Source organism: Massilia frigida, from assembly GCF_011682175.1.
GTDB lineage: Bacteria > Pseudomonadota > Gammaproteobacteria > Burkholderiales > Burkholderiaceae_D > Telluria_A > Telluria_A frigida.
In genome coordinates this window covers 1-111480 of sequence record NZ_WHJG01000019.1, presented here as the reverse complement: position 1 = coordinate 111480, position 111480 = coordinate 1, and the positions used below count along the sequence as shown (strand labels likewise).

At 65.2% G+C, this 111480-nt stretch carries 109 protein-coding genes (1 of these 109 only partly in view); 45 read left to right on the top strand and 64 right to left on the bottom strand.

The genetic code is table 11. The features are described from left to right. Positions 1-9: the beginning of a glycine zipper 2TM domain-containing protein gene (locus F2P44_RS18870; RefSeq protein WP_167088585.1), read on the bottom strand. Its footprint begins 693 nt before the window's first position; 9 of the gene's 702 nt are visible here — the first part of the coding sequence; it begins with the start codon at positions 7-9; the stop codon falls past the left edge of the window. 234 nt (positions 10-243) lie between these two features. Between F2P44_RS18870 and F2P44_RS18865 the strand changes: the two genes are divergently transcribed. Next, positions 244-975: a Crp/Fnr family transcriptional regulator gene (locus F2P44_RS18865; RefSeq protein WP_167088584.1), complete on the top strand. Its 732-nt coding sequence runs from the start codon at positions 244-246 to the stop codon at positions 973-975. Between the two features lie 21 nt (positions 976-996). Here the strand turns inward: F2P44_RS18865 and F2P44_RS18860 are convergent, their stop codons facing one another. The 4 genes from F2P44_RS18860 to F2P44_RS18845 form a co-directional block, all read right to left on the bottom strand. Then, a complete protein-coding gene (locus F2P44_RS18860; RefSeq protein ID WP_167088583.1) occupies positions 997-1410 on the bottom strand; it encodes a hypothetical protein in 414 nt (137 codons plus the stop codon). Positions 1411-1498: 88 nt separating this feature from the next. After that, positions 1499-1696, bottom strand: coding sequence for a YMGG-like glycine zipper-containing protein (locus tag F2P44_RS18855; protein WP_370662715.1), 198 nt, complete (start codon positions 1694-1696; stop codon positions 1499-1501). A 51-nt stretch (positions 1697-1747) separates the two neighbouring features. Then, on the bottom strand, positions 1748-2059 hold the full coding sequence (locus F2P44_RS18850; RefSeq protein WP_167088581.1) for a BON domain-containing protein: 312 nt from the start codon (positions 2057-2059) through the stop codon (positions 1748-1750). Positions 2060-2201: 142 nt separating this feature from the next. After that, positions 2202-4256 carry an AsmA family protein gene (locus tag F2P44_RS18845; protein WP_167088580.1) on the bottom strand — a complete coding sequence of 685 codons (2055 nt, stop codon included), beginning with the start codon at positions 4254-4256 and terminating at the stop codon, positions 2202-2204. 185 nt (positions 4257-4441) lie between these two features. Between F2P44_RS18845 and F2P44_RS18840 the strand changes: the two genes are divergently transcribed. The 7 genes from F2P44_RS18840 (at position 4442) to F2P44_RS18810 (ending at position 9023) form a co-directional block, all read left to right on the top strand. Then, positions 4442-4834, top strand: coding sequence for a DUF4398 domain-containing protein (locus tag F2P44_RS18840; protein ID WP_167088579.1), 393 nt, complete (start codon positions 4442-4444; stop codon positions 4832-4834). Positions 4835-4965: 131 nt separating this feature from the next. Next, positions 4966-5901: an OmpA family protein gene (locus F2P44_RS18835; protein WP_167088578.1), complete on the top strand. Its 936-nt coding sequence runs from the start codon at positions 4966-4968 to the stop codon at positions 5899-5901. A gap of 37 nt (positions 5902-5938) precedes the next feature. Then, a complete protein-coding gene (locus tag F2P44_RS18830) occupies positions 5939-6478 on the top strand; it encodes a ferritin-like domain-containing protein (RefSeq protein WP_167088577.1) in 540 nt (179 codons plus the stop codon). Positions 6479-6533: 55 nt separating this feature from the next. Further along, positions 6534-6872: an ElaB/YgaM/YqjD family protein gene (locus tag F2P44_RS18825; RefSeq protein WP_167088576.1), complete on the top strand. Its 339-nt coding sequence runs from the start codon at positions 6534-6536 to the stop codon at positions 6870-6872. An 18-nt stretch (positions 6873-6890) separates the two neighbouring features. Next, a complete protein-coding gene (locus tag F2P44_RS18820; protein ID WP_099881016.1) occupies positions 6891-7277 on the top strand; it encodes a phage holin family protein in 387 nt (128 codons plus the stop codon). A gap of 26 nt (positions 7278-7303) precedes the next feature. Further along, complete coding sequence (locus tag F2P44_RS18815; protein WP_187363368.1) at positions 7304-7690, top strand: hypothetical protein; 387 nt, start codon at positions 7304-7306, stop codon at positions 7688-7690. Between the two features lie 178 nt (positions 7691-7868). Next, a complete protein-coding gene (locus tag F2P44_RS18810; RefSeq protein ID WP_167088575.1) occupies positions 7869-9023 on the top strand; it encodes a patatin-like phospholipase family protein in 1155 nt (384 codons plus the stop codon). On the opposite strand, the gene F2P44_RS34910 is transcribed toward F2P44_RS18810, so the two are convergent. The 3 genes from F2P44_RS34910 to F2P44_RS18795 form a co-directional block, all read right to left on the bottom strand. Continuing rightward, positions 9024-9452 (bottom strand): hypothetical protein, encoded by a 429-nt coding sequence (locus F2P44_RS34910; protein WP_187363367.1) that lies wholly within the window; start codon positions 9450-9452, stop codon positions 9024-9026. A gap of 63 nt (positions 9453-9515) precedes the next feature. Continuing rightward, positions 9516-9668 carry a DUF3309 family protein gene (locus F2P44_RS18800; protein ID WP_167088574.1) on the bottom strand — a complete coding sequence of 51 codons (153 nt, stop codon included), beginning with the start codon at positions 9666-9668 and terminating at the stop codon, positions 9516-9518. Positions 9669-9743: 75 nt separating this feature from the next. Then, entirely contained in the window at positions 9744-10205 is a 462-nt protein-coding gene (locus tag F2P44_RS18795) for an outer membrane lipoprotein (RefSeq protein ID WP_167088573.1), read from the bottom strand. A gap of 208 nt (positions 10206-10413) precedes the next feature. Here F2P44_RS18795 and F2P44_RS18790 point away from each other — a divergent pair, with 208 nt between their 5' ends. The 7 genes from F2P44_RS18790 to F2P44_RS18760 all read left to right on the top strand — a co-directional run bounded on the left by F2P44_RS18790 (position 10414) and on the right by F2P44_RS18760 (position 16665). Further along, the gene (locus tag F2P44_RS18790; protein WP_167088572.1) at positions 10414-10962 is read left to right on the top strand and encodes a hypothetical protein; all 549 of its coding nucleotides are present in this window, start codon (positions 10414-10416) and stop codon (positions 10960-10962) included. Positions 10963-11021: 59 nt separating this feature from the next. Beyond that, positions 11022-11336: a BON domain-containing protein gene (locus tag F2P44_RS18785; protein ID WP_167088571.1), complete on the top strand. Its 315-nt coding sequence runs from the start codon at positions 11022-11024 to the stop codon at positions 11334-11336. A 66-nt stretch (positions 11337-11402) separates the two neighbouring features. After that, a complete protein-coding gene (locus F2P44_RS18780) occupies positions 11403-12647 on the top strand; it encodes an AI-2E family transporter (protein ID WP_167088570.1) in 1245 nt (414 codons plus the stop codon). A 102-nt stretch (positions 12648-12749) separates the two neighbouring features. Next, complete coding sequence (locus F2P44_RS18775) at positions 12750-13697, top strand: polysaccharide deacetylase family protein (protein ID WP_167088569.1); 948 nt, start codon at positions 12750-12752, stop codon at positions 13695-13697. Between the two features lie 6 nt (positions 13698-13703). Then, positions 13704-14963: a lipoprotein-releasing ABC transporter permease subunit gene (locus tag F2P44_RS18770; RefSeq protein WP_167088568.1), complete on the top strand. Its 1260-nt coding sequence runs from the start codon at positions 13704-13706 to the stop codon at positions 14961-14963. A 119-nt stretch (positions 14964-15082) separates the two neighbouring features. Continuing rightward, positions 15083-15814 (top strand): HipA family kinase, encoded by a 732-nt coding sequence (locus F2P44_RS18765; protein WP_223165058.1) that lies wholly within the window; start codon positions 15083-15085, stop codon positions 15812-15814. Next, complete coding sequence (locus F2P44_RS18760; protein WP_167088566.1) at positions 15811-16665, top strand: DUF3037 domain-containing protein; 855 nt, start codon at positions 15811-15813, stop codon at positions 16663-16665. Before F2P44_RS18765 ends, F2P44_RS18760 begins: the two co-directional genes overlap by 4 nt. Positions 16666-16768: 103 nt before the next feature. Here the strand turns inward: F2P44_RS18760 and F2P44_RS18755 are convergent, their stop codons facing one another. The 3 genes from F2P44_RS18755 to F2P44_RS18745 form a co-directional block, all read right to left on the bottom strand. Beyond that, positions 16769-17701: a YihY/virulence factor BrkB family protein gene (locus F2P44_RS18755; RefSeq protein WP_167088565.1), complete on the bottom strand. Its 933-nt coding sequence runs from the start codon at positions 17699-17701 to the stop codon at positions 16769-16771. Between the two features lie 62 nt (positions 17702-17763). Continuing rightward, positions 17764-18786, bottom strand: coding sequence for an OmpA family protein (locus F2P44_RS18750; RefSeq protein WP_187363371.1), 1023 nt, complete (start codon positions 18784-18786; stop codon positions 17764-17766). 240 nt (positions 18787-19026) lie between these two features. Next, positions 19027-19359: a collagen-like protein gene (locus F2P44_RS18745; protein WP_167088563.1), complete on the bottom strand. Its 333-nt coding sequence runs from the start codon at positions 19357-19359 to the stop codon at positions 19027-19029. Positions 19360-19700: 341 nt separating this feature from the next. Here F2P44_RS18745 and F2P44_RS18740 point away from each other — a divergent pair, with 341 nt between their 5' ends. The 4 genes from F2P44_RS18740 (at position 19701) to F2P44_RS18725 (ending at position 23732) form a co-directional block, all read left to right on the top strand. Next, positions 19701-20312: a helix-turn-helix domain-containing protein gene (locus F2P44_RS18740; protein WP_054263413.1), complete on the top strand. Its 612-nt coding sequence runs from the start codon at positions 19701-19703 to the stop codon at positions 20310-20312. Between the two features lie 273 nt (positions 20313-20585). Then, entirely contained in the window at positions 20586-21335 is a 750-nt protein-coding gene (locus F2P44_RS18735) for a glutathione peroxidase (RefSeq protein WP_167088562.1), read from the top strand. A gap of 91 nt (positions 21336-21426) precedes the next feature. Next, a complete protein-coding gene (locus tag F2P44_RS18730) occupies positions 21427-22332 on the top strand; it encodes a M90 family metallopeptidase (RefSeq protein ID WP_167088561.1) in 906 nt (301 codons plus the stop codon). Between the two features lie 68 nt (positions 22333-22400). Further along, entirely contained in the window at positions 22401-23732 is a 1332-nt protein-coding gene (locus tag F2P44_RS18725; RefSeq protein WP_167088609.1) for an ATP-binding protein, read from the top strand. 18 nt (positions 23733-23750) lie between these two features. Here the strand turns inward: F2P44_RS18725 and F2P44_RS18720 are convergent, their stop codons facing one another. From F2P44_RS18720 to F2P44_RS18695, 6 genes are read right to left on the bottom strand one after another with little or no spacing between them, the layout of a single operon-like run. Then, positions 23751-24278, bottom strand: coding sequence for a response regulator (locus F2P44_RS18720; protein ID WP_167088560.1), 528 nt, complete (start codon positions 24276-24278; stop codon positions 23751-23753). Between the two features lies 1 nt (position 24279). Then, entirely contained in the window at positions 24280-25611 is a 1332-nt protein-coding gene (gene nosR, locus F2P44_RS18715) for a response regulator c-di-GMP phosphodiesterase, NosR family (protein WP_167088559.1), read from the bottom strand. Then, positions 25608-27086, bottom strand: a complete 1479-nt coding sequence (locus F2P44_RS18710) for a PAS domain-containing sensor histidine kinase (protein ID WP_187363366.1) — start codon at positions 27084-27086, stop codon at positions 25608-25610. Before F2P44_RS18710 ends, nosR begins: the two co-directional genes overlap by 4 nt. Before the next feature lie 28 nt (positions 27087-27114). Beyond that, positions 27115-27954: an HDOD domain-containing protein gene (locus F2P44_RS18705; protein ID WP_167088557.1), complete on the bottom strand. Its 840-nt coding sequence runs from the start codon at positions 27952-27954 to the stop codon at positions 27115-27117. Continuing rightward, complete coding sequence (locus F2P44_RS18700) at positions 27954-28283, bottom strand: hypothetical protein (RefSeq protein WP_167088556.1); 330 nt, start codon at positions 28281-28283, stop codon at positions 27954-27956. The genes F2P44_RS18705 and F2P44_RS18700 overlap by 1 nt, the downstream gene beginning before the upstream one ends. After that, the gene (locus F2P44_RS18695) at positions 28280-30808 is read right to left on the bottom strand and encodes an EAL domain-containing protein (protein WP_167088555.1); all 2529 of its coding nucleotides are present in this window, start codon (positions 30806-30808) and stop codon (positions 28280-28282) included. Before F2P44_RS18695 ends, F2P44_RS18700 begins: the two co-directional genes overlap by 4 nt. 215 nt (positions 30809-31023) lie before the next feature. On the opposite strand from F2P44_RS18695, the gene F2P44_RS18690 reads away from it, so the two are divergent. Both F2P44_RS18690 and F2P44_RS18685 read left to right on the top strand, forming a co-directional pair. Continuing rightward, positions 31024-31581, top strand: a complete 558-nt coding sequence (locus tag F2P44_RS18690) for a hypothetical protein (RefSeq protein ID WP_167088554.1) — start codon at positions 31024-31026, stop codon at positions 31579-31581. 247 nt (positions 31582-31828) lie between these two features. Next, positions 31829-32212, top strand: coding sequence for a hypothetical protein (locus F2P44_RS18685; RefSeq protein WP_167088553.1), 384 nt, complete (start codon positions 31829-31831; stop codon positions 32210-32212). Between the two features lie 6 nt (positions 32213-32218). Here the strand turns inward: F2P44_RS18685 and F2P44_RS18680 are convergent, their stop codons facing one another. Next, positions 32219-33067: a universal stress protein gene (locus F2P44_RS18680; RefSeq protein WP_167088552.1), complete on the bottom strand. Its 849-nt coding sequence runs from the start codon at positions 33065-33067 to the stop codon at positions 32219-32221. 136 nt (positions 33068-33203) lie between these two features. Between F2P44_RS18680 and phbB the strand changes: the two genes are divergently transcribed. Further along, a complete protein-coding gene (gene phbB / locus F2P44_RS18675; protein ID WP_187363365.1) occupies positions 33204-33950 on the top strand; it encodes an acetoacetyl-CoA reductase in 747 nt (248 codons plus the stop codon). Between the two features lie 24 nt (positions 33951-33974). On the opposite strand, the gene F2P44_RS18670 is transcribed toward phbB, so the two are convergent. From F2P44_RS18670 to F2P44_RS18565, 22 genes are all read right to left on the bottom strand, one after another. Beyond that, positions 33975-34367: a TraR/DksA family transcriptional regulator gene (locus F2P44_RS18670; protein WP_370662714.1), complete on the bottom strand. Its 393-nt coding sequence runs from the start codon at positions 34365-34367 to the stop codon at positions 33975-33977. 103 nt (positions 34368-34470) lie between these two features. Then, positions 34471-34923, bottom strand: a complete 453-nt coding sequence (locus F2P44_RS18665) for a hypothetical protein (RefSeq protein ID WP_167088551.1) — start codon at positions 34921-34923, stop codon at positions 34471-34473. Positions 34924-34941: 18 nt separating this feature from the next. Beyond that, positions 34942-35796 (bottom strand): hypothetical protein, encoded by an 855-nt coding sequence (locus tag F2P44_RS18660; RefSeq protein ID WP_167088550.1) that lies wholly within the window; start codon positions 35794-35796, stop codon positions 34942-34944. Positions 35797-35943: 147 nt separating this feature from the next. Next, entirely contained in the window at positions 35944-36720 is a 777-nt protein-coding gene (gene hyi, locus F2P44_RS18655) for a hydroxypyruvate isomerase (RefSeq protein WP_167088549.1), read from the bottom strand. Positions 36721-36826: 106 nt separating this feature from the next. Beyond that, the gene (gene rfbA / locus F2P44_RS18650) at positions 36827-37720 is read right to left on the bottom strand and encodes a glucose-1-phosphate thymidylyltransferase RfbA (RefSeq protein ID WP_229423620.1); all 894 of its coding nucleotides are present in this window, start codon (positions 37718-37720) and stop codon (positions 36827-36829) included. Beyond that, positions 37717-38772 (bottom strand): dTDP-glucose 4,6-dehydratase, encoded by a 1056-nt coding sequence (gene rfbB, locus F2P44_RS18645; RefSeq protein WP_167088548.1) that lies wholly within the window; start codon positions 38770-38772, stop codon positions 37717-37719. The genes rfbA and rfbB overlap by 4 nt, the downstream gene beginning before the upstream one ends. A gap of 70 nt (positions 38773-38842) precedes the next feature. Next, positions 38843-39586 (bottom strand): class I SAM-dependent methyltransferase, encoded by a 744-nt coding sequence (locus F2P44_RS18640; protein ID WP_167088547.1) that lies wholly within the window; start codon positions 39584-39586, stop codon positions 38843-38845. After that, positions 39580-41277 (bottom strand): GSCFA domain-containing protein, encoded by a 1698-nt coding sequence (locus F2P44_RS18635; protein WP_167088546.1) that lies wholly within the window; start codon positions 41275-41277, stop codon positions 39580-39582. The genes F2P44_RS18640 and F2P44_RS18635 overlap by 7 nt, the downstream gene beginning before the upstream one ends. Beyond that, a complete protein-coding gene (locus tag F2P44_RS18630; RefSeq protein WP_167088545.1) occupies positions 41274-41978 on the bottom strand; it encodes a hypothetical protein in 705 nt (234 codons plus the stop codon). Before F2P44_RS18630 ends, F2P44_RS18635 begins: the two co-directional genes overlap by 4 nt. After that, complete coding sequence (locus tag F2P44_RS18625; RefSeq protein ID WP_167088544.1) at positions 41975-44008, bottom strand: hypothetical protein; 2034 nt, start codon at positions 44006-44008, stop codon at positions 41975-41977. The genes F2P44_RS18630 and F2P44_RS18625 overlap by 4 nt, the downstream gene beginning before the upstream one ends. Continuing rightward, complete coding sequence (locus F2P44_RS18620) at positions 43996-45381, bottom strand: polysaccharide deacetylase family protein (RefSeq protein ID WP_167088543.1); 1386 nt, start codon at positions 45379-45381, stop codon at positions 43996-43998. The genes F2P44_RS18625 and F2P44_RS18620 overlap by 13 nt, the downstream gene beginning before the upstream one ends. Continuing rightward, positions 45378-46853: a class I SAM-dependent methyltransferase gene (locus tag F2P44_RS18615; RefSeq protein ID WP_167088542.1), complete on the bottom strand. Its 1476-nt coding sequence runs from the start codon at positions 46851-46853 to the stop codon at positions 45378-45380. The genes F2P44_RS18620 and F2P44_RS18615 overlap by 4 nt, the downstream gene beginning before the upstream one ends. Beyond that, on the bottom strand, positions 46850-51310 hold the full coding sequence (locus tag F2P44_RS18610) for a glycosyltransferase family protein (protein ID WP_167088541.1): 4461 nt from the start codon (positions 51308-51310) through the stop codon (positions 46850-46852). Before F2P44_RS18610 ends, F2P44_RS18615 begins: the two co-directional genes overlap by 4 nt. Before the next feature lie 33 nt (positions 51311-51343). Then, positions 51344-52546 carry a glycosyltransferase gene (locus F2P44_RS18605; RefSeq protein ID WP_167088540.1) on the bottom strand — a complete coding sequence of 401 codons (1203 nt, stop codon included), beginning with the start codon at positions 52544-52546 and terminating at the stop codon, positions 51344-51346. Further along, positions 52543-53121, bottom strand: coding sequence for a class I SAM-dependent methyltransferase (locus F2P44_RS18600; RefSeq protein WP_370662717.1), 579 nt, complete (start codon positions 53119-53121; stop codon positions 52543-52545). Before F2P44_RS18600 ends, F2P44_RS18605 begins: the two co-directional genes overlap by 4 nt. 71 nt (positions 53122-53192) lie before the next feature. Continuing rightward, positions 53193-55193: a glycosyltransferase family 2 protein gene (locus F2P44_RS18595; RefSeq protein ID WP_167088539.1), complete on the bottom strand. Its 2001-nt coding sequence runs from the start codon at positions 55191-55193 to the stop codon at positions 53193-53195. After that, positions 55190-56233: a DUF4214 domain-containing protein gene (locus tag F2P44_RS18590; RefSeq protein ID WP_167088538.1), complete on the bottom strand. Its 1044-nt coding sequence runs from the start codon at positions 56231-56233 to the stop codon at positions 55190-55192. Before F2P44_RS18590 ends, F2P44_RS18595 begins: the two co-directional genes overlap by 4 nt. A gap of 63 nt (positions 56234-56296) precedes the next feature. Beyond that, positions 56297-57199: a hypothetical protein gene (locus F2P44_RS18585; protein WP_167088537.1), complete on the bottom strand. Its 903-nt coding sequence runs from the start codon at positions 57197-57199 to the stop codon at positions 56297-56299. A gap of 142 nt (positions 57200-57341) precedes the next feature. Beyond that, positions 57342-58625 (bottom strand): MFS transporter, encoded by a 1284-nt coding sequence (locus tag F2P44_RS18580; protein WP_167088536.1) that lies wholly within the window; start codon positions 58623-58625, stop codon positions 57342-57344. Between the two features lie 5 nt (positions 58626-58630). After that, on the bottom strand, positions 58631-59077 hold the full coding sequence (locus F2P44_RS18575; RefSeq protein ID WP_167088535.1) for a MarR family winged helix-turn-helix transcriptional regulator: 447 nt from the start codon (positions 59075-59077) through the stop codon (positions 58631-58633). Between the two features lie 139 nt (positions 59078-59216). After that, a complete protein-coding gene (locus tag F2P44_RS18570; RefSeq protein ID WP_167088534.1) occupies positions 59217-60605 on the bottom strand; it encodes a DEAD/DEAH box helicase in 1389 nt (462 codons plus the stop codon). 246 nt (positions 60606-60851) lie between these two features. Continuing rightward, on the bottom strand, positions 60852-61631 hold the full coding sequence (locus tag F2P44_RS18565) for an inositol monophosphatase family protein (protein ID WP_167088604.1): 780 nt from the start codon (positions 61629-61631) through the stop codon (positions 60852-60854). A 178-nt stretch (positions 61632-61809) separates the two neighbouring features. On the opposite strand from F2P44_RS18565, the gene F2P44_RS18560 reads away from it, so the two are divergent. Then, complete coding sequence (locus F2P44_RS18560; protein ID WP_167088533.1) at positions 61810-62574, top strand: RNA methyltransferase; 765 nt, start codon at positions 61810-61812, stop codon at positions 62572-62574. Between the two features lie 28 nt (positions 62575-62602). Here the strand turns inward: F2P44_RS18560 and F2P44_RS18555 are convergent, their stop codons facing one another. The 4 genes from F2P44_RS18555 to F2P44_RS18540 form a co-directional block, all read right to left on the bottom strand. After that, positions 62603-63739, bottom strand: coding sequence for an NAD(P)/FAD-dependent oxidoreductase (locus F2P44_RS18555; protein WP_167088532.1), 1137 nt, complete (start codon positions 63737-63739; stop codon positions 62603-62605). Then, positions 63736-67515, bottom strand: coding sequence for a LodA/GoxA family CTQ-dependent oxidase (locus F2P44_RS18550; protein WP_167088531.1), 3780 nt, complete (start codon positions 67513-67515; stop codon positions 63736-63738). Before F2P44_RS18550 ends, F2P44_RS18555 begins: the two co-directional genes overlap by 4 nt. A gap of 78 nt (positions 67516-67593) precedes the next feature. After that, positions 67594-67782 carry a hypothetical protein gene (locus F2P44_RS18545; RefSeq protein WP_167088530.1) on the bottom strand — a complete coding sequence of 63 codons (189 nt, stop codon included), beginning with the start codon at positions 67780-67782 and terminating at the stop codon, positions 67594-67596. 241 nt (positions 67783-68023) lie between these two features. Beyond that, on the bottom strand, positions 68024-68722 hold the full coding sequence (locus tag F2P44_RS18540; RefSeq protein ID WP_167088529.1) for a DUF8198 family protein: 699 nt from the start codon (positions 68720-68722) through the stop codon (positions 68024-68026). 90 nt (positions 68723-68812) lie between these two features. Between F2P44_RS18540 and F2P44_RS18535 the strand changes: the two genes are divergently transcribed. From F2P44_RS18535 to F2P44_RS18510, 6 genes are all read left to right on the top strand, one after another. Continuing rightward, a complete protein-coding gene (locus F2P44_RS18535) occupies positions 68813-69349 on the top strand; it encodes a hypothetical protein (RefSeq protein ID WP_229423619.1) in 537 nt (178 codons plus the stop codon). Continuing rightward, complete coding sequence (locus F2P44_RS18530) at positions 69346-70962, top strand: GMC family oxidoreductase (protein ID WP_167088528.1); 1617 nt, start codon at positions 69346-69348, stop codon at positions 70960-70962. The genes F2P44_RS18535 and F2P44_RS18530 overlap by 4 nt, the downstream gene beginning before the upstream one ends. Beyond that, the gene (locus tag F2P44_RS18525) at positions 70959-71921 is read left to right on the top strand and encodes an esterase/lipase family protein (RefSeq protein ID WP_370662713.1); all 963 of its coding nucleotides are present in this window, start codon (positions 70959-70961) and stop codon (positions 71919-71921) included. Before F2P44_RS18530 ends, F2P44_RS18525 begins: the two co-directional genes overlap by 4 nt. 269 nt (positions 71922-72190) lie before the next feature. Next, positions 72191-75874, top strand: a complete 3684-nt coding sequence (locus tag F2P44_RS18520; RefSeq protein WP_167088527.1) for an EAL domain-containing protein — start codon at positions 72191-72193, stop codon at positions 75872-75874. 98 nt (positions 75875-75972) lie between these two features. Continuing rightward, positions 75973-77181, top strand: a complete 1209-nt coding sequence (locus F2P44_RS18515) for a GAF domain-containing sensor histidine kinase (protein WP_167088526.1) — start codon at positions 75973-75975, stop codon at positions 77179-77181. Then, positions 77178-77816: a hypothetical protein gene (locus tag F2P44_RS18510; protein ID WP_167088525.1), complete on the top strand. Its 639-nt coding sequence runs from the start codon at positions 77178-77180 to the stop codon at positions 77814-77816. Before F2P44_RS18515 ends, F2P44_RS18510 begins: the two co-directional genes overlap by 4 nt. A gap of 4 nt (positions 77817-77820) precedes the next feature. Here F2P44_RS18510 and F2P44_RS18505 read toward each other — a convergent pair whose 3' ends face one another. Next, entirely contained in the window at positions 77821-78522 is a 702-nt protein-coding gene (locus F2P44_RS18505) for a hypothetical protein (protein WP_167088524.1), read from the bottom strand. A 143-nt stretch (positions 78523-78665) separates the two neighbouring features. Here F2P44_RS18505 and F2P44_RS18500 point away from each other — a divergent pair, with 143 nt between their 5' ends. The 6 genes from F2P44_RS18500 (at position 78666) to F2P44_RS18475 (ending at position 83386) form a co-directional block, all read left to right on the top strand. Beyond that, positions 78666-79943, top strand: coding sequence for a hypothetical protein (locus F2P44_RS18500; RefSeq protein WP_167088523.1), 1278 nt, complete (start codon positions 78666-78668; stop codon positions 79941-79943). A gap of 52 nt (positions 79944-79995) precedes the next feature. Further along, positions 79996-80580: a hypothetical protein gene (locus F2P44_RS18495; RefSeq protein WP_167088522.1), complete on the top strand. Its 585-nt coding sequence runs from the start codon at positions 79996-79998 to the stop codon at positions 80578-80580. A gap of 89 nt (positions 80581-80669) precedes the next feature. Next, a complete protein-coding gene (locus F2P44_RS18490; RefSeq protein WP_167088521.1) occupies positions 80670-81218 on the top strand; it encodes a phasin family protein in 549 nt (182 codons plus the stop codon). Positions 81219-81306: 88 nt separating this feature from the next. After that, positions 81307-81972 (top strand): TetR/AcrR family transcriptional regulator, encoded by a 666-nt coding sequence (locus F2P44_RS18485; protein WP_054263370.1) that lies wholly within the window; start codon positions 81307-81309, stop codon positions 81970-81972. A gap of 13 nt (positions 81973-81985) precedes the next feature. Further along, entirely contained in the window at positions 81986-82525 is a 540-nt protein-coding gene (locus F2P44_RS18480; protein WP_167088520.1) for an LOG family protein, read from the top strand. Between the two features lie 18 nt (positions 82526-82543). Continuing rightward, positions 82544-83386, top strand: coding sequence for a DMT family transporter (locus tag F2P44_RS18475; protein ID WP_167088519.1), 843 nt, complete (start codon positions 82544-82546; stop codon positions 83384-83386). A gap of 21 nt (positions 83387-83407) precedes the next feature. Here the strand turns inward: F2P44_RS18475 and F2P44_RS18470 are convergent, their stop codons facing one another. From F2P44_RS18470 to F2P44_RS18460, 3 genes are read right to left on the bottom strand one after another with little or no spacing between them, the layout of a single operon-like run. After that, complete coding sequence (locus F2P44_RS18470; protein ID WP_167088518.1) at positions 83408-86089, bottom strand: bifunctional diguanylate cyclase/phosphodiesterase; 2682 nt, start codon at positions 86087-86089, stop codon at positions 83408-83410. Positions 86090-86091: 2 nt separating this feature from the next. Next, positions 86092-86526 carry a type 2 periplasmic-binding domain-containing protein gene (locus F2P44_RS18465; protein ID WP_187363364.1) on the bottom strand — a complete coding sequence of 145 codons (435 nt, stop codon included), beginning with the start codon at positions 86524-86526 and terminating at the stop codon, positions 86092-86094. A 10-nt stretch (positions 86527-86536) separates the two neighbouring features. Then, the gene (locus tag F2P44_RS18460; RefSeq protein ID WP_229423618.1) at positions 86537-87799 is read right to left on the bottom strand and encodes a hypothetical protein; all 1263 of its coding nucleotides are present in this window, start codon (positions 87797-87799) and stop codon (positions 86537-86539) included. A 354-nt stretch (positions 87800-88153) separates the two neighbouring features. On the opposite strand from F2P44_RS18460, the gene F2P44_RS18455 reads away from it, so the two are divergent. Next, on the top strand, positions 88154-89524 hold the full coding sequence (locus F2P44_RS18455) for a family 43 glycosylhydrolase (protein WP_167088517.1): 1371 nt from the start codon (positions 88154-88156) through the stop codon (positions 89522-89524). Between the two features lie 4 nt (positions 89525-89528). On the opposite strand, the gene F2P44_RS18450 is transcribed toward F2P44_RS18455, so the two are convergent. Then, positions 89529-90035 carry a YgjP-like metallopeptidase domain-containing protein gene (locus F2P44_RS18450; protein WP_167088516.1) on the bottom strand — a complete coding sequence of 169 codons (507 nt, stop codon included), beginning with the start codon at positions 90033-90035 and terminating at the stop codon, positions 89529-89531. A gap of 348 nt (positions 90036-90383) precedes the next feature. Here F2P44_RS18450 and F2P44_RS18445 point away from each other — a divergent pair, with 348 nt between their 5' ends. Further along, positions 90384-90995: a hypothetical protein gene (locus F2P44_RS18445; protein ID WP_167088515.1), complete on the top strand. Its 612-nt coding sequence runs from the start codon at positions 90384-90386 to the stop codon at positions 90993-90995. A gap of 85 nt (positions 90996-91080) precedes the next feature. Here F2P44_RS18445 and cydX read toward each other — a convergent pair whose 3' ends face one another. From cydX to F2P44_RS18390, 11 genes are all read right to left on the bottom strand, one after another. Then, the gene (cydX, locus tag F2P44_RS18440) at positions 91081-91239 is read right to left on the bottom strand and encodes a cytochrome bd-I oxidase subunit CydX (protein ID WP_167088514.1); all 159 of its coding nucleotides are present in this window, start codon (positions 91237-91239) and stop codon (positions 91081-91083) included. Between the two features lie 9 nt (positions 91240-91248). Beyond that, a complete protein-coding gene (gene cydB, locus F2P44_RS18435) occupies positions 91249-92391 on the bottom strand; it encodes a cytochrome d ubiquinol oxidase subunit II (protein WP_167088513.1) in 1143 nt (380 codons plus the stop codon). Further along, complete coding sequence (locus F2P44_RS18430; RefSeq protein WP_167088512.1) at positions 92388-93950, bottom strand: cytochrome ubiquinol oxidase subunit I; 1563 nt, start codon at positions 93948-93950, stop codon at positions 92388-92390. Before F2P44_RS18430 ends, cydB begins: the two co-directional genes overlap by 4 nt. Then, positions 93947-94153 carry a cytochrome oxidase putative small subunit CydP gene (gene cydP / locus F2P44_RS18425; RefSeq protein ID WP_167088492.1) on the bottom strand — a complete coding sequence of 69 codons (207 nt, stop codon included), beginning with the start codon at positions 94151-94153 and terminating at the stop codon, positions 93947-93949. Before cydP ends, F2P44_RS18430 begins: the two co-directional genes overlap by 4 nt. Position 94154: 1 nt before the next feature. After that, the gene (locus tag F2P44_RS18420; RefSeq protein WP_167088511.1) at positions 94155-94772 is read right to left on the bottom strand and encodes a GbsR/MarR family transcriptional regulator; all 618 of its coding nucleotides are present in this window, start codon (positions 94770-94772) and stop codon (positions 94155-94157) included. 204 nt (positions 94773-94976) lie between these two features. Beyond that, on the bottom strand, positions 94977-95765 hold the full coding sequence (locus F2P44_RS18415) for a nucleotidyltransferase domain-containing protein (protein WP_167088510.1): 789 nt from the start codon (positions 95763-95765) through the stop codon (positions 94977-94979). Between the two features lie 50 nt (positions 95766-95815). After that, a complete protein-coding gene (locus F2P44_RS18410; RefSeq protein WP_167088509.1) occupies positions 95816-96802 on the bottom strand; it encodes an alpha/beta fold hydrolase in 987 nt (328 codons plus the stop codon). Positions 96803-97711: 909 nt separating this feature from the next. Then, positions 97712-98116 (bottom strand): KGG domain-containing protein, encoded by a 405-nt coding sequence (locus tag F2P44_RS18405; RefSeq protein WP_167088508.1) that lies wholly within the window; start codon positions 98114-98116, stop codon positions 97712-97714. Between the two features lie 112 nt (positions 98117-98228). Continuing rightward, complete coding sequence (locus F2P44_RS18400; RefSeq protein ID WP_167088507.1) at positions 98229-98783, bottom strand: hemerythrin domain-containing protein; 555 nt, start codon at positions 98781-98783, stop codon at positions 98229-98231. Positions 98784-98816: 33 nt separating this feature from the next. Then, positions 98817-99185, bottom strand: coding sequence for a phasin family protein (locus F2P44_RS18395; protein ID WP_167088506.1), 369 nt, complete (start codon positions 99183-99185; stop codon positions 98817-98819). A gap of 209 nt (positions 99186-99394) precedes the next feature. Then, on the bottom strand, positions 99395-100426 hold the full coding sequence (locus F2P44_RS18390; protein ID WP_167088505.1) for an NADP-dependent oxidoreductase: 1032 nt from the start codon (positions 100424-100426) through the stop codon (positions 99395-99397). A gap of 138 nt (positions 100427-100564) precedes the next feature. On the opposite strand from F2P44_RS18390, the gene purU reads away from it, so the two are divergent. Both purU and F2P44_RS18380 read left to right on the top strand, forming a co-directional pair. After that, entirely contained in the window at positions 100565-101434 is an 870-nt protein-coding gene (purU, locus tag F2P44_RS18385) for a formyltetrahydrofolate deformylase (RefSeq protein ID WP_167088504.1), read from the top strand. 28 nt (positions 101435-101462) lie between these two features. Beyond that, positions 101463-102005, top strand: a complete 543-nt coding sequence (locus F2P44_RS18380) for a YaeQ family protein (RefSeq protein ID WP_167088503.1) — start codon at positions 101463-101465, stop codon at positions 102003-102005. A 131-nt stretch (positions 102006-102136) separates the two neighbouring features. Here F2P44_RS18380 and F2P44_RS18375 read toward each other — a convergent pair whose 3' ends face one another. Further along, positions 102137-103357, bottom strand: a complete 1221-nt coding sequence (locus F2P44_RS18375; protein WP_167088502.1) for a hypothetical protein — start codon at positions 103355-103357, stop codon at positions 102137-102139. Positions 103358-103706: 349 nt separating this feature from the next. Between F2P44_RS18375 and F2P44_RS18370 the strand changes: the two genes are divergently transcribed. From F2P44_RS18370 to F2P44_RS18355, 4 genes are all read left to right on the top strand, one after another. Further along, a complete protein-coding gene (locus tag F2P44_RS18370) occupies positions 103707-104108 on the top strand; it encodes a DUF2946 domain-containing protein (protein WP_167088501.1) in 402 nt (133 codons plus the stop codon). Positions 104109-104201: 93 nt separating this feature from the next. Then, positions 104202-104666, top strand: coding sequence for a copper chaperone PCu(A)C (locus F2P44_RS18365; RefSeq protein ID WP_167088500.1), 465 nt, complete (start codon positions 104202-104204; stop codon positions 104664-104666). Between the two features lie 31 nt (positions 104667-104697). Then, positions 104698-105159, top strand: a complete 462-nt coding sequence (locus tag F2P44_RS18360; protein ID WP_167088499.1) for a YcnI family copper-binding membrane protein — start codon at positions 104698-104700, stop codon at positions 105157-105159. Between the two features lie 9 nt (positions 105160-105168). After that, positions 105169-107448 carry a TonB-dependent receptor gene (locus F2P44_RS18355; RefSeq protein WP_167088498.1) on the top strand — a complete coding sequence of 760 codons (2280 nt, stop codon included), beginning with the start codon at positions 105169-105171 and terminating at the stop codon, positions 107446-107448. Between the two features lie 4 nt (positions 107449-107452). On the opposite strand, the gene F2P44_RS18350 is transcribed toward F2P44_RS18355, so the two are convergent. The 3 genes from F2P44_RS18350 to F2P44_RS18340 form a co-directional block, all read right to left on the bottom strand. Further along, complete coding sequence (locus F2P44_RS18350; RefSeq protein ID WP_167088497.1) at positions 107453-108232, bottom strand: head GIN domain-containing protein; 780 nt, start codon at positions 108230-108232, stop codon at positions 107453-107455. A 118-nt stretch (positions 108233-108350) separates the two neighbouring features. Beyond that, positions 108351-109241: an alpha/beta hydrolase family protein gene (locus F2P44_RS18345; protein ID WP_167088496.1), complete on the bottom strand. Its 891-nt coding sequence runs from the start codon at positions 109239-109241 to the stop codon at positions 108351-108353. Further along, the gene (locus F2P44_RS18340; RefSeq protein WP_167088495.1) at positions 109234-109827 is read right to left on the bottom strand and encodes a TetR/AcrR family transcriptional regulator; all 594 of its coding nucleotides are present in this window, start codon (positions 109825-109827) and stop codon (positions 109234-109236) included. Before F2P44_RS18340 ends, F2P44_RS18345 begins: the two co-directional genes overlap by 8 nt. 124 nt (positions 109828-109951) lie before the next feature. Between F2P44_RS18340 and F2P44_RS18335 the strand changes: the two genes are divergently transcribed. Both F2P44_RS18335 and F2P44_RS18330 read left to right on the top strand, forming a co-directional pair. Next, complete coding sequence (locus F2P44_RS18335; protein ID WP_167088494.1) at positions 109952-110590, top strand: class I SAM-dependent rRNA methyltransferase; 639 nt, start codon at positions 109952-109954, stop codon at positions 110588-110590. A gap of 40 nt (positions 110591-110630) precedes the next feature. Continuing rightward, positions 110631-111224 carry a hypothetical protein gene (locus F2P44_RS18330; RefSeq protein WP_167088493.1) on the top strand — a complete coding sequence of 198 codons (594 nt, stop codon included), beginning with the start codon at positions 110631-110633 and terminating at the stop codon, positions 111222-111224. Positions 111225-111480: the final 256 nt, after the last annotated feature.

The following is a 111480-nucleotide window of genomic DNA, read 5'->3' as shown; positions in this document are numbered from 1 at the left end:
TGTACTCATGGTTTCCTTTGGATTGAACGGCGCTGCCGCACTGTCGGGTTGATGCGGCTCATTCTCCTGATGACGGGGCCGTTCTTCCGTGCGTCACCGTACATACTTTGCCTATTATTGCCGTTACCCTGATTGACATTGTTTGCACATGTATCCGTCGTATTTACCTGGCCTGACCTATCTAATGATCGCTATCCGTTTTGACTTATGGTCGACCACCCGCTTTGCCTGCCGGAGGGAACGATGAAGCACGTCTCCGCGGTCGAGCTCGACCACCCGAACGGCAACCAGCTGCTCGCCGCCCTGCCGCATGCCGACCTGGCGCGCCTGTCGCCCTTGCTCGAACCGGTGCAGGTGGAGGTGGGCGAGGTGCTGTGCGAGCCGGCCGAGCCGGTGCGCTACATCTACTTTCCGCACGATTGCCTGATTTCCCTGCTGGGCGTGGCGGAAGGGCGCATGACGCTCGAAGTGGGGCTGGTCGGGCGCGAAGGCATGCTGGGCGCGACCGTCGCGCTCGGACATGACACGGCGCAGACGCGCGCCATCGTGCAGCGCGCCGGCTGCGCCAGCCGCATGGACAGCGCCAAGTTCCGCACCGAGTTCGCGCGCAATCCGGCCTTGCAGCGGGTGCTGTACCGTTACACCGATACCTTGCTGGCGCAGGCGATCCAGATCGCCGTGTGCAGCCGCTTCCACGTGCTCGAAGCACGCCTGGCGCGCTCGCTGCTGATCACGCGCGACCGCCTCAAGTCCGACAAATTCCATCTCACCCACGAATTCCTGGCGCATGCGCTGGGCGTGCGCCGGGTCGGCGTGACCAAGGCTGCCAGCGCCCTGCAGCAGCAGGGGCTGATCATCTACAGCCGCGGCAATATCGAAATCCTCGACGTGCGCGGCCTGGCCGCGGCTTCCTGCAAGTGCTACGAGATCGTCAAGGAAGCCGGCGCCTGCGCGCTGTCCACCGCCTTCGTCTGAACCCGTGCGGGCAGCGGCGGCCTACGGGGCTTGCCGCTGGCCGAGCACCTGAGCGCGGTACGCCATCCATTGCTCCAGACCCTGTTCCGGTACCGGCATCTGCTCCAGGAAGGTGCCGGCCGAGGTATCCATCGCCTGCCAACCATGGCGCCGGCACAGTTCCACAATGGGCGCGGCAATCCCGGCGCCGGCGCGCACGTGCAGCATGATGCTGTTGACCGGATCGTGGTCCGAGAGATTGAAGCCGACCGAGCCGAACGGCCCCTGATAACGACCCCACGTCGGATCGCTCCAGCCGGTGTCCGCGAACAGATCGGCAATCGCGGCCTGGATCTGCGCCCGGCTTCCCATCGGCAGGCAGGACTCGTCGTTGCCGATCTGGCCGACATGGGTATACGTGCGCGAAAACTTGCAAACGAAAACATCCCAGCTCATCGCTTCCCCCGTGTTTTTCCCGTCATGATAAAACACCAGGCGTAAAAAAACCCCGCGTACGGGGTTTTTCCTCAATCAGGCAAAGCGGTCATTTGGGTGGCTTGACCTGGTTGCCGATCACGCCGCCGACGACTGCGCCGCCGACGGTGCCGCCCGCGCTGCCGCCGGTCAGGACGCCACCGACCACTGCGCCGGCACCGGCGCCGATGGCGGTGTTCTTATCCTGCCCCGACATGCCGGCGCAGCCGCTCAAACCGAGCGCCAGCGTGACCAAAGTCGCGCTCATGACCACTTGCCTGATTGTTTTCATCTTGAACCTCGTTGAATTGCTTGTTGCTTATTTCATGCGAATATCGTTTTTCACCGACTTCACACCTTTGACGTCGCGTGCGACCTTGCCGGCGGTAGCGATGCTGTCATGGGCAGCAACGAAGCCGCTCAGTTGCACAACGCCTTTGAAGGTTTCAACGTTGATTTCAGCAACTTTCAGGCTCGGCTCGTTGACGATGGCAGCCTTGACGCTGGTGGTGATCACGCTGTCGTCAACGTACTCGCCGACGCTTTCTTTCTTGTCGGTCGAAGCGCAGCCGACAACGGTGGTCAGCATCAGGGCGGCGATCAGGGTCGAGACGATTTTCAGGTTTTTCATGGTGTGTTCCTCTATGGTGGTGGTCTATGTTGTTATGCGTTCGGCAGTGCTTTCGCCCATCCGATGTAGCCAGAATAGTGCCTGCCGAGCTCGTGGTCTGTTCGCCAACGCACATAGGTGACAAAACGCAATTTTTCCACCATCAGCGGCTGGTCTTGCCCGGCGGCGGGGCTTGCGGCTTTTCGCGCGCCTGCGCCAGCAGGCGCGCGCAGCCGCTGTCCTGGCCCGGTCCGGTGTTTACCAGCGGCAGCAGGGCGGCGGCCGGTGCCGCCAGTCCGAGCGCCACGGCGCCGCCGGCTTTCAGGGCCAGCACGCCCTTGTCGACGCTCACGTCGGGCTTCGAGAAGCTGCCGCGCACGTGCAGGGGCGAGCGCAGCGAAAAGATGCGCAAGCCCTTGGTCTTGGGATTGAGGGTCAGGTCCATCTGTTCGTTGGCGAGGTTGATGGTGCCGTCGGCCGTGATGACCGCTTCCTCGGTATCGACCACGAAGGTGCGCGTCTGCATCAGCCCGTTGGTGACCTGGAAATCGGTGGCCATGCAATTGAGCTTGACCTGCTTGTCGCCGAACAGCTTGGTGAGCACGATATTTCCGATATTCAGGCCGATCTGTTCGAGCAGCATCTTGCTGACCGTGCCTTCATCGATCAGCGCCTTGATTTCGCCGTTGGACGCGCCCAGCAGGGAAGCGACCGAATTGCCGGTGCTCGATAGCTGGGCGTCGCCATTGATCTGGCCGACGGTGGCTTTCATTTCGGGAATCGACGGGAACAGTTCCTTGATGCGGATATGGCGCGCGCTGACCTTGGCGGTGGCCTTGATGGCTTGCTTGCCCTTGCCGCTGCCGTCGAGCTTGATGGTCGAGCTCATGTTTCCGCCAGCCATCTGGAAGTTCATCGGCGCCAGGTTGAGCACGCCATCCTTGAGGATCAGGTGGGTGTTCAATTTGCTGATCGGCAGCTGCTTTTCGCGCACGATGCGCTCGGCTTCATAGCGCACGTCGGCGTCGATGGCGGTCCAGCGTTCGGTGCGGAACGATTCGACCGGCAGCACCTTGCCGGCCGGCTGCACCGCCTCGACCCCGCGCGCTTGCTTGCTGGCATTCGAGTCGGCGCCCACCAGCGGCCCCAGGTCGGCGAACTGCAGCAGTTTGGAAGATACAGTGCCACTGAGTTTGCCGCGCGGCTTGCCGGTTCGGTATTCGAGGTGGCCGGCGATATCGCTGGAACCGACCTTGCCGGTGAATTTGTCGTAGATCCAGCGGCTGCCGGTCTCGCCCAGTTCGCCCGTCAGGCGACCCTCGGTGCGAAACGCCGGCGTTTCCGGCAGCAGCACGCCGGTCAGCGTATACAAGCGCGCCATGCTGGCACCCGCCAGCTTGAGGCGCAGGTCGAGCGCGGCCAGCCTGGTCGGCTTGGTGAGCGTGCCTTCGACTTCGATGTGGGTCTTGCCCACGTGCAGATCGGCCTGCACCGGGTAGGGCGTGGTTTGCTGCTTGAGCGAGAGTACCGCGCCGGCCTTGCCGCCGCCGCTGACCGGACCGCCGTTGTAGGTGCCGCGCAGCTTCCAGCTGACGCCGTAGGCCGGGTCGGCGTTGACGGTGTCGACGTCGGCCGTCAGGTCGATCTTTTCGAGCGCATCGTTGAACTTGACCACGCCCTTGGTGAAGATCACGCGTTCAAGGTCGAGCTTCCAGCGCGCCGGCTGCTCGTCCTGGCGGAAGGTCCAGTTGTTCTTGCCATCCTTGTCGCGGCGCAGGTCGACCGCCGGCGCGTCGAAGCGCAGCACGGGAATGGCGATGGTCTTGCGCAGCAGCGCGAACGGATTCAGCGAAAACGAAAACTGTTTGACGCTGGCCATGTCGCCCGCGCCGAGACCCTGCGGCTGGCCGACATGCACATCGTTGGCGACCAGGTGCGGCCACGGTACCAGGTCGCGCCAGGTGCGGTCGTGCCCGGCCATGATGGAGGCCGGCTTTTCCCAGCTCAGCTTGAGGTCGCCGGCGATGACGACGGGGCGGTCGAGCGCTTCGCTGGCCTTGGCGCCCAGCCAGGGCCTGGCCTTGTTCCAGTCGTAGGTGAGCAGGATGGCCAGCGCGATGGCGGCAATGGCGGCCAGCACGGCGAGGCTGGCGAGAATGATCTTGGTGCGGCGCGCGAGCGGTGTGCGGCCGGACGGGACCGGGGCGGCTTGACTCATGACTATCCCTTTTGTGAAAGTAAGAGCAGCTTAAGCGATAAGGGTAGCTCGCTTGTGTACGTTAGCGCACGGTCGGAAGGGCCCTTGCGCGCAAAACATTTGCTATGTGCGGCAGCGAACCGAACTTGCCATTAAATCAGCTTATAACGTTATCACGACATCATTACACCTCATGGAGAAACCCGATGAATGCACAAATCAAGAATCAAGTCTGCAAAGTTCTTTGCGCCGCACTGGTTATGACACTGGCCGCTTGCGCCAGTTCGCAAAAAGCGCCGGCCACGGCCGATGTGGCCGTGTCCAAGAACGCGGTTGAAAATGCCGTGAGTGCGGGCGCCGCCGACCTGGCACCTGAAGAAATCAATGCGGCGCGCGCCAAGATGATGCGCGCCAACGCAGCCCTGGCCGCCAAGGATTACAAACTGGCGCGCGAACTGGCGACCCAGGCCCAGGCCGATGCCAAGCTGGCCCAGAGCAAGGCCAATTCGGCCAAGGCCACCAGCGCCGCCAACGCACTGCAGGATGACTTGCGCGTGCTGCGCGAAGAAGTCGACCGTGCCAACAAGCCACAACAATAAAAACAGATTGACGCCGCGCGCCCTCACAGCGGCAGCGCAGGCCGGATGGCCGCGCACGGTAGCACCCAGAGCACAAGAAAACCATTGATTAGCGCGCCCCGTGCGCTACGACAAGAAAAGGAAATACCTCCATGAAACATACTTTGATCAAGTCCGCCATCCTCGCCTCCGTCCTCGCGCTGGGCGCATGCAGCAGCGTGCCGACCACCACCCCATTGCTGGACCAGGCCCGTGGCGATTTCGTCGCCGCCAACAATAATTCGCGCGTGTCGACCTTCGCCCCGCTGGAATTCAAGCAAGCCAGCGAAGCGCTGGAACAAGCCAACGCCGCCGCCGCGCGCAAGGATAGCCTGGAGCAGATCGACAAGCTGGCCTACCTGGCCAAGCAAAAGATCGCCACCGCACAGGAAGTCGCCAAACAGAAGCAGGCTGAAGCCGATATCGCCGCTTCCGGCAAGCAGCGCGATGCCGTGCGTCTCGAAGCGCGTACCGCCGAAGCGGACCGCGCCAAGATGGATGCCGCCGCCTCGAAAGCCGCCGCCGCCGCCGCCAGCGCTGACGCCGCCGCCGCCCAGAACCAGGCTGCCGCCGCGCAAGGCCAGGTTGCCGCCGCCGAAGCCCAGACCCGCGAAGCCCAGGCCCGCGCCGCCCAGCTCGAAGCACTGATGACGGACCTGCAAGCCAAGAAAACCGAACGCGGCCTGATCATCACGATCGGCGACGTCCTGTTCGGCGTGAACCAGGCCAACCTGACCCCGAACGGCCAGGCCACCCTGCGCAAGCTGGCCGATGCCCTGGCACAGAACCCGAACCGCACGGTGCTGGTCGAAGGGTTTACCGACAGTACCGGCAGCACTGCGCATAACCAGCAATTGTCGGAGCGCCGCGCCACGTCCGTGCGCGCCGCCCTGGTCGACATGGGTGTGGCGCGTGACCGCGTCGCCATGCGCGCCTACGGCGAAGCCTTCCCGGTCGCCGCCAACGATACGGCCGGCAACCGCCAGATGAACCGCCGCGTGGAAATCGTGCTGTCGAACGAAGGCGCGCCGATCGCCCCGCGCCGTTAATACGAACACCACCGCAACAGATTTTTAAGGAATCATCATGGAACACAACACCAAGCCACTGGCGCACGGTTTCGACGTGCAAGCCATCCGCCAGGCAGCGGCCAATCTGGACGACGGCGCCGTGACGGACGGTTACGCCGCCGACCGTGAAGCGGTCATCAACATGCTGAACGATGCGCTCGCCACCGAACTGGTGTGCGTGCTGCGCTACAAGCGCCACTACTACACCGTCAACGGTGTGGGCAACGGCCCGATCAAGGCCGAATTCCTCGAGCACGCGCAGCAGGAACAGGAACACGCCGATTCGCTGGCCGAACGCATCGTCCAGCTGAACGGTTCGCCGAATTTCAATCCGGCTACCCTGACCGCGCGCAGCCACGCCGAGTACGACGAGTCGGATGATGTACAAACCATGATCCGCTCGAACCTGATCGCCGAACGCGTGGCGATCGAGTCGTACCGGCAAATGATTGCCGCCATTGGCGACAAAGACCCGACCACCAAGCATCTGTTGATCAGCATCATGGCGGTCGAAGAAGAGCACGCGGACGACATGCGCGATCTGCTGGCTCGCTAAGAGCAAAAACGGACACATTTTTCAGACTTTTTTCAACCCACCACTGGAGTTCATCATGTTAGATACCACTACCCGCAGCAACGGCACTTCCAACCTGAACGGCAATGTGAACGCAGTCCAGACCGATGTCAAGACCCTGGTCAAGGATGCCCAGACCCTGCTTTCCGCAGCGGCCGCACTGACTGGCGAGAAAGCCGAAGACATGCGCGCGCGCGGCATGGAAATGCTGGACGTAGCGCTGGGCAAGGCCTCGCAAGTGCAAGGTCAAGCTATCGTCAAAGGTAAGGAACTGGCGCACACCGCCGATGTCTATGTCAAGGACAACCCATGGCGCACGATCGCTGCAGCAGCCAGCGTCGGCTTGCTGGTCGGCGTGATCCTGGGCCGTAAATAATCCACGCCGGGAGAAGCCATGGACAAAACAACTGCTGCAGTGCATGGCCCCGGCCTGATGGGCGGCCTGACAGGGCTGGCAAAAAATATCTTCGGACTCGTGGTGTCGCGCGTGGAACTGGCGGCACTCGAGTTGTCCGAAGTGCGCAATCATGTGCTCGAACTGCTGGTGGTGTTTTCGCTGGCAGTGCTGTGCGCCATGTTTGCGCTGGCCTACGGCACCGCGACCATCGTCGCGCTGGCCTGGGAAAGCATGGGCTGGAAAATCCTCCTGCTGATGTTTGCCGTGTTCATCGCCGTGACGATCGGCCTCGTGGTCAAGGCCAAGGCCATGCTCAAAGAGGGCAAGCTGGCTTTCCCCGAGACCATGAACGAACTCAAGAACGATCGTGACATGCTGCTGTAAGCGGCCATTCAGACCGGAGGATTACGATGGATAACATAATCGGGCTCGACAAAAAAGCGGGCAAGGGCGCGGCCGAGTCGGTGTCGGAGCGCAAGGCGCGCCTGCTGCGCCAGGGCGATTTTTACCGCGTCGGCATTGCCCATGCCAAGGCCCGGATCAAGCACGATGCGCGTCCCGACGTACTGTTCCACTCGGCACTCGACCATGCGACCTGGGCGGTGCGAGCGCGGATCGACAGCGTGCTGCATCCGACCGGCATCAGCGTGGCGGCTATCATGCCGTACGTGGCGACCATCCTCGGTGTCATCACGCGGCGCCGGCTGGTCAAGCCGGCGATCGGGGTGGCGGCGGTGCTCGGTGGCCTGGTCTGGTACTTGCAGCAACGCCGCACGCGCGAGGCGCCGAGCGTGTGAACTAGTTGGTGACCATGCCGGGCAAGCGAACCCGGCCTTGCAACAAGAACGGAAAAATATGGTGGGGCTTGAGCGGCGTCGTAATCTTCGGATTCGACGCCGTCTTTTTTTCGGGGCTCTTTTTTTTCGGCTCGCTATTTACTCTATACTCGATTGATCCTTTGACTGCGGCGATCCCATGACAGACATTAACAAGCTCAATCCCGATAAGCTGCGTATCGTTCTCGTCCTGCAAGGCGGCGGCGCCCTGGGCGCGTACCAGGCCGGCGTGTACCAGGCGCTGCACGAACACAATCTGGTGCCGGACTGGATCGTCGGCACCTCGATCGGCGCCATCAATGCCGCCCTGATCGCCGGCAACGAGCAATCGGTGCGGCTGGAAAAGGTCAAGGCCTTCTGGGACCGCGTCTCGCATCCGGATACGCTGGACATGACGCGCGTGGACGACCGCCAGCGGCGTTCGAATATCTGGCTCAATACCTTCGACACCGTCATGCGCGGGGTGCCCGGGTTTTTCTCGCCGCGCCTGTTCAGCGGCTTTGCGTACGGGATGACGGTGGCGCCGGAAGAAGCCTCGTTCTACGACACCTTGCCGCTGCGCGACACGCTGCGGGAACTGGTCGATTTCGATTACCTCAATGCCGACGGCGGCATGCGCTTGACCGTGAACGCGGTCAATGTGCGCACCGGCGAACTGGCCCACTTCGACAGCGAGAGCGGACAGCTGTGCGCCGACCACGTGCGCGCCAGCGGCAGCCTGCCGCCGGCCTTCGCCCCGGTGCGCATAGCCGGCGAACTATACTGGGATGGCGGCCTGTACTCGAACACCCCGCTCGAATCGGTGTTGCGCGAATTGCCCGGTGGCGACACCATCTGCTTCATGGTCGATTTGTGGAGCGCGGAAGGGGAAGTGCCGGTGACGATGGACGAGGTCAGCACGCGCCAGAAGGACGTGACCTACGCCTCGCGCTCGAAGCGCCATATCGAAGATTACAGCGCGACCCATGCGCTCCAGCACAAGTTGCGCCAGCTGTACGCGCGCTTGCCGGAAGCCGAGCGCACCGACGACGACCGGCGCGAGCTGGAAGCGCTCGGCTGCGACGCCACCTTGCACATCGTGCGGATTCCCTATGCGGGCCGCGACTGGCATATGGCGTCGAAAGACGTCAATTTTTCCAAGGGATCGATCGCGTGGCGCTGGGAGCAGGGTTACCGCGATGCATTGCGCGCGCTCAAGCATGCCGGCTGGCTGGTGATGGTGGCCGAAGAAACGGCCGTGGTGGTGCACGAATTGCCGCCGGAGCAGGACGACTGGGTCGCTGCGGCGGCGTAATCACGATGCGGCTTGCGGGCTTAGCCGCCGGCGGCTGCCTGGGCGCGCGCGCCGGCCATGTCTTTCTGATAGTTTCGCTTGCGCTTCCTTGTTGCACGCGCCGCGTTCGGCGGCCGGCAGGGCGCGGCAAGCACCCCGGGCTTCCTGCAGGGCCGCGCCCATTTCCTTGCGCAGGGTGCGCAGGCGGGCGTCGGGGGTGACATCCTCGCGCGACCAGCGCGCCGGGTCGCCACGGGCGATTTCGGCCGCTTGCTGGCGCGCGGTGGCGGCCGGCACGTTCTGGTCGGTCGAGGTTTGGGCTTGCTGGGCCTGCGCCAGGCTCATGCACATCAAGCCGGCGCTGACGATGGCGGTGCGCAGCGCGCGCGACAATGGACGGGTGGTGGGTGCGGATGCGCCTGGCATCACGGTCGGTACAGGCTCGCGCATGGCGGCTCCTTGTCTGATGGTGGGGCAAAAAAAACCGGCGCACGCGGCGCCGGTTGTCGACTTTTACAGGCGCCCGGTGATGAGCAGCACAATCAGCACCACCACGATGATGCCGGTGATGCCGGTTGGACCGTATCCCCAACTGCGGCTGTGGTTCCAGGTTGGAAGAACGCCGATCAGCGCAAGAATGAGAATAACGAGAAGAATGGTACCCATGGTGGGCTCCTTAAAAGTGGTCGAGCTGGCTGGCAGTTCGTGTTTTATTGTTGGCGGGTGGGTAATACAAAAAAATTAGTAACGGTAGACGCGGCCATCGACCAGACGCACGCGGTTGCCCACGCGCAGGTCGTACACGCTGTCCTGCACGACCGTGCGGGTTTCGCCATTTTCCAGGCGCACATTAATCTGATACAGTTCCTGGCCGTTGCCGGCATTGCGGTTGGCTTCGACCTTGTTGCCGACCACGGCGCCGCCGACGGCACCGGCGACGGTGGCGGCGGTGCGGCCAGTGCCGCTGCCGACCTGGTTACCGACCAGCGCGCCCACGATCCCGCCGACCACCGCGCCGGTGCCGCTGGTCTGGCCTTCGCTGCGGGTGACCTGGATCGATTCGATGGTGCCGTATCCGGCCGAGGCCGATACCGGGTTGCTGTAGCTGCCATTGTTGGCCGGCTGGTTCGAGGTGCTGGCGCAACCGCTGATGACTGCAGAAACGGCGACGACCAGTGCTGCGATAGTCTGAGTCGATTTCATGTTGTTCTCCTGACAAAGTGTAGAGCCAGCATAATCAGCAACAACCCTGGGGTCTGTGCGCTGCCGCACCCAGTCCGCGGCGCTTGAGCTTGCATCAAACTGTTGGGTTTTTGCCACTAATCGTGTTGTGTTCGCCAGCGTACAGATGTGCTGTCCCACATCCCGTACAACGTTATTGAGCGATGTATTGTCACCGGAGAAAAGCAAGATGAAGCAAGCAGTGATCCGCGCCCTGGGCGGCGCCCTCCTGATGTCGGCCGCGCTGGCCGCCAGCGCGGCCACGCCGGAAGCGACAGCGGCGTACAGCCAGGCCAGGGATGCGGCGACGAGCGCCTACAAGGCGGCCCGTGCGCGTTGCGATGCCATCAGCGGCAACCCGAAAGAGGTGTGCGTGGAAGAAGCCAAGCTGGCGCGCGTGCGCGGCGTGGAAGAAGCCGCCGCCATCTACAAGGGCACGCTCAAGGCCTATACCCAGTCGCGCCTGGAGATTGCCGGCGCCACGTATGACCTGGACCGGGTCAAGTGCAAGGCATTGACGGGCAATGACAAGGATGTCTGCATCCAGCAGGCAAAAGCGACCCTGATCGCGGCCCAGGCCGACGCCAGGGCCGACAAGAAAGCGATCGAAGCGCGCACCGATGCGCGCGCCGACAAACGAACGGCCGAGTACAAAGTCGCGCGCGAAAAGTGCGATGCTTTTGCCGGTGCGGCCAAGGACAGTTGTGTCTCGGCCGCAAAATCGCAGTACGGCAAATGAGCCGTCCTGCAACAGCTCACATTGAGCATCTTTTTGAACCACCCACCAAGGAGTCCACCATGAAAATCGCAAAACGTCTGTCGTCCATGCTGTTTGCCGCTACCCTCGTTGCCACCATGGCCGGTTGCGCTTCGACTGCTACCAAGGAAGGGACCGGCGAGTTTATCGATGACACCGTGATCACCGCCAAGGTCAAAGCGTCGATCTTCAACGAGCCGACGCTGAAATCGTCGGAAATCAACGTCGAAACCTTCAAGGGCGACGTGCAGCTGTCCGGCTTCGTGGCCGATCCGGCCGATGCCACCAAGGCGGCCGACGTGGCACGCGGGGTGAAGGGTGTCGTCTCGGTCAAGAACGACGTCCGTGTGAAGTAAGCTGTGCTCTCCAGGCCGGCCCGCAGTGGCCGGCCTGTGGCGCCGGCATTATAATGTGAAGATTTTATGCAGCTTGCAGATCCGATTCCGGCACCCGCCAATGAAAACCCCGCTCCTTCCGTAGAGAGCGCCGCCGTCACGGCACCCCTTGCCGCTCCCGGCGCGGAGCCAAACGATCCCCTTGTGGCGAGCGCCGCGCACACCTTGCGCATCCCGATCCATGTCAACGCGCGCGGGCTGGCGCTGGGCATCATCGCGACGATTGCCTTTGTCTATGCGCTGCAGTGGTCGCAAAAATTCCTGGTCCCGCTCTTGCTCGGGATTTTCATCGCCTACACCCTCAACCCCGTGGTCCTGTGGCTCGAACGGCGGCTGCGCATCAAGCGCGCCATTGGCGCGACCATCGTCACGATCGCCATCCTGGCCTCGATGGCCGGGGTGCTGAACCGGGTGCAGGGCGAGTTTTTCAATATCATCGATGAATTGCCGACGATCACGCAGAAAGTCACGCGCCTGCTGACCAATGCCAGCGGCGGGCAGCCGAGCACGATCCAGCAGATGCAGGCGGCCGCTTCCCAGATCGAACAGGCCACCTCCAGCGTGGGCGGGCAGCGCTCGCCGGCGCGCAAGGCGATGCCGGCCGCCGCCGCCGCCGGGGGCACGTTCAAGATCATGGACTGGGTGCTGGCCGGCTCGATGGGCTTCATCGGTTTCATTACCCAGGCCACGATGGTGGTGTTCCTGGTGTTCTTCCTGCTGCTGGCGGGAGATACCTTCAAGCGCAAGCTGGTCAAGCTGACCGGGCCATCCTTGAGCCGCAAGAAGGTGACCGTGCACATCCTGGACGATATCAACAGTTCGATCCAGAACTATATGTTCATGCTGCTCGTCACCAATACCTTGCTGGCGCTGATGATGTGGGTCGCGCTGCGCGCGATCGGCCTGGAAAATGCCGGCGCCTGGGCTATTTTTGCCGGGCTGATGCACATCATGCCGTACTTCGGCCCGCTGCTGATCACCGCGCTGACCGGCTTGGTCGCCTTCATGCAGTTCGAATCGCTGGAAATGGTGCTGCTGGTCAGTGGTGCCTCGCTGGCGATCGCCACCCTGGTCGGCACCGTCATCGCTACCTGGATGACGGGCAAGATCGCCAAGATGAACCCGGCCGCCGTGTTCGTCAGCCTGCTATTCTGGGGCTGGCTGTGGGGCATGTGGGGCTTGCTGCTGGGCGTGCCGGTGGTGGTGATGATCAAGGTCGTGGCCGAACGGGTCGAAGGCATGGAAGTGCTGGCCGAGCTGCTGGGCGAGTAAGGTGGCCGGGCAGGGCGGCGGCGCAGCGGGGCGGCGCGCCTTTGCGCCCGCGCCGCCGTATGTTAGGCTTGCAGATCGTCAATTCAGAAGCGCGCCTAATTCATGCTCCAGTTTACACATTTCGTGGTGAAGCTCTCCCGCGTCGCCGCCGCCGTGCTGTGCGCCGGCTTGCTGCCCTGCGCCGCCCTTGCCCAATCGGTGGCCTTCAGCTTCGATGACGGACCGTCGCTGGCCGAGACGCCACGCATGTCGGCGCAGCAGCGCAACCAGGCCATGCTCGATGCGCTCGCCAAACACAAGGTGACGGCGGCGCTGTTCGTTACCGCCGGCAATGGCGCCGACAAACCCGCCGGCTACGCGCTGGCACGCGCCTGGGGCGAGGCCGGCCACGCCATCGGCAACCATACGATGAGCCATCCCGACCTCGACAGCGCCACGCTGAGCCTGGCGCAGTACCAGCGCGAAGTGATGGACTGCGACAAGATCATCGCCACCTTGCCCGGCTACCAGAAATGGTTCCGCTACACCTATCTGCGCGAAGGCAACACGCCCGAGAAGCGCGACGGCATGCGGACCTTTCTCGCCGCGCAGGACTACCGCAATGCGTATGTCAGTCTCGATACGAGCGACTGGCGGCTCGACGATTATCTGACCGAACTGCTCGCCAGGAACAGCAAGGCCGACCTGGCGCCCTTGAAAAAAGCCTACCTGGCGCATGTGCGCCAGCGGGCCCTGGCTTACCGCGACTTGTCGCAGCGCTTGCAGGGACGCGACATGGCCCAGGTCATGCTGATGCATCACAACCTGCTCAATGCGCTGTTCCTCGATGACGTGATCGGCATGTTCAAGGAGATGGGCTGGACCATCGTGTCGCCGGCCAAGGCCTTCGAGGACCCGGTGTATCGATTTTCACCGCACAGCCCCGTACCGGGGCAGAGCTTGCTGCTATCGATGGCGCGCAGCCTGGGGCTGGAGCCGTCCGGCCACTGGCGCCGCCTGCAGGATGACGGCGACGCCGATATCGAGAGCCTGAAAGTACAAGGATACTAGGATTACATGTTCGCCAATTTACCTTACGAATTACAGATCGCGCTGCGCTACACCAGCGCGCAACGCCGCAGCGAACGCAATCCCATGCTGTCGGTCATTTCCCTCATTTCGGTGAGCGGCATTGCGCTGGGCGTCGCCGCGCTGATTGTCGTGCTGTCGGTGATGAACGGTTTCCAGAAGGAAGTAGCGGCGCGCATGCTGTCGATGATTCCGCACATCGAGGTCATCGACGAGCGCGGCGGCCTGGCCAATTGGGAGCAGACCCTGGCGCAGGCGCGCAGCAATCCGGCCGTATCCGGCGGCGCGCCCTTCGTCAGCTTGCAGGGCATGTTGCTGTACGACGAAACGATGCGGCCGGTGGCGGTGCAAGGCATCTTGCCGGAGGCGGAAAAAACGGTGTCGCCCATCGCCAAGCGCATCAAGGATGGAAAACTCGATGATTTGCAGCCGGGCCGCTTCAATATCGTGCTCGGCTACGAGCTGGCCAACAAGCTGGGCGTGAAGGCGGGCGATAAATTGTCGCTGCTGGTAGCGCCGCAGGGGGGCACGGCGAGTTCGTGGACGCCGCGCCGGCAAGTCTTCACGGTGGCGGGATTGTTCAATGTGGGGCACAACGATTACGACTCCGGCGTGGCGCTGGTGCATATCGACGATGCGCGCGCGGTCGAGCACCTGGCGCTGCCGTCCGGATTGCGCTTGAGTTTGCATGACCTGCACCAGGCGCCGAGGGTGGCGCAGGAATTAATGGCCAGCATGCCGGCGCACCTGATGTTTCGCGACTGGACGCGCCAGAACGAAGTGTGGTTCGCGGCCCTGCAATCGCAGAAGCGCATGATGTTCTTGATCCTGGTGCTGATTATCGCGGTGGCGGCGTTCAATCTGGTGTCGACCCTGGTGATGAAGGTGAACGACAAGCAGGCCGATATCGCGATCCTGCGCACCCTGGGCGCGTCGCCGCGCTCGATCATGGCAATGTTCATGATGCAGGGGGCGCTGGTGGGCGTGATCGGGACCGCGGCCGGGGTGGCGGCGGGGGTGCTGTTCGCACTCAATATCGATGTGATCATGCCGGTGCTCGAGAAACTGCTGGGCAGCAAGCTGCTGTCGAAAGAGATCTACTTCCTCAGCTCGGTGCCATCGGACCCGCAATGGCGGGATGTAGCCATGATAGCCGGGGTCTCGGTGGCGCTGGCGTTCCTGGCGACCCTGTATCCGAGCTATGGTGCGGCGCGGATCAATCCGGCGGAGTCCTTGCGCTACGAGTAGGGATGGACATTGGTGAAAGACCGTTGATACAGACGCGGCGTCAACAAGCTGCCGTGGTAGCGGACCTGGTTTGGCGGATGCGCTTCTTCGGTCAAATTCATTTGGGCTAAAAAATGCCAGTGCAAATAATCGAGGTAATAGACCGATCCGAACAGGGAATCACTAAGCCATTTATTTGTCGCGGCGATGACGAGAAAATATATTTTGTCAAGGGTCGCGGTGCAGGCCGGAGAAGTTTGCTTTGCGAATGGATTGCGGGAAATCTGGGCTTGAGTCTCGGACTTCCCATTGCCCCCTTCACGGTGGTAAATGTTCCGAGCGCCTTGATTTCACTAAGATCCCGCGATGATGTGAACGAACTTGGCAGCGGGCCAGCGTTCGGATCACGGCGACGACAGGTTGTGGAACTTTCCTTTACGCATATTGATAAGGTGCCGATCAGTTCGCGGCGCGACGTTCTTGCATTCGATTGGTGGATTCGCAATGGCGATCGAACGTTGAGCGATGCCGGCGGCAATCCGAACCTTTTTTGGGACGTTAAATCCGATCAATTGGTGGTTCTTGACCACAATCAAGCATTCGACATCCATTTTTCGGCACAAAATTTTGCTGCTCTGCACGTGTTTAAACGGGAGTGTCCATCATTGTTCGAGGACTGGGTCGCCCAGGAACACTATGCCACTCGTTACCACGATGCCATGGCAAATTGGGATGGAATCTGCAATACTATTCCTGATGAGTGGTGGTACCTCGATGACGAGCGAACTCTGCCAACGGACTTTGATCCAAACACGCTACGTCAGCAGCTACTCAACTGCCGCGGCGACGCGTTCTGGAATATGAAATCATGAGCATTCCTTGCCTATACGCTATTGTGCGCTTTTGTCCCTTCCTGGAGACAGAAGAGTTTGCGAACGCTGGAATCATTATGATCGCTCCAGAACATGGGTTCTTCGCCTATAAGTTAATAACGCGTCGCCATGCGCGGGTCACAAACTTTTTCGAGCAACTGGACGGTTCTGTTTTCAAGACCGCCATGCAAAACCTTCGAGAGGAATTTGAACGCGCTGCCGCGATGTTGCGTACGCATGGTATTGACAAGAAGTATAAGCTCAACGATGTTGAATTCTCGAAAAGCCTGTTTGCGGAGATAGTCCGACCACGCGAAGCCGTGATTAAATTCAGCAAAGTTCGGGGCGTGCTGGCCGACGATCCGGAGACGAAGTTGGAGGATCTTTACGGATATTATGTTGAAAGAGACTTCGTCACCAAGGAGTATCGTGAGGCGGTGCTGGAGCGAACAATGCGCAGGTGGATATTCGATGCCGGCATTGCAAGTAAATTTGACAAAATGGAGGTCGGCAATGACGAATACCATGCGACCTTTCCGTTCGTCGAACAGGACGGCACGCGGGTCGTGCAAGCAGTGAAGCCATTGAACCTGGCGCAGGATCAACCAAGCAAGATACTTGACCATGGCGGCCAATGGCTATTCCGGATTCATACGCTGCAACGCAAGCACCTTTTGCCAAATAGAATTCTCTTCGCTGTCGAAGGTCCTGATGGACAAGGACCTCGACATAGGGCATATGATGACATCGTCGGAAATCTGCGCGATAGCGGAGCAACGGTGTACTCATACAGCGAGAAGGAACAGATCATGAGGTTTGTTCAAGGCCATGCCACTGTTGGGGATTCGTAGCGGATTGGGACACCCCGGGTTACGGCACCTGAGCCTGCGGACGCCGAAACTGTCGAGCATCGTCGGGTCGCGGCGAAAATATCATGCCTGGCAATGTGTTCACTCATCGAATCCGCGTCACCTTCGCCGCCGCCGTCTGCCCGCCACCGGTCACTTCATCCGGCTTGTGCTTGAGGCTGCCCAGCTGCAATGCATACTGGCGCGCAAACTCCGCCCCCAGGAAGAAAATCTGCGCCGAGTAATATACCCACAGCAGCAGGGCGATCATCGACCCGGCCGCGCCGAAACTGTTGGCCACGCCGCTGTTACCGATATACAGCCCGATGACAAATTTCCCCAGGGTGAACAAGGCGGCCGTCCCCAGCGCGCCGATGGTCACGTCGCGCCATGACAGCTTGATGCGCGGAAGCATTTTGTAGATCACGCCGAACAAGGTCGCAATCACCAGGAAGCTGATGGCCCACGATACCCACGACAGCAATAGCGCCGCATCTTTCCACAAACCATTCATGTACCTGTCCAGCACGGCCAGCGCGGCGCTGACCACCAGCGAGACCATCAGCAGGAAGCCCAGCACCAGGATCAGCCCGAAGGACAGCAGGCGCGTGCGCACGATATCCCACCAGGTGGCGTCGGTCGAGGCCGGCACGGCCCAGATGTCGTCCAGGCTATCCTTGAGCTCGGAAAACACGGTGGTTGCGCCGAACAGCAGCAGGCCGGTGGCGATGATGGTGGCCCAGATGCCGCTTTCCTTGTTGCGCGCACCGGCCAACACGAGCTGGATCGCTTCCGCGCCCTGCTTGCCGACCAGCCCCTGCAGCTCGTTGAGCAACTGCCCCTGGGCCGCTTCGGCGCCGTAGAAAAAACCGGCAATGGCAATTACCAGCACCAGGATCGGCGCCATCGAAAACAGGGTGTAGAAGGCCAGTGCCGCGCCCTTGCTGGCGGCGCGGTGGGCAAACCACTCGGTGACCGCGCAGCGCATCACGCGCACCAGTTGTTTCGAGTACGGCATCCATTCCTTGATTTCGATCATATGACTTCCTTACATTCGGGCGGGGAGCACGCGCCCCCCGCAAAACAGGCCGTAGCCCTTGCTTATTGCACGCGGCGCTCGATGGTGATCTGTTCGACTTCGACGCGGCGGTTCGGTTCCAGGCATTTGATCAGGTCGGCGCGCTTCTGGTCGGTGCAGGTGACGACCGGATTGGCTTCGCCCTTGCCGTAGGATTTCAGGCGCGCGCCGTCGATGCCCTTGGCGACCAGGTAGTCGCGCACCGCATTGGCGCGCCGCTCCGACAGCTTGAGGTTGTATTTTTCCGAGCCGAGGCGGTCGGCGTAGCCGCTGATGTCGACGTCGGTGATGCCGGGGTCGGCCAGCAGCGCGGCGGCGATCTCGTCCAGGCGGGTCTGGCTCACGTTGAGCGTGGCGCTGTCGAAGGCGAACAGCTCGGTGGCGCTCAGCGTGATTTTCTCGAAACGGGCCGGCGGCGGCGGCGGCGGCGGTGGCGCGGCCGGCTGCGGCGCCGGCGTGACGGCCGGCGGCGGCGTGGGCGCTGGCGGCGGTGCTGGCGGAGCCGGCTTGTTGAAGGCGTAGTTCAAGCCGATCGTCAGGTATTTGTTGTTGCTGCGGCTGATGCCGAAGGCTTCGTCGCCGCGCAAGCGTCCGCGCACGCTGCGCAGGTCGGCCTGCATCGACCACTGGTCGGTCAGCCCCAGCTGGAAACCGATGCCGGCGCTCGCGTAGGGCGAGGTTTTGCTGACACGGCGCAGCGGATTGTCGACCCGGTCGCGCTCGGCGCCGACGCCGAGCAGCAGGAAAGGCCGGAAATTCTGGCGCGACAGCATCAGCAGCGCGTCGGCGCCCAGCAGGGTCTGGCGATAGCTGGCGCGGCCTTCCCCGGCGCGCGCATGGGTGGCGCCGATCTGCACGTCCCACATCTCGGCCAGCGGCTTGCCGAACTTGAGGCCGCCACCGTAATTGCGCTCGCTCAGGCCGAAATCCTGGTCGGGCTTGAATGCGTTGACGCTGGGCTGGATATACCACGAGGGATTGATGTCTTGCGCAAAGGCCAGTCCGGCGCTGCACAACAGTGCCGCCGCAAGGGCCGTCTTTTTCATTTTGATCACAGGAAACTCCTATTGGATGGGTCGGTAGGGATGTCATCACTGATGCGAGGCAGTGTGACGTTCGACTTGAGATTAAGCGGCGGAGTTCAATGCAACCGTTCGATAGCGCACTGTGAAAGTGGACTTGTCTTTTTAATACAACAATTTGTGCGAGTATCAAGAAAAATCGCGCCGGACCGGGCGCAAACCCAGTCCGGCGCGATCTTGTCGCGCGAATAATAGCCGGAGCTATTAGCGCTTTTCCGGCACCACGATCACGGTGTCGCCGCCGGTCTTGCCGGTGTCGCCCTTGGCACCATCCATGCCAGGCGCGCCTGGGGTGCCAGCGCTACCTTCGGCACCGGTGCTGCCCGTGTTGCCGGTATTGCCGGTGCTGCCGGTGTTGCCGGTGTTGCCAGCAGCGCCGGTGGCGCCGGTAGCGCCAGTTGCGCCGGCAGGGCCAGGTACGGCCACCGGAACTTCAACGGTTGGGGTGACCACCGTGGCAGGTGGGTTGACAGTGGTTTTTTCGCATGCGGTCAGGCTGGCCATCGCCAGCAGTGCAGCCAGAAGTGTCGTTTTCATGGTGGTTTCCTTTTTTAAGTGTCTGGTGCCGGTGGCAGGCAGACTGAACGTCAATGAAGTCATTGCACACACAATGTTGTGCGAACGGGGCCAGAATACGGCCTTGTATTGATGCAATCTGTACGCCAACGCACACAGCCGGGCCCGTCATCAAGATTGCAACGATGAAAAGATGATCACAGGAAGTAAATTGTGCGAAATGTTCGATGGCGCACAGACCATCGAGGTCCACGCAGGCAATCTTGCACTCAGATGTGCGGAACCGAATTATTGTCAGGCTGTCAAACGACATGTAGCGGGTCCGGACGACATGACTATCTCTTCTCTTTGGAGTACTCAACATGCATGCAACGACACAGCACCACAATGCGGCCCAAGGCGACATGACCACATTGCACACCAGCGCCAATTCCTCCCTGATCGAGCGCGTCGCGCCCCAGCCAGCCGAGCGCGCTCCCATCTCGATGGCACCGATCGAGCGCGTGCGTTCGACCTCGGCCACCCAGCGCCGCATCGAAAATATGCAAAAACTGATCGGCGAATTGTCGACGCACGAAATGCTGGCCGATGAAATCGCCTGGTTCCTCAAGTTTTCGCCGTCCGGCGCGCGCAAATACATCCGCGACCTGCGCGAAGCGGGCGTGATCGAACTGGCGCGCTATATTGAAGGCACCGCCACCTACCTGGGCAAGGCCGTGTACCAGATTTCGCCCGATCCGGAACGCGTCAAGGCTTTCCTGGCCGCGATCGTGCAGCCGAAACGCGAAGGCGCCGCACCGCGCAAGGAACGTCCGGGCTTGCGCGAGCAAAGCATGGCTGGCACGGGCCGTCACTTCCACATCCTGGCGGACGACACCCACTATGCCATCCGTGTCAATCGCAGTCCGGTGGCGCGCGACCCGCTCGTCGCCGCCCTGTTCGGCGCGGCACCGTCGGCCAAGGAACAGGCCTGACCCTGCGCTGAGCGGCCCCGCCGCGCCCGCTTCGACCGTCCGGTTCGCTTGCAGGGCAGGTCCGTTCACCTGTCGTATCGTCCAGACAGGGCCGGCGCAGTCCGGCCCCCCGTTTTTCGTGCCACCTTCGCGCTTCCCCTTCGCGGCCGTGCGGGCACAGGCACGTCTGCTGTTTTTCTGTCATCCCCGCCAATTGAAAACCCCTGAACCAGCCCCACTTGTGGCGGTGCGGGGATGCTTTGCTGTCCCCACCACTCATCCAAAGGAACGCCCATGTTACCGACGCCAGAATCGCTGGAAGGCAAGCCCGTACCGAATGTGACGTTCAAGGCCAGGTCCAACGACCAGTGGAAAGATCTCAGCACCGACGCGCTGTTCAAGGGCAAGACGGTGGTCCTGTTCTCCCTGCCCGGCGCTTACACGCCCACCTGTTCTTCCACCCATTTGCCGCGCTATAACGAACTGGCGCCCGTGTTCAGGCAGAACGGGGTCGACGAGATCATTTGCATCTCGGTCAACGATGCGTTCGTGATGAACGAGTGGAAAGTCGGCCAGGATGCGGAGAATATCACCGTCATCCCGGATGGCAATGGCGATTTCAGCCAGGGCATGGGCATGCTGGTCGACAAGCGCAACCTGGGTTTCGGCATGCGTTCGTGGCGTTATTCCATGCTGGTCAAGGATGGCATGATCGAGAAGGTGTTCATCGAGCCGGACAAGGAAGGCGATCCGTTCGACGTGTCGGATGCCGAAACCATGCTGCGTTACATTCACCCGGAGGTCCAGATCCCGGAACCGGTGCTGGTGTTTTCCAAGCCCGGCTGCCCGCACTGCGCGCGCGCCAAGGCCACGCTCAAGGCGCACGGCGTGCAATTCACCGAGATGGTGCAGGACCGGAAGATCAATGCCAGCGTGCTGCGCGCGGTCTCGGGCCAGTCGACCTGGCCGCAAGTATTCATCGGCGGCAAGCTGATCGGCAACGCCGACGCGGTCGACGCCTGGTTCGGCGCCGCCAGGGCCTGAGCCGCCGCGCCGCCCGCTCCGGCGCAGCCAGCCGGTTGCGCCGCGCGCCGGGCGCGGCCCCGCGTTTTTTCGCACCCCGACAAGGAACAAGATGGAAGCGCTGCTCTGGACCACCGCCATCGTGGTGGCAATTGCGCTCGGCATGAGCTATCCCGGCTGGCGCCTCAAGCGCGCGCTGGCCCAGCCCTTTCCGCCGGCGTGGTTGCATATACTCGAACACAATATTCCGATTTACAGTCGCATGCAGCCCGAGCTGCAGGCACAGTTGCAGCGGCTGGTGCAGCAATTCCTGTTCCAGAAAAAATTCGTCGGCTGCGAAGGGCTGGAAGTGGACGACGAGATCCGCGTCACCATCGCCGGCCAGGCCTGCCTGCTGCTGCTCAACCGCTTTACGCGGGTGTACCGCAAGCTGCACACCATCCTGGTCTACCCGAGCGCCTTCCTGGTGCCGCGCAACCACGCCGACGAAGCCGGCATCGTGAACCCGGTGCGCCAGGAATTGCTTGGCGAATCGTGGGGCGATGGGCGCGTGGTGTTGTCGTGGGACCACGTCCAGCGCGGCGCCGGCGACTGGGCCGATGGCCAGAACGTGGTGCTGCACGAATTCGCGCACCAGCTCGACAGCGAATCGGGCAGCAATAATGGCGCGCCTTTCCTTGGCCACCCGGGCAGTTACCGCGACTGGTCGGCGGTCCTCTCGCGCGACTTCAACAACCTGCGCCACGAAGCGATGTTCCAGCGCCAAAGCGTGCTCGACCACTACGGCGCGGTCAGTCCCGCCGAATTCTTCGCCGTGGCCACGGAAACGTTTTTCGAGAAGCCCTGGCAGATGGCCGAACGCCATGCGGAGCTGTTCGACCAGTTCCAGCAGTACTACCGGGTCGATCCGCGCGCCTGGCTGGCGCCGCCGGCCCCGGAACCGGAACCGGACCCGGACCCCGGCCACCAAGCGGCGCCGCCACCGTCCTACGGCACCGTGTACGGACAATGGCAATGAAAGTGGCGCGCTCCTGAATACTCGGTCATAATTGCCTGAAGCACTTTCCCACGGGATCGATCATGGCGATGCAGTTCGAGGAATTTGAATCCTTTGCGTCCGACACGCCGCCCGCGGCGCGCGCGCCGGGCGCGGACGCCGCCTCGCCCCTGGTGCGGCTCCAATATCTGATCGACAACACCCCGGCCATCATCTATTGCACCGTGCCCAGCGGTGACTTCAAGATGACCTTCGTCAGCAACAACGCCTATAACGTCCTGGGTTACCGGCCCGAGGACATGGTGGCCGATCCCAACTTCTGGTTCGACCATATTCATCCGGACGACGCGCCGGCCATCTTTTCCAGCCTGGCGCTGGTGTTCGTCGAAGGCCAGCGCGCCTACGAATACCGCTTCCGTGCGGCCGACGGAGCCTATCTGTGGATGCACGACACCCTGCGCCTGATTCGCGACGAGCAGGGCGCTCCGCTCGAAGTGATCGGCTCGCTCACCGACATCACCATCCGCAAGACCATGGAAGAGGCGCTCCACAGCAAGGGCCAGGAACAGCAATTGCTGATCGGCCGTTTGCAGGAAGCGCAAAACCAGTTGCTGCAGTCGGAAAAGATGGCCTCCATCGGCCAACTGGCGGCCGGTATCGCGCACGAGATCAACAATCCGGTCGGCTTCGTCAATTCGAATATGGGCACCTTGCAAAAGTATGTGGCGACCCTGTTCGGCGTGGTGCGCGAGTACGATGCCGCGATCGCCGCGCACAGCCCGCCGCCGGCGCTGGCCAAGGCCATCGCGCAGATCGGCAAGAGCGCCGACCTGGAATTCTTGCAGGATGATGCGACCGACCTGGTGCGCGAATCGATGGATGGCCTCAAGCGGGTCAAGGATATCGTGCAGGCGCTTAAGGATTTCTCGCACGTGGGCGAGAATGAATGGCAGGTGGCCGACCTCCATCACGGGCTCGACAGCACGCTGAATATCGTCTCCAACGAGATCAAGTACAAGGCCACGGTCGACAAGCAGTACGGGCAGATTCCGCCAGTGACCTGCCTGGCTTCGCAGCTGAACCAGGTGTTCATGAATTTGCTGGTCAATGCCGGCCATGCGATCAAGGACAAGGGCGTGATCACGATCCGCACCGGTGCCGAGGATGGCTGGGTATGGGTCGCGGTGAGCGATACCGGCTGCGGGATCGCCCAGGAGCATCTGAACCGGATCTTCGAGCCGTTTTTTACCACCAAGCCGGTGGGCAGCGGCACGGGGCTGGGCTTGTCGCTCTCGTATGGGATCGTGAACAAGCATGGCGGACGGATCGATGTGGCGTCCACGCCGGGGGAGGGGACCACGTTTACGGTGCGCTTGCCGGTGTTGCCGCCGGCGGCGGTGTCGCCCGGGGCGCCGGCCTAGGCCGGGCGCCGCCGGCGCCTACATGATGATCTCGCCGTTCGGGCCCCACTTCACCTTCAGCAAGCCCGGCTCTTCCTCTTCCATCTTGCGCAGCGCCAGTTCCTCGCGGCTCAAGGTCCCCTCGTGCACGCGCTGGCGGTCGGCCAGCTGGTGCTCCTTGCGCAGCGAGTCGTGGTAGTCGAGCGCCAGGCGGATGTTTTCCCGCAAATCCCCGACTTGCCACGGCTTGGGAATAAAACGGAACACCTGGGCATCGTTGATCGCGCTGGTCACCGTCTCGAACTCGGTCGAGGCCGACAAGATCATGCGCACCGTGTCCGGTGCCACTTCCTTGATCGCGTGCAAAAATTCCACGCCCGTCATCTGCGGCATCCGGAAATCCGAAATCACCAGGTCGAAGGTGACGTCGGCGCAGCGGGTCAGCGCGTCGAACGGATCGGTAAACGTTTCAATGTGCAAGTCCTCGATGTCCAGATGCTGGCGCATGGCCCGCACCAGGGCGTTCAAGACGTTGATTTCATCATCGACCAACAGAATGCGTCGCATGTCACTCCCCTTTCGGTGGTGCCGGCCACACCCAGATATTCAGGCGGACCTCGTTCTTGGATTCAAAATCCTGGACTTGCTGGATCAGGCGCTCGTCGAGCACGTGGTCGGCCGAGAGCAGCATGACGCCGTCCGGCGTGACCAGATCGCGCGAGAGCGTCATGCCCGGCGTCAGGTACTTGGCCACCATGGCCTGGTCGCGCAGCTTTTCCACCGGCTCGCCATCCATCAGCGCGCGGAACGCCGCCACTACCTTGGGGTCGTAGCGCTTGCCCACGGCGTCGTAGATGATTTGCTTGGCGTCGGGCGCGAGCACGCGCCGCTGCACCAGCGCGCCGATCTGCAGGTTGTCGTAATCCGACGCCAGCGCCAGGATGCGGGCGCCGAGCGGAATCAGGGGGCCGGCTATGCCGTCCGGAAAACCGCCGCCATCGTAGCGCTCCATGTGGGCGCGCAGCAAGGCCGCCACCCCGCGCAAGTCATCCAGCGGCATCAAGAGTTGTTCGGCGCGCAGCGGATGCTTGCGGAATACGCCCAGCATGTCGCCGGCCAGCAGGTTCACCGGCATCGTCAGCAAGTCGTCCGGAAAACCGATCTTGCCGATGTCGTGCAGCAGGGCGGCAATGAAGACTTCCTGGGTCGCGTTCGCATCGAGCCCGACCTTGACGGCGATGCGCCGCGCCAGGTCGGCGACCCGGCGCGAATGTCCCGCCAGATTGCCGCCCCGCATCTCGATCATGCTGGACAGGATCTTGATGGTGGTGATGAAGTTGCCCTTGAGCTTTTTATTGGTCTCGAGGATGGTGTCGCGCGAACTGCGCAGCTCTTCGGTGCGGATCTCGACTTTCGCTTCCAGGCTCTGGTTGAGCGATTTGAGTTCATCGTTCTGGCGCAGGGTCAGCGCTTCCAGGCGCGCCTTTTCCTGCTCCAGCGCGTGGCGTTCGAGCCCGTGGCGCACCACCAGCAGGATATCGTTGTCGTCCCAGGGCTTGGTGATGTAGCGGTAGATCTCGCCGCGGTTGATGGCCGCCAGGATCGAGGAGACGTCCGAGTAGCCGGTCAGCAGCAGGCGCACGGTGTCGGGCCAGCGCTGGCGCACATGTTCGAGGAATTTGGCACCGTCCATTTCCGGCATGCGCATGTCGGAAATGACCAGGTCCACCTTTTCCTGTTCCAGGATGGCCAGGCCGGCCGCGCCGCTCTCGGCCACCAGCACCCGGTAGCCTTCCGGGCGGAACAGGCGGCGCAGGGACGACAGGATGTTCGGTTCGTCGTCAACGCACAGCACGGTGGCCGGAGCTGGGGCAAGATTGTCGGTCAGGCTGTCTGTCATGGGCTGGGCTCCTCGCTTGCTGCAGTGGTCTGGTGCACCGGCAAGACGATGCGGAAGGTGGTGCCACGCCCCACCTCGCTGTCGACGTCGATGCTGCCACGGTGTTTTTGAATGATGCCGTAGGCCAGGGACAGGCCCAGACCGGTTCCCTTGCCCACCGGCTTGGTGGTGAAGAAGGGATCGAAGATGCGCGACAGGTTTTCGCGCGCGATCCCGCCGCCGTTGTCGGCCACTTCGATCCACACCTGTTCGCCCTCGGCCCCTTCCCCGGCGCCCTGGCTGGTGCCGGTGCGCACCGTGATCGTGCCGCGCCGCTCGCTCATCGCGTGGGCCGCGTTGACCACCAGGTTCATGATCACCTGGTTGACCTGCGAGGGCAGGCATTCGATGTCGGGAATGGCACCGTACTGCTTGACCACGTCGGCCTTGTACTTGACTTCGTTGGAAACGATATTCAGGGTCGAATCGATGCCGCCGTGCAGGTTGGCCCACACCCAGTCCTGGCTGGCGTCGACCCGCGAGAAATCCTTGAGATCCTGCACGATGTGGCGCACGCGCACGATGCCTTCCTTCGATTCGCTCATCAGGACCGGGATGTCTTCGCGCAAGAAATCGAGGTCGAGCGTCTTGCGCATCGCCGCCAGCCGCGCCGCCGTCGCTGGGCTCGCTTCGGCTTCCGCCTCCTGGTACACATGCAGCATGTCGAACAGCTGGTCGAGGTAGCTTTGCAGGGTGCCGAAATTGGAAAAGATGTAGCCGATCGGGTTGTTGATCTCGTGCGCCACGCCGGCCGCCAGCTGGCCGATCGAGGCCAGTTTTTCCGATTGCACCAGTTGCTCCTGGGCCATCGACAGCTTGGCGTTCAATTCGGTCAGGGCCAGGTGCTTGGCGCGCAGTTCGGCGTCGGCGATCTGGCGCTGGCGCAAGTCGTCCTCCAGCCGTTCGTTGGCTTCGGCCAGCTGGGCGGTGCGTTTCTCGATCAGGTGTTCGAGGTTGTCGTGGGCCCGGCGCAGGGCGTTTTCGGCCACCCGCCGCTCGGTCACGTCGCGCATGGTTTCGATCGCCCCGACCACCTGGCCGGAGGCGTCGCGCAGGGGCGCGGCGGTGAAGTGCAGCCAGTGGCCGCCCACGCCCAGGTTCTCGAAAAAGCCTTCGGTCTCGTAGGCGCCGGGAATCAGGGCCGACTGGCGGTGCGCGGCCAGGCCGCTGCCGTCGCCCGAGACGATCATGTCCGACAGCATTTGCCGCTCGTGCGCGTAAAACGCCACGCCGTGGTTGCGCGTGCCTATCATCGCTTCGGTGCTCCAGCCGAGCAAGTGTTCGCAAGCCTTGTTCCAGTGCGTGATGGTGTGCTCACGGTCAATCACGAAGGTGGCCACCGGGTGGCCGTCGAGCAGCTCGGACAGGACGATGCCGCTGCTCCCGTCATCGGCGCTGGGCAGGCTGGTCTGGTGCTGGTATTCGCGGTTCGGCATTCGGTTGGCCTCCATGGCACGCGTCGCGCTAGCTGACGAGAATCTTGCACATGTCGACAAAGGTCGACTCGGAATCGCGGAACAGTTTGGCGCAGTCGGCTTCGCTCAGCGCCAGGCTCATCCACAGCGTCTGGGACAGCGGCGGCACCAGGTCGTCTTCTTCGCCGGACAGGTCCAGCGCGTGCGCAAACACATTGGCGGCGTGGATCAGCAGCGGCAGGGTGGGCGTGCCGGCGGCGTCGAGGTGATGGTGGCTGGCCACCGATTCCTGCATCGCGGCCGGGAATTTCCAGTAGGCGGCCAGGGCGGCGCCGGCCATCGCATGGTCGACCCCGATCACGGCGCGCTCGGCCTCGATGATGTAGCAATCGTGCTCCTTGCGGTAAGCCAGCATGGCGCTGTACTCGGCGGGAAAGCGGGTGGCCAGCACCAGGGTGCCGATATCGTGCAGCAGGCCGGCCGTGAAGGCGGTGTCGGCATTGAGCTTCAGGTGTACCGCCAGCAGCTTGGCGCACACCGCCGTGGCCACCGAGTGGCGCCAGAAAGCCTGCAAATTGATCCCGCCGCTGACGCCGGCCGGAAAGCTGCCGGTCACCGCGCAGGCCGTCACCAGGGTGCGGATGCTGTGAAAACCGAGCACCGAAATGGCCTGGTGGATGGTGGTGACCTTGGACGACATGCCGTAGAACGACGAGTTCGCCAAGCGCAGGGTCTTGGCCGTGAGCGACTGGTCGAGCGCGATCTTGGCGCCCAGGACGTGCACATCGATATCTTCCTGGTCCATGGTCGAGAGCAGTTCCACCACCACCGTCGAGAGCGAGGGCAGGTCGCGGATGCGTTTGACCACATCGTCGATCGAGGCAATCATCAGCAGCCTCCGCGGTAAGCCAGCAGGCGCTCGTACAGCACCGCGCTGGCATTGGCGGGCGAACCGGTCAGGCAGCGCCGGAACAGGCGCGCCAGGCGCGCGCACTGGCGTTCGCGTTCGGCGCGCACGGCGGCCTCGTCGACCGGCGCTTCGGCGGCCACCACCTGCACCCGTTCGATGCCGCGCCGCCGCAGCGAGGCCAGCGAGGAGGCACTGAGGGTGGCGCCGGCCGGCAGCAGCACGCCGCCGCCGGCGTCGCGCAAATCCTGGGCCAGCACCATGCCTTCGCTGGCGGCGTCGATCTCGATGGTTTCCTCGGCGGGTGTCATTCTGTTTCCTCGCAAACGCTAATGGTGATCAGGCTGCCGCGCGACTGCGAATTCGCGCCCATGGGGTGCGCCACCACCTGGTAGCAGCGTCCGTTGATATCGACCTGGTGGCTGCCGCTGGGGGCCAGGCCGTCGGGAAACAGTTCGGGCAAGACGATCTCCGCCTCATTGCCGAGTATGGCACCATTCTGGCGGAACATGCGCTCGGCAGCGCCGTTCACGAACGCCACCATGCCGTCGTCGTCCAGCCCGATCACCGCCAGCGGCACGAATTGCAGCAGTTCGCGCGCCACGTTCAGGCTGATTTCATCGCGCGTGATCTGCTGCTGTTTCTGGCGCAGCAAGTCTTCCATGCGCCGGTTGGCCGCCGCCAGTTCGTGGTTGGCGGTGCGCAGCTCCAGGTTCAGGCGTTCATTGTCGTCGGCGATCTCCTTGAGCCGGAACGCTTCCGCGATGTGGGTGCGCAGCTGCTCGTCGTCCCAGGGCTTGGTGAGGAACTTGAAGATCGCGCCCTCGTTGACGGCGTCGGTCACCGATTGCAATTCCGTGTAGCCCGACAGCATGATGCGTATCGTGTCCGGATACAAGCCCTTGGCCGCGCGCAGGAAGTCGGCGCCGATCATGCCCGGCATGCGCTGGTCCGACACGATCACGTCGACCGCGTTGGCGGCCAGCACGTCGAGCCCTTCCTGGCCGCTGTTGGCCGACAGGATCTGGTAGCCATCGCGCCGCAGCAGGCGCTTCAGGGCCGAAACAATGTTTTGCTCGTCGTCCACCAGCAGCAGGGTGCGCGGCTGCTTCTGGATGCGCAGCAGGTGGGACGGGAGGGCATGGCGCGCGGCCAGCATCGCGGCCACCTCGTTGCGGTCGCACGGCTTGGCCAGGAAATAACCCTGGATCTGGTCGCACATATTGCGCCGCAGAAAGTCGCACTGGGCTTCCGTTTCCACCCCCTCGGCCGCCACTTCGATGCCGAGGTGGTGCGCCATCGAGATGATGGTCTTGACCAGGGCGGCGTCGTCGGTGCCGGTGACGATATTGCCGGTCAGGCCGCAATCGATCTTGACCAGGTCGAGCGGGAAGCGCTTGAGGTGGTTGAGCGAGGAATAACCGGTGCCGAAGTCGTCCAGGGTCAGGCCGATCCCCAGCGCCTTGAGCTGGGCCAGAGTCGTGTCGCTGGCGTGCGGGTCCTGCATCAGGGCCGCCTCGGTGATTTCCAAGGACAGCTGGGAGGGCGCCATGCTTGAGGAGGCCAGCACGTCGGCCACCACCTGGGGCAGGGCGGGGTCGAGGAATTGCTTGGGCGAGATATTGATCGCCACCCGCACCGGCGCCAGGCCGGCCGCGCGCCAGGACGCCATGTCCTCGACGGCGCGGCGCAGGCTCCAGTAGCCGAGCGCGGTGGTCAGGCCGGCCGCCTCGGCCAGCGGGATGAAGCGCCCGGCGGGAATCAGGCCCATCACCGGGTGCTGCCAGCGCACCAGCGCCTCCAGCGCGCAGATAGTGCCGTGCTGCAGGTCGGCCACCGGCTGGTATTGCAGTTGCAGCTGGCCTTCGATCAGGGCGATGCGCAGCGCCGCTTCCATCTGGGCCCGCTCGGCGGTGCGCTGGTTCATCTCGGGCGCGAAAAACTGCAACTGGTTGCCGCCCAGGCTGCGCGCGTGCGACAGCGCCATGTCGGCGTAGCGCAGCAGGGTCACGCCATCGTCCGCGTCGTGCGGATAGCGCGCGATGCCGATGCTGCAGCCGGCGTGCAGGCTCTGGCCGATCACGGGGAAGGGCGCGCCGATCACGCGCACGATGTGCTCGCACACGGCCTGCACCTGCGCGGTACTGTCGACTTCGCCGAGGACCAGCACGAATTCGTTGCCGCCATGGCGCGACAAGCTGTCCTGGGGCCGCATGCAGGCCTGGATGCGCATGGCCACGCTGATGAGCAGCTGGTCGCCGGCCACGTAGCCCAGGCTTTCGTTGACCAGGTTGAAGCCGTCCAGCGCCAGGCACAGGACCGCCAGCCCATCCCCGCGCTGGCGGGCGCGCCCCATGGCCAGTTGCAGGCGTTCGTTGAACAGGCTGCGGTTGGCCAGGCCGGTGAGCACGTCGTGGGTGGACAGGTGGGCGAGCAGGGCTTGCTGTTCGTGCAGTTCGTTGACATTGTCGGCGATGCAGACCAGCTGGCGCGCGGCCTGGCCTTGGTCCGTGCCCGGCACCGCGCTGATGGTCCACTGGCACCAGGGGGCGCTGCCGCCGGCGCCGCCCACGCGCAGCAGCAGCGAGGCGCTGGCCTGGCCGCCGGCCACCGCCGCCAGCGCCGCGCCGAAGGTGGCGTCGCCGAGCAGGATCGCGCTGCTGCCGATCAATTGTTCCGGCGTGCGGCCGGTGAGCGCGCAAAAGGCGGGGTTGACGTCGAGGATGGGAAAGGTGCTGATGCCGGCATCGACCAGCAGCACGCCATTGCTGCAGGCGGACAGCACCGCGGCAGCGGCGGGACTCGATCGTAAGGGATGCGCGGTGTCCAATTCCATCAGCGTCTTTCAATAAAGATAGCGAGCGTGCTGGGCCTTGCCGGGCGGACGGCGCGCGCCGTCTTACCGTCAATTTATATTATACGGAGAAATATTTACTACACGGGAGGGAAAGATTTCTTTTTGTTGCAGCGCGGTCTTATGTGCGTTTGCGTACAGAGGGAACGGGGCTGGCGGCGCATGCTGGCTCCATCATCAATGCAGGAGAAATCAGCATGTCTACCATCGTTGCAGGTCATTTTCAACTCCAGGACGAGATCGATCACGCGCGCCGCGAACTGGTGCGCGCCGGGTTTCCCGACGAGCGCATTTCGGCGTTTTTCCTGAACCAGCCGGGCCAGCATGACCAGACCGCCATCGGCGGCGACCATATGCAATCGCCGGGCGCCAAGGAAACCCCGGAAGGCGTGCTGGAAGGCGCGGCCGCCGGCGGCGCGGTCGGCGTGGCGGTGGGCGCGGCGACCGCCTTCGTCACCGGTCCGGCCGGCCCGATCGTGGGCGGCCTGGTGGGCGCGCACGTCGGTTCGCTGTTCAGCCTATCGAAAATGAAGGAAGCCGGCGAGAAGGAAGAGGGCAGCAATGCCAACCGCTACGCACCGCGCAAGTCCGGCATGCTGATCGCCGTGGCGGCCGACCAGCCCGGCCAGGAAGCGCGCGCCATCGAGGTGCTGCGCGGGCTCGGTTCGCACCATATCGAGCGCGCCCAGGGCACCATCGAAGGGGGCGACTGGACCGATTTCGATCCGCTCAGCCTGCCGGTGCTGGTGCAGTAAGCGCCCCCGCTTGCGGCGCCCGCTTGCGGCACCCGCTTGCGGCGTCCGCTATCGACGCAGCATGGACGCGCCACCCGGCCTTTGTGCCCGGCGGCGCGTGTCCGTTTCATGGCGCTTGCAACAGCGTTCAGATAGCGCTTCCCAAGCCCCCGTTTTTGGGTATTATGCTCTTTACATAGTGCATCCATGTACCAGTCCAGCCAGCGCATTCGCGCCGGTGGCTGCGTGCCGACGGGAGGACGCGACCATGACTCAAGCCTGGCTCACCCTGACGAGCATGGACGGACGCGACATCGCCGCGCCCACCGAGGCGCAGTTGACGGCCGTGCTGGCCGAACTGTACGCGCCGCTGCGCAAGCCCAAGGCGGGAGCCAAAGGCAAAGGTCCGCCGGCAAGCGCCCCCGAAGCGGCCAGCGCGGCCCTGCGCTTTGGCTACGACGATGGCTTGATGTATGTGATCGAAGTGAGCCGCGGGGGTGCCATCCGTTTCGAGGAATGGTCGGGCCGCGATTGCGAACTGGCGCTGGCGCCGCCGCGCCGCATGAGCGCCGACCTGAACCTGGCACAGCAACTGTGGTCGCTCATGGCGCGCCGCCAGGTCTCGCGCATCCGCGAACTCGACTGGCACTGACCTGGCTTAGTGCGCCATCAGCACCGGCATGCTCATCGATTCGAGCAAGGTGCGGGTGACGCCGCCCAGCATGGTTTCGCGCATGCGCGAGTGGCCATAGGCGCCCATCACCAGCAAGTCGGCATTCTTCTGGGCCGCCAGCGCCAGCAAGGCTTCGCCCACCGGCTGGCGCTTGTGCGCCAGCGCGTGCAGCGCGAACTGGGCGTCGATGCCATGCCGGGCCAGCCAGGGGCGCGGATCGGCCGCGCGCGCGTCGGCCACGGTCTGGCTGCCCGGGCCGGTATCGAACACCGCCAGCTCGACCGTGCCGGCCTGGCGCAGCAGCGGCAGCGCCAGTTGCAGCGCGCACGCGGCTTCGCGGCTGGCATCCCACGACACCAGCACGCGCTGCCCGACGCTGGCGCGCTCGCCCGCGAACGGCACCATCAGCACCGGTTTGCCGGCGTGCAGCACCACATACGCCGGCAAGTCGGCCAGCAGGCGCGTGCCGCCGTGGTCCGGGTCGGACTGGCTGAGCACGATCACGTCGGCCACCCGTCCATGCAGGCACAGGCCGCCGCCGGCGTCATCGTCGATCACATGCGCCTCGTGCGAGGCCAGGGCGGCCGCTTCGCAGCGCCGCGTGAAGCCGGCCAGCGCCGCCTGGGCCTGCTCGCGCAGGAAACCAAGATGCAGCGCCAGGGTGGGGTCGCTCTGGCCCGGCGCCAGGGTGGGCAGCAGGGTGCGCGCGACCCCGGTCGGGGCCACGCCCGTCAGGTGGCCGCCGCAACTGCTGGCCAGCGCGATCGCCACGCCGATGCGGGCGGACGCGGACGGACTGTCGTCCACGTGGACGAGGACGGTCTGATAAGCCATGCATGCTCCTGTTTCGATGGAGGGGATATGCATCATCTTAAACCATCTTTCCCCAAGCTTTGATATTGCTCAATGTTGCGCACGGTAAGCACCCTAGACTTGGCTTCGGACTTCACCACGATGACAGGAAAGCATGATGGAAATCAAAAAAGTAGCACTTGTAACCGGGGGCATGGGAGGTTTGGGGACGGCGATTTGCCAGCGCTTGCAGCGCGCCGGCTTCCGCGTGGCGGCAACCTATTCGCCGCACAACAGTTCGCCCGAGGGCTGGCTGGCGGCGCAGCGCGATGAAGGCTATCGCTTCACGGCGTACAAGGTCGATGTGGGCGATTTTGCCGACAGCGAATGGATGGTGCAAAAGCTCTTGTCCGAACAGGGGCGCCTGGATGTGCTGGTCAATAACGCCGGCATCACGCGCGACCGCAGCCTGGCCAAGATGCAGCACGACGACTGGGTCGAGGTCATGCGCACCAATCTCGACAGCGTATTCAACCTGTCCAAGCAGGCGATCGAACCGATGATCGCCCAGGGTGGCGGGCGCATCATCAATATTTCTTCGGTCAACGGGCAAAAGGGCGCGTTCGGCCAGACCAACTATTCAGCCGCCAAGGCCGCCATGCACGGTTTCACCAAGGCGCTGGCGCTGGAAATGGCGCGCCACGGCGTGACCGTCAACACCGTCTCGCCGGGCTACCTGCGTACCAAAATGGTCACGGCGGTGCCGGAGGAGGTGATGACGAGCCGCATCCTGCCGCAAATTCCTGTCGGCAGGCTGGGCGAACCGGAAGAAGTGGCGGGCCTGGTGGCCTATCTGTCGTCGGACGAGGCCGCCTTCGTGACGGGCGCCAACATCGCCATCAACGGCGGCCAGCACATGAGCTGAACGGCCCGGCGCGCTCAATGCGCGTCAGCGCTTCTCGGCGCGGGTCTGGCAGGCAATGCAGAGCCGCGCTTCCGGGCGCGCCTGCAGGCGCGAAAAGCCGATCGGATTGCCGCATTCCTCGCACTCGCCATAGCTGCCCTCGTCGATGCGCGCCAGCGCCTGGCGCAAGGTGCGCAGTTGCGCCACGTGGTGGCCGGCCGCTTCCAGCGCCAGGTCGTTGAGCAGGCGCACGGTGGCCTTGTCGGCGGGCGAGGTTTCGACCTCTTGCACCGCCAGGTCGCGCGGACCCGGCGCCACCTCGGCCCCATCGTGGCGCGCCAGATCGGCCAGGCGCTGTTCGAGGACGGCTTTGAGGAGCGCGAGCTGTCCTGCTTCCAGTCCGTTCATGTTGACGCTCGGGAAAGTGAATGTTGGCACGGCCGCGTCACTCCGGGTGGAGGCGCTGATGCCGAGTGTAGCGCGTTCGCGCGGCGCTGGATAGCTGCGCACGAACGGGTGCCGGTTTACCGGGCCATGATCGCTACTGGGCCTTGATGGCCTTGAAGCGCTCGCGCACATCCTTGAGCGCGAGCGAGACCGTGCCGGGCACGCCGCTGGCCGCCGCGCCGGCCAGTCCGACCAGCGCCGCCACCAGTCCGGTGACGTTGGCGATGACCGCGATCTTGCGGATTTTTTCGGCCGCGTCGGCGGTCAGCTTGAGCACGTGTTCCTGCGGCTGGCCCAGGCCCTTGACCGTGGCGCGGGCGGCGTCCAGGTAGAGCGCATGGACGTGCTGGCGCAGCACCAGTTCCTCGTCGAGCAGGGCGAAGGCATGGTCGCGTTCTTCCTGGCTCAGTTGGGCGTCGGGCGGGGTGCGGATGGCCACCAGCGCGCGCTCATGCATGGCGCCGGCGCAGGCCGACAACTGCGCGGCCAGCGCCATGATGTCTTCCACGCTGGCCAGTCCGTCGTGATCTGTCTTATCTGTCTTCATAGCACACCTCGGGTCGGTTTAGTCGGCTGCCAGGCCGGTACGGATCATGTTCAGGTCGCGCGCGTACTCGTACAGCGCATGGCGCATCTCGGACGAGGAGATCGTGGCGAGGTTCTCGCGCAGCTTCTGGTGGCCGAGCGCGACCTTGGACAAGCCCTCGCGCGCCAGCTCGAAGCGCTTGTCGATCAGGCGGTACTCGCTGGTCTTGCCCTGCACATGGGCGCGCGCCAGGGTGTACAGCAAGCGGTCCTGGGGCCGGTCGGCCAGCGGCAGGGCCACTTCGAAAAAGCCGAGCACGGTTTTCTTTTCATTCTCGTTGGCCGCCGCGTACACCTCGGTCAGGCTGATCATCGCGTCGAGCAGCACGCGCACATCGGCGTCGCCTTCGCGCACCATGGTTTCCACGCTTTCTTTCTGCAAGTGCGAGGTGAGCGCGCGCGTCAGCAGGCGCGTCAGGCCGGTGTAAGCGCTCACCTGCTTCTGGCCGAGGGTGGTCTTGGCCAGCCCGGACAGGCCGGTGCCCATGGTGCTGATCTGGGGCGTGAAGTCGTAGCGCGCCTCGCCGGCCAGCGCGGCCAGGGTCTCCATGTACAGCACCACGGCTTTCTGGATCGTCACGAAATCGGTGTAGGCGGTTTGCCGCTTGGCATCGTTATCCCTGGCCACCTGGTCGGCCGCGGGCGGCAGGTAGGGTTGTTCGCGCAGGTAAGTGTCGCGGTAGTGCGTGGACAGCTCGGCGTAGGCGCCCAGCCGGGCCGAGGCGTGGGCGAATTCGCGCACCTCTTCCAGGTTGACCCGGTTGCTGACGCAGCCGCCCAGCAACAGGCTGGCGGCGAGGAGGGCGGAGGTACTCAAGGTGCGAAGCGGGTTCATAAGTCCTTTCAGGCGCGCACGGAAGGGCTTGCCAGAAGTTCCCATTCTTGCGCCGATGATGTGAATACAGTTTGCTTAAAGTCAAACTGCGCTCATGTTTCCACAAGCGAAATATGCCTTTGATCACCTTGTCTATTTTGCCATGGATTAGGATAACGCGCTACGCCAATCCAGGCCGGCGATGGTGCCGGCGCGCGGATGATATTCGCAGCCGACCCAGCCGTCATAGCCGAGCTCGTCGAGCAGGGCGAACAGGTAGCGGTAATTGATTTCGCCCGTGCCCGGTTCGTGGCGGCCGGGATTGTCGGCCGCCTGGATGTGGCGGATCAGGGGCAGGCGGGCGCGCAGGGTATTGGCCAGCTCGCCTTCCATGCGCTGCATGTGATAAATGTCGTACTGCATGAACAGATTCGGCGCGCCGCACTCCGCGATCACGGCGGCGGCCTGGGCGCTCCCGGTGAGGAAGTAGCCGGGCATGTCGACCGTGTTGATCGGTTCGATCAAGAGGTCGATAGCGTGCGCGGCCAGCTGGGCTGCGGCGAAGCGCAGGTTGGCGACGTAGGTATCATGCGCGCGTTCGCGGGCGACGCCGGGCGCCAGCTTGCCGGCCAGGCAGTGCAGGCGGCCCACGCCGAGCGCGACGGCGTAATCGCGGGCCAGCGCCACGCTGTCCTGGAACTCGGCGATGCGGCCCGGATCGCAGGCCAGGCCGCGCTCGCCGGCGTCCCAGTCGCCCGCAGGCAGGTTGTGCAGCACCAGTTGCAGGCCGTGGCGCGCCAGGCGCTCGCCGATCTGGTCCGCGTCAAACGCATACGGGAACAGGAACTCGACGCCATCGAAGCCGTTGGCGCGGGCGGCGCCGAAACGGTCGAGGAAGCTCACTTCGGTAAACATCAGGCTGAGGTTGGCGCAGAATTTTGGCATCGCGGGAGCGGCAAGTTGGCAAGGCCTCATGCTAACCCGGATTGGCGCGCGCCGCCCGCCGGTCCGGCCGGGCAGCGGCGCGCACGATCTGCATGCCCGGCCGCCCTCAGAACACCTGTTCGTGCAAGACGTGCAGCAAATAGCGGCCGTAGGCATTGTCCTTGATCGGCCGGGCCAGCGCTTCGAGCGCATCGGCATCGATATACCCCTTGCGATAGGCCACTTCTTCCGGCACCGCGACCTTCAGGCCCTGGCGTTTTTCGATGGTGGCGATGAATTGCGAGGCTTCCAGCAAGGATTCATGGGTACCCGTGTCGAGCCATGCCATGCCGCGCCCCATCACTTCCACGCGCAACTGGCCCCCCGCCAGGTACGCGCGGTTGACGTCGGTGATTTCCAGCTCGCCGCGCGCCGATGGCGTGATCGCGGCGGCGATGTCGCACACTTGGTTGTCGTAAAAATACAGGCCGGTGACGGCGTAATGCGATTTTGGCCGGGCCGGCTTTTCCTCGATCGACAGCGCGTTCTGGTCCGGGCCGAATTCGACCACGCCATAGCGTTCCGGGTCGAGCACGTGATACGCGAATACGGTGGCGCCGTCGCCGTGGGCATGCGCCTTAGCCAATTTGGCATCGAGTTCGTGGCCATAATAAATGTTGTCGCCCAGGATCAGCGCCGACGGGTGTTGCCCGACAAACGTGCGCCCGATCAGGAACGCTTGCGCCAGGCCATCCGGCGATGGCTGCACCGCGTAACGCAGGTTGATGCCCCATGCACTGCCATCGCCCAGCAAGTCGTGAAAACGCGGGGTGTCCTGCGGGGTCGAGATAATCAGGATATCGCGGATACCCGCCAGCATCAGGGTGGTGAGCGGATAATAAATCATCGGCTTGTCGTACACCGGCAGCAGCTGCTTGGAAGTGCTGGTGGTGACCGGATACAGGCGCGAGCCGGAGCCGCCCGCCAGGATGATCCCCTTGCGCGCCAGCGCGGCCATCATGCGGCACCGCCGGCGGGCCAGTGGGCGTCGCGGTAGGCGCCTGAGGCGATCTCGTCGGCCCAGGCGCGCTGCGCCAGATACCAGTGCACGGTGCGCGCAATGCCGCTGGCGAAATGCTCGGCCGGCGTCCAGCCCAGTTCGCGCCGCAGCTTGCCGGCGTCAACCGCGTAGCGGCGGTCGTGGCCGGCGCGGTCGGCCACATGGGTAATCTGCTGGCGATAACTGGCGCGCGCCGGTGCCGCCACGTCGAGCAAGTCGCACAGGGTGCGCACCACGTCGATATTGGTCATTTCGTTCTCTCCTCCCACGTTATAAACCTCTCCAGGACGACCGGCCGCCAGGATGCGCCGCAGCGCCGCGCAATGGTCGCCCACGTACAGCCAGTCGCGTACCTGCATGCCGTCGCCGTACACCGGCAGCGCGCGCCCGGCCAGCGCCGTGGCGATCATCAGCGGGATCAGCTTTTCGGGGAACTGGTACGGGCCGTAATTGTTCGAGCAATTGCTGGTCAGGGTCGGCAAGCCATAGGTGTGAAAGCTGGCCCGCACCAGATGGTCGGAAGCGGCCTTGGAGGCAGCATACGGGCTGTTCGGCGCATACGCCGAACGCTCGGTGAATGCCGCCTCGTCCGGCGCGAGCGAGCCATACACTTCATCGGTGGACACATGCAGGAAGCGGAACCCGGCGCGCTCCGGCTCCGGCAGGCAGTGCCAGTAGGCGCGCGCCGCTTCCAGCAGCGCGAAGGTGCCGCCGATATTGGTGGCGATGAACTGGCTAGGGGCCGCGATCGAGCGGTCGACATGGCTTTCGGCGGCAAAATGGACCAGCGCGCGCGGGCGGTGCCGGGCCAGCAAGGCTGCCACCAGGGACTGGTCGCCGATATCGCCGCGCACGAACAGGTGGCGCGCATCGCCCCTGAGCGCGGCCAGGTTGTTCAGGTTGCCCGCATACGTGAGCTGGTCGAGATTGACGATGGCCTCGTCGCTGTGCGCCAGCCAGTCGAGAATGAAATTCGATCCGATAAATCCGGCCCCACCGGTGACTAGTATCATTGCGTGTCCGTTGCGCGTGGAAGTGGCATCACGAGGTGATGGGAAAGCCGCCTGTACGGCAAGCCGCTTGTCACAGATGTTCCAGGAAGCACAGCTCGCAGCCGATCGAGGTGATCGACAGATCGGTCGGCGAGACTTGCTGGCGCGCCTGGATCTGCGCCATCAGCGGCGCCAGCTTGGGCAGATACGGATCGCTGCGCGCATGCAATTGCAGCACCAGGGCGCCGACATCGCGCAGCGCCTGCAAAAAATCGACCGCGGTCATGCGGTTCAGGTTATTCGTGTAGGCGTGCCAGCGCTCGGGGAACTGTTCCTTGATGGCCTGGGGCGTCATCCACAAATGCTCCCAGTTGTATTTGCCCAGATGCCCGCCGATCGCCGAGAACCACAGCCCGTCGGCATAGATGGCGATCCGCCCGCCCGGGCGCAGCAGGGTGCGCATGGCGTTGAGCACGCCCTTGAGGTCCGAGACATGTTCGAACACGCCGTTCGAGACGATCAGGTCGTAGCGGCCCGGATGGTCGAGCGCCAGGTCGTGCACATTGCACTCATGGACGGCGTAAGGGAAGTCGGCGTACCCTTCGTCGGCCATGACGGCGTTCAGCGCTTCCTGCCTGGGTTTGCCAAGATCGATGCCGAGCGCCGAGCGCGCCTGGCGCCGCGCGCACCACAGGATTTCGTTGCCCAGGCCGCAGCCAAAGACCAGCACGTCCTTGCCGGCCGGGTCGCCCAGCGGCAGCAGGGCCTGGTCCAGACCCTTGGTCCGCCGCAGGATGTAGTCTTTGGTGGTGGCCAGTTGTTCCGGTGTCAGCATGGGGGTGGCGCTTTCGGGGACGTGGCGGCGGCAAACAGGTGCACCGGCAGCACCGCGCCGGTGCCGGGATCGGCGACTTCGTGCATGGTCACGCTGAGTTTTTTCGGCTTGCAGCGAAAATGCTGGGCCAGATCGCGCCCGTACCAGCGGCGCGCGCTGCCGGCCACGCCCACATGCAGGCTGGTCCACGGACGCACGCGCGGATCGACGAAGCACACCAGCATCACGCCCGTGGGCGAGAGCAGGCGCCGCAGCTGGTCGAAGCCGGCGCGGTCGTCGTCGAGGTATTCCAGCACGTGCACCAGCACGATCAGGTCGTAGCTGGCGTCGGCATAGTCGGCCAGGGCCGCCGGCAGCACCCCGGGCGCGCTCGCCTGCGCCACATCGCAGTGGCCGAACCAGCGCACATCGGCGCCCCGTTCCGTCCCTACCAGCAGGGCGCGGCGCCCGGCCAGCTGCTCGCGGCCCAGTTCAAGCAGCACCTGCGCGGCGACCCGCTGCCGCTCCAGCGAACCGCAGGCCAGGCAGTGCGGGCCGAGCTGGTCTTTGCCGAGACGCCCGCCCGGCCCCGGCCCGAACGCCGCGCCGCCGCACAGATTGCACAGCGGCGCGAGCAAGGGCGCCGCAGGGCCCAGCTTGAGCGCATCTTCGTCGCAATTGACCGCGACCAGTTGCGCCATCTGTTCCAGGTCGCCGGCTGCGGCCGGGGCGGCTGGCGCCACGGGTGCGCCGGCGGTGCCGATAAAATGGCGGAAAAACACCCGCATGACATGGCTGACCCCGGCCTCGGTCACGCTGCGCAGATCGTCCGCGAAATAGGCGCCGCGCGCATGCGCCCCGGTGATCAGTTCGTACGACGGCATGTAGGCGACCTGCTCGCACCTGGCCACGATGTCGGCGCAAGCGACCCGCAAGACCGATTTCGACCAGGTGTTGGCAGTTAACACGTGCTCGTCTGCGGCGGCGCCGGCCGCCAGCGGCACCGGCGACAGCGTCAGGATCAGGCGCGCGGCGGGATTGATGGCGCGCAGCAGGTCGATGAAGGCCAGCATGTCGCCGGTCACCTCGGCCACGCTGAAATTGTGGGCCCGGTGGCGCAGCGCATCGAAGCTGCCGCCCGCCACGCCGGGGCAGAGCGGGAACACGGCGCCGTCGTCCAGCGCTTCCCATGCCTGGGTCAGGCCGAGGGTGAAAATGAGCACGTCCAGCTGGGCGAAGGCGCTGCGCACGGCGCCAAAGTGCTGGCGCTGGTCGGCCTCGAATTCCTCGCGCGTGGCGAAGCCGTCGGGCTGGATGCGCGGGCGGAACGGATCGATACAGCGCGCGCCTTGCTCCCACAGCCGCTCGGCGGGCTGGAACTGTCCATGGGCGCGCTGGAATAGCTGCAGCAACTGGCGCGCGGTGTAGATATTGCCGTAGCGCGCGCTGTAGATGCCGTAGCCATAGCTGCTCGCCTCGCTTTCGTGCAGCCAGTCGTGGGCCGGTTCGGTTTGCAGGACCGACAGGCCGGCGGCGCGCAGGTGGCGTCCGATGTGTTGCGCGAAACAGCTGCCGGCGGTGACGATGCGCTCGCCGGGCGCGATCATGAATGGTGCCGTCACCAGCGCATCGACCTGCTCGCGCGCCACGCCGGCCACGGCGCGTTGCCAGAAGCAGTGCTCGGGCAGGGCTTGGTAGGGCGTGTTTTTCATGGGGATGGCGCGCCTTCGCGCAGGCTGAGGATTTGCGCGAGCAGCAGGGCGCCATAGGCCTCGTTCGCATGGGTGGGGTCTGCGCGCAGGTAAGGCGTGGCCAGGCAGCCATCGGCGTCCTGGGTGCCCGCCGGCCGTGCGACGAAAGTGATCCCCAGCGCGGTGCAATGGTCGCGCAGGATGGCCGAATGCAGGAGCCAGAACTTGTGGCGAAAGGCGACCGGGGCCACGCCGCGCTCGCGCACCCGCTCGGCGAATCCGGAGGGATGCTGCTCAATATACTCGCTTGGCAGCGGCGGCGGCGACTCGATGTGCAGCTGGCGGCGGCCCTTGAACACGGCGCTCAGCTGGCCCAGATAGGCGAGGTCCGGCTTCAGGTGGCGTGTCAGGAGCAGGCGTACCAGGTCCACCGGCAGCAGGCGCGCCGCCGGGTTCATCGGCAGGCCGGTGTGTTCGGGAAGATAGAAATCGAAGGGTTCGGGCGGATTGAGCATGCCCAGGGTGATATGGGTATTGCCACCCATCATGAACACAAGCGTGTCGGCCGGGCCCGCCGCCAGGGCCTTGAACTCGGCCGGATCGCGCTGCTGGTAGGCGCCCCCGGCCTCGGTGAAGGACATGAAGTCGCAGGCCTGCTGCGCCTCCGGCACGGCGCGCAGGGCATTGATGTGGCTGTGGCCGATGACGAGGATGGCTTTCATGCGCAAGCCTGCGTGGCATCGCGCTGGCGCGGCGGCGCGCCGGCCAGCGCCGCCAGCAGCGAACTGACCAGGGGCGGCTGCGCGGACATCACCACCAGCACTTGCCAGCCTGGCCCGAGCTGGCTCAGGATGGTCGCCGGCAGGGCCGGATAGAACTGCGGATCGGCGCTGGTGGCGAGCTGGAACAGGCCCTCGGCGCCGGCGTCGTGGAAGCGCACGTTGCGCCAGTCCTGGCCCGCGTGCGCGGCCGCGTCCCAGGTCCACATCAGCGCATCGGCCGGATTGCGCAGCTCGATGGCTTCGATCCGCACCGCCACGACGGCGTCGGCCATGTCGAAGCGCAGGCGCTCGATGGGCCCGGCGCCGGGCGGCAAAGTGAAGTGCAGCACCTGCACGCTGCCGTCGGCGGGCAGGGCCAGGGTGAGCGCGTCGGCCTCGGCGAAATCGGCCCCCGGCTTGCGCCAGAACAACTGGCATTCCAGGCCGGCCGGCGGCGCCGGCCTGGGCTGGAAGCGCAGCGCCGCCGGCGCCGGCGGCTGGGCGAACAGGGTGGCGATATCGCCGTGCTCGCTTCGTTCCAGGAATTGCTGGTAACTGATCAAGCCGTTGTAGGCTTGGCGCCGCGCCGCGAACTGGGCATAGGTGATATCGGCCCCGATCGGATAATCGAGCACCAGGTCCTTGTTCCACACCAGGCCGACGCCGTAATCCTCGGACACGGTGACCGTACTGGCGCGGTTGTACTGGCGCAGCAGGGCGAAGGCCTTGTAGGTTTCGCCGACCCAGGCGCCGTGGCGGCGCTTGACCACGGTCAGTTCCTCGCGTTCCGGATTGCAGTCGTGCACCACCAGCACCCCGCCGGGATTGAGCAGCGCCGCCAGCGCGCGCAGCGCCAGGTCGACGTCGGGCCGTTCGTGGGTCGGATCGAGGAAGATGATGTCGAAGCGCTGGCCGGCATGGCGCTCCAGCAGCGCTGGCAGGGGCAGCAGCTGGCCCAGGTCGACCCCGGCCGTGACCCGCAGCAGGAGGCGCGCGCGGGCCGCATCGAGGTGCACGTTTTCCGGCTGATACGCGATGCACTTGCTGTCGCACACGATGTCGCCGTAAAAGCTGACGCCGTCGAACTTGTTGTACTCCAAAAAGGACTTGAAGCCGAACTGGCGGATCAGGCGGTTGATGATGTCGGCCTTGGACAGGCGCACCACGGCGCCGCTCTGGTATGGCTCCGGCGCGGGCAGGGCCAGCGGCGCCAGGCCGACGTGCTGGCGCCGTTCGCGCACCAGGCGTTCGAAATAGAGCCAGCTATGCTCGGGCGTGATGTGCTGCTGCGGGGCGAGCTGCCAGTCGTCGGCGTAGCCGAGCGCCGCCATCATGGGCGCCAGCAGCGGCCTGAGCAGCGCCACGTCGGCGCCGCTGAACCAGTGGCGCCAGTCGCCCGCGCCCTTGGTGCGCGCCACCCGCTGGTACTGCGGGTCGACGCTGGCGCCGGCCTGCACGGCCAGCCCCAGGTAGGCCGCAAGGGCCTCGAGGCGGCCCGCCACCAGGTCTTCGTAGCGCAGGATATGCCAGCCGGGGCCGGCGTCGGCGGCGAACGCGGCCAGGGCCTGGAGGTGGGCGCAGGACGAGGCCAGGAAGTCCGAGGGCTTGCCCATGGGGGGAAATTGCTGCAGCGATACCGAGGCCGGTACCTGCTGCTTGCGCTGCAAGAGCTGGCAGAACACCCGCAGGCAGGGCTGGTCGCCCAGCATGGCCCGGTTGTTGGCGACCATGTACAGCAGCCGGCTGATCAGGTTATCGCGCGGATCGCGCACCAGCAGGATGCGCTTGTCGAAGCCGGCGCCGAAGGCGGCGATGGCGGCGCCGCTCTCGTGCTCGAAGATCAGTTTCACGGCTGTGTGTTCGGGCAAGACCTGCAGGTCGCCGATGCGGTCTTCCATGTGCACCACGGGGTCGCCGCCCATGGCCTGGGCCACCGCGTACAGCAGCGCCGTGGTGCCGCTCTTGGCCGTGCCGACGATCAGGCAGCGCATGGCGCTCCTTCTTTGGCCGGCGCGGCGGCGAACACGGCGCGCGGGTGCAGCCAGCGCACGCAGGGAAATTCGGCCGTCAGCGCGAGCAGCTGCTCCAGGAAGCGCCAGCTGCCCTCGGCCATCACGCGGTGGTGGGTGAGGATGCCGAGCGGCTCGTCCAGCTGGCCGGCGCGGCGCAATTGCAGGATCGATACCAGGCGTTCGACCAGCACCCCGGGGTCGCGCACGCCGGCGGCGGCGCTCCAGTCGACGATGTCGAGGTGGGTGTCGACCCGCACCAGGCCGTCGACCGCAGTGCCGCGCGGCTGGAACAGATACTGCGACAAGCCATGCAGGCCGAGCGCCGGCAGGCGCGCCGCCAGCGCCGGCGCCAGGGTGTTCCAGGGCGGCACCATGACCGCCAGGAAGCGCTCGCCGAACAGGGCGCGCAGGCGGCCCGCTCCCTGCATCAGGTCGGCCTCGGCCGCCTGCGGATCGCGCCCGGGGCCGAATTCGCTGCTGGGCTGGCCGGGCGCTTCATGGTTCACATGGTCCCAGCCGTGCTGGCAATAGACCAGGGTCGGCATGGCATCGGCTGTCACCTGCGCCAGCGCGGCATCGGCCTGCGCCGGGATCACCGCCATCAGCACCGGCGCCTGGTGGCGCTGCGACAGTGCGGCCAGGCGGTGCAGCGCGGCGCTGTCTTCGACCAGGTCGTCGTCGCGCCACCAGAAGGCACACTCGGAGCGCGTGGCCTGCCAGTATGCGAGCTCTTCCCGCAGCGGGGCGAAGTGGTCCGGCACCGTGCCGGCCGCCATCGGCGCGGCTGCGGGCCAGGCGGCCAGGTGATGGCGCCAGCGTTCGGCATGCGCCGCCTCGCGCAGCAGCAGCCAGACGGGCAGGCGCGCGGCGCCGCCGGGGTCGGCGGCGTCGATGGCGATCACCGAGCAGGGCAAGCCCTGGGTGGCCAGCAGCGCCGTCATCGATTCCAGCAAGTCCTGGGCGCTGCCGATGGCGCCGTGCGCGGCGCCGCTCACATACAGCACGCCGCGCGCCGTCAGGCGCGGCAGTGCAGTGGCGATGGCGTCGCCCTGCGCGTCGAGCTCGACGGCCATGAAGTCGGCCATGGCATCGTCCGCCACCGGCGCGCCGAACCAGGCCGGATCGACCCCGTGCCGGCCCGCTTCCAGCGCCTGCCTGCGCCACGCCAGCAAGCCGGCCGGCAGCGCCTGGAACACGCGCCGCATCACGCGCTGGGGCGCGGTGCTGGCGCAGGCGGGGCAGGCCGGCTGCGCCAGGTCCGCGCCGGCGTCGGCCGGGTCGGGCATGGCGGCGCCGCACAGATTGCACTGCGCGCCGAGCTCGCGGCACACCGGCGTGGCGTCACGGTTCATGGCAGGGCCTGCTCCAGGATGACCAGTTCCGGGTCCCAGGCCAGCAGGAAGCCGCGCAGCAGGGCCACGTCGGGCGCGTGGTTGACGAACAGCCAGGCTACGTCGTGCACGCCGGTGGCGGGATCGGTCCCTTGCACCGCCAGCATGCCCATGCCCTTGGCGGCGCAGCCGAAGCGCTGGTACACATCGCGCCCGTAGCGGTGGCGGTTGCCGTGCTGGTCGATGGCGGCCTCGAAGTCTTCGCTCAGCGCCCGTCCCTGGGCGCCGCCGAAGCCGATATGCAGCAGGCCGCGCGGCGCCAGCACGCGCTGCAGCTCGGCGAACGCGGCCAGGTCGTCCGGAATGCATTCGAGCACGTGACTGAGCGTGATGAAGTCGTAGCTGTCGTCGGGCCGCGCGATGGCCTGGATGTCGAGGCTGCCGGAGCCGCCATACACCGATACTTCGTAGCTGCGGTACCAGGCCGGATGCTGGGCCGGGTCGGGGCTGAACTGCAGGCCGCGGCGCCAGTCGAGATAGCCGATCGGCATGCCCAGGAAGATCTGGCGCACCACGCGATGCCGTTCCAGCGCCCCGCAGCGCGCGCAGCAAGGGGCGGCGCCACTGCTGGCCATGCGCCCGGACGGGCCGGGCACGAAGGCCTGGTTGCCGCAGATATTGCAGCTCGGTGGCGCCGCTGCGGGTTCCGGCTGCGGCGCCGCCACCGCCACCGCCAGCGCCACCGGCACGGCGCGTTTGCGCAGCGCGAAGCGGTCCTGGAACTCGCCCTTGGCCGGGTCGCCCAGCCAGCTGCCGCCCTTGTGCGCCACCAGCTCCCAGCCTTCCTGCGCGAACAGGGTGCGCAGGAACGCTTCCTTGTACGCGATCACGTGCAGCGGTTCGGCCGGATTGTGGATGAAGGCGTGCTCGGACACCTGCTCGCTGAGGCGGTAGCGCATCTGGGGGTTTTGCGTGGCCAGCGAAAAGCCGTCGGGCAGCGAGAAAAAGGTGGCGATCCAGAGTCCGTTCTCGCGCACCAGCGGATGAATGCGGCGCAGGTAGGTGCGCACGTCATCCTCTTCCATGTGGGTGAACACGGAAAACGCGGTCACGCAATCGAAGCTGTTGGCGGCGTAGGGCAGGGCGACGTCGGCCAGGGGCAGGCCGCCCGGGTTGTAGCGGGCATTGTGGACGTTGACAAAGTCGAAGCCGAAGCGCGCGCCATCATCGGGCGCGGCGAAGTGTTCCTTGAGCCACTCGACATGCTCGCGCAGGATGTCGAAGCCGCGGTAGCTGCCGCCAAAGCCGGCCTGGCGCAGTCCGTACGCCAGGCGGCCGTAGCCGCAGCCGATGTCGAGCAGGTCGACAGCGCGCCCGCCCACCTGTTCCAGCACGGTGGCGCTCAATTGCTCGGCCACCGGCATGAAGCTGGCGTCGCTCTCGCCCATGAAGCGCAACTGGGGTGGGGGGATCTGGGAAAGGACTGCGCTCATGCCTCGACTCCGGTGGATGGATTGACTACCGCGACGGCGCCGGCCTGCGCGCCGGCCGCCATCTGCGGCGACAGGCGTGCGAGCACTTGCAGGATGGCGTCGACCCGGTGCTGGAACGTATGATGGTTCACGATCAGTTCGCGCAAGCGCTGGCCCGCCTTGTCCGGCCTGGACCTGGCGCGCCGCACTTTGGCCACTTCGCTGGCCAGGTTTTGCGGCGTGCTGTAGTAATGTAGCGCATCGCCGAACAGGGCGCGGCACGCTTGCATCTCGTCGGTGACGATGGCGGCGCCGCAGGCGCCGGCATCGAACAGGCGGTTCGACAAGAAGCCCTGGCTGCGCATGTCGCCCCAGTGGTCGTTGAGCACCACCTTGGCCGCCGAATAGTAATGCCGCAGGCGCGCATTGGCGATATAGGTCTGGGGCACCTGCTGCGGCGGCAGGATGCCTTCCCACAGGCCGCCATACACCTTGAAGTCGACCCCGCCGGCCAGCGCGTACTGCACCACTTCACGCAACTGCCCGCGCGAATTGCCGACGAAAATCACTTCCGGCACCTCCAGTTCGGTATCGCGCTCCGGGTAGAACAGGTCCGGATCGGTGCATTGCAGCAGCGGGCTGACCTGGTCGCCCATGCGCTCGCCCAGCCAGGCCGCGAAGCTGTCCGAGGCCACGAACACGTGGTGATACTGCTGCAGCTCGGTCACCGTCACCTCGTCCGGATGGCTGATCAGCCAGGCCAGGTTGATCGTGGTCGGCTGCGGCTGGTACTGGGACAGGCCGCGCAGCACGATCACCACCTCGTCGGACGCGCACAGGCCGCCGTACCAGTCGGGCAGGATATCGATGCGCGCCACGTGGCCGCGCCGTTCCAGGGCGCGCTTGATGCCGAGCGCGAAATGGTAGTCGCCCCATTGTTCGCGCTCCTTCATGGACGGCACCCCGATCTTGATGGCAAAGCGCAGCGACTGGTCGAGCAGGCCGCGCAGGCGCTGGCGGAAGGTGGCGGCGCGCTGGTCGTAGGTATGCTTGTCGAGCACCTCGCGCTGCAGCCTGGCGGCCAGCGCTTCGCGCTCGTCGTCGTGGCGCAGGAAGTGGCGCAGCAAGGCTTGCAATTGCTGGTCGGTCTCGAAACTGGGCAGCAGGTCCGGAAACAGTTCGGCCGCGCCGCCGCTGCAGTTGGTCAGCACCAGCTTGCCGCTGGCGATGGCGTCGAACACGCGCGAATTGAGCGAGTGCCATTCGCGCGTGACCGGGTGCGAATCGTCGAGCACGATCTTGGCCGAGTTGTAGATCTGCGGCAGGGCGGCGTAGGGTACGGCGCCGCGCCAGTTCGCTTTCCAGTCGGGCCGGTCTTGCCAGCCGTGGCCGTAGATGGCGAAGCGGTAGGGTTCGCGCGCCAGGTCCTGCAAGCCGATCGCTTCGCGCTCGGCGCCCCAATAGCTGCCGGTGAAGGTGACGTCGCTGGCGTGTTCGGCAGCGGCCGGCATGGGCCGGAAGCGCGCCGCGTTGGCGGCGATCGGCAGCAGGGTGGCCTCGATGCCGGTGGCGGCCTTGATGTGCTCGATCGCCTTGTGCGAGGAGGCGAAGATCAGCTGGTAAGCCTGGAACTGCGGCGCGCCCAGCCATTGGTCGACCCGGTTGCGCACCCAGGCCACCGTCACCAGGCCGGGATTGGCTTCGCTGATCTTGTCGATGGCGTAATCGTGGCGCATGGCGATGACCACGTCGGTGCCGGGCAGCTGGTGTACCTGGTTGTTGACGAACATCACCTCCCAGCCGTACAGGCGGTGCAGGGCTTCGCCGAATTCGAGCGCGGTGAAAAAGTCGCCGGCCGCGGTGCTGATGTCGGTGGCGGTGACGGCGATGGTCACGCGCAGCGGCGCCGGCCGCCACAGGCTGTCGCCCTCGACCAGCGCACGCAGGATGGTGCGCGTCAGGTCACGCCCGTAGCGCTCGATATACAGCCTGCGGTTGTTGGCGTGCACCTTGGCCGAGTACACTTTCTGCTGGCTGCCGGCCAGGATCTTGGCGTCGCGCGTGGCGCTGCGGTTGTGCAGCGCCACCGCGGCGGTATCGCACAAGATCGTCTTGCCGAGCTTGAGGCGCAGCGCCAGGCACAGGTCCACGTCTTCCATGCCGTACACATAGCCTTCGTGGAAACCGCCGACGGCGCGGAAATCCTCGCTGCGGCACATCAGCAGCGCGCCGGTGGCCACCGGCAGGTCGTAGCAGCCGGCCAGGTCGGCGTGCGGCTGCTCGCCCACTTCCATCGGTGCGTAGTAGCGCCCGCCCTTGCCGGGCAGGCTGTCGGTCTTGAACTGCACGCCCTGGTGATGGGTGATGAAGCGCCACGCGTCGGCGCCGTTGACGAGCGGCTCGAGCAGTTTCAGGCCGACCGCGCCGACCCGCTCGTCGTCGAGGTGGGCGCGCATGGGCGCGAGGCAGTCGTGCAGCATGACCAGGTCGTTGTTGGCGAACACCAGGTAGCGTCCGCGCGCCTGCGCCGCGGCGTAATTGTTGGATGCCGAAAACGAAAAATTCACGCCGCGCGCCAGCACCCGCAAGGGCAGGCGCGCGGCGTACTCGGCCGCCACCTGCAGGCTGGCGTCGGTCGAGCCATGGTCGACCAGCAGCAGTTCGTAGGAATGCAGCCAGTCGATGCGCAGCATCGAGTCCAGGTAGTCGCGCAGGATGGTGGCGCCGTTCCAGTTCAGCACGATGATGGAGATCAGCGGCGCGGCCGATTCGGCGGCGACGGCCGGGACGCGCGGACGCCCTCCTTGCCACAGCCGGGGCGGCACGCTATGGGTATAGTGGCCGTCCGGCAGGGGCCGGATCTGGAGTCCGCCATGGTCGACCAGGGGGAATAGCAGGGTATCGTCGTTCTGCTTGATCTCGAGATTGCCTTCGACGATCACGGCGCGGATGCGGCGCTTGCTGCCATTCATCAGGCGCGTGGGGAACTTGAGCAGGAACACATGATGGCCGTGGCGGTTGTCGGCGCGCAGGCGGGCATTGAAGCGGTTGGCCTGTACCACATCCAGCAATTGGTCATCCACGTAGATCGCCACATGCACCGGCAGCGCGGGGTTCTTGCGGTCCCAGGCCCAGCCCATGATGGCGCCGGTGGTGAGCTGCTCGACATAGCCCTGGTAGCGCTCGGCGGGCGCGATCTGGGCCAGCTGCTGCTCGCTGAGCAGCAGCGGCACGTCGTGTTCGATGCGCACATTGAGCGGCATGCCGTTCACGCGCACCGCGATCTGGCGCGCCTGGCGGTCGTACAGCGCGGCCGGGAACAGCAGCTCGAAGCCATGCCGTCCTTCGCTCTTGAACAGCTTGTTGACATCGCTGCGCGCCATCTGGGTCGTGGTCTGGGCCAGCAATTGCTCGCCCTGGTACAGGCCGACCGTCAGGACCGCGCCGCTGTCGGTGGTGTCGAGCGCCCAGCCGCAGATGCCGTTGGCGTCGACCAGGTCGACCCGGCCGATCACGCTGTTGCACCAGGCCAGCGAGAGCGCGCCGCCCTGGGCGCACAGGCGGTAGCGCGTGCCTTCCAGGTTGATGGCGATCTCGTGGCGGGCACCATCGTAGACGCTGAACGGCATCTCGAACTTGAAGCTGAAGGCGCCGTTGACCAGTGTCGCGGCGTCGACCGGCATCTTGCCCAGGCTGCGGGCGCCGTCGTCGACCCGCAGTTCGGCCGCGCCGCCGGGCAAGCGCTGCGGATCGATCCAGCCGTACAGGATGCCATTGCGGGTGTGCCAGCTGCCGCCCTGGTAGGCCTGGAACAGGCTTTGCGCCGGCGTCAGGGCCAGTTCGGCCTCGAGTTCGGGCGCGCGCACCAGCAGCCGGTGCGGCTGGCCGTCGAACAGGGCGTCCGGCACCGCCAGCACGAAGGCGTGGCTGGGCGCGCTGGCCGTGCTGGTGGCCACCAGCACGCCGTCGGCATGCAGTTCGAGCGCCACGGCGCACGCCGGATCGGCGCCGCGCAGCACCCCTGCGATGCCGCACGACTCGACCCGCTCGATGACGATGGCAAGCGCGTGGCGCGCGGCGCCGGCCGGCGCTGCTGCGCGCGCCAGGTGCGCGCCGTGCTCCGGCGCGCGCTCGAGCCGGACCGGGGTTTCGAAGACCCAGGCTTCGAGCGTGTCGAGCGCCAGCTGCGGCAGGTGGCGCGGCAGCGGCCAGTGAAAGCCGATGCAGCGCGGGTCGATGCCCTCGGCAACCAGGTCGTCGCGCCACACGCCGCAGGTGGTAAAGCCGACCGGCCTGCCGCCGGCGCGAAATTCGAGCGCCAGCTGCTCTTGCGGGCAATTGAGGTCCACGCACCAGCCGCTCACGCCGGAGGCGTCGACGCGCTCGATGCGCCCGCGAATCAGGCGCGCAGGGGCGTCGTCTGCGGCGTCGAGCGCGGCGTCGGCGTGGCCCTCAGGGGCATTGTCATGCAGGTCCATGCGTTCTCCAGGTGCGGTAAGAAAAACGGGGTTTCATGTCGCCAGCGCCGCGGCTAGCCACTGGCGCTGGCGCGCCAGGCAGGTCTCCAGCACCAGTTCCGGCAGCGGCGGCGGCGCCTGGCGCGGCTGGGCGCCGGCCGCGCAGCGCAGGGCGATGGCATCGGCCCAGGCGGCGGCATCGAAAAACGGCACGCAGGCGACGCCCAGGGCGGCGGCGAATTCGAGCACCGGCGCGGTGGCCGAGGCCAGCACCGGCACGCCGCTCAGGGCCGCCTCCAGGAACGACCAGGACAGCACGAAGGGCGCGCTCCAGTAGGCGTGCACGCGGCTGATGCTGAGCAGGTCGAGGTATTCGCCGGGCGCCAGCTGGCCGGCGAAATGCACGCGCGACAGGTCCAGCTGCGCGCCGACCTCGGCCAGCATGTGCTCTTTCCAGCTGCGCCCGCCCGGAGCGGGATAGCCGTAGCCGACCTCGTCCCCGCCGACCACGATCGCGTGCGCGTCCGGACGGCGGCGCAGCACGTCCGGCAGCGCGCGCATGAACACATCGAAGCCGCGCATCGGTTCCAGGTTGCGCGCCACGAAGCTGATCACTTCAGCGCCCGGCGCGAACGTTCTGGCCACGCCAGGCAAGGCCAGGCGCGCCTGCGGGTTGAAGCGCAGCCGCTCGCTGTCGATGCCGTCATGAATGACGCTGATCTTGTCGCGCGCCCAGGCCGGATAGGTGTCGCGCTGCCAGCGGGTGGGCGCGATGGCGGCGTCGGCCAGTTCCATGCTCAGCAGATTGGTGCTGTTGCGCAAGCGCAGGCGCCAGCGCTCGGGCATGCTGAGCGGGGGCAGCCCGGGATCGAAGCCGACATCCTGGCCTTCGAGCGCGTAATAGTATTCGCAATAAATCAGCAGTTTGGCGTGCGGGAACACATCCTTGATGAACAGCGCCTCGCCCCAGCCCGGATGGGCCAGCACGATCTCGGGCGTGAAGCCTTCGCGCTGCAGCTGCATGGCGGCGGCGGCGCAGGCTTCGGCGTGGCGCACCTGGCTTTCCTGTTCGGCCAGCAGCGGATGGATCTCGGGCATCGCCGGGCGCAGCAGCTGGTAGGGACGCAGCGTGACCCCGTCGGGCGCGGCGCGCGCGTTGCGGCACAGCGCCACCACCTGATGCCCGCGCCGCGCCAGGTCGCCCGCCAGGTGCAGGAACTGGGCCGGGAAATTCTGATGGATGAACAGGATCTTCATTGCATCACCTGCGCCAGCTCGTCCCACACGGCGGCGCCGGTGGCGGGCATGCTGGCCAGGGCCCACAAGTCCCAGTGCCGGCCTTCGTGCACGCGCACTTCGTGGAAGCCGGCCGCCAGCAGGCTGCGCCCCAGGGTGCTGGCGGTAAAGCCGGTGCGGTGCGCCATGTGCTGGTGGCCGGCGGCCAGCGCGGCCTGGTGGCCGAACAGCATGTCCAGCGGCCTGATCGGACCGGCGGGCGACTGGTACAGCGGCGCGTCGAGCTGGTCGGCGGCGATGTGCAGGGCGATGGCGCGCAGGTCGGGCAGGGTGATCAGGGCGTAGCCGTCCGCGCGCAGCACGCGGTGGAATTCGGCCAGGGCGCGCGGCACCGCGAAGGCGTCCAGGTGCTCCAGGTTGTGCGAGGAAAAAATGGCATCGATGCTGGCGTCGGCCACCATGTGCAGGTCGCTGATGCTGGCCACGATGTCCGGTTCGACCGCGGGGTCGATATCGAGCCGGATTTCGCGCCAGGCGGGGCCGCGCAGGCAGGCCGGCAAGTCGCGGTTGCCGCGCGCGCCGCAGCCGACGTGCAGCAGCTGGCGCGGGCGCGCGGCGGCGCCGTCGTCGGACAGGCGGCGCGCGACGCCGCTGTCGCCCGGCTGCGCTATGATCGCGCCCCCGTGCTGCCCGGGTTGGCAAAATGGAGAGGCGCCAGGGCCGGGCGCGGGGCCACGTGGGCCCGGGCCAGCAAGGCGGAAAACCAGCTGCCGGCATCGAAGCCAGGGTCCAGGCGCACGGTGTCGATGGCGATGCGGGCCTGGGCCGGGTCGGCGGCGAGCAGCACGATGCAGCCGCTCAGGCCGATCAAGTCGCTGTCGCTGAGCAAGCTTGCCCCGCTGGCGGGCGCGACCACGTCGACCACGCCGGTGCGCCACAGCGTTTCGCTGACCTCGCCGATCACCAGCAGGCGCAGGGCCAGGTCGGTGCGCGCGGCGACCAGGCGCGCCAGGGCCAGCACGCCGGCCGCCAGCGCTCCCGCGGCGCAGTGGGCGAGGACCGCGATGCGGGTGCAGGAAGAGGCCAGCGACGGCGGCAGCGGCGCGGGCGGCGCATCGATGGCGGCCGCCGCAGGCGGCAGCGCGGCGGCCAGGCAGGCGCGCGCGGCGGCCAGCGGATCGTCTTGCAGGAAGCGCTGGTAAGCGCTGTAGTAGTGCGGATAGCGCGCCATCAGCACGGCGCGGTTCTGGCGCACCCGCAAGTGTTTTTCGTCGCCGAACGAGACCCCGCCGGCATGGGCCACATAGACGCCGGTGGCGATCCGGTGGCGGTAGCCGGCGGCGGCCGCGCGCAGGCACCAGTCGACTTCCTCGCCATAGCCGCGTTCGATGGCGTTGCCGTCGAGCCCGCCGATCGCGGCGAGCACGCTGGCGCGCATCAGCATGGCGAAGCCGCAGCAGGCCGGCACGTCGACGTCGGCGCAGGCGCCGGCGCGGTGCAGGGCACTGGCCTGATCGTCGAGGCGGGCCAGGCCGTCCGCGTCCGGTGCCGGGGCGGCCCTGGCGATGCTGGGAAAGCTGCTGATTTCGCCATTATTCGACCACGGGGCCACGGCCGCGATATCGTCGGCCCTGTAGAGGGCGGCGCGCAGGCGGTCCAGCCAGTCGCCGTGCACCAGGGTGTCGGCATTGAGCAGGAGCACATCGTGGCCCGGCAACTGGCGCAGGCCGCGGTTGACGCTTTCGACGAAACCCAGGTTGTAGCGGTTGCGCAGCAGGCCGATCCGTCCGGCGGCGCATTGTGTGTCGAGCCAGGCCGCCAGCGCCGGCTCGGGGCTGGCGTCATCGATCACCAGGACGGTGGCGCCGGCGCGGTTGGCGGGCAGGCTGGCCAGGACGCTGGCGATGCAGGCCTGCACTTGCGCCAGGCCGCTGTAGACTGGAATGAGCACGCCCAGCGCCGTGGTGGCGGGGGGCGCGGCGGCGGCTGCGGACGCTGCGCGCGGCACGGCAAACACCAGGGGTGAGCCGGGCAGGGCGGCGGTGGCGCCGGCCAGGGCCAGCGACCAGACCCCGTCCGGGTGCGGCGGGACGAAGGAAAAGTGCGCGCCGGCCGTGCCGGGCGGCAGGCGCACGCCGTAGTTTTTCTGGCTCAGTTCGTCGCGCAGGCAGAGCTGGGCAGACGCGGCCGCGTGCGCCTCGAACAGCATGCCTTCGATGGCGGCGCCGGCGCGCCAGCATGCCCCGGCTGGCAGGCAGGCGGCTTCGCGCAGGCTGGGCAGCAAGCTGGCGTGGCTGGCGGCGCGGCAGCGGGCCGGCAGCAGCGCCGGCGCCAGTGCGGCGATGCGGGCGCGCTCGCCGTGGGCGAGCCAATCCTGAATCAGTAAATCCTGGAGCCGTGCATCTTGCGGATCGCGGCGCCAGGCGTGATACCAGGCCGCGCTGCTCAAGGCCGAACGGGACGCTTGCAGGATGGTGGCGCGCAGCAGCGCCGGAATGGCGGACTCTGCATGGCGGCGGCAAGCCGCTTCGGCGGCCAGCAGGGCGTCGGCCGGCCAGCCGTCCTGGAGGGCGTCGACCGCCTGCGCGAGCAGGAAATCCTCGCGCAGGCGCGACGCGCTCCAGGCTGCCGCAGGCGGCGCGCCCTGGACGGCAGCGGTCGCGTTCAAATAATGTTATGCACGACGGTGACGGAGCCGACCACGACCGGCTCGATATAGTTGCCGGTGCCATCGAGGCTATTGCCGGCCACGGAAATGAAGCCGGCCAGCACCGAGGCGCGCGAGATGCCGCTGTCGAGCACATTGGTCCAGTAGGCCAGGCCCTCGGCATCGGGCGCGCGGTTGAAGGTTTTCAGGTACAGGCCGTCGAGGAATTGCTGATCGGTCAGTTGCGGCTTGGCCTTGTACTCGGCCGAATCGAGGAAGCCTTGCGCGATGCTTTCCAGGGAGACGCCGGAGCGCACCGCATCCATCCAGAATTCGAGGCCCTTGGCGTCCGGCAAGCGTCCCAGCGCGGCCGAGTACAGGGTGCTCACGCTGGCCTCTTTGGCATCGTTGGCAAACACCAGTGCCTGGTTGCCGTCGAGCTGGACGAACTGCATCTTGCTGATGTCGGTGGTCTTGAGCGTGCCGAGGTTGGTGACGATGGCATGGCCATCCTGGATCGTGACCTTGTAGTCGGACGCGTTGCCCTTGAGCTGGACGATCGCATTGCCGGAAGTGCCGCCGACAATGGTGCTGTTGCCCAGGCCGGCGACGATGGTGTCGTAGCTGGTGCCGATGCTCGACGCCATGCTGTTGCCGGTGCCCAGGGTCAGCTGGGTGTTGCGGTCGTCGGCGATGACGAACTTGTCATTGCCGGTGGTGCCGACCACGATCCGTTCAGTGACCGTGTAGGGCAGGTCGGTCGGACGCGTATCCTCGAAGCGCGCGTTGACCCCGCCCTTGCCCTGGAAGATGGTGACCGGGGCGCTGGGGCCGCCGACGATGGTGGTCTGGGCGGTGTCGGAGGACGCCACCAGCAGTATCTCGGTGCTGGCGGTAACGGGAAGCGCGCCCTTCGAATCGGGCGTTACCGTATCGAAGGACACCGATTTGTCGACCGAGGCCGTCAGCGCCAGGATGCGGTCGATCGTTCCCTGCGTGAACAGCGTCGAATTCAGGTTCATCAGGGTCGTGGTAGTCGCACTGTTTGATAGTTGATACATTAGATGTTCTCCTCTGGTCGTTAAGACGTACCGCCGCGATCGTAACTGGCTACGAAACGTGGTTCATGAAGCAAGCTCTTCAGCTCTGTCGACCGACTGCACCCGCTCGACTTGCGCAGCTGTCGCCTTGAAAACTTTGGTGGTGGCCGATTCCAGCCAGGGATTGCGCTCGCTGGCCGACACCTCGGCGGGGTGCGCCTGCAGGGTGATCGCGGTCAGGTGCTCCAGCCCCGAGGGACCGCTGAGCGGCACGGCCGAGTGCACCGGCGCCTGGTAGCCACCGCTGAAGTGCGCTGTTCCCTCCAGGCGCCAGCCGCTGGCGGCCGGTCCGATCAGGGCGAAGCTCACTTCGATGATGCGCCTGGCCTCGTTGCGGGTGCCGCAGAATTTGCCGCTCTTGACGATGGGCAGCACGCCGCCGCCTTCGACCGCAATGCTGTACGCGAGGTCGACGCCGGGCGGTCGGTCGGGCCACATGACCTGGAAGCCTTCGAGCCGCAACAGGCTGTCCGGGTCGCCGAGCAGGGTGCCGGGGGCGGCCATGATGTCGCCGTTGCGCTCGATGTGACCGATGAGGGTCATGCCCTGCGCGCTGATGGGAATCGGCGCGGCGCCCGCGTCGGCCGGCGTGGACTGTGCGGCGGTGGCGGGCATGGGGGGCGGCACGGGCGCGCGGTCGAGCGCGATCTGGTCGACACGCAGTGCCGGGACGGGGGCGTGTTTGTTTTCCAGGAAGGCGCTGACCAGCAAGGTGACGGGCGCGTCGCTGATGTGCAGTACGATGCAGTCGGCGCCGTCGCGCAGCATGCTGCCGTGGGTTCCCGCTGTGCTGAGCAGCGCCATGGTCCCCTGCGTGGCGACAGTGCCCGGGGCGCGCGCGATGCTCAGCGCGGCCGCGTTCCGGGTCGGATGGCGCAGGATGTACATGCCAGGCTGGAGTGTAACGGTGGAGCCGGTAATTTCCATGTGCGGGTACCAGACACAAAAATAATAGTACGGTTAAATTTCGTGTCTGAAAACTATAACGCAAAGGCATGTAAGCGCGATTGAGTCTGCCTCTTTTTATTTAGAGTGTTGTAAAAATGAAGGTAATGCTAAGCCAGCCGTTTCAGGCTTGCGCCGGCGGTGGCGTGCTGTCGGACACGCTCCCCATCGGCGTGAGCAGCCAGGCCAGCAGTGCCGTACTCATCAGGAAGAAACCGGCTCCGCCGAAAAGTTGCGCCAGCGACACCCGTTGCAGCAGCCATCCCGTGAGTGCCGCCGACAGCGGCGCCACGCCCATGAAGATGAACATGAAGATGCTCATCGCCCGCCCCAGCATGGCGCGCGGCACGCGCTGCTGCAGCCAGCTGAACACGGCCACCTGCATATATCCACCCAGCACGCCGATCACCAGCATCAGCCCGGCTGCCTGCCAGCTTGCCGCCACCAGGCCCAGCGGAATGAGGAGCAGGCCGACCAGCACGTCCACGACCAGCACGGTGGTGCCGAAATTGCGCACCCGGAATTCGCCCAGAACGCCAGTGAGCGCCATCCCGGCCAGGCTGCCGGCGCCGTGCACGCCCATGATCAGGCCCAATGCCGAGGCCCCGTGCAGCACGCTGCTGGCCAGGACCGGCAGCGCCACCTGCATGGTGCCGCCCACCACGAACGCGCCCAGGCCCCAGTACAGCATGCAGGTGCGCAGCGCGGTGTCGTTCCAGACCATGGCGACGCCGGCCCCGACCGCGCGCAGGACCGGCTCCGGTGCGGCCTGCGGCGGCGCATGCAGGAGCCTGACCTTGGACAGGGTCCAGGCCGACAGCAAGAAGCTGGCGCTGTCGATGGCGAACGCCACCCCGATGCCGGCCGCGCTGCCGGCCGCGCCGCCGCCATCGCCGAACAGCGCGATCAGCAGGCCGGCCAGCAGTGGCCCGGCCAGCATGCTGACCTGGCGCACGCCCATCATGATGCCGTTGGCCTGGGGCAGCTGGGCCGGCGCCACCACGTTCGGCAGCATCGAGGTGCCGGCCGGGATGCTGAAGGCCGAGGCGAAGCCGATCGCCAGCGCCAGCACGCTGATCACCGGCAGGCTGGCATAGCCGGCCAAGACCAGCGCCGCCAGCAGCGCCAGCAGCACGGTATTGACGTATTTGCTGATCATCAGCATCGACTTGGGCGAATAGCGGTCGACCAGGGCGCCGCCGAGCAGGATGAAGATCGCGCGCGGCACGCTCATCAGCGCGATCACCAGGCCCATCTTGAGCGGGTCGTTGGTGCTCACCAGCACCAGCCAGGGCAGGGCGATGATGGTGAACTGGTCACCCAGGGCCGTGATGATGGCGCCGCTCATCATCCAGCGGAAATCCGGCTGGCGCAGCAGGGCGCCGCTTGCTTGTTGTTGATCCTCCATGGCGCTTAGCTATTGCTCAGGTTAATGCCGGCGATCTGGCCCAGGATGGCCGACATCGCTTCGAGCTGGTCCGGCGCAAAGGCGCGTAGCGCTTCCCGGCTGATCAGGTCGACGACGTCGCTGGCGTTGAGCGCCAGTTCCTTGCCGCTGGCGGTGATCATGGCAAAGCCGACGCGGGCGTCGCGCGGATCGGCTTCGCGCGTGATCAGGCCAATTTTCTCCAGCGGCAGCAGGCTGCGCGTGATCCCGGACGCGGTCAATCCCAGGCGCTCGGCCAGGTCGACCCGGCGCAGGCGGCCGCCCGGCGCCCGGCTCAGGTGGTTGAGGATCTGGAAGTCGGAAAAGCTGATGCCGTAATGCCCGCCCAGCGAGGTGTCGAAACGGCGCAGCAGGGCTGCGTTGGCGCGCGCCATGCGCAGGCAGAGTTCGGCGTGGGAATTCAATTCGTTCATTGCGCTATCCTTTATAAATACAGTACAGGTGTTTGAGTGCGCAAGTATATAGGCTTTTAAAACGCATGGCCACTTATTTCACCCATCGTTGCCGATGGGCGAATCGGTGGCCACGCGCTACGGCGTGAGCCGGACCTGCTTAACGGCCGCGGCCGCCCGAACGGTGCGGTGCCGCCGGACGCGGACCGCGCGCGCCAGCCGTACCGCCACCGCCGCCACCACCCCCGCCACCACCACCGGCGCTGCGTGGCTTGGCCGGAGCACGGCCACCGCCGCCGCCGACCTTGACTACCTGGCCGCCACCGGAACGCCCGCCGCGGCCGCCATGGCCAGGCGCGCCGCTACGCAGTTGCACAGGCTGTGCGCGCGCGTTCGGGTCCGGCTCGAAACCGGCGATGATCTGACGCGGCAGGGTCTGCTTGATCAGCTTCTCGATATCCTTGAGCATGTCGTGCTCGTCCACGCAGACCAGCGACACGGCTTCGCCGGTGGCGCCGGCGCGGCCGGTACGGCCGATACGGTGCACATAGTCTTCAGGAATGTTCGGCAAGTCGTAGTTGACCACGTGCGGCAACTGGTCGATATCGATACCGCGCGCGGCGATGTCGGTCGCAACCAGCACCTGCAGGGCGCCATCCTTGAACTCGGACAACGCCTTGGTGCGTGCCGACTGGCTCTTGTTGCCGTGGATCGCCATCGCGCCGATGCCGTCCGCGCCGAGCTGTTCGACCAGCTTGTTGGCGCCGTGCTTGGTGCGGGTAAATACCAGCACCTGGGTCCATTTGTTCGACTTGATCAGGTGCGACAGCATCGGGTGCTTCTTGTCGCGGTCGACCGGGTGGATCTTCTGGGCGATCACTTCGACCGTCGAATTGCGGCGCGCCACTTCGATCATGGCCGGCTTGTTCAGCAAGCCATCGGCCAGGGCCTTGATCTCTTCCGAGAAGGTGGCCGAGAACAGCAGGTTCTGGCGCTTGGCCGGCAGGGCCGCCAGCACTTTCTTGATGTCGCGGATGAAACCCATGTCGAGCATGCGGTCGGCTTCGTCCAGGATCAGGATTTCGACCTTCGACAGGTCGACCGTGCGCTGTTCCATGTGGTCCAGCAGGCGGCCCGGGGTGGCCACCAGGATGTCGACGCCGTGCTTGAGCTGCTTGATCTGCGGATTGATGCCGACGCCACCGAAAATCACGGCGGAATTGAGCTGGGTGTACTTGCCGTACACGCGCACGCTTTCCTCGACCTGGGCCGCCAGTTCGCGGGTCGGGGTCAGGATCAGTGCGCGCACCGAGCGGGTCGAGGTTTTGCTGCTCAATGCCGCGCCGACCGCGTCGGTCGACAGGCGGTTCAGGATTGGCAGGGTAAAACCGGCGGTCTTGCCGGTGCCCGTCTGTGCGCCCGCCAGCAGGTCGCCGCCGTTCAGCACGGCGGGGATCGCCTGGGTCTGGATCGGGGTCGGGACGGTGTAACCGTGTTCGGTTACGGCACGAACGATAGCATCGGACAGGCCGAGTTTAGAAAATGACATGATAACTTTATGGTGGAGATCGGCCCGTCGCTCATTGCAGAAAGCGCCAGTCGCAGGCAATCAATATTAGAAAATCGTGGTGGCAAAGGCACTGGAAACGGTGCCACCCGACATTGCAGCATACACAGCGAGGCTAAATTTAACAGAAATCAGTTTCGCTGTGGAAATTTCACGTGCGGCTTGTTAAGCCTGGCGGAGGGAAAGTGGAGGCCGGACAAGACCTCCTGAACAGCTTAGTGGCGTATTTTACGCGAAAGGCGCCAACAGCGTGACCATCTGGCCGAACACCTTGGGGCTGGCGGCGATGATGTCGCCCTTGTGCAGGTAGGCGGACTCGCCGTTGAACTCGCCGACGATGCCGCCCGCTTCCGTCACCAGCAGCGAGCCGGCGGCGATATCCCAGGCTTTCAAGCCTTTTTCGTAGAAGCCGTCGCTGCGGCCGGCGGCCACGTTGGCCAGTTCCAGCGCGGCCGAACCGGCGCTGCGCACGGCCTGGCAACGTTCGGCGACGACGCCGTACATTTTCATGTATTCGGCCAAGGCGCGCGGACCGGCGGCGTGACCCGAGCACAGCAGGGTGTTGGCCAGGCGGTCGTGCTTGGTGACGCGGATACGCTTGTCGTTCAGGTAGGCGCCGGCGCCCTTGCTGGCGGTGTACAGGTCGTTACGCACGGGGTCGTAGATGACGGCTTGCGTGACGATGCCGCGCTGGGCCAGCGCGATCGAGACGCAATAGTTGGGGTAGCCGTGCATGAAATTGGTGGTGCCATCGATCGGGTCGATGATCCAGGCGAATTCACTCTCGTCGTTCAGGTTGGCGGATGCACCCGATTCCTCGGCCAGGATGGCATGGTCGGGATAGGCTTTGAGCAAGGTTTCGATGATTGCCTGTTCGGCCGCCTGGTCGACATCGGTGACGAAATCGTTGTGTTGTTTTTCAGTAACACTGATCCGGTCGACGTCGAAAGACGCGCGCTGGATCACGGTGGCGGCGCGGCGAGCTGCCTTGATCGCCGTATTGAGCATTGGGTGCATGTAGAGCTTCCGTTAAAAGAACGCTAACGCCCACGGCGCCCCCTTGGGCGCAGCGTACGGTAGTGAACAAGAATGAATTAAAGAGCGGTGCGGCGGCGAACTGGTTAAAATCGCGGGCTGGTCAGCCCTGTTTTTAATCATCCGCTACTGCGCGATAGCGCTATTTTAAATGAACACGCCCGAAATCAACACGTCTGTTTTCAAACGCCTGCGATTTGTCCTGGTCGAGACCAGCCGCGCCGGCAATATCGGCGCCGCCGCCCGGGCCATCAAAACCATGGGCTTCGGCGACCTGGTGCTGGTCAATCCGCGCTTTCCCGATGCCTTGCAAGACCCGGAAGCGGTGGCCTTCGCCAGCGGCGCCCAGGATGTCCTGGAAGGGGCGCGCATCGTCGGCAGCATCGGCGAGGCCCTGGAAGGCTGCAATTTCGCCGCCGCGGTGTCGGCCCGGCTGCGCGAATTCTCGCCGCCGGTGTGGACCCCGCGCGATTTTGCCGGCCACGTGGCGGGGCAGGGCGACTTGTCGGCCGCGCTGATTTTCGGTAACGAGCGCTTCGGCCTGCCCAACCAGATCGTCGAACAGTGCAATGTGCTGATCAATATTCCGGCCAATCCCGATTATTCCTCGCTTAACCTGGCCCAGGCGGCCCAGGTGCTGGCCTACGAGTGCCGGGTGGCGGGCATGGCGGGCGAAAGCGGCGTGCGCGCGCCGAGCGCGATCGGCTTTCATGGCGACGCCGCCAGCCTGGAACAGATCGAGGGCATGTATGCGCACCTGGAACAAGCCCTGGTGGCGATCGATTTCCTCGATGCCGACAATCCCAAGAAGCTCATGCCGCGCCTGAAACGCCTGTTTTCGCGCACCCAGCTGGAAACCGAGGAAGTGAATATCCTGCGCGGGATCGCGCGCCATATCCTGAAATTGCCGCGCTGAGCGACGCGGCAGGCCAGCCGGGCCAGCGTCAATGGCCGCGCGCCGGCTGCAGTTCGGTGCGCGCATGGCGGCGCTGCCAGAACGTGTCCCGCTCCCAGCGCCGCTCCAGTCCATAAAAATAGTTGCGGTTGGTCCGGTACTGCTCGAAGCGCTCGGCCGCGCCGCTGCCATACCCTGGCGCCAGCACGCCGTCGGCGCCGAGCGCGGCATCGATCGCCGCTGCCGCCCGCAGGCCGTCGGACAAGGCTTTATGGATGCCCTGCGCCGCCAGCGGATCGTACACCGCGGCGGCATCGCCGACCGCCAGCCAGTGCGCTCCGGCGACGGTATCGAGCATGCCGCTGAGGGCCGGGCGTATGCTCAGCGATCCGCGCAGGAAACGGCAGCCGTCGAGGCGGGCGGCGATATGCCCGGTGGCGAGCACCCGCGCCAGCCAGGCGTCGTCGCCGCCCAGGCCATCCCGGCGCAGCAAGTCCGGATCGGTGGCGCAGGCCACGGCCAGGCGCGCATCGGGCAACTGCGCCGCATACCACCAGCCCGATTGCGCCGCTTCCAGCACGGTCAGCCTGGCGCTGGAACTGGCCGCGCCGGTGTCGAAAAAGCCATACACGAACATCAGGCGGTCCAGGTACTGCTGGCGCGCGCCCGCGCGCCGGGCAAACGCGGCGCGCTGTCCGGTGGCGTCGACCACGATGCGCGCCTCCAGCACCGCGCCAGAGCCCTGCCGGTCCGCCAGCCGCAGCGCGAAACCGCCGCCGGCGAGCGGCGCGCACGCCTCGAAGCGGGACGGCAGGCAGCGCACCTGCGGGCGGGCGGCGGCATGGTCCAGCAAGAAGGCATCGAAGCGGCGCCGGTCCAGATGCCAGCCCAGCGCGTTCGGACTGAGCAGGAAGTCATTGAAGCCCAGGATGGCGCTGCCCCACGCCGAGCAGCTGCCGAGGCAGCTTGCGTGGCCTTGCTCCAGGAACGCATCCAGCACGCCCAGCTGTTCCAGCACGAGGCGGGTGTCGGGCAACAAGGTCTCGCCGACCCTGGGCCCGGGCGCCACGCCGGGGTCGATCAGGCGGATGCGCCAGGCTGTATTGCGCGCCAGCGCCAGCGCCGTCGCGCAGCCGGCCGGTCCGGCCCCCAGCACGGCGACGTCGCAGCGCTCCGGGCCAGTCAATGCACGCCTCCCATGCCAATGATCTTCCCGCCCGGATTGCGTTCGTGCCTGGCGCGCGGCGAGTGCAGGCGCACGCGCAGGGGCGCCGGGTCCAGCAGCGGACACTGGTTCAGGATCCAGCGGTGCACCACATCGCGGCAAGTGCCGCTGTTCGGCGCCGCCGCCGGCAGGCTGAACGCCGAGCCCATGGGGCCGGTGGGAGCGATCAGGCTCATGAAAAAGCGGCTGTCCTGCGGCCGGCCCGGCACGACCAGGCCGTTGACGGGCGAGGCCAGCGCCGCCATCAAGTCGCGCGTGCTTTGCTCGAACCACCAGGCCATCGAGTGGATCACGCCGTGCGGGTCGGCCATCATGCCGGTGGCGTGACCGGCCACGCCGCGCTGCACCGGGCGCAGTTGCTCGACCAGCGCCGCCATCGCGAAGGCGGGCGGGAGCGGCGGCGGGGCCGGCGGCGGCGCGGGATGGGCCAGCGCGGCGGTGTAATCGGCCCAGAGCGTGATTTCGTCATCGGTGAACACGCGGTACATGGGGCCGGTCTCGAAATTCATCAAGGCATGCATGCGGCTGCCGGCCCAGTCGCCGGGCGTGATCCAGCCATGTTCGACCAGCGCGTCGAGGAAACCGGGCGGGTCGGCGAACCACTCGTCGATGCGGCAGCCGCCCACCATCTTTTTCTGGTGGTTGCGGCTGCCGAAGGTCGTCTTGCGCTCGATCATGGACAGCATTTGCTGGCGCAGGGTGGGCGCTTGCGTGACCAGCTTGATCAGGTCTGCGCCGAAGCTGCCGATGCTGCCGAAGGCGACGAAGCCGTTCCAGATGCGGCGCCATGCGCGCTGCACCGCCTGCTCGCCTTCACCGAGGTCGCGCACGCCCTGCAGATACAGCCGCACCGCCTCGGCGGCGCGCTGGCCGTGGCCGTTGACGGCGTTGTCGATGCCGATGTGCATGACATAAAAGTGCGGATCGATGCCGACATACTCCATCAGGTCGCGGGTCGGCTTCAGGTCGACCACTTGCCATTCCAGGTACAGGGTCATGCCGATCAGTTCCGGATAATAATCTTCCGAAAATTGCGAAATGGCCATCTGGAATGCCGGTACGCTGAAGGCGCTGTCGAGAAAGGTCGGATCGAAGGCGAATTCGCGCGAGTCGATCGGCTGCGGATAGTAGCCGACCGAGGCGCACAGATCGCGGTAGATATTGCAATGGTTCATGGACACATTGCCATCGCCCATTTCATCCATCGACACCGAGTACAGCAGCGCGCGCACGGCGTCGATCGGACCGGTGCGGCCGATGTTGCGCAGCCAGGCGCCGTCAATCAGGTTGAACGGCGCCCACTGGATGGTGTAGGTCACCATCGCGGCATAGGTGTTGAAATACTGGCCATTGTCGCCCGGATCGACGGCGGCGGCATCGTCCACCATTTCCTGGTAAATCAGGTCGAGCCGCTCGCGAAACGCATCCTCGCTGTAATCGAATGCCAGCAAGTCCGCCGAGGCGCGCTGCGGATCGGCGGCGAACAGCTCGGCCCAGGCCAGCCAGGCATCGACGTAGGCGCGCGCGTCGGGCAGCACTTCCGGATGCGCCGCCACGTTCATCAGCTGGTGGAACAGGTTGCGGGCGTCGAGCGTGCGGGCGTCAGTGGATGCGGTCGCGCTGGCGAAGTTGGGAAACGGCACCACGGGCGTGAGTCCAGTATCGACCAGCTTGCTTTCCACTTCCAGGTACCAGCCATCGTCGAGTGCCAGCGTGCTGCCGTCGATCGCGCTCGCCTGCATGACCACGCCGATACGGTGCCAGTGATCGAGGATGTCCATGCGGTTCTGGTAGCGCCCCCAGTTCTCCGGCTGCCCGGAATCGGTGCCGGGGCCGCGCACGGACCAGCGTTGCGCGCCGAGCACGGCGACCTGTGGCGGCCGGTCCGGTTCCTGGGTATTGATATCGCCGGACGCTTCGCTGCGCACGTCGGCCAGGGCGTAGACCGCTACCGGCCGTTGCGCCGGCCACGACCAGAACAGGGTGCGGTTGCCGGGCGGGTTGGGCGAGGGCAGGTGGGTGGCGCAGGAGTTATAGTCGGTGTGCCACGGCACTGCCATGAACTTGGACAGGTCGCCCGGCTCGAGCCCCTCCGCCTCGCGGTGGCGCGGCACATAACCGACGCTGAGCAAGGGCGCGCCGGTGCCGGGGCCGGCAGCGATCGCCGCGTAGTCCAGCGCGGCGGCTCGGATGCGGAACGGCCCGGCACCGCAGCTGGCCCAGGGTTGCAGGTAGATGGCCGCTTCGCGCATGGTGAAGGTGAGGTCGATGCCGGGACTGAAACGCCCGCCCAGGCAGTTGACCATGGTCGCCTTGTCGAGATACTCGCCGGCCCCCAGCGCCGGGCCGCTGCCGGCGACATAGTTGCCGCGCCCCTGGTTCCAGCGTTGCAGAAAGAAATACTGGGTCTGGCGCAGGGTCAGCATTGCGCTCTTGGCGTCGCCAAGGTGCAAAGGCATGCGCGTGGTGTCGGTATGGCCGGGCTCGAACGGATTGCGGAAGATCGCGGCCAGCCCGGCCAGGGCGGTGCTGGCCGGATCGTCCACGGCGCGGATGGTGGCCAGGTTGCGGTGCGCCGACATGCCGCGCTCGCTCATGTTGACCGTCCATTGCTGCAGCGCCGCGCTGGTGAACATGGGGGCAAGCTGGTCGTCGAAGCTGGGCTTGTAGTCGCTCCGGTAAGTGCCGGTCTTGGCGTTGAAGATGGCCGGCGCCAGCGCCATCTTGCGCACCCAGCAGTCGTACACATCGTCCCACAGCGACACGATGTTCGGGATCTGGGGTGCATAGGCCGGATCGGTGGTGGTGACCCAGGCGCCGTGCACCACGGCGTGGCTGCCGTCGTCGAACACCAGCGTGGCCGATACCGGGCCGTCCGAGGTGTCGTCGAACCACTGGTCGTTGTTCACATCATCGTTCAGCGGCGTGGGAGCGACTTGCGCCCAGCCGCTGGCGCGCCCGAAGCCGCCGACCACCAGCAGGCGGCCGCGCTCGTCGGTGAGCAGGCTGCCCAGGGTATCGATCGGGCCGGCGGGGCTGTCCATGCGCGCGAACGCGTCGCCCGGGAAGGACATCGGATAGCGCGCCAGCGCAACCACGCTGGCGCTGGCCGCGTCGTAATACGAGGCCGCGGTGGCCTTGTCGAAATGCACGGCACTGGCGCGCGCGCCCGCGATCGTGCGCGGACCGGGGTCGATGGTCAGCTTGCGGACCCGTTCCGGCAGGTTCAGGATGGCAATCTTGTCGGTCGAGTGCGACGCTTGCTGGAGTGGCAGCGCGGCATTGCGGATCGGCGGCAGCTGCCCCTCCGCGTAGCCATCGATGCCCGGCAGATGCGTCTCTTCGAGCACAAAGGTGTTGGCTTTCTTGTTGGCCAGGTGGACGGTCCAGATGATGTCGGTCACCGTCAAGCCCTCGATGCGCGTGCCGATCCCGACTTCGGTGCCGTCGCCGCGCGGCCAGCTCTCGCTGGCCTGGGGGGCGTAGTGGAAGATGCGAAAGCGCGCGGCCTGGCGCTTCAGGGCGCCTTGCGCATCGCGCAGGTCGCCGCTGCGCACCGGGTCGGCCTCGCTGCCAGCCCGGATCGGCAAACCGCCGCTCAGCACCTGGCCCGGGGCGATCGGAGCGCCGGCCATGGTCTCGGGAGCGATGACAAATTCCTCGCTATTGCCCACCCGCGCGACACCGACGGCAGGATGAATCCGGAACGCACTGTGCAGGGGCTGACTCGCTTTCATTGCTGTTCTCCCTCTCTATATAGTTGGAATAGGACTGGCGTGCCGGCACCGGGGAGGCAGCGGGACGCTGACTGCGTATCACTGTCGGAATGCGGGCGTCGATGGGGATGTTCTTGGAATGCAAGCCTGCGGGCTGGCCATGCCGGCCGCCACGAAACACATCAGGCCAATGGCCGGCTTATCCGCTTCGCCGAACATCGGGGCGCGCGTCGCCCCTTGCGCGCCAGAGGCTTGCGGATCGTTCGGGCCGGCCGGAGTGTGTGGCATCGTCTTCCCCTCGAGGCGTGCTGGGTCCACGCCGCTGGTCTGTTTTCGGGTACCGAGCCATCCAACATACCCCACATCGCTAGGGCAAATCTCCCCAATACTCACAGTGCTGTAAATATATTAAAGAAATGCAAATTTGGCGGTTGAGCAGGCTGCAAACGACCAAATGCTGTATGGAAACAACAAGGGCGTTGATCCGGGGCTTGACGCACTGGCGGTGGGCAGGGGGGGCGGGCCGGGATCAGAAGACGTCGAAGGGTTCCCTGCGTCCGCTGTAGATATGCCCCATGGCGCGCCGTTCGCGTCCGACCAGGGTGTCGACGAACTGGGCCGGCTTTTTCATCTTCTTGAAGGTACTGAAACCGCGTTCGAGGAACTGGTGCAGGTCGGTCACGCCGGCCAGCCTGGCCGGCCCGCGCATCACCGACAAGGTCAGCGAGAGCAGGGGAATGCGCACCAGCGTGCACAGCGAGTCGCCCAGCTGCTGCACCAGGTCGAGCTGGCGCGCGCGTTGCTCGGGTGCGGTGGCGCTGCGGTAGGCCAGCAGGTACGCGCCTTCATCGACATCGGCGCCCAGCACGCGCGCCATGGCTGTATCGAGCTGTTCGGTCAGGGCGTCGAGCGCGATCGCGCCCGTGATCGTGTGCAGCGATTCGTAGGGCAGCAGCCGCTGCAGGCTCGGGACCACGCGTTCGAGGTCGGCCTCGCGCCGCTCCAGGTCGTGCGCGCCATAGATATCGTTGAGGAAAAAAGCGGCCGCCTCGCGCGTGTCGGGCGCGGCCAGCAGGTCGGGGTGGGTGGCGGCCAGGCGGGCCGACTGGTAGCGCTTGAGCGCCGTGCGCGCCGCCTGCAGGGCCGGATCGCGGCGCGCCTGCTCGCGCCCGGCCGCCAGCAGGCGCAGATGGTGTTCGAGTTCGGCGGCCAGTTTGTCTTTATTCATTCGCTTTGTACCAGAAACGTCTAGACGGTTCACTCTAGTTTGTTGGATTTTATACCATCCCCTTTGGCGTACACTACCCCAAAAAATAGCATGGAAAACAAAGACATGGAGACCAAACGCAGAACCTTCCTCAAGGTCGGGGCGCTGGCCGCGCTGACCCTGGCGGCAGGCGGCGGCATTTACCGCTATACCCATCCCTCGCCGCTGGGCCGCTTTGCCCTCGACGGCGAAGCGCGCGCGGCCATCGACGCCATCGTGCCGGCCATGCTGGCCGGGGCGCTGCCGGCCGACCCGGGCGCGCGCCTGGCCGCCGTGACGGCCACCACCGCGCGCGTGCACCAGGCCATCCTGGGCCTGCCGCTGTCTGCGCAAAAGGAAGTCCAGGACCTGTTCGGCCTGCTCTCGCTGGCGCCCGCGCGGCGCCTGCTGGCGGGCGTGTCGGGCGGCTGGGCCGGCGCCAGCGTCGAGCAGGTCGGCGTATTCCTGCACGACTGGCGCTTTCACCGCATCGGCATGCTGCAAAGCGCCTACCACGCGCTGCATGACCTGATCATCGGTTCCTGGTATGCCGATCCGTCCAGCTGGGCCGGCATCGGCTATCCCGGTCCGATCAAGGAACTGGCATGAGCCCCATCCCCGATCCGATCGAAGCCGGCCTGGCAGCCGGCTGGAAAGTGATCGATGGCGCCCGCCTCGAGGCCGACCGCACCATCCTTGCCGACGTGGTCATCATCGGCAGCGGCGCCGGGGGCGGCGTCAGCGCCGAGATCCTGGCGCTGGCCGGCCTCACGGTCGTCATCGTGGAGGAGGGCGCGCTCAAGTCCTCGAAAGACTTCAAGATGCGCGAAGCGGATGCCTATCCGGCGCTGTACCAGGAATCGGCCGCGCGCAAGACGCGCGACAAGGCCATCAACATCCTGCAAGGGCGCACCGTAGGCGGCTCGACCACCGTCAACTGGACCTCGAGCTTTCGCACCCCGGCCCCGACCCTGGCGTACTGGCAAAAAAACTTCGGCCTGGCCAGCTACAGCACCGAGGCGCTGGCGCCCTGGTTCGCGATGATGGAAGCGCGCCTGTCGGTGGGCGACTGGCAAGCCCCGCCCAACGAAAACAATGACCTGCTCAAGCGCGGCGCCGCACGCCTGGGCATTTCCTCGGGCGCGATCCGGCGCAACGTCAAGGGTTGCTGGAACCTGGGCTACTGCGGCATGGGTTGCCCGACCAATGCCAAGCAGTCGATGCTGGTCACCACCATCCCGTCGGCGCTCAGCCACGGCGCCACCCTGCTCACGCATGCGCGCGCCCAGCGCCTGGTGTTCAAGGGCGACGCGGTCGACAGCCTGGTGTGCGAAGCGATGGACGCGAGCGGTCTGGCTGCGAGCGGGCGGGTCGTCACGCTGCGCGCCAAACACTTCATCGTGGCCGGCGGGGCGATCAATTCGCCGGCCTTGCTGCTGCGCTCACGCGCGCCCAATCCCCACGGGCTGCTCGGCAGGCGCACCTTCCTGCATCCGACCGTGATCTCGGCCGGCATCTTCGCGCAGCGCGTGGACGGCTTCGCCGGCGCCCCGCAAACCATCTACTCCGATCACTTCCTGCAAACTGGCCCGATCGACGGGCCGATCGGCTACAAGCTCGAAGCGCCGCCCCTGCATCCGCTGCTGCTGTCGACCACCATGGCCGGATATGGCCAGGCGCATACCGACACCATGCGCCAGTTCCCCCATGTGCATGGCTTGCTGGCGCTGCTGCGCGACGGTTTTCATGGCGACGCCCCGGGCGGCAGCGTGGGCCTGACGCGCGAAGGCGCGGCGCTGCTCGATTATCCGCTGGGTGATTATCTGTGGGATGGCGTGCGCCGCGCCATGCTGTCGATGGCCGAAATCCAGTTCGCAGCCGGCGCCACCAGCGTGCAGCCGGTGCACGAACTGGCCGAACGCTATACCAGCTGGGACGGCGCCAGGAAAGGCATCGCCGCGCTGCCGATGCGGGAGCACATCACGCGCATCGTCTCGGCGCACGTGATGGGCGGCTGCACCATGTCCGACGACGAGCGGCGCGGGGTGGTCGGCGCGAATGGCCGCTACCACGGCGTGCGCAACCTGTCGGTGCACGACGGTTCGCTGTTCCCGACCTCGATCGGCGCCAATCCGCAGCTGTCGATCTATGCCATCACGGCGCGCCTAGCGAGCGAGCTGGCGCAGGAACTGAGCGGCAAGCCGGCCCCCCGGGTCGCGTGAAGGTGGCGCTGAGCACGCGCGCCCTGCTGCGCTCGCTGCTGCTGGTGCAGGCCGCGGCGGCGGGCGCCATCGGCTTCGCGGCGATGCGCTACGGCGGCCTGGCCTCGCCCTGGCTGGCGCTCGGCTGCGGGCTGGCCGCGGTGCTGCTGGTGCGCCTGCTGATCACGGCGAACAATTTCGTCATGACGGCGCGCTTTGCCAGCCCGACGCCGGCGCCGTTCCGGATCGGTCCCGGCGCCATGCTGCGCCTGTTCGCCGAGGAATTCATGGCGAGCATGCTGCAATCGTCGTGGTTCATGGTGCACGCGGTGGCGCGCCAGCGTCTTTACGCCGGCAGCACTGCGCCGCCGGTGCTGCTGTTGCACGGTTACGGCTGCAACAGCGGCTACTGGGCGCACCTGGCACGGCATCTCGACGCGGCCCGCATCAGCCACGCCTCGCTCGACCTGGAGCCGCTGCTGGCCGGCATCGACGACTTCGTGCCGCTGGTGCGGCGCGCCGCCGACGCCCTGTGCGAAGCGAGCGGCGCGCAGCGCGTCATCATCGTGGCGCACAGCATGGGCGGCCTGGTGGCGCGCGCCTACCTGCGCGCGCACGGCAGCGCGCGCGTGGCCCATGTATTTACCATCGGTACGCCGCATCACGGCACCGTCCTGGCCGGCAAGGGCGTGGGCGTGAACGCCAGCCAGATGCAGCGCCAGGCCGGCGGCGAGGCTCTTGAAAGCGCCTGGCTGCGCGCGCTGGGCGCCAGCGAAAGCGCGGCCACGCGCGCCCTCATCACCTCCCTCTATACCCACCACGACAACATCGTGGCCCCGCAAACATCCAGCGTGCTGGAAGGGGCGCGCAATATCGCTTTCGGCGGCGTCGGCCACGTGGCGCTGTGCCGCAACGGGCGCGTGCTGGCGCGCCTGATGGATGAAATTGCCAAGCTGTCCACACCGGCGGATATTCTTTAGCAAGCCCGGCAAAAGGCGTGATAGAGTCATTGAGAAATGATTGTCATGGACAATCCGATTTCTTGCTCGATAGTATTGGTGAGATTCTTGTTTTCGAAACATCGCCGGAGCGGGTTTTGTCGCCGAATAGCGACTGCTTGCGTGTCTGTCCCGTTGATAACGTCGTGCACAATTGCCTATCGCCGTAGGAATGTGTCAGGATGCAACAGACAAGCCCGGAATGCGATTCCACCAGTTGCACCAGTCCGGTTTAACCCAGGAGCGCAACAGTGTCCGCACGCATCCTCATCATCGAAGACAACACCACCAATATGGAATTGATGGTGTATTTGCTGAAGGCATTCGGCTATACCCCGTTGACGGCGTACGATGGCGTGAGCGGCGTCGATAGCGCGCGCGAGGCGATTCCCGACCTGATCATCTGCGACGTGCACCTGCCGCGCCTGGACGGCTACGGCGTGGTGGCGGCGCTCAAGGGCGATCCGGCGCTGGCCGCCATTCCGGTGCTGGCGGTGACCGCGCTGGCCATGGTGGGCGACCGCGAACGCTTGCTCGCCGCCGGCTTCGACGGCTATATCGGCAAACCGATCGAGCCCGACACTTTTGTCGCCCAGCTGGAAAGCTTTCTACCGCTGCTGGCGCCGTCCGAACCGGTGGCCAGTCCCGCCGAGGGCCATGCCGAGCCGGCCGGCGCGCCCGCCAGCGAAGCGCGCAGCGGTGAACAGGCCACGATCCTGATCGTCGACGACCATGTGCTCAACCGCGAATTCCTGATGACTCTGCTCGGCTACGGCGGCTACCGCCTGATCGAGGCCGCCGACGGGGTCGAAGGCTTGAAGATGGTGTATGCCGAGCGCCCCGACCTGATCATCTCCGACATCCTGATGCCGAACATGGATGGCTACGAATTCGTCATGCGCCTGCGCAAGGACCCGGCCATGGACGAGCTGCCGGTGATCTTTTACACCGCCACCTACCGCGAGCGCGAAGCGAACAAGATGGCGCAAGCCTGCGGGGTGCGCTGGGTGCTGCCCAAACCGTCGGACCCGGACGTGATCCTGCGCACCGTGCACGAAGCGCTCGGGATCACCGATCCGCCCATGCTGCCCGCGTTTTCGGTGCCGCAGGCCGAGCCGAACCGCATGCACCTGATCGATAACACGGTGGCCGAATGCCTGGTCGAAGTCGAGTCGAGCAGCAGCCAGGTCTTGTCGCGCATCGCCAGCCACGGCATGCCCGAGCCCTCGTACGACCTGGCGCAGATGACCGACCGGCTCTCCAGTTCCCTGTCCAGCCTGCAGGCGGTGAGCCTGCGCCTGACCGCCCTGATCGAACTGGGGATCGAGCTGGGGGCCGAACGCGATCCGACCGCGCTGCTCGAAATCGGCTGCCGCGTGGCGCAGAATGTCTGCGTGTCCAAATATGCCTGCATCGGCGTGCTCGATGAAGGCGCCGACGAACTGAGTTATTTTTCCTCGTGCGGCGAAAACCGCCAGGCGCGGGTGGTCGCCAGCACGCCGCGCGCCGGGGTGCTGGCCACCTTGCTCGACCAGCGCATCCCGGTGCGCATGGATAGCGTGGGCGGCGACCCGCGCACGATCGGGCTGCCGCAGAACCACCCGCCGGTGCATTCCTTCCTGGGCGTGCCGATCGCCGCGCGCGAACGCGTGCACGGCTGGCTGTACCTGGTCGACAAGCTCGGCGCCGACGGCTTTTCGGAAGTCGACGAGCGCGTGGTGGTGACGGTCAGTGCGCAGATCGCCGTCGCTTACGAAAACCTGCTGCTGTACGAAGAAATCAAGCGCCACCATGCCCAGCTGACCGCCGACATGACGGCGCGCATCCGCCTCGACGAGGATTTGCGGCGCTTCCGCACCGCGATGGATGCCACCGCCGACGCGATTTTCCTGATCGACCGTTCCGGCATGGCCTTCGTCGACGTCAACGCCACCGCCTGCCGCATGCTCGGCTTCGCGCGCGACGACTTCCTGGCGCTGTCGGCGCCGGCCCTGCCGGGCGAGGATGAAAACGACAAGCTGCGTCTCAAGGACCTGTACGAGAAGCTGCTCTCGGGCGACCAGTCGGGCGCCATGGCCGAACTGCTGTTGCAGCGCAAGGATGGCTCGCCGCTGTCGGTCGAAGTGCAGCGCCGCACCCTGCGTTCCGGTTCGAGCTGGATCCTGGTGGCGGTGGCGCGCGATATCACCGAGCGCAAGGAAGCCGAACTGCGCCTGCTGAAGCTGGCCCATTTCGATACCCTGACCGGGCTGCCGAACCGCAGCCAGTTCTATTCCTCGCTCACGCGCGCGCTGGAGCAGGCGGGCGAACACCGCTGGGCGGTGGGGGTGCTGTTCCTCGACGTCGACCGCTTCAAGACCGTCAACGACACGCTCGGCCACCCGATCGGCGACGAGCTGCTGCGCCAGTTCGCCAGCCGCCTGGTCGACTGCCTGCGCGTGCGCGACACCATCGGGCGCTTCGGCGGCGACGAATTCGCGGCCATCCTGATGCTGCCCGAAGGCCCGCAGACGGCCATCGCGGTGGTCGACAAGATCCGCGAAACGCTGCGCCGCCCGTTCGACCTGGAAGGGCACGAAGTGACCGTCACGGCCAGCATCGGCATCACCGTGTATCCGGACGATGGCCTCGATGCCGACACGCTGATCAAGTATGCCGACACGGCCATGTACCGCGCCAAGGAAGCCGGGCGCGATGCGTTCCGCTTCTTTACGGCGGAGATGAACGCGCAGTCGCTGGCGCGCCTGGACCTGGAAAACGCGCTGCGGCGCGCCATCGACAATGGCGAATTCGTACTGTTCTACCAGCCCAAGGTGCATATCGGGTCGGGCCGCATCAGCGGCGCCGAAGCGCTGATCCGCTGGAAGCGGCCGGGCCACGGCATGGTCTCGCCCGGACTGTTCATTCCGATCCTGGAAGAGACCGGCCTGATCGTGCGGGTCGGCACCTGGGTGTTGAATGAAGCGTGCCGCAAGATCAGCGAGTGGGGCAAGAGCAAGATCGGGCCGGTGCACCTGTCGGTGAACGTGTCGGGCATCCAGTTTTTCGTCGGCGGCCTGGAACAGGAAGTGCTCAATGCAATCAAGGTGCACGACATCGCGCCCGAACTGCTCGAACTCGAACTGACCGAAAGCTCCCTGATGTCGAACGCGGAAGACACCATCACCGTGCTGCGCAACCTCAAGGCGCTGGGGATCCAGATTTCGATCGACGATTTCGGCACCGGTTATTCGAGCCTGGCATACCTGAAGCGCTTCCCGATCGACAAACTGAAGATCGACATCGCGTTCGTGCGCGAAGTGACCAGCAACCCGGACGACGCGGCCATCGTGCTGGCCATCATCAACATGGCGCACAGCCTGAAACTGCAGGTGATCGCCGAGGGCGTGGAAAAGGATGCGCAGCTGGCTTACCTGCGCCGCCACGGCTGCGACGAGATGCAGGGCTACTACTTCAGCCGCCCGCTGCCGGAAGACGAATTCGAGCACATGCTCAGCGAGGGCAAGTACCTGATGCCGCCGCTCGACGAATCCCTGGTCAACCAGCAAACCCTGCTCATCGTCGACGACGACGCCTTCATGCTCGACGTGCTGTCGGACTTCCTGGCGCAGGACGGCTACCGCATCCTGACCGCGCAGACGGCGGCCGAAGGCTTCGACATCCTGGCGCGCCACAAGGTGCAGGTGATCCTGTGCGACCAGTGCATGCCGCTCATGAGCGGGACCGAATTCATGGAGCGGGTCAAGAACCTGTGTCCGGACACCTTCCGCATCATGCTGTCGGCGTATTCGGACCTGACCCCGATCATGGCGGCGATTAACCATGGGGCGATCGACCGCTTCTACACCAAGCCGTGGAAGGGCGCGGTGCTGCGCGAGAATATCCGCGAAGGCTTCCGCCTGCACCACCAGATGCACGGGCGCCAGGCCGCCTGAGCGGGGGCGGCACGCCCGCCGCCGCAAAAATCTCCGGCGCCGGGAACGCATGATACGATTGCGCTTCGTTCAACCCGGTTTTCGCGCAAGAGAGATTGATGCAAACAGAGATTGCTGCCGATATCGCTGCCATTGAGGCGATTTCCTCAGTGCCGACAATCCTCGAAGCGGTGGCCGCGATCACCGGCTTGCGCTTTGTCTGCATCGCGCGCGTGAGCGCCGATGCGTGGACCACCTGCGCCGTGCTCGACCGGCTCGGATTCGGCCTCAAGGCCGGCGACGGCCTCGACCTGGCCACCACCCTGTGCCAAGAAGTGCGCGACAGCGGCCGCCCCGTCATCATCGACAATGTCAGCGCCGATGCGCGCTACCGCGACCACCATACGCCGCTCATCTACGGCTTCCAGAGCTATATTTCGCTGCCGATCCACCGCGCGGACGGCAGCTATTTCGGCACCCTGTGCGGGCTCGATCCGCTGCCGGCGGACTTGTCGAACACGGCCACCGTGGCGAGCATGGGCCTGTTCGCCCAGCTCATATCCAAGCACCTCGAAAGTGAACTGAAATTGAGCGAATCGCAATCGGCGCTACTGAGCGAACGCGATACCTCGGAGCTGCGCGAGCAGTTCATTGCCGTGCTGGGACATGACTTGCGCACGCCGCTATCGTCGATCCTGCTGGGCGCCGAACTGCTCAAGCGCGAGCCGCTCGGCGCGCAGGCCGCGGGCGTGGTCGAGCGCATGCGGCGCAGCGCACTGCGCATGTCGACCCTGGTCAACGATGTCATGGATTTCACGCGCGGGCGCATGGGCGGCGGCATTGCGCTCAATTTGCACAGCGACGCCGGCCTGCAGCAGTCGCTCGAACAAGTGGTGGCCGAGTTGCAGGGCGCCTATCCGGAACACCGTATCGCACAAGACATCGACGTGCCGGGCTGCGTGTATTGCGATAGCGGGCGCATCCAGCAATTGCTGTCGAACCTGCTCAAGAACGCGCTGGTGCACGGTGCGCGCGAGGAAGCGGTGCTGGTGCGCGCCATTGCACGCGGCGGCGAGCTGGAAATCTCGGTGGCCAATGGCGGGCCGGCCATCGCGCCGGCCACCATCGGACAGTTGTTCAAGCCGTTCTGGCGCGCCGCCGGCCACGCCGCCAGCGAAGGGCTGGGACTGGGTTTGTTCATCGTGTCCGAAATCGCCCGTTCGCATGGCGGCACGCTGGAAGTGACATCCGAAAACGGCGCCACGCGCTTTACGTTCCGCATGCGCGCCGGCGAGTCGGTCGAGCGGCGCACGGTCGTGCGCGCATGAGGGCGGCGTTGCTGGCCATGCTGCTGGTGGCGGGCGCCGCGCAGGCGGCCGTGGAGACGCGGGCCCCGGCCGAGGCCGAGCTCAAATCGTTCCATGCCTACTACCAGAAGCGTTTCCCCGAGAATCACAGCGCGCAGCCAGCCTTCGCGCTCACGCGCGCGGGCGCCGGCGCGCCATGGCAGGTGACGGCCACGGTGCTCATGGCGCCGCAGCGCGGGCTCAAGCTGCTGTGCCGCATGCAGCGCATCGATTTTGCCTACGCGCCCGACAAAGGCGAGTGGGGCGGCGGCGAACGCGTGCGCCAGTTCGTCTGGCTCGACCGCGCCAGCGGCTGCGTGCCGCCGGCCAGGCCGGTGGAGCTGTTGCAGCGCATGCCGGACACGGAACTGGTCGGCGTGCTGGCGCAGCAGGGCAAGCTGCTGGACAAGGCACGCCTGCTGCTGGCCGGGAACACCGGCTGCGCGCGCCAGCGTTCGGCGCCGTTCGAGCTGTATGCGATCGATGTCGGCGCGAGCGGCGAGGGCAGCGAAGAAATGGTGGCGCTGGTGTTCCGCAGCGCGCGCGATGGCGGCGCCACCATCTGGGCGCGCCGCACCGGCGCCGACTACGATGCGTGGAACGCGAACTGCCGCTGACGGCTCACAGCAGCATCAAGTCTTGCGTCACGTCGAACTTGCACTCGACGCGGTGGCGTTTTGCGCCGCAGATGTCCGGGTTGTAGCGCGGGTAGCTGACCGGCTTGCCGATATTGCTCATCGAGCGGGTGAGCGCTTCGGTGCTGCAGGCGTCCGGCAGCTTGCCCTTGACGTAGGCGACATACGCCGCGTTGAAGCGGAAGGTACCGGCGATGCTCAGGCGCTGCGTTTTCGGCATGGCCGCGGGCAGCTTCTGGAAGCGGGTGATGTCGAGCACCAGCCGGGCTTGCGGATCCTGCTCGGCCAGGGCGTAGAACTGCCCGTAGGCGCTGCCGGTATAGTCTTCCAGGGTCTCGTTGGCGTCGTTCCTGATGCGGTAGGAGGCGCCCGAGGCGCCGGGCGTGCCGGGCTTGGGGAATTGATAGCTGCCCTGGGCGATCGGCAGCTCCACCAGCCCGGTCGATATGGCATGGGTGCGGCCGATGCTGCTGGCATGCAGCCCGAGTCCCAGGTTGGCCGAGGCGGCCGTGGTGCCCAGGCTGGCGATGCTGACATCCTTGCCGCTGGCGCTGAAGGTGGTGGCGCCATCGATGATGCAGCTCATCGTGTTGGCCGCGCCGGGGGCGTCCTTGGCCTGCGCGGCCTGGTCGTGGCATGCGGCCAGCATGGCGGCCAGCACGCAGCTTCCTGTCAAGTTCCTGTTCAAGTCATCCTCTCCAAGCCGGTGACGCTGCCTGCGTCGCAGGCTCTTTTATACACCATGGCGCGCTACAATTGATACCAATCAAAAATGTGCCAGACATGGCAAGCCGGTGCATCCGGCCATTTTTTACGATAGGACGTTTTGGAATGAGATTCACGCCCGTAATCCGCCGTGCCGCGCTCATGGCGATGCTTGCCCTTGTCCCGTTCGCCGCGAGCGGGGCGAAAACGGTCGTGCCATCGGCGTGCGGCAGTGCGTATGCGTCCATGACTGCGGAGCGCCTGGAGGCGCTGATTCATGAGGGTGGGGAGCGGCATATACACTGTGCTGAAGATCGACTGGTGGCATTGGGCGAGCAAGCCGTCCCTGTGCTGATCCGGCTCCTGCATGATGACCGTCCCGCTTCGTATTGCGTCGCCACGAAGGCGATTGCGCGGCGCGAGGAGCTGGCCGGTGGCCGGCCCGGGGAATCGGACAAGGAGTTTTTTTTATCCATGCTGATTTGCATCGGCGGGCCGCCGCGCGCTTGCGCGCAGTCGGCGGCGCACTATCTGTTGGCGCAATATGGCGGTCCGGAAGACGAGGCGAAGGTGACCGCAAAGGGCTTCGCCCTGTTCTGGAAGTTCACTGAAGGATATGAGCGCGAGCGCTTTGCAGCACTTGCGCTCTTGCTGGCAGAGGAAAACCTCAGCGCGCAGACGGTATCGGTGCTGGGGCCCTTCGTGGCCGATCAGGGCGGGCGGGCCGCAGCCGTGCTGCCGGCGTTGCGGGCCGGCTTGCGTCTGCCGCACATCGGGCCCGGCCTGGTCGACGCTTTTCTCAGCGTGCAGGGAAACGACATCGGGATTGCGCACCTCCTCAAGGCGTATGCGGCCAGCAGCGATGACGCGATGCATGCGGCGATCGAGGCCGCGCTCAGGAAGCGGGCGTCGCCGGCGGAACTGGACAAGCACCTTCTCACTGCCGCCAACAACCCGGCCTTGCTGCCTGCGGCATTGGACCTGATGAGACGGGGAATGGCGTCGCCGGCGACCATCGCCTACTTTATCGATCGCTTGAACGATCCGTCGGCTGCCGATGTATTTACCGCCCTCGGGCAGGACATTGCGCAGGCGAACCAGCGCTTGCGCGCACTGCTGGCGGCGACGGACAGCGCGGACGGCGTGCGCCGCGCCGCGCTGTCCATGGCGATTGCCAGGACCGCTCCGCTGGCCGAGCGCAGCAGCGATTCCGCGAGCGGCTGCACGGCGCAGGCCTGCTTTGCGGTGGCATGCCGCTCCGCCAGCCTGCTGGCCAGCCTCGGGCCAATCCCGCCGGCCGATTCTGGCGTGCTGAAAAACGCCTATCGGGACGCTTCCCGCGCCGGCGCGACGCAGTGCCTGGCCACGGTGTCGAACATGCTCGCGGGACCTGCACAGCCGTGATGCGCTGGAATTTCTCTATGAGCGGTTTTTGGCCGGCGCGAACGAGGAACACATGTACTGGCTGAGCCAAATCCTGAAGCGCCAGATCGGGCTGGTCTTGCCGCGCATCGAGGCCGACATCGGCAGCCTGCGCGACGGACCGCTGGCCGCCGTCGAGTCCCTGTTATCCGCACCCGCCGCCAGGGATGCCCTGCAGCGGCAGCGCGCACGCGTGCTGCCTGCCTTGCTGACGCTGCCATTGCGGAGCGATGCCGACGAATTGGTGCCCGAGCCGATTTCCAGCTACGGCCTGGTGATCCGCAGCGGCCCCGGTATCCTGATCGGGCGCTACCCCGCGACCCGGGGCGCCCTGGCGGTGCGGCGCATCGGACAACTGGCGCCGATGACGCCCGCGGTGGTGAGCGCGCTGCTGCGCGTAGCGGCCGGCCCGTACGACGAGGCGGGCTACCAGGCCGTTGCCGTGCTCGATAAAATCAAGAATCAGGACCCCGGCCTGCGCCCCGCGCGTTGGAAGGAAATCCAGAAATCGCTGGACAAGACCCCGCCCGGTTTTGCGCATACGCGCCTGGGAATGCTGGAAATGTATTACCGCTCTTTATCCGACGACGACGCCAGCCCGGCGGCCGAAACGGATTGACGCCCACGCTTTAGACAGCATGCTCTAAGATAGCCCACTAGAATGGGCCGCAGCGAGCCCGATCCCCACCTCATTTACGGAGTTTCCAAATGGAAAAAAAACTCAAGCCGCAAACGATCGACGAAGACGCCCAGCTCACCGACACCGTGCGCAGTTCGGCGCATCAGGTCTGGCAAGCCGGCCTGGGCGCGTTCGCCAAGGCGCAGCAGGAGGGCACACGGGTCTTCAACAAACTGGTCGAGGAAGGCAACGAGCTGCAAAAACGCACGCGCTCGATGGCCGGGGACAAGGCCGGCAACGTGGCCGATGCCGCCGCCGACGTGGCCGACCTCGTGGCCCGCCAGGCATCCGGTTCGTGGGACAAGATGGAGCAGGTGTTCGAAGACCGGGTCACGCGCGCGCTGGCCACGATGGGCGTGCCGACCCGGCAGGAAATCGATGCGCTCGCCTTGAAGGTCGAGCAATTGAGCAAGCAGCTGGAAGAGTTGGGCGCGCAAGCCCCCAAGGCGGCCCCCAAGGCGGCGGCCAGGAAGGCGGCCGGGAAGACGGCCAAGCCAGCCGCCAAGACGGCAGCGGCGCGCACGCGCAAGCCCGCGCTCAGCAAAGCGGCCGCGCCGAAGGGCGGCAAGGGCGAGTGACCGTACGCCGGGGTATCGTCATTGGCCCTGTGAATACATGGGTGTTCGGTGTTATGCTTGCGTGAGAAAAAACACCGACCGCCCCGCCATGCTACAAAAAGCGCCACGCCGCACCCGAGAACGCATCCTGGAATTGTCGTTGCGGCTGTTTAACGAGTTCGGCGAGCCGAATATCACGACCACCGTGATCGCCGAGGAGATGAATATCTCCCCGGGCAATCTCTACTACCATTTCCGCAACAAGGACGACATCGTCAACTCGATCTTCGTGCAGTTCGAAGCGGAGATCGAACGCATCCTGACGGTGCCGGACGGGCGCCGCTCGAACATCGAGGATGTGTGGATTTACCTGCACCTGATGTTTGAACTGATCTGGCGCTACCGCTTCTTCTACCGCGACCTGAACGACCTGCTCTCGCGTAACCGCAAGCTCGAACTGCATTTCAAGCTGATCCTGGCGCACAAGATCAAGGTGGCCAAGGAATTGTGCGAAGACCTGCGCAGCGAAAAGTCGCTCGAAGCGTCGGACGCCGACATCAATGCCATGGCCACCAACATGGTGGTCGTCGCCACCTACTGGCTGTCGTACGAATACGTGCTCAATCCGCGCAAGTATTCGGAGCAGCAGGCCATGTCGGACGCGCTGGCGCGCGGCTGCTACCAGGTACTCTCGCAAATCGGGCCCTACCTGCGCGGCGACACGCATCTGCTGTTCCAGAAGCTGTCCGAGGAATACCTCAAAAAACTCAAATAAGAAGCAGGAATCAATGAAGTCAATCGCAGTTTATTGCGGCGCCTCGTACGGCGCCTTGCCGCTGTACGCGGAGGCCGCGCGCGCCATGGGGCGTGCGCTGGTGGGGCAGGGCATCGGCCTCGTGTATGGCGGCGGCAAGGTGGGCCTGATGGGCGTTATCGCCGACGAAGTGCTGCGCCTGGGCGGTGAAGCGGTCGGCGTGATTCCGCAGGCGCTGCTCGAACGCGAACTGGCGCATGACGGCCTGACCAAGCTATTCATCGTGCGCGACATGCATGAACGCAAAGCCATGATGGCCGAACTGTCGGACGGCTTTATCGCCATGCCGGGCGGGATGGGGACGCTCGAAGAATTGTTCGAGATGCTGACCTGGTCGCAGCTCGGCATCCACCGCAAGCCGGTCGGCGTGCTCAATGCCGGCGGTTTCTACGACCTGCTGGCCGCGTTCGTGGCGCACCAGCATCGCGAAGCCTTCGTGCGCGAGGAGCATGCGGGCTTGATGATGGTCGAAGCCGAGCCGGAGGCGCTGCTGGCGCGCCTGCTGGCCAGCTAACGACGCGCCGGCCGCCCCGTGTCCGGCGCCACCGTGCTGCTGGTGCTGTTCGCCGCGCTGCTGCATGCGAGCTGGAATGCGCTGGTCAAGGCGGGCCCCGATAAACTCCTCTCCACCGTGCTGGTGGCCGGTGGCGCCGGTGTGCTGGCCGCGCTGGCGCTGCCGTTCCTGGCGCTGCCCGACGCGGCCAGCTGGCCGTGGCTGGCCGGGTCGGCGTGCTGCCACCTTGCTTACTACCGGCTGCTGGCCGCCGCCTATGCGCACGGCGACATGAGCCACGCCTATCCGCTGATGCGCGGCAGCGCGCCCTTGCTGGTGGCGCTCGGCTCCGCCGTGCTCGTCGGCGAGACGCTCGGTGCAAGGCAGTATGGCGCGATTGCCCTCATTTGCGCCGGCGTGCTGGCGATGAGCCTGTGGCGTGGCGCCGGCGCGGCGCCACCTTCGCGCCGCGCCACCCTGTTCGCCTTGCTTAACGCCGCCGTGATCGCCTGCTACACGCTGATCGACGGCATCGGCGTGCGCCGCTCCGGGGCGCCGCTCGCCTACACCTTGTGGCTGTTCGCGCTGTCGGCAGTCGTGCTGCTCGTTGCGGTGATGGGCAAACGGCAGGCGTTGCGGGAATACGGGCGCCAATATTGGAAAACCGGCATGCTTGGTGGCTTGGTCTCGATGGCGTCGTACGGACTGGCCTTGTGGGCGATGACTGCGGCGCCCGTGGCCGTCATCGCCGCGCTGCGCGAGACATCGATCCTGTTTGCGGCGCTGATCGCGCGCGTGTTCCTGCGCGAGCGGCTTGGCGTGCGTCGCCTGTGCGCGGTCGGTTTGATTGCGGGCGGCGCGGTGGCGATGCGCTTTGCGTAAAACTGCTTAGGCCGCGTCGGGCTATGGGTAAGCCCCAGCGCCCGGGTGGTCGCAGCCGGACTGCATGCGCGCCTGTTCTTCCAGCAGCGCCGCAATCTGCGCCGCCGGCACCGGGCGGCTGAACAGGTAGCCCTGCATCTCGTCGCAGTCGTTATCGCGCAAGAAGGTGCACTGCTGCTCGGTCTCGACGCCTTCCGCGATCACGCGCAGGTTCAGCTTGTGGCCGAGCGAGATCACGGCCATCGCGATGGCCTGGTCGTCGGTATTGTCGGCCAGTTCGCGCACGAAGGACTTGTCGATCTTCAGGGTGCTGATGGGGAAGGACTTGAGCGCCGACAGGCTCGAATAACCGGTGCCGAAGTCGTCGATCGAGAGCGAAATCCCCATCGCCTTGAGTTCGCGCATCTTGCCGACCGACTGCGCCAGGTCGCGCATGATCAGGCTTTCGGTCACTTCCAGTTCCAGCGCGCCCGGGTCCAGGGCGCTCTCGCGCAGGGCGGCCGCGACCCGCTCGACCAGGCGCTTTTCCTCGAACTGGCGCGGCGAGACATTCACCGACATGGTGATCGGCGCCAGCCCCGCATCCTGCCACGCCTTGTTCTGGCGGCAGGCCGTGTGCAGCACCCAGTCGCCGATGGCGACAATCAGGCCGCTTTCCTCGGCCAGGCCGATGAAGCGCAGCGGCGACACCACGCCGTGCTCCGGATGCTCCCAGCGGATCAGCGCTTCGACGCCGAAAATGAGGCCGCTGCGCAGGTCCACCTTGGGCTGGTACAGCAGGTGGAACTGGCCCTCGTCGAGGGCGCCGCGCAAGCCTTCGAGCAGCATCAGTTTTTCTTCCACGCTGGCGTTCATCTCGCGCGCGTAGAACTGGAAGTTATTGTTGCCCATCTCCTTGGCGCGGTACATGGCGGCGTCGGCGTTCATCATCAAGGCGTTCGGATCGGCGCCGTCGCGCGGGTACATCACCACGCCCATGCTGCAGCTGACCTGCACTTCCTGGCCACCGAGCAGCATCGGTTCGGTGACCGCCTGGCGGATTTTTTCGAGGAGGGGAGCGACCGCCATCGGATTGTCGGCCTGGTCGGGCAGGATGATGATGAATTCGTCGCCGCCGAAGCGGCCCAGGGTATCCTCGCGCCGCACGCAGGCGCTCATGCGCGCGCCCACGACTTTCAGCAGTTCGTCGCCGGCGTTGTGACCTAAGCCGTCGTTGACCAGCTTGAAGCCATCGAGGTCGATGAAGGCCACCACCACGCAGCGCCCGCGCCGCTGCGCCTGCAGGATGGCCTGGTCGAGGCGGTCGCGGATCAGGCTGCGGTTGGGCAGGCCGGTCAATTCGTCGTGGTGCGCCATGTGGCGGATGCGTTCCTCGGCCACCTTGCGCTCGGTGATGTCGCGCACGATCGCCACCACGCCGCCTTCGACCGCGACCACCTGGCGGTGCAGCCAGCAGGTGCGCTCGCCGCTCAATTCGGCCAGCCATTCGGCTTCGTGCACGCCGCCGACCAGGGTGACCTTGATCAGGTCCTCGAAAATGCCGTTGTCGCGAAAGGCGGGCAGCATGGCCGACAGGCGCAGGCCGCGCAGGCTCGGTTTGTCCATGCCGGCCAGCTTTTCGGCGCGCGTGTTGGTCGCTTCGATGATGAAGTCGGTGATCGCGCCGCCCTCGGCACTGATGCTGCGCATGACGAAAAACGCGTCCAGGCTCGCTTCCGAGGCGGCCGCGTAAGTCTCCTGGGCGCGGCGGATGCGGCGCCGCGTGCGCGTGAGCTGCCACGACCAGCCGCACACCAGGGTGACGATGATGACCAGCAGCGCGCTGCCGCTGCCGGCCACCCACAGGTAATTGCGGCGCTGCTGCTCGAAGGCGGCCATCGATTCGTGTTCGGACAGGCCGACCAGCGCGGTGAGCGAAAAGCCGTGCAGGCGGCGCACGCTGGTGTAGCGGCGCACGCCATCCCAGGCGTTGGCGACGACCTGGCCGGCGCCGGTCTCGCGCGCCAGTTGCGGCGCGCGCTGGCCCCACACCACCTTGTCGCCGATGCGCAGGGCGCGGAACACGCCGTCCGTGCCATACAGCCCGAGCGCGCCCGACTCGCCCAGGCGCGAACGCTCGTAGCCGCTGGTGAAGTAGCCCGGGTCGACTTCGACGATGGCCACGCCGGCGAAGCGGCCATCCTTGTCGTTCAGGCGCCGCGTGAAGTGCAGGTGCCAGTCGGGATTGGCATCGTCGCGCAGGGTCTGGCTCACGAAGGGGGTATTCGTGTCGCTGTCGCGGTGAAAGGCAAAGTAGTTCTGGGCCGAGACGTCGATCACGCGCGCCGGCGGATTGCTGGCCACCACCATGCCGCCGCGGTCGGCGATGCTGACCACGAACACCAGTCCCGAAGGCAGCAAGCCTTGCTGGTTCAGGGCCGGCAGCGCGCCGGCCGTGCCTTTCAGTTCGACCGCGTACTTGAGCACCTTGAGGGTCTGGTCGATGCTGCCCAGGTTGCGCTGCATCTGCGCTTCGTAGGTGTCGATCAGTTCCTGGCTCGATTCGCGCGCGGCGTTGCGCGCGGCCGCGCGTTCGATGCCGATGAAGCGGTCGGTGGCCATCCAGATCGTCGCCAGCAGCAGCAGCGCGAACAGCGGTAGCGAGATGTGGGTTTCCAGCCCGAGCCCGACCAGGCGCGTGAGGCGGGCGCGCGCGCTGCTCATGGTCAGCGCACCACCAGCACGGCCTTGACGCTGTGGTCGAGCGCCGCCTTGTCGATGTAGCCGATCAGCGCCGGGTTATCGGCCACCATGCGGCGCACGGCGGCGCTGTCGGGCGCTTCCTGGGGCGGCTGGCCGCGCCCGGTGAAGATCATCTTGGTCCAGTAAGCTTTCAGCAGCGCCGGCGTCTTGGCGGTGACGCGCGCATAGAATTCGTCGCGCAGGCCGGTGCCGATGCGCTGGTCGAGCGCGACCGCTTCGGCACCGTCCGGAAAGGTGCCGACCTGGCCGAGGAAGATGTCGGCCACCTGCTCGGCGCGCATGCTGGCGACCGCGCTTTTGGCCGAGACGATCACCACCAGCTCGGTGCCGGCGGCGTGCAGCGGCTGCAGCGCCAGGGCGCAGGCGGCCAGCAGGTGGCGAAAGGAATGGTTGTTCATGCCGGCGCCCTCAGAACACGAAATCGAGCACCGCGCTCGCGAGGTTGACGCGCGGATGCGCGCCGAAGCCCGGCTGCACGTTGAACAGGGTGCCACGCGAGTGCTCGCCCGGCCGCACCCGGTCGTACTGGAGCTTGAGGGCGATATTGCGGCGCACATCCCAGCGCACGCCGGCGCTGGCGGTGTTCTGGACCGGCACGCTCATCAACAGGTAGTTCAAGCTTTCGTTGAGTTGGGCGGCCCGCGCGGCCAGCGCCGGCGGCAAGCCGTCGAGCGGCAGGCCGGGGTCGCGCGTCCGGCTCCTGGCCTTGGCGCTGGCAAAGGCGATGTAGGGCGTGAACGCGCCGAAGCGGTAGCCGGCGCTGGAATACAAGGTAATCGATTTGCCGAAGAAGGAATGGCTGGTAAAGCGCCCGATTTCGGCCATGGCGAACCAGTTGCCCGGATCGTAGGTGGCGCCGAGGGTCAGGGCGTTGAAGCGCTTGCGCTCGACTTCATATTGACGCGCCAGCGCTTCGCCGCGCGGGCCGAACTGGCGCAAGCCGTCGAACAGGTATTCGGCCAGGTTGATCGACACCTCGCTGCTGAAGGCGCTGATACGGCCGCTCAGGGCGCCCCGTTCGGCCGTGGTCGATACCCCGGCCAGCTTGCGTGACTTGACCTTGTTGTCGCCGAGCAGATCGAGGGTGGTGCCGCCAACGACCGCCTGGCTGACGAACTTGACGCCGCTGGCGCGCCAGCGGTAACTGATGTCGATCCCGTCGCTGTTACTGATCGGGATGGCGTCGTAGACTTCGACCGGGGTGCGCGCCCATGGATAGGCGTAGCCGATCTTGCGGTAGTCGGCCGCCAGGAACACTGGCAGCGCGATGCGGCCGAGGCGCAGCGACAGGTCGGGCGTGGCCTGGTATTTCAGGTTGGCCCATTCGACGATGGGGCGGTAGCTGCGGTCGAGCCGCTGTTCGGTGATCACCTGCACCACGCCCGACCACTGCTTGTTGACGGTGACGCCCAGTTGCGCGCCGAGGCGGCTGTCCACATGCGGGCTCCAGGCCCTGGTGTAGCCGGCGCCGGTGGCCTTGAGCACGCTGGAACTGAAGTCGGCCTGGCGGTTGTCGGAATGGCTCACCGCAGCCGTGCCGAAGCCGCCGAAGGTCCAGTTCAGGGCATCGGGATCGGCCGCGCGCGCGTCGACGCCGGCCAGCAGCACGACGCCCAGGGCGCAGGCGCGCGTGACGACGAGATGGGCGGGGCGTGGGTAAAACTTGTGCATGAATGAAGTCCGGTGGGGCATGTCTTGCGGAGGCGCAGCACGGTGGTGCGCGCGCGAGCGAAGGGCCAGGTGCGGGGGGATGGTTTTTTGTCAGGATGGCGGGGGTCGGGCCGGCGCGGGTTCAGACTCGACTTTATAGAGCAGGGTGGCGCTTGTCGATCATTATCCAGCCGGACGTAATCGTTCTGATAACTTGTGCTGCGGAAATGCAACATTCGGTGAGAATCGACTTTCACGCGCATGGCGGGCGATACCGAAACGGTGATCGCGCGATGTAAAAAAGTCATTGGCCGGCGCGGGCGGGGCGGCCTACCCTGCATTGGCAGGACAAGCACATAACAAGATCGGAGACCCATGTTAAAACCACGACTGGCGGCGCTTTGCCTCGCCCTGGCCGCCACCCCGGCGCCAGCCATCGAACTGGCTGGCGTCAAGAATGCCCACGACCCCGGCACCATCACGAAGGACGGCGACACGTACTTCAACTTCACCACGAGCGACGAGGGCATCTGGCACTCGACCTCGAAGGACCTGGTGACCTGGTCGGCGCAGGCCAAACCGGTGTTTTCCACCTACCCGGCCTGGATCGCCAACAAGATCCCGGGCTTCAAGGGGGCGATGTGGGCGCCCGACGTAATCCACATGAACGGCTACTACTACCTGTACTACTCGGTGTCGCAATGGGGCACGACCACGTCGGCGATCGGCGTGGCGCGTTCGGCGTCGCTCAAAAATCCGTCCTGGACCGACCTTGGCATCGTGCTCGAATCGTTCGGTGGGTTCACGGAGATCAACGCGATCGACCCGGCCCTGATGCGCGACCATGACGGCAAGGTGTATTTGTCGTATGGCTCGTTCTTTGGCGGGATCGGGGTGGCGCAGATCAACCAGGCCACCGGCAAGCTGGCCGGCAGCGTGACCAGGATCCTGGGCGGCGGACATCAGGACATCGAGGCGCCCTACATCACGCGCAATGGCGGGTACTACTACCTGTTCGTCAACCGCGGCGCCTGCTGCAAGTGGGCCGACAGCACCTATTACGTGGAAGTGCAGCGCGCGACCAGCATCACGGGGCCGTATTCCGGCGTGCGCACCATCCTGCCTGTCAGCGACGGCAAGTACCGGGGGCCGGGGCACGTGGCGGTGCTCAAGCAGGATGGCTGCAATTTCGTCTCCACGCATTATTACGACCTGGCCGACGGGGGCAAGGCCAAGCTGGACCTGCTGAGGATGACGTACAGCGGTGGCTGGCCGGGCATGACGCGTAATTTCACCAGCTTTGCCGGCTGCGGCGGCATCAGCGACGGCGCCTATGCGATCAAGTCGCGCGCCAGCGGCAAGGTGCTGACGGTGGCCGGCGCGGCAACGGCCAATGGCGCCATGGTGCAGCAGGCTGCCGACAGCGGGGCGAAGCACCAGTCGTGGTATGTGATCGGGCAGGGCGATGGGTATTACAGCATCATCAACGCGGGCAGCCTGCGCAGCCTGGATAACTACGGCAATTCCACCACGGCCGGGACCCCCATCGCGCAGTGGGATTACTGGGCCGGCGGCGGGCAGAAATGGCGTTTCGCCAGCTTGGGGGCAGGCTGGAATACGGTGAGCAACCAGTTGAGCGGCATGGCGCTCGACATCAAGGGCGGCAGCACGCAGGACAATGCGGCCATCATCCAGAACCCGCTCAACAACGCTGCCAGCGAGCAGTGGGCGCTGCAGCGGCGTTAGCTGCTTACCAGAGGCGCTGGCCTGACACGTCGAGCTGCGTCAGGTACAGCCTCAGGTCGAACTCGTACTGGTGATAGTTCGGTTCCATGTAGCAGCACAGCTTGTAGAAAGCCTTGTCGTGCTGCTTTTCCTTGACGTGCGCCAGCTCATGGACGGCGATCATGCGCAGGAATTCGATGGGGGCGTCCTTGAATACGGTGGCCACGCGGATTTCGTGCTTCGACTTGAGCTTGTTGCCCTGGACCCGAGAAATGGTGGTGTGCAGGCCGAGCGCGTGCTGGATCACGTGGATCTTGTTGTCGAAGGCCACCTTGTTGATCGGATCGGCATTGCGCAGGAATTCGGTCTTGAGGTCTTGCACGTAGTCGTACAGGGCTTTGTCGGTCCGTACGCCGTGGGCGGCGGGGTAGCGCTTCTGCAGCACTTCGCCGAGCTTGTTCTGCTCGATTAGCGCGGTCACTTGTGCGAGCGTCTGGTCGGAATAGGCGCCTAAGTATTTGAGGGGTTGCATGGGGGCACTTTACCATATCAGCCTGGAGTGGGGCCGGCCAGCATGAAGGGGAAGTTCATCGGCAGTGCCCGGGTTGGCTGTGCGGCGACATGGCAGGCCCGAACGCTTGTCCACGCTCTCTGTGCGGTGTGGGAATTCTACTGTTCATCAGACTGGTAACGCCGGGCGCTTTTACGAAGTCGACGGTGACGCCTGCGTGCTGCGCTACTGCGTAACGTTGGCGTGCAATGCGCCAGGGCGCGCAGTTCAGCGCCGAGCATGCCGTGGCGGGATGCCCATTGGTCCAGGGCGAATCACCAGAAGGAGGCGCCGGTCTGTTAAAATTCGTGAATTTCCTTGGTGCAATATATGAACGACAATTTATACGCTCCACCCCAAGCCGACATGAGCATTGGCGCAACAATTGGTTCCGATAACATGTTCTATGTCGTCTCCCTGACCAAGTTCACGATTCTGTTCCTTGCAACATTGGGCATGTATCAGTTCTTTTGGTATTTCAAGAACTGGAACCTCTACAAACGGCAATGCAAGCTTGACAATGCTGCGGACAGCGAGATCTGGCCGGTACCGCGCGCCATTTTCGCCGTGTTTTACACCCATTCCCTGTTTAATGAAGTGTCTATGCACGCGGCGGCAAAGATGCGTCCGACGCAATGGGATCACAAATCCCATGCCACCGGTCTGGTGGTCATGCTGATTGCCCTGAATGTCCTGACTCGAATGAACGAAACGACCTTGGGGTCGGGCCTGAGTCTCGCGCTGATGCTGATTCTGATGGTGGGGATATTCTTCAGCAGTTTCAGCGCACAAAAGCATATCAATGCCTGCTGCGGCGATCCCGCGGGCCGCAGCAACAGCCGATTTACAGCGGCCAATTACGTGTGGATCGCCATCGGCTGCATTTGCTGGATTAGCATATTCGGAACCGGCTTCCTGGCCGGCGCCGGCGTGACTCACTGACGCCAGTAACGCCCTGCGAATGTCCTGACGCGATCTGCGGCGCCCTGCCGCCGATCGCTCACAGCGTTTACGCGTCACTCCGGGCTCACAGCAGCAGATTATCCTTGCTGGCCTTTTCAAAACTGGTGCGGGTGGCGTCTTCGTCGCGCAGGCCGAACGCGTAGTTCGCCTCCAGCCACATGACGTTGATGATGGCGGCCGACAGGGCCAGGCCGATCCCTAATATCCAGGCAAAATACCACATGGTCTGCTCCTAATAAGATTCGTGTTCGTTTTCACGGATGTGCGCCGCGGTGACCTTGCCGCGCATGATCGAGTACACCCAGCTGGTGTACAGCACCACGATCGGCAGCATGATCACGAGCACCCAGAACATCACGCCCAGGCTCTTGTGGCTGGCCACCGCATCCCACGCGGTCAGGCCGCTGCCGGGCGAGAGCGATGATGGCATGATGAAGGGGAACATGGCCGCGCCGGCCGTGAGCAGGATCGACGCCACCGACACGCCGCTGGCCAGGAACGCCGCCAGGCTGCGGCGCGCCGCGCACAAGGCCACCGCCAGCGCCGCGCCGACCAGGCCCAGTACCGGGAAGGCGATCGTGAGCGGCCAGCGCGCGTAGTTATCCATCCACGCGCCGACGCCGCGTTCGACCACTTTGGCGGTCGGCATGAAGGCGCTGTCGACCGGCGGCATCGAGACGATGCGAAAGCCGTCCATGCCGGTGGCGACCCACACGCCGGCCAGCGCGAACGCGGCCACGGTGACCGCGCCGGCCGCCATGGCCGCCTTGCGCGCGCGCGCCGCGATGACGTCCTCGGTCTTTTGAACCAGGTAGGTGGCGCCGTGCATGGCCAGCATCGACACGCCCAGCACGCCGGCCAGCAGGCCGAAAGGATTGAACAGGCCGAAGAAGCTGCCGGTGTACTCCATGCGCATGGTGTCGTCGTAGTGGAAGGGCACACCCTGCAGCAGGTTGCCGAAGGCGATGCCGAAGATTAGCGGCGGCACGAAGCCACCGGTGAACAAGCCCCAGTCCCAGGCATTGCGCCAGCGCGGGTCTGCCAGTTTGCTGCGGTAGTCGAAGCCGACCGGCCGGAAGAACAGCGCAAAGAGCAGCAGCATCAGCGCCACATAAAAGCCGGAGAAGGCGGCCGCGTACACCAGCGGCCAGGCCGCGAACATGACGCCGCCGGCGGCGATGAACCAGGTCTGGTTGCCTTCCCAGGTCGGGCCGATCACGTTGATGATGACGCGCCGTTCCATGTCGTCCTTGCCCAGGAAGGGCAGCCACATGCCGACCCCGAAGTCGAAGCCGTTGGTCAGCGCGAAGCCGATCAGCAGAATGCCGACGAAGCCCCACCAGATGACTTTGAGCGTGTCGTAGTCGAAGATCATGCGGCCTCCAGCTTTTCCCAGTGATATTTACCCGTGTGCAGGGCGCTCGGCCCCAGGCGCGTGAACTTGATCATCAGTCCCATTTCGATTACCAGCAGCAGCGTGTAGAAACCGATGAAGCCGGCCAGGCTGAAATACAGATTCGACACCTGCAGGGTCGACGCCGACAGGTGGGTCGGCAGGATGCCGGCGATGGTCCATGGCTGGCGCCCGTATTCGGCCACCACCCAGCCCAGTTCCGCCGCCACCCATGGCAGCGGGATCGAGATCACGGCCAGTTTCAGCAGCCAGCGCTGCTGCGCCAGGCGCTTGCGGATCAGGAAGTAGAACGAGGCGCTGAAGATGAACAGGAACAGGAACCCCAGGCCGACCATGATGCGGAACGACCAGAACAGCGGCGCGACCTTGGGCACGGTATCGTTGACCGCCATCCTGATCTGCGCCTCGGTGGCGTCGATCACGCGCGGCGTGTATTTTTTCAGCAGCAGGCCGTACCCCAGGTCGTCCTTCAGGCGCAGAAATTCGGCGCGCGCTTCGGGCGACTTGTCGCCGCTCTTGAGTCGCGTGAGGGCTGCGTACGAGAGCATGCCGTTGCGGATGCGCGTCTCGTGCAGCTTTTTCAGGTCCTTGATGCCGGTGACCTTGGTATCGAGCGAGCGGGTGGCGATCAGGCCCAGGACGTAGGGAATCTTGACGGCGTAGTCGGTACGTTCCTCTTTGTCGTTGGGCAGGCCGATCAGGGTGATGCCGGCGGGAGCGGGCTCGGTTTCCCATTCCGCTTCGATGGCGGCCAGCTTGACCTTGTTGACTTCACCGGCGGTGTAGCCCGATTCGTCGCCCAGCACGATCACCGACAGGGTCGAGGCCAGGCCGAAGCCGGCCGCGATCGCGAACGAGCGCAGTGCGAACGGCACGTCGCGTGCCTTGAGCAGGTAAAAGGCGGACACGCCCAGCACGAACATCGAGGCGGTCACGTAGCCGGCGGCGACGGTGTGCACGAACTTGACCTGGGCGACCGGATTGAAGATCACGTCCGTCATGCTGACCAGTTCCATGCGCATGGTTTCGAAGTTGAACTCGGCGCCGACCGGGTTGTTCATCCAGCCGTTGGCGATCAGGATCCACAGGGCCGACAGGCTCGATCCGAGGGCGACCAGGAAGGTCACGCCGAGGTGCTGCACTTTCGATAAACGCGACCAGCCGAAGAAGAACAGGCCCACAAAGGTCGATTCGAGGAAGAAGGCCATCATGCCTTCGATCGCCAGCGGGGTGCCGAAGATGTCGCCCACGTAGTGCGAGTAGTAAGCCCAGTTGGTCCCGAACTGGAATTCGAGGGTGATGCCGGTGGTGACGCCCATGGCGAAGTTAATGCCGAACAGCTTGCCCCAGAACTTGGTCATGTCGCGGTAGATTTCGCGGCCGGTCATCACGTAGACCGACTCCATGATCACCAGGATCCACGACAGGCCGAGCGTGAGCGGGACAAACAGGAAGTGATACATGGCGGTCGCGGCGAACTGCAGCCGCGACAGGCTGACAACATCATCAATGGGAATCATGGCGTGGCCTTGGCAGGAAGAGAGGGTTTCGGTCGCGGCGTATCGAGCAGGTGCTGTTCCACCTGCGCGGTCGGCATGCGCATTTTTTTTACTTGGGGCGTGGAGAAGAAGGCTTTGTGGAGCATGAACAGGAGGACGACCTTCAAAACCAGCACCAGCGTGATCGCCAGTGCGAACGGGAGACGGTGGAGAAGGGCGCGCATCTTATTCGCCTTTGGCGCCGCTGTCGGCGGGCGTTGCGTCGGTGGCGGCCGGCTCGGGGGCGCGCTTCTTGCGGAAGGTGCCGCGCACGGTGTCGCCGACGTTGAGCAGGGTTTTCACCGTGGAGCCCATTTTCATCAGCGAGGTGAGGGTTTCGGGCGACAGGCGCTGCACGTCGTCGAACCAGGAGCTCGACAGCTCGATCAGGTTGTACATCTCGCGCATGCGCTCCTGGGCGACGCGGTCGGCGTCGGTGGCCGGCGTTTCGAGCAGGGCGTCGCGCAGCATCGACAGGGTCGGCTCGACTTCGCGGCGGCGGCGCTCCTCCAGCAGGGCCTTGAAGATGTCCCAGATATCCTTGGGCGGCTCGAAGTACTCGCGGCGGTCGCCCGGCTGGTGCAGCAGCTTGACCAGGCGCCAGGACTGCAATTCCTTCAGTCCCATCGACACGTTCGAGCGCGAAAACTGCAGATGTTCGGCGATTTCGTCGGCATTGAGCGGCTTGGCCAGTACGTACAGCAGGGCGTAAATCTGGCCCACGGTCCGGTTGATGCCCCAGCGGCTGCCCATTTCGCCGAAGTGGAGGATGAATTTCTGGGCAAGTGGACTGAGATTGGTCATGTCTATAGGTCTTTGGAAGTATTGAATTTTCAGGAATTACTGAAATTATAGAAGGTTTACGAATTACGTGCAGGCGGGCAGCTAAAATGGCGCCGGCGGCGTGGTCAAGCGCGTATCGGGAGGATTGGAAGGAGGTGATCGTGTCCGGATGTCAGGCTTGACATCCGGTTGGGGGGGCGTGTGCGCGGGGCGCGCGGGACGGCGTTATTCCTGCTGTTCGCGCAGGACGCTGTGGAACAGGGCGTTCAAGGCGGGCAGCGGCTGGGCCCGTGCGGCCGGCAGCGGCGGCACCGATTCCAGGCGCACCAGTTCCTGCTCGATGAAGTGATTCAGGCTGATAATCGGCTCGGACAGCCCCAGTTCGGGTGCTGCGCGTTTCTTGTCCAGCAGCGCGTCGATCTCGGCCAGCAAATCCGGACGGTGATCGAGCAAGTGCAGCAGTTTGTGGAATTCAATGGGGGCGGCGGAGCCGTAGCGCTCGATCCAGTGCACCGACAGCAGCGCGCGCAACACATAAAAGTATTTTTTGAGCGGTACCTGCGCGCCGCTCAAATGATTGGCGTAATTCGTCTTGGCCATGCTGCGATAGTGATAAATCCCGCGTTCGGTCGAATACAGGGCCGGCAGCAGTTCGCGCGCGCCGGCGCCAATGCCGCCGGTCTCGATATACGATATCGGCGACTGGATCCACTCCACCATCGCCGGATTGGTTTTCCATAGCAGGCGCAGCGCCTTGCGCAGGTCCCAGCCATTGAGGTCGATATCGTCGACGATCGGATATTCGATCACGTCGCGCCGCTCTTCCAGATCGACTGCCAGATACCAGTCGGCCTTGCGCGCATAGATAAAGCGCACGTCGTAATCGCTGTTGGGTGAGGCAAAGCCCCAGGCGCGGCTTCCCGATTCAATCGCGAGCAGGATGCGCACGCCTTCTTCCTGCTCGGTACGCGCCAGACGGCGCATTATCTCGGCCCTCACCTCGACTGGGATCATGCTTGTTCCTTGTGTTTCGCAGGCGGATCGGTCCGCCTGCTGATGCCGCATTATGGCTTGATTTGCGCGAGCAGGTCCTTGATCGCCTTGATCACCGCCTGCGGCTTGTCGACCTGGATGATGTGGCCGGCGCCCGGCACCACCCGCTGGGTACTGCGCGTGGAGAGGGCGGCCATCTCCTGCTGGATGATGAAATTTTCTTTTTCGGTCGCCTTATTCAGCTCGCTTTGAGGTTTGCCGGGAATCGCATACGGCGACACGCCGCGCGTCAGTACCATCAGCGGCAGGTCGCCGAACGGCCGGCGCGCCGCGCGCAGCTGGGCGTTGCTGGTCTCGAAGGCGTCTTCCTCGGCATTGCGCGCACGCCAGTAGGCTGGGGAGGTCAGTGAAGCGAGGTAAGCGGCATTCAGGGCGCGGCCGAACTGCGGCTGGAAGCCGCCAGTGCAGTTAGTGAACAGCTCGCTGCCGGGAGCAAAGCCTTTTTCGGACTGCGTCGCGCAGGTTTTTGAATACTCCGCCTGCATCGCATTCATTTCCTTGAGTTTGCCTTTCGAGACGACATTGATGCGGTCCATTTCATCTTCATGCTGGGCTTCCACCAGCACCAGTCCCTGGACCTCGTTGGGGTAGCGGTAGGTGAACAACTGGATGTTGCCCCCGCCGAAGGAATTGCCAACCAGGACGTAAGGCGGCGCGATGCCAGCCTTGCCCAGCGCGGCGTGCAAGTCCTCGACCACGTTTTCCGAGATGTTGGGGCGTTCGGCCGGGTCGCTGAAGCCCAAGCCGGCGCGGTCGAAGATGCAGGCGCGCGTTTGCTTGGCGATCTCTGGCTGCACCGCGTACCAGACCCAGCCTGCCATGCCCGACGGCGAATCGAAGATGACCGTGTTCGTTCCCGAACCGCTGCAATACAGGTTCAGGCGCCGCCCGCCGATATCGACCATCTGGTTAGGGTGGGAAAACGCGAGCTGGGTATCCACCGCAGCGGGCGCCTGGGCAAAACTGGAAGCGCTGCAAGCTGCGGCGATGGCGATCATGGATATACGCAAGGCGAAACGTGGCATGGCAATCGGCTTTCTGGGTGGATTGGGGGGCCGCCAGCGGCGGCTTTCGGAGTTGCATCATAGATTATTTCGCCGTGTTTGAGGAGACGCGGGAGCTGCTATTCGTGAAAGCGCGCCATACTGGCGTTGATGCGCTTGCCATATGCATGCGGACGCGGCATGACCCGACACCGGATGCGCCGATACGTATATGCGCGCGAACATAGAGGGAGATGCGGGAAGCATCCGGCCCTCTTCATGCGCACGGCGGCTATGCGGGGATGTTGGCGCATCCTCACTATCTGTATATGTATGCGGGCGCAAAAACAGGGTGGACGGCAAGGGTAGACGCCACGATGGACGCGAAGATGGACGCGAAGATGGACGCGAAGATGGACGCGACGCTGGACGCCAGGATGGGACGCCAGGTTGAATGGCTTACTCCGGCGGCGACCTGTGCGGTGCGCGCGTGCACCCGCCGCATGGCGCGGTGTTGCCCGCGCAAACGGAGGCATGATGGACTCATCGAGACCCACTGTCTGCCCGGACAGCCAAATAGCCAAACAGCCAAACAGCCAAACAGGCGAGCAGCCGGGAAACCTGACAGGCTATAAGCCGGTGGCGGCGGCATGCAAGCAAGCCGCCATGAGAAGGCGGCGGCAAGCAAGCAAGCCGCTATGAGATGGTGGCGGCATGCAAGCTGCCAGGAGAGCCATCCCCGGCAATCCGGCAATCAGGCAATCCGGCGACCCGGCGACCCGGCGACCCGGCGATCCGGCAGCCTGCCGCCACAAGCTCGGCAAGCGCATCACCGGAACGAAAACACCCACTGGTGCCGTCGTCCCGGATAAGCAACAGCCGACACGAACCTGCCATGCCGGCCGGGGCCAGCGGACTTGCCGGTCAATCCGTCTTGTCCTTGTCCTTCTCCTTGCTCCCCTGGCGCGATCCTTTGGCAGCGGCGCCATCGCCGCCTCCGCCGCCGGCAGCGGCAGCGGCGTTGCGGGCCGCCGATTGGCGGCTCTCGCCACCCTTGCGTCCGATATCGGCCATGTGCTCGCGATTGCGGCTGACCGCCTCGCCGCCTTTTTGCCCGGCCCGGCGCGCTTCTTCGGAATCGAATTCGTGCGCCGTTCCCTTCTGGTGGGCAGCCTGGCCGCCCTTGCTGGCGATCTCGCGCTGCTGATGCTGATCCATGGCTGCGAAGCCGCGCTTGGCGGGACCCTGGCTACTGCCACTGCCGCTTTTTTGCGCGTTGCCGCCGGATGTGCTGTTCTTGTTGCCTCCACTTTCCTTACTTGTCGCCATGTCGTTCTCCTTGTTTGCTTCGGTATCGGAACCCCGCTCTCATGCGCTACTGACGCGTTACTGGGTATGTGGGTTAGAGACGTGCTCACTTTATAAGTTCCGTGGCGCGTCACTAGTTCGGTGGACGTGGTGGCCGGCGCGCGCCGTTGTGCGGTTCCATCGCGTCGACCGGGGCCGGCGGCGAGGTCAGGTCGTCGTCCAGTTCATCCTTGCGGGCCGACAGCCGTTCGCCCAGCTCGTCGAGGTCGACGCCCGACTGGCGCGCGGCGTCGAACAGCGCGCTTTCTTCCCTGTCGATGTGGTCCGCCATTTCCTCGCCCAGCACCGCCACCGTGGCGTCGAAATGGTCGTCGCCCGGGTACATCACTTCGAGCTGGCCGATCAGGTCGCGTGCGCCGGCGTGTTCGACCTCGGCTTCGTCGAGCAACTGGTCGTCATCGATCAGCGAGCGCAGCACCGGATAGAAAATTTCTTCCTCGATCATCGAATGGACTGTCAGTTCATAGCAAATGTCGTCGACCAGTTCAAATTTGCGTTCATCAGCGTCTTCGTCGTCACGCAGACGTTCAAACTCGCGAAAAAGGCTTTTGACCTTTTCATGGTCGGCTTTCAGCAATTCGAGCGCGTCGATCGCCGCGCCGCTTTTTGGCTTACCGTGGGTAGACATGGGTGAACTCCGTGTTGGGCTGTGTGCCGGTTTTTACTCCGGCGTGTGGTGGATATCGAGCGGGACGTGGGCCGCGCCATCGGCGCGGGCGCCGGGCGGGCGGGCCTGGGCCATCCGCGCGCCCGACAGCAGGCCGCCCAACTGCTGCTGGTAGCTGCGCAGGTGCTCGATGAACGGCGCCGCCTCGCTCGCGGCGACCACGGGCAGCTGGAAGGGGTAGCCGCACGACAGCATGGCGCGCCCGGCATTCACGGCATCGTCATTGAGTTGCCGCGCCAGGTGTACATTGAGCTCGCTCAGCCTGCGCAGCGCGTCGATGCCCGCGCGGGCCAGCTCGGTGAAAAAGTCCACCTGCATGTCGAACTGCGAGCGCACGGATGGTCTGCTTGAATAGGATGGCATGGCTGTCCTCGTCATAAAACATGGGAAGGGCGCCGTCGCGGTCAGGCGAACGGACGTCGAATGGGCATGTGATAGACGTGAGGGGACGGATCAAAGTTCCGCGAACATGATGCGCGGGCGCGTTCGGTCAAGCGGGGAGGGAGGGAGAGGGCCGCCGCGAACGGGCGGCCCGGGTGATCCGGGTCAGATCATTTGGTGCGGCGCGCGACTTAGGCGTCCGCCACCTTGAGCACGAGCTTGCCGAAATTTTTGCCTTCAAACAGCATCAGCAGCGCTTCGGGGAAGTTTTCCAAACCGTCGACCACGTCTTCGCGGCTTTTGAAGGTGCCTTCCTGCATCCACTTGGCCATGGCGGCCACGCCCACGTGATAGCGGTCGGCGTAGTCGAACACGAGGATGCCTTCCATGCGCGCGCGGTTGACCAGCAGCGACATGTAGTTGGCCGGGCCTTTCAATGGCGTGGTGGTGTTGTACTGCGAGATGGCGCCGCAGATGACGATGCGGGCGCGCAGGTTGATGCGGGCGAGCACGGTTTCGAGGATCTCGCCGCCCACATTGTCGAAGTAGATGTCCACGCCGTCCGGGCAATGTTCCTTCAGGCCATCCTTGACCGAGCTGTTCTTGTAGTCGATGCAGGCGTCGAAGCCCAGTTCATTGACCACGAAATCGCATTTTTCCTTGCCGCCGGCAATGCCCACCACGCGGCAGCCCAGATGCTTGGCGACCTGGCCGACCGTCATGCCGACCGCGCCTGCCGCGCCCGACACCACGACCGTTTCGCCGGCCTTGGGCTGGCCCGATTCGATCAGGCCGAAGTAGCCGGTCATGCCGGGCATGCCCAGGGTGTTGAGCCAGGTGGTCAGCGGCGCCATGGCCGGGAAAATCTTGTAGAGGCTGGCCGACTTGTCATCGGCCGCGCCGACCCAGTATTGCTGCACGCCGATGCCACCGGACACGGTGTCGCCCACGGCGAACTTGTCGGACTTCGATGCCACGACCACGCCCGCGCCGGCGGCGCGCATCGTTTCGCCGATGGCGACCGGGCGGATGTAGGACTTGCCTTCGTTCATCCAGCCGCGCATGGCGGGGTCGAGCGAGAGGTACAGGGCCTTGATCACGATTTCGCCATCGTTGATGTCGCGCACTGGTTCGGTGGTTTGTTCCCAGTCGCTGCGTTTCGGCATCCCGACAGGGCGGGCGGCGAGGCGGAACTGCTGGTTCATCAGTGCGGTAGTCGTCATGGCGAATCCTTGTGTGAGGGAGTGATTCGTCTACTATACCGCAATTCTGCACGAGCGTGCTTTTTTGTGATGGGCGGTTTTCCCTGACGCATGCGACAATACAAGGTTCGCAGTTCCCACGCCATCTACTACAAGACCATGACGCATCCAGAATACATCCTGACCCTGTCCTGCCTCGATCAGCGCGGCATTGTGCATCGTGTTTCGGGCTTCCTCGCCGAGCATGGTTGCAACATCATCGATTCGGCCCAGTTCGGCGATGCCGAATCGAAGCTGTTTTTCATGCGCGTCCATTTTGCGCTGGAAGAAGGCGCCGTCGGCGACGCCGCGCTGCGCGCCGATTTCGCCGCCCTGTGCACGCACATGGGCATGAACGGCCAGTTGCACGACGCTCACGCCAAGCCGCGCGTGCTGCTGATGGTGTCGAAAATCGGGCATTGCCTGAACGATTTGCTGTTCCGCTACAAGAGCGGCCTGTTGCCGGTGGAAATTCCGGCCATCGTCTCGAACCACATGGATTTCTACCAGTTGGCGGCCAGCTATAACATTCCGTTCCACCACTTGCCGCTGGCGGCGGGGGCGGACGCGGCGGCCAAGCAGGCGCAGGAAGCGCGGGTGCTGGACCTGATGCACACCCACAAGATCGACCTGGTGGTGCTGGCGCGCTACATGCAGATTTTGTCGCCCGGCCTGTGCGAGGCGATGCGGGGCAGGGCGATCAATATCCACCATTCCTTCCTGCCGAGTTTCAAGGGCGCCAAGCCGTACGCGCAGGCGCACCACCGCGGCGTGAAGCTGATCGGCGCCACGGCGCACTTCGTCACCGGTGACCTCGATGAAGGTCCGATCATCGAGCAGGACGTCGAACGGGTCGATCATGCGATGGATGCCGACACCCTCAGCGCGATCGGGCGCGATGTCGAGTGCGTGGTGCTGGCGCGCGCGGTGAAATGGTTTGTCGAGCACCGCATTTTGCAAAATGGCGACAAGACTGTCGTCTTCAAATAATTCAGAGAAGTTAAAGGCAGGCGTATCAATGGCACTTAAAGCGACGATTTACAAGGCAGAACTGCAGATTGCGGACATGGACCGCAATTACTACCAGGAGCACATCCTGACGCTGGCGCGGCATCCCTCCGAGACCGACGAACGGATGATGATCCGTTTGCTCGCCTTTGCGATTCACGCGAGCGAATCGCTGACCTTCACCAAGGGCTTGTTCGATACCGACGAACCGGATCTGTGGCAGAAGGATCTGACCGGCGCGATCGAATTGTGGATCGAAGTCGGGCAGCCGGACGAAAAGCGCCTGATGAAAGCGTGCGGCCGCAGCGAGCGCGTGATCGTGTACAGCTACAGCGCGACCAGCCATATCTGGTACAAGCAGATCGCCAACAAGCTCGAGCGGGCCAAGAACCTGACCGTGATTAATATCCCGGCCGATGCCAGCGCCCAGCTCGAAGCGCTGGCGCAGCGCAATATGCAGCTGCAATGCACGATCCAGGATGGCCAGATCTACCTGACCGACAGCGTGACCACGGTGCTGATCGAGCGCGAGGATTTCAAGGCCATGCGTTAAACCAGAGGTCACGCAAGGCACGCCAACCCGGGCCATTCTTGCCCCGGCATGCCTGTCCCTCTTTCCCGCGTGGGTGGGAAGTCATTTCTGCCAATGGCAGAAATGACAGATCCCGCTTCAAGGCTGCCGGGCTACTCGCCCGCGCCGCCATGTTTCGCCCGCGCTTGCAGCGCACCACCCGCGCCGCCTGCAATGGCTTCGATCATCCGTTCGGAATACACTTCGCCCTTCGCTTCGGAGGTTTGGATCATGGAACGCCACAGCGGCACGATATCGATGCCCAGCTTGTCGAAGCGCATCAGGCCGCACGCATATATGCCATCGAACGACGCTACCGAATTGCCGAGCTTTTCGCAGCTTGCCGATTGCTGCGCGCGATAGTTCGCGGCGCTTTGCGGGCTCCATATGCCGGTTTTCAGCAAGGCGTCGATGGCCATGGCTTCCGCGCCGCCCTCGTGAATCCATGGATCGTTCTCGCCGATGCCGCCGCGCGACACATTCAATTGCCACAGATGCGCGATTTCATGCGCGACGAGCCTGGCCAGCACTTCACGGTATGTCGGGTGGTCGGCCAGCAGCTTCTGTCCGTCGAAGCGGTAGGACAACTGCCCCATGACCGCGCCGCCTTTCATCGCCAGTCCCTTTTCCTCGAAACCGGAGACCGACAACATCACGAACACGCCCTCCTTGAGCGCGCGCCGGTAAGCTTTTTCGTAATATTCCGAGACCTTGGCGCCGACGTCCTGCGCCACCTCGCGCATCCACGCCGGCGTGTCCGGATCGAGCAGGAATTGCGTCGATCCCGACCGAACCGGCTGCGCCGGCCCGAAATACGCATAGCCGCGCTCTCCGCCGGGAACCAGTTTGTTCAGCGGCGGCGCAATCACGTTTTCCTTTGCCAGGCCTTTCAAGCGAATATCGGCCGACATCGCGAACGCTTGCTTGTCCTGATACGCGTTGCCCTGCAAGTTCCCCAGGAAAACCGCCGTGCCGCCATCCGTGAAGCGGTTGAAGGGCGCGTAGGACTTCGGCGCCAGGCCGTCGAAGGTGGTGATCTGGATGCTGGCCGTGGTGAATGGCTTGCCGTCGGCGCTGATGCGGTCGAACTGTGATGCCGGCTCGAGGCGCATCGCTGGCGTGAGCATTTTCCACGCCTTTTGCCGATAATCGCCGACCGTTTCAAGTTCGACTGCCGTTACCGCCTGCGAAAAGCGGTAATCGACGCGCCAGGTATCCTTTCCCACATGGCTCACATCGACCGTCACCGCAAGGGCGGGCAGTCCTTGCGCGTGCGAGGAGGGGGCAAGACATAACAGCGCAAGGGCGGCACACAGGCCCGCAAGACGATGCATCGGCTAACTCCTTGTTGGAAGAGATGAACATAAGTGGACCGCCAGCGGCGCCCCCGTCGCCACGTCCAGCCGGAACACGCCACTCTACGCGCTGTGCTGCGTGAGCAAACCCGGGGGCGGGCGGGGCGGCGACAGCAATGGCGGCGTCGGCGATGTGGCGGACGGGCGAGGGCATGGTCGTTTCTTGGTCGTGGGCGTTGACAGATACTACGTCAAGCGACACGAAAAGATTAAGCTTTTTGTAACCGTTGTTTTGATGGTGGATGGGCACATCGGCGCGCGCCGCCTAGTCCTTTTGCCGTCCGCGCTAGTCCCCCCGGCGCCCCCATCCCTGCGATATAATTCGCCCATGAAAACCAAGTCGACCAAGTGGCGCCTGCAAATCTGGATCGCGTGTATTGCGATCCTGATGAACGTGCTCGCCCCGTCGATGTCGCACGCGCTTGCCGCCGTGCGCGGTAACGCTCCCGATCCGGACATCTGCCTCACCAACCCCAGCGCACGCGCCACGCCCGGCGTCCAGGCCATCAGCCTGCTCGCCGGCCAGATGAGCCACACCGACGCCGGCATGATGGAAGACTGCGGCTACTGCCTGCCGCACGCCGGCACGTATTCGCTGATGCCGAACGCAATCACGGGCCTGGCCATCCTCGGTGGCCACGAGCTGCGTCCCTTCCTGTTCTACCGCGCGCCGCAACCCCTGCTCGCGCTCACCGCCGCCCCGCCGCGCGGCCCGCCCACGCTTCTCTGATAGCTCTTGCGGCGCACTGCGCGCCGCACCGTTGCGACGTCGCGCGCCTGCCCGCCAGGCCCACGTCACCAGACCTTACTTCAGAGAACGACCATGAAAAAAAATAGTTATGCGCTGCTCGCGTTGTATGCGCTCGCCTCATCCGCCTTCGCCCAGGTAAAAGTCGACGCCCCCTGGGCACGTGCCACCGTGCCGGTCCAGAAAGCCAGCGGCGCCTTCATGCAGCTGCGGTCGGCCAAGGATGTACGCCTGGTCGGCGCCAGTTCGCCGGTCGCCGGCAGCGTTGAAATGCACAAGATGGAGATGCGGGGCGACCAGATGAAAATGCAGCAGGTCGACAGCATCGCCCTGCCGGCCGGCCAGGCAGTCAATCTCGCCTCGGGGGCCTACCACCTGATGCTGATCGACCTGAAACGCCAGCTGAAAGCGGGTGACAGCGTGCCGCTGACCCTGATTGTCGAACACCCGAACAAACGACGCGAATCGATGACCATCGACGTTCCCGTCAAGCCGCTGAACTTTACCGGCCCACCCGGTGCGCACACCGCTGCCCACTGAACCTGACGCTACAACCGACTCGGACATCTCCATGAACATTCGCATTCTTTTCGCTTGCGTGGCCCTGGCCGCGCCGCTCGCCCACGCCCACGTGACGCTCGAACAAACCAGCGCCAGCGCCGGCACTTACCAAAAGCTGACCTTCCGCGTCGGCCACGGTTGCAAAGGCAGCCCGACCCACACCCTGAGCGTGACCCTGCCAGCCGGCGTCGAAGGCGCCAAGCCGATGCCCAAGGCCGGCTGGACCCTGTCCGGCACGGCCAAGCAGCTGACCTGGAAAGGCGGCCCGCTGGCCGACGCCCACTTCGACGAATTCGCCATGCAGGTCAAGCTGCCGGCCACGGCGGGCAAGTACTACTTCAAGGTCAGCCAACTGTGCGACGAAGGCCGCCTGGACTGGGACGCCATTCCCGACGCCAGTGGCGCCAGGCCGGCATCACCGGCGCCGGTGCTCGACATTCTCCCCGCCGCAGCCGGCGCACCCCACCACTAAGGGCTCGCCATGAACACCTTATTGACCAGCGTACCGGCGCTGGGGATCCTGCTCGCCTGTACCGCCAACGTGGCGCAGGCCACCCACACGCCAGCCACGCTGCCGACGGTGACCGTCAACGGCGGGCGTCCCAGCTCGCTGCCGACCCAGATCCCGACCACCATCGAGTCGATCAGCGGCACCCAGGTGGAGCAGCGCATCAACGCCACCGACAGCGAAGACGCGCTCAAATACTTCCCCAGCCTGACCGTGCGCAAGCGCTACATCGGCGACTACGACCACGCGGTGCTGGCCAGCCGCGCGTCCGGCACTGGCAACAGTGCGCGTTCGCTGGTGTACGCGGACGGCATCCTGCTGTCCAACCTGCTCGGCAACGGCGCCACCTTCACCCCGCGCTGGGGCATGGTCTCGCCGGAGGAAATCGAGCGCGTCGATGTGCTGTACGGCCCATTTTCGGCCGCCTATCCGGGCAATTCGGCCGGCGCCGTGGTCGACTTCCAGACCCGCATGCCGACCCGCCTGGAGGCGCATGTGAAGCTGTCGGGGTTCAGCCAGCGCTATCGCCAGTACGCCACCGACGCGCGCTTCGGCGGCGGCCAGGGCAGCGCCTCGGTCGGCAACCGCCAGGGCGCGTGGTCGTGGTGGGTGGACGTATCGCGCCTGGACAGCCGCGGCCAGCCGATCGTGTTCGCCAACAAGCTGGTATCGGCGGGCGTGAACAGCGCGGCCGGCCTGCCGGTGAGCGGCGCCGTGGCCGACAGGAATTCGGCCAACAGGGACTGGCTGATCATCGGCACCAGCGGCCAGTCGCACACGGTGCAGGATCACGCCAAGATCAAGCTGGCCTATGATGTGACGCCGGCGCTGCGCGCCAGCTACACGCTGGGCTGGTGGGGCAACGACGCCCACCGCGCCGCCGAGACCTACCTGGTTGATGCCGCCGGCGCGCCGGTGTACCGTGGCGACGCGAATGGCTTCATCAACATCGGCGGCAAGCGCTATGAACTCAAGCCGTCGGACCTGGCGCCCAGCATCGGCAAGCTCGAACACCTGATGCACGGCTTCTCGCTCAAGCAGCACACCAAGGGCGTATGGGACTGGGAAATCGCGGCCAGCAAATACGATTACGCCAAAGACCTGGTGCGCACGCCGGTGGTGCCGGTCGCCAGTGTCGGCCAGACAGGCCGTGGCAACGTGACCGACATGGAAGGCAGCGGCTGGACCACGCTGGCGCTCAAGGGCATCTGGCGCCCGACGCCGGCCCACATCGTCGACATGGGCGTGCAGAGCGACAGCGCGGCCCTGCGCACGCGGGTGTTTTCCGCCAGCGACTGGATCAGTGCCGGCAACGGCACCACCGTCTCCACCTTCAACGGCAATACGCGCCTGCAAAGCCTGTACGCGCAAGACACCTGGCGCTTTGCGCCGCAGTGGAAGACCACGCTCGGCATGCGCCTGGAGCGCTGGAGCGCGTACGGCGGTGAAGTATCGAACGCCGCATCGGTGGCGCCGCTGCCGTTCGGCGAGCGCGTCGAGACCAGCTGGTCGCCGAAAGCGGCGCTGGCCTGGCAGGCCACGCACGATTGGGCATTGAAGGCATCGGCCGGCCGCGCGGTGCGCAACCCGACCGCGGCGGAACTGTTCCAGGGCTCGATCGTCGACCAGCAGATCGTCAACCGCGACCCCAACCTGCGCGCCGAGCGTTCATGGACCGGCGAACTGACCGCTGAAAGGGTAACAGGCGATAGTTCGCTGCGCACCACCGTGTTCCACGAAACCACGCGCGACGCGCTGTACTCGCAGCCGCTGACCGGCCTTGTCAACACCGTGCAGAACGTGGACAAGATCCGCACCAACGGACTGGAAGTGGCATGGCAGGGCGACAATGTGATGGTGCACGGGCTGACCATCAACGGCAGCCTGACCTACGCCGATTCGACCATCGCGCAAAATCGCGGCTTTGCGGCCAGCGTGGGCAAACGCCAGCCGCGCGTGCCGCAGTGGCGCGCCAACCTGCTGACGACTTACCATCTGGGACAGGGCTGGGTGGGCAGCGTGGGTGTGCGCTACAGCGGCAAGCAGTACGGCACGCTGGACAACACCGATCCGAACGGCGCCACCTACATGGGCGTGTCGGACTACCTGGTGGCCGACCTGCGCGTGCGCTACAAGATCAACAAGCAGTGGAGCGCGGCGCTCGGGATCGATAACGTGAACAACACGCGCTACTGGGCCTTCCACCCGTACACCCAGCGCACGGCGGTGGCGGAACTGCGCTTCGACCTGTGAAAAATCAGCGTTGCGGCGCGTCGCCCAGGCGGCGGGTGTTGCCGGAGCCGGCCACCGACTTGCTCACTTTCGGGTCGCCGTAGTATTTGACTTCGCCCGAACCGGCAATCGACGCGTTCAAGCTGTCGCTGGCCCATACGATGGCCTCGCCGGAGCCGGCCACGCTGATCTTGGCCTCGCGCGCCTTGACCTTGCCGATGTTGACGTCGCCCGAGCCGCCGATCGAGATCGACGCCTTGTTCAGCGCTCCGCTGCCGCTGGTCAGGCTGCCGCTGCCGCCAACGGCGATGACGGCGTTGTCCGCTTCAATGCCCTTGACGACGATCGAGCCCGATCCACCGACATTGATGCGCACCTTGTCGCCGCGCAGGGCATCGGCATCGATGCTGCCCGAGCCGCCGATCGATATGTGATCGAGGTTCTTGGCCTGCACCACGATCTTCATGGTGCGGGTCTGGAGGTTCAGGTTACGCTTGTTGGGACGCAGCTGCAGCGTGCCGTCTTCGATCACGGTTTCCACCAGCGGCAGCAGGTTGTCGTCGGTTTCGATGGTGACGCTTTCGGTGTCGCCGATGCGCACTTCCACCTTGGCCGGAAGGCTCAGCGCCAGGCCGGTAAAGTGCCCCAGCGCGCGCGTCTGGCGCTTGATGATGGTGCTGCCCTGGACCTTCTCGCCGCTGAACCAGTCGCCGGGCGCAGCCTGGCTGGCGGGCAGCGCGCACGCGAGGGCGGCGGCCAGGATGAGGTGGCGCAGGGGGAAACGGGTAGATGGTGCTCGGGTCATGGCGGCTTCCTCTTGTATGGATGGTTGGACAGGGTTCCTGACCAGCATACTAGGCAAGCGGACGGCGCGCAGCGCGCCGTTTGCGACAAACTGCAGCGCGCGCCGGACAGACTGCGGTTTAGCGCGATGGACTGGCCGGGGGAATCCGGCCATGCTGTTCCAGCCAGCCGAGCGCCCCTTCCCACAGCGGCTTGCAGTGGGCCTTGAAATAGCCCATGTGGCCGATCGGTCCCAGCCCGGCCTGGCGCGGGTCGATGTCGGTCGCCTGCCAGCCGGCGTTGCGGTAAGCCGACATGAAGGCGTTGCGGGAGGGCGGGCGCGCCCACAGGTCGTCGAGCGCGTTGCAGGCCATGATCGGGCTGCGCACGCTTTCGTAGGACGCGGCGATGTGCTTCATCTCCGGGTCCTGGAAAAAATAGCGCGGAAAGGTACACCAGCGCTTCCACTGGCGGTACACGTCGACCGGCAGGTCTTCGCCCATGCCCATCCAGTTCCACGCAAGGTAACCCTTGACGCGCACGATCAGGGGGCCGAGCACGCGCCACATCAGCAGCACGCGCAGGCGCTCCATCGGCGGCATCCAGCCATGCCAGCCGGCGCCGGTGGCGAAGGTGTACAGGCCGTCGACCTTGTCGTGGTTGGGCAGCAGGCCGAAGGCATGGCCGCCGTAGGAGTGGCCCACCATATATAGAGGCAGTCCGGGTTCGTTCATGGCGTCGACGGCGGCGGCCAGGTCCTGGCGGCCCCAGTCCAGGTAATCCATGCGAAAGCCCTTGAGCGTGGCCGGTCTGGACAGGCCGATGCCACGGTAATCGAGCGTCATCACGTTGTAGCCGCAACTGCTGGCGTACTGCGCGAAGCGGCGGTAGAAGCCCTGCGGCACGCCGTTGGCGCCGGCCACCACCAGGTGGCCGCGCGTGGGTCCGGCGGCCGGGTAGCGGAGCGCCGCGATCGGGTAGCCGTCGGCGGTGGTGAGGGTCAGGGATTGGGCATTGGCGGGATTACTCATGATCGGGCTCCTTGGGGCGCTGCAGCTTCAGGTAGGTGAGCAGGGCGGCGCTGACCAGCGCCATCGGTTCCGGCGTGCCGGCCACGCGCGCTTGCAGCAAACCGCCTTCGTAGGCGGCCAGCAGCAGGGCTGCGGTGGCGTGGGCGCTGGCCGCTTCGTAACCGGCGTTGACCAGGCCTGTGGCGATGCGGTCGCGCACGGCGGCGAAGCCCCTGGCCAGCGCGGCGCGGATCGCGACGTCGTCGGCAGTGGTCTCCAGGGCGATGGTGGCCAGCGGGCAGCCGCGTTCGTAGTGGCTGCCGTCGAGCCGCTTCTGGGCGCCGTTAATCCAGATCATCAGGGCGGCGCCCGGGTCGCCGCTGGCGGCCATGCTCGCTTCCATGCTGTCGCACAGGCGCGCGATGGTCACCTCGATGGCGGCCACCGCCAGTTCGGTCTTGCCTCCCGGGAAATGATGGTAGAGCACGCCCTTGGGGGCGTCGGCGGCGGCCAGCAGTTCGGTCAGGCCGCTGCCGTGCAGGCCGCGGCGCTGCAGGGCGTCGATCATGGCGCCGATCAGGCGCTGTTTGGCATCGCTTGTTTTCATGCAAACCATCCTATAGACCGATCGGTCTATACACAAGAAAAATGTTGCGCAGGTAGAGGAGGGGCTCTAAATGGGGCGGCAGGCGGTATCATGTGGTCTTGCAATGCATTTTCACTGGAACCACATGCTGATCATCACCATCAAACAGGGCAAGGAAAAGAGCCTGCTCGCCGGCGAGCCCTGGATTTACGCGTCCGCGATCGAAAAAGTCGACGGCAAGCCGAACGAAAAAATGAAGGCGGGCGGCACGGCCATCGTGCAGTCGTCGTCGACCAAATTCCTGGCGCGCGCCGCCTACAATTCCAAGTCGCAGATCCGTGCGCGCGTGTGGACCTTCGACGAAGGCGAGCCGGTGGACCACGCGCTGATCAAACGGCGCGTGAAAGCGGCGTTGGCCAAGAGCGCGGCGGCGGCGAAGAAGGCGCGTCCCGATCAGGTGGTCAAGCTGGTCAACGCCGAGGCGGACAACCTGCCGGGTTTGCTGGTGGAGCAGTACGGCGGCAAAGAGGGGTATTTGATTTGCGAATTCCAGGCGGCCGGCGTGGACGCGTGGAAGGTGCCGATCGTGCAAACCTTGATCGCGGAGACGGGCTGCCGCAATGTGTACGAGCGTGCTGATGAACTGGTGCGCAAGGGCGAGGGTTTGCCGTTCGTCGAAGGCGCGCTGGCTGGCGACGAGCCGCCGGATGAAGTGCCGCTCACCGAGAACGGTGTCAAGTTTGCGCTGGATTTGAAGACGGGCGAGCGCTACAAGTTTCGCTGATGTGTCGTGTCTCGAACTTGATGTCTTATGGAAACCAAAAATGATTCGCCTTCCTGCATTGCAGCGTTTCATATGCGCGGCGTTGTTTAGCGCCGCCGTTTTACCAACGGTTGCAAGCTGTGCCGAGCCGGATGAGCTGACCACGGCGACGCAGCGGTTTCTCGGACTCTTTCCCGCGTCGGAGATGCTGGCGCTGAACCAAAAAATGGTGTTGCAGATTGCGGTGAACATGGGTTCCAAAGTTCGCCCGGAATTTGTGAAGTGCATGAACGCTGCGATCGAGCCAAGCGTATTTGACGATGCGTCACTAAAACTGGCAAAAAGAAATTTCAAGGACGTTCAACGCTTGAAAGAGATCAACGAGTTCATGCAAAGCGCGGCAGGAATAAAGTATAGACGGCATGCTTTGAAAGTCATGGAAACAGGATTAAAACAGCTTGAGGCGGGTGAAGCGATCCGCGATGCGAAGCCGGCGGCCTTTACGGCTGAAGAAATGGGCGTCATCCAGGCTTTTGGAGCGCGTCCATCCTATGCTGAGTTCAGCCGATTTAGCGCGGATGTACAGCAGGAACTTCGAGCCGACGATCTGCAAGACGATAAGCTATGGAAAATCAGAGTGCGCTGCGACTCATGATTAGCCCGGTTCCGGTAGACAGCTTGGTCACGCACAGCACAAACATGCAGTGACTTTATGAGTCCGCTATGTGGGCGGCAGCTGCCTTTCGCCAACGAGTAGCATATTGTCGAGTGAAATGGCAACATTCGTTAAGGGTTGTCCGATGCCGGCCGCCGTCACAGACTCAAACTGATGCACGCAAGCGTCTCCGGCCGGCGTTGGGCAAGCCGCGAAGGAGGAAACCGCGGGATGTGTCGTTGTCGTCAAGCTGTGC

Bases quoted from the DNA above. Each gene is read 5' to 3' on its own strand.
- F2P44_RS18865 (WP_167088584.1), top strand. From the start codon at position 244: ATGAAGCACGTCTCCGCGGTCGAGCTCGACCACCCGAACGGCAACCAG.
- F2P44_RS18860 (WP_167088583.1), bottom strand. From the start codon at position 1,410: ATGAGCTGGGATGTTTTCGTTTGCAAGTTTTCGCGCACGTATACCCAT.
- F2P44_RS18855 (WP_370662715.1), bottom strand. From the start codon at position 1,696: ATGAGCGCGACTTTGGTCACGCTGGCGCTCGGTTTGAGCGGCTGCGCC.
- F2P44_RS18850 (WP_167088581.1), bottom strand. From the start codon at position 2,059: ATGAAAAACCTGAAAATCGTCTCGACCCTGATCGCCGCCCTGATGCTG.
- F2P44_RS18845 (WP_167088580.1), bottom strand. From the start codon at position 4,256: ATGAGTCAAGCCGCCCCGGTCCCGTCCGGCCGCACACCGCTCGCGCGC.
- F2P44_RS18840 (WP_167088579.1), top strand. From the start codon at position 4,442: ATGAATGCACAAATCAAGAATCAAGTCTGCAAAGTTCTTTGCGCCGCA.
- F2P44_RS18835 (WP_167088578.1), top strand. From the start codon at position 4,966: ATGAAACATACTTTGATCAAGTCCGCCATCCTCGCCTCCGTCCTCGCG.
- F2P44_RS18830 (WP_167088577.1), top strand. From the start codon at position 5,939: ATGGAACACAACACCAAGCCACTGGCGCACGGTTTCGACGTGCAAGCC.
- F2P44_RS18825 (WP_167088576.1), top strand. From the start codon at position 6,534: ATGTTAGATACCACTACCCGCAGCAACGGCACTTCCAACCTGAACGGC.
- F2P44_RS18820 (WP_099881016.1), top strand. From the start codon at position 6,891: ATGGACAAAACAACTGCTGCAGTGCATGGCCCCGGCCTGATGGGCGGC.
- F2P44_RS18815 (WP_187363368.1), top strand. From the start codon at position 7,304: ATGGATAACATAATCGGGCTCGACAAAAAAGCGGGCAAGGGCGCGGCC.
- F2P44_RS18810 (WP_167088575.1), top strand. From the start codon at position 7,869: ATGACAGACATTAACAAGCTCAATCCCGATAAGCTGCGTATCGTTCTC.
- F2P44_RS34910 (WP_187363367.1), bottom strand. From the start codon at position 9,452: ATGCGCGAGCCTGTACCGACCGTGATGCCAGGCGCATCCGCACCCACC.
- F2P44_RS18800 (WP_167088574.1), bottom strand. From the start codon at position 9,668: ATGGGTACCATTCTTCTCGTTATTCTCATTCTTGCGCTGATCGGCGTT.
- F2P44_RS18795 (WP_167088573.1), bottom strand. From the start codon at position 10,205: ATGAAATCGACTCAGACTATCGCAGCACTGGTCGTCGCCGTTTCTGCA.
- F2P44_RS18790 (WP_167088572.1), top strand. From the start codon at position 10,414: ATGAAGCAAGCAGTGATCCGCGCCCTGGGCGGCGCCCTCCTGATGTCG.
- F2P44_RS18785 (WP_167088571.1), top strand. From the start codon at position 11,022: ATGAAAATCGCAAAACGTCTGTCGTCCATGCTGTTTGCCGCTACCCTC.
- F2P44_RS18780 (WP_167088570.1), top strand. From the start codon at position 11,403: ATGCAGCTTGCAGATCCGATTCCGGCACCCGCCAATGAAAACCCCGCT.
- F2P44_RS18775 (WP_167088569.1), top strand. From the start codon at position 12,750: ATGCTCCAGTTTACACATTTCGTGGTGAAGCTCTCCCGCGTCGCCGCC.
- F2P44_RS18770 (WP_167088568.1), top strand. From the start codon at position 13,704: ATGTTCGCCAATTTACCTTACGAATTACAGATCGCGCTGCGCTACACC.
- F2P44_RS18760 (WP_167088566.1), top strand. From the start codon at position 15,811: ATGAGCATTCCTTGCCTATACGCTATTGTGCGCTTTTGTCCCTTCCTG.
- F2P44_RS18755 (WP_167088565.1), bottom strand. From the start codon at position 17,701: ATGATCGAAATCAAGGAATGGATGCCGTACTCGAAACAACTGGTGCGC.
- F2P44_RS18750 (WP_187363371.1), bottom strand. From the start codon at position 18,786: ATGAAAAAGACGGCCCTTGCGGCGGCACTGTTGTGCAGCGCCGGACTG.
- F2P44_RS18745 (WP_167088563.1), bottom strand. From the start codon at position 19,359: ATGAAAACGACACTTCTGGCTGCACTGCTGGCGATGGCCAGCCTGACC.
- F2P44_RS18740 (WP_054263413.1), top strand. From the start codon at position 19,701: ATGCATGCAACGACACAGCACCACAATGCGGCCCAAGGCGACATGACC.
- F2P44_RS18735 (WP_167088562.1), top strand. From the start codon at position 20,586: ATGTTACCGACGCCAGAATCGCTGGAAGGCAAGCCCGTACCGAATGTG.
- F2P44_RS18730 (WP_167088561.1), top strand. From the start codon at position 21,427: ATGGAAGCGCTGCTCTGGACCACCGCCATCGTGGTGGCAATTGCGCTC.
- F2P44_RS18725 (WP_167088609.1), top strand. From the start codon at position 22,401: ATGCAGTTCGAGGAATTTGAATCCTTTGCGTCCGACACGCCGCCCGCG.
- F2P44_RS18720 (WP_167088560.1), bottom strand. From the start codon at position 24,278: ATGCGACGCATTCTGTTGGTCGATGATGAAATCAACGTCTTGAACGCC.
- nosR (WP_167088559.1), bottom strand. From the start codon at position 25,611: ATGACAGACAGCCTGACCGACAATCTTGCCCCAGCTCCGGCCACCGTG.
- F2P44_RS18710 (WP_187363366.1), bottom strand. From the start codon at position 27,086: ATGCCGAACCGCGAATACCAGCACCAGACCAGCCTGCCCAGCGCCGAT.
- F2P44_RS18705 (WP_167088557.1), bottom strand. From the start codon at position 27,954: ATGATTGCCTCGATCGACGATGTGGTCAAACGCATCCGCGACCTGCCC.
- F2P44_RS18700 (WP_167088556.1), bottom strand. From the start codon at position 28,283: ATGACACCCGCCGAGGAAACCATCGAGATCGACGCCGCCAGCGAAGGC.
- F2P44_RS18695 (WP_167088555.1), bottom strand. From the start codon at position 30,808: ATGGAATTGGACACCGCGCATCCCTTACGATCGAGTCCCGCCGCTGCC.
- F2P44_RS18690 (WP_167088554.1), top strand. From the start codon at position 31,024: ATGTCTACCATCGTTGCAGGTCATTTTCAACTCCAGGACGAGATCGAT.
- F2P44_RS18685 (WP_167088553.1), top strand. From the start codon at position 31,829: ATGACTCAAGCCTGGCTCACCCTGACGAGCATGGACGGACGCGACATC.
- F2P44_RS18680 (WP_167088552.1), bottom strand. From the start codon at position 33,067: ATGGCTTATCAGACCGTCCTCGTCCACGTGGACGACAGTCCGTCCGCG.
- phbB (WP_187363365.1), top strand. From the start codon at position 33,204: ATGGAAATCAAAAAAGTAGCACTTGTAACCGGGGGCATGGGAGGTTTG.
- F2P44_RS18665 (WP_167088551.1), bottom strand. From the start codon at position 34,923: ATGAAGACAGATAAGACAGATCACGACGGACTGGCCAGCGTGGAAGAC.
- F2P44_RS18660 (WP_167088550.1), bottom strand. From the start codon at position 35,796: ATGAACCCGCTTCGCACCTTGAGTACCTCCGCCCTCCTCGCCGCCAGC.
- hyi (WP_167088549.1), bottom strand. From the start codon at position 36,720: ATGCCAAAATTCTGCGCCAACCTCAGCCTGATGTTTACCGAAGTGAGC.
- rfbA (WP_229423620.1), bottom strand. From the start codon at position 37,720: ATGATGGCCGCGCTGGCGCGCAAGGGGATCATCCTGGCGGGCGGCTCC.
- rfbB (WP_167088548.1), bottom strand. From the start codon at position 38,772: ATGATACTAGTCACCGGTGGGGCCGGATTTATCGGATCGAATTTCATT.
- F2P44_RS18640 (WP_167088547.1), bottom strand. From the start codon at position 39,586: ATGCTGACACCGGAACAACTGGCCACCACCAAAGACTACATCCTGCGG.
- F2P44_RS18635 (WP_167088546.1), bottom strand. From the start codon at position 41,277: ATGAAAAACACGCCCTACCAAGCCCTGCCCGAGCACTGCTTCTGGCAA.
- F2P44_RS18630 (WP_167088545.1), bottom strand. From the start codon at position 41,978: ATGAAAGCCATCCTCGTCATCGGCCACAGCCACATCAATGCCCTGCGC.
- F2P44_RS18625 (WP_167088544.1), bottom strand. From the start codon at position 44,008: ATGCGCTGCCTGATCGTCGGCACGGCCAAGAGCGGCACCACGGCGCTG.
- F2P44_RS18620 (WP_167088543.1), bottom strand. From the start codon at position 45,381: ATGAACCGTGACGCCACGCCGGTGTGCCGCGAGCTCGGCGCGCAGTGC.
- F2P44_RS18615 (WP_167088542.1), bottom strand. From the start codon at position 46,853: ATGAGCGCAGTCCTTTCCCAGATCCCCCCACCCCAGTTGCGCTTCATG.
- F2P44_RS18610 (WP_167088541.1), bottom strand. From the start codon at position 51,310: ATGGACCTGCATGACAATGCCCCTGAGGGCCACGCCGACGCCGCGCTC.
- F2P44_RS18605 (WP_167088540.1), bottom strand. From the start codon at position 52,546: ATGAAGATCCTGTTCATCCATCAGAATTTCCCGGCCCAGTTCCTGCAC.
- F2P44_RS18590 (WP_167088538.1), bottom strand. From the start codon at position 56,233: ATGTATCAACTATCAAACAGTGCGACTACCACGACCCTGATGAACCTG.
- F2P44_RS18585 (WP_167088537.1), bottom strand. From the start codon at position 57,199: ATGGAAATTACCGGCTCCACCGTTACACTCCAGCCTGGCATGTACATC.
- F2P44_RS18580 (WP_167088536.1), bottom strand. From the start codon at position 58,625: ATGGAGGATCAACAACAAGCAAGCGGCGCCCTGCTGCGCCAGCCGGAT.
- F2P44_RS18575 (WP_167088535.1), bottom strand. From the start codon at position 59,077: ATGAACGAATTGAATTCCCACGCCGAACTCTGCCTGCGCATGGCGCGC.
- F2P44_RS18570 (WP_167088534.1), bottom strand. From the start codon at position 60,605: ATGTCATTTTCTAAACTCGGCCTGTCCGATGCTATCGTTCGTGCCGTA.
- F2P44_RS18565 (WP_167088604.1), bottom strand. From the start codon at position 61,631: ATGCTCAATACGGCGATCAAGGCAGCTCGCCGCGCCGCCACCGTGATC.
- F2P44_RS18560 (WP_167088533.1), top strand. From the start codon at position 61,810: ATGAACACGCCCGAAATCAACACGTCTGTTTTCAAACGCCTGCGATTT.
- F2P44_RS18550 (WP_167088531.1), bottom strand. From the start codon at position 67,515: ATGAAAGCGAGTCAGCCCCTGCACAGTGCGTTCCGGATTCATCCTGCC.
- F2P44_RS18545 (WP_167088530.1), bottom strand. From the start codon at position 67,782: ATGCCACACACTCCGGCCGGCCCGAACGATCCGCAAGCCTCTGGCGCG.
- F2P44_RS18540 (WP_167088529.1), bottom strand. From the start codon at position 68,722: ATGAATAAAGACAAACTGGCCGCCGAACTCGAACACCATCTGCGCCTG.
- F2P44_RS18535 (WP_229423619.1), top strand. From the start codon at position 68,813: ATGGAAAACAAAGACATGGAGACCAAACGCAGAACCTTCCTCAAGGTC.
- F2P44_RS18530 (WP_167088528.1), top strand. From the start codon at position 69,346: ATGAGCCCCATCCCCGATCCGATCGAAGCCGGCCTGGCAGCCGGCTGG.
- F2P44_RS18515 (WP_167088526.1), top strand. From the start codon at position 75,973: ATGCAAACAGAGATTGCTGCCGATATCGCTGCCATTGAGGCGATTTCC.
- F2P44_RS18510 (WP_167088525.1), top strand. From the start codon at position 77,178: ATGAGGGCGGCGTTGCTGGCCATGCTGCTGGTGGCGGGCGCCGCGCAG.
- F2P44_RS18500 (WP_167088523.1), top strand. From the start codon at position 78,666: ATGAGATTCACGCCCGTAATCCGCCGTGCCGCGCTCATGGCGATGCTT.
- F2P44_RS18495 (WP_167088522.1), top strand. From the start codon at position 79,996: ATGTACTGGCTGAGCCAAATCCTGAAGCGCCAGATCGGGCTGGTCTTG.
- F2P44_RS18490 (WP_167088521.1), top strand. From the start codon at position 80,670: ATGGAAAAAAAACTCAAGCCGCAAACGATCGACGAAGACGCCCAGCTC.
- F2P44_RS18485 (WP_054263370.1), top strand. From the start codon at position 81,307: ATGCTACAAAAAGCGCCACGCCGCACCCGAGAACGCATCCTGGAATTG.
- F2P44_RS18480 (WP_167088520.1), top strand. From the start codon at position 81,986: ATGAAGTCAATCGCAGTTTATTGCGGCGCCTCGTACGGCGCCTTGCCG.
- F2P44_RS18470 (WP_167088518.1), bottom strand. From the start codon at position 86,089: ATGAGCAGCGCGCGCGCCCGCCTCACGCGCCTGGTCGGGCTCGGGCTG.
- F2P44_RS18465 (WP_187363364.1), bottom strand. From the start codon at position 86,526: ATGAACAACCATTCCTTTCGCCACCTGCTGGCCGCCTGCGCCCTGGCG.
- F2P44_RS18460 (WP_229423618.1), bottom strand. From the start codon at position 87,799: ATGCACAAGTTTTACCCACGCCCCGCCCATCTCGTCGTCACGCGCGCC.
- F2P44_RS18455 (WP_167088517.1), top strand. From the start codon at position 88,154: ATGTTAAAACCACGACTGGCGGCGCTTTGCCTCGCCCTGGCCGCCACC.
- F2P44_RS18450 (WP_167088516.1), bottom strand. From the start codon at position 90,035: ATGCAACCCCTCAAATACTTAGGCGCCTATTCCGACCAGACGCTCGCA.
- F2P44_RS18445 (WP_167088515.1), top strand. From the start codon at position 90,384: ATGAACGACAATTTATACGCTCCACCCCAAGCCGACATGAGCATTGGC.
- cydX (WP_167088514.1), bottom strand. From the start codon at position 91,239: ATGTGGTATTTTGCCTGGATATTAGGGATCGGCCTGGCCCTGTCGGCC.
- cydB (WP_167088513.1), bottom strand. From the start codon at position 92,391: ATGATCTTCGACTACGACACGCTCAAAGTCATCTGGTGGGGCTTCGTC.
- F2P44_RS18430 (WP_167088512.1), bottom strand. From the start codon at position 93,950: ATGATTCCCATTGATGATGTTGTCAGCCTGTCGCGGCTGCAGTTCGCC.
- cydP (WP_167088492.1), bottom strand. From the start codon at position 94,153: ATGCGCGCCCTTCTCCACCGTCTCCCGTTCGCACTGGCGATCACGCTG.
- F2P44_RS18420 (WP_167088511.1), bottom strand. From the start codon at position 94,772: ATGACCAATCTCAGTCCACTTGCCCAGAAATTCATCCTCCACTTCGGC.
- F2P44_RS18415 (WP_167088510.1), bottom strand. From the start codon at position 95,765: ATGATCCCAGTCGAGGTGAGGGCCGAGATAATGCGCCGTCTGGCGCGT.
- F2P44_RS18410 (WP_167088509.1), bottom strand. From the start codon at position 96,802: ATGATCGCCATCGCCGCAGCTTGCAGCGCTTCCAGTTTTGCCCAGGCG.
- F2P44_RS18405 (WP_167088508.1), bottom strand. From the start codon at position 98,116: ATGGCGACAAGTAAGGAAAGTGGAGGCAACAAGAACAGCACATCCGGC.
- F2P44_RS18400 (WP_167088507.1), bottom strand. From the start codon at position 98,783: ATGTCTACCCACGGTAAGCCAAAAAGCGGCGCGGCGATCGACGCGCTC.
- F2P44_RS18395 (WP_167088506.1), bottom strand. From the start codon at position 99,185: ATGCCATCCTATTCAAGCAGACCATCCGTGCGCTCGCAGTTCGACATG.
- F2P44_RS18390 (WP_167088505.1), bottom strand. From the start codon at position 100,426: ATGACGACTACCGCACTGATGAACCAGCAGTTCCGCCTCGCCGCCCGC.
- purU (WP_167088504.1), top strand. From the start codon at position 100,565: ATGACGCATCCAGAATACATCCTGACCCTGTCCTGCCTCGATCAGCGC.
- F2P44_RS18380 (WP_167088503.1), top strand. From the start codon at position 101,463: ATGGCACTTAAAGCGACGATTTACAAGGCAGAACTGCAGATTGCGGAC.
- F2P44_RS18375 (WP_167088502.1), bottom strand. From the start codon at position 103,357: ATGCATCGTCTTGCGGGCCTGTGTGCCGCCCTTGCGCTGTTATGTCTT.
- F2P44_RS18370 (WP_167088501.1), top strand. From the start codon at position 103,707: ATGAAAACCAAGTCGACCAAGTGGCGCCTGCAAATCTGGATCGCGTGT.
- F2P44_RS18365 (WP_167088500.1), top strand. From the start codon at position 104,202: ATGAAAAAAAATAGTTATGCGCTGCTCGCGTTGTATGCGCTCGCCTCA.
- F2P44_RS18360 (WP_167088499.1), top strand. From the start codon at position 104,698: ATGAACATTCGCATTCTTTTCGCTTGCGTGGCCCTGGCCGCGCCGCTC.
- F2P44_RS18355 (WP_167088498.1), top strand. From the start codon at position 105,169: ATGAACACCTTATTGACCAGCGTACCGGCGCTGGGGATCCTGCTCGCC.
- F2P44_RS18350 (WP_167088497.1), bottom strand. From the start codon at position 108,232: ATGACCCGAGCACCATCTACCCGTTTCCCCCTGCGCCACCTCATCCTG.
- F2P44_RS18345 (WP_167088496.1), bottom strand. From the start codon at position 109,241: ATGAGTAATCCCGCCAATGCCCAATCCCTGACCCTCACCACCGCCGAC.
- F2P44_RS18340 (WP_167088495.1), bottom strand. From the start codon at position 109,827: ATGAAAACAAGCGATGCCAAACAGCGCCTGATCGGCGCCATGATCGAC.
- F2P44_RS18335 (WP_167088494.1), top strand. From the start codon at position 109,952: ATGCTGATCATCACCATCAAACAGGGCAAGGAAAAGAGCCTGCTCGCC.
- F2P44_RS18330 (WP_167088493.1), top strand. From the start codon at position 110,631: ATGATTCGCCTTCCTGCATTGCAGCGTTTCATATGCGCGGCGTTGTTT.